Annotated in this window: 120 protein-coding genes, 1 tRNA gene and 7 pseudogenes; 81 read left to right on the forward strand and 47 right to left on the reverse strand. The window is 47.5% G+C overall.

Going from position 1 to position 114958, the window contains the following annotated elements:
* The 14 genes and pseudogenes from AB5903_RS01740 to AB5903_RS01805 form a co-directional block, all read right to left on the reverse strand.
* Positions 1-170: pseudogene (locus AB5903_RS01740) on the reverse strand (IS1182 family transposase); the annotation flags it as partial.
* Between the two features lie 206 nt (positions 171-376).
* Positions 377-913, reverse strand: coding sequence for a methylglyoxal synthase (locus AB5903_RS01745; RefSeq protein WP_368117625.1), 537 nt, complete (start codon positions 911-913; stop codon positions 377-379).
* A 52-nt stretch (positions 914-965) separates the two neighbouring features.
* The gene (locus AB5903_RS01750) at positions 966-1775 is read right to left on the reverse strand and encodes an arginase family protein (RefSeq protein ID WP_005825802.1); all 810 of its coding nucleotides are present in this window, start codon (positions 1773-1775) and stop codon (positions 966-968) included.
* Between the two features lie 16 nt (positions 1776-1791).
* On the reverse strand, positions 1792-4350 hold the full coding sequence (gene glgP / locus AB5903_RS01755) for an alpha-glucan family phosphorylase (protein ID WP_016662426.1): 2559 nt from the start codon (positions 4348-4350) through the stop codon (positions 1792-1794).
* 27 nt (positions 4351-4377) lie between these two features.
* Positions 4378-6624 carry a cation:proton antiporter gene (locus AB5903_RS01760; protein ID WP_118399641.1) on the reverse strand — a complete coding sequence of 749 codons (2247 nt, stop codon included), beginning with the start codon at positions 6622-6624 and terminating at the stop codon, positions 4378-4380.
* A gap of 13 nt (positions 6625-6637) precedes the next feature.
* Entirely contained in the window at positions 6638-7624 is a 987-nt protein-coding gene (pfkA, locus tag AB5903_RS01765; RefSeq protein ID WP_005654454.1) for a 6-phosphofructokinase, read from the reverse strand.
* A gap of 22 nt (positions 7625-7646) precedes the next feature.
* Positions 7647-8145: pseudogene (locus tag AB5903_RS01770) on the reverse strand (RNA polymerase sigma factor).
* A 101-nt stretch (positions 8146-8246) separates the two neighbouring features.
* The gene (locus tag AB5903_RS01775) at positions 8247-8675 is read right to left on the reverse strand and encodes an Hsp20/alpha crystallin family protein (protein WP_005851963.1); all 429 of its coding nucleotides are present in this window, start codon (positions 8673-8675) and stop codon (positions 8247-8249) included.
* 76 nt (positions 8676-8751) lie between these two features.
* On the reverse strand, positions 8752-9501 hold the full coding sequence (gene gpmA / locus AB5903_RS01780; protein ID WP_272710016.1) for a 2,3-diphosphoglycerate-dependent phosphoglycerate mutase: 750 nt from the start codon (positions 9499-9501) through the stop codon (positions 8752-8754).
* Positions 9502-9514: 13 nt separating this feature from the next.
* Positions 9515-10564, reverse strand: a complete 1050-nt coding sequence (locus AB5903_RS01785; protein WP_005654447.1) for a class I fructose-bisphosphate aldolase — start codon at positions 10562-10564, stop codon at positions 9515-9517.
* A 1-nt stretch (position 10565) separates the two neighbouring features.
* On the reverse strand, positions 10566-11075 hold the full coding sequence (locus tag AB5903_RS01790; RefSeq protein ID WP_005654442.1) for a ferritin: 510 nt from the start codon (positions 11073-11075) through the stop codon (positions 10566-10568).
* A 50-nt stretch (positions 11076-11125) separates the two neighbouring features.
* A pseudogene (locus tag AB5903_RS01795) lies at positions 11126-11773 on the reverse strand (MarC family protein).
* Positions 11774-11875: 102 nt separating this feature from the next.
* The gene (locus AB5903_RS01800; RefSeq protein WP_008777875.1) at positions 11876-12328 is read right to left on the reverse strand and encodes a ferritin-like domain-containing protein; all 453 of its coding nucleotides are present in this window, start codon (positions 12326-12328) and stop codon (positions 11876-11878) included.
* A gap of 161 nt (positions 12329-12489) precedes the next feature.
* Positions 12490-12699, reverse strand: coding sequence for a hypothetical protein (locus tag AB5903_RS01805; RefSeq protein ID WP_005654431.1), 210 nt, complete (start codon positions 12697-12699; stop codon positions 12490-12492).
* A 787-nt stretch (positions 12700-13486) separates the two neighbouring features.
* Here AB5903_RS01805 and AB5903_RS01810 point away from each other — a divergent pair.
* The gene (locus AB5903_RS01810) at positions 13487-13762 is read left to right on the forward strand and encodes a hypothetical protein (RefSeq protein ID WP_229532318.1); all 276 of its coding nucleotides are present in this window, start codon (positions 13487-13489) and stop codon (positions 13760-13762) included.
* 140 nt (positions 13763-13902) lie between these two features.
* On the opposite strand, the pseudogene AB5903_RS01815 reads toward AB5903_RS01810, so the two are convergent.
* Both AB5903_RS01815 and AB5903_RS01820 read right to left on the reverse strand, forming a co-directional pair.
* Positions 13903-15356 (reverse strand): annotated as a pseudogene (locus AB5903_RS01815) (IS1182 family transposase).
* A 190-nt stretch (positions 15357-15546) separates the two neighbouring features.
* Positions 15547-15852, reverse strand: a complete 306-nt coding sequence (locus tag AB5903_RS01820; protein WP_005859437.1) for a hypothetical protein — start codon at positions 15850-15852, stop codon at positions 15547-15549.
* 435 nt (positions 15853-16287) lie between these two features.
* Between AB5903_RS01820 and AB5903_RS01825 the strand changes: the two are divergent.
* A pseudogene (locus tag AB5903_RS01825) lies at positions 16288-16392 on the forward strand (helix-turn-helix domain-containing protein); the annotation flags it as partial.
* 98 nt (positions 16393-16490) lie between these two features.
* Here the strand turns inward: AB5903_RS01825 and AB5903_RS01830 are convergent.
* Complete coding sequence (locus AB5903_RS01830; protein WP_118207477.1) at positions 16491-17108, reverse strand: FAD:protein FMN transferase; 618 nt, start codon at positions 17106-17108, stop codon at positions 16491-16493.
* A gap of 81 nt (positions 17109-17189) precedes the next feature.
* Positions 17190-17381: pseudogene (locus AB5903_RS01835) on the reverse strand (site-specific integrase); the annotation flags it as partial.
* Here AB5903_RS01835 and AB5903_RS01840 point away from each other — a divergent pair.
* Entirely contained in the window at positions 17330-17623 is a 294-nt protein-coding gene (locus AB5903_RS01840) for a hypothetical protein (RefSeq protein ID WP_008669914.1), read from the forward strand. The pseudogene AB5903_RS01835 and the gene AB5903_RS01840 overlap by 52 nt on opposite strands.
* A gap of 442 nt (positions 17624-18065) precedes the next feature.
* Here the strand turns inward: AB5903_RS01840 and AB5903_RS01845 are convergent.
* The 5 genes and pseudogenes from AB5903_RS01845 to AB5903_RS01865 all read right to left on the reverse strand — a co-directional run.
* Positions 18066-19124 (reverse strand): annotated as a pseudogene (locus AB5903_RS01845) (site-specific integrase); the annotation flags it as partial.
* Between the two features lie 393 nt (positions 19125-19517).
* Positions 19518-20828: a site-specific integrase gene (locus AB5903_RS01850; protein WP_026075110.1), complete on the reverse strand. Its 1311-nt coding sequence runs from the start codon at positions 20826-20828 to the stop codon at positions 19518-19520.
* Entirely contained in the window at positions 20825-21130 is a 306-nt protein-coding gene (locus AB5903_RS01855; RefSeq protein ID WP_122141266.1) for a hypothetical protein, read from the reverse strand. Before AB5903_RS01855 ends, AB5903_RS01850 begins: the two co-directional genes overlap by 4 nt.
* On the reverse strand, positions 21111-21302 hold the full coding sequence (locus AB5903_RS01860) for a hypothetical protein (protein ID WP_015545853.1): 192 nt from the start codon (positions 21300-21302) through the stop codon (positions 21111-21113). The genes AB5903_RS01855 and AB5903_RS01860 overlap by 20 nt, the downstream gene beginning before the upstream one ends.
* 170 nt (positions 21303-21472) lie before the next feature.
* Positions 21473-21862 carry a helix-turn-helix domain-containing protein gene (locus tag AB5903_RS01865; RefSeq protein WP_015545852.1) on the reverse strand — a complete coding sequence of 130 codons (390 nt, stop codon included), beginning with the start codon at positions 21860-21862 and terminating at the stop codon, positions 21473-21475.
* A gap of 190 nt (positions 21863-22052) precedes the next feature.
* On the opposite strand from AB5903_RS01865, the gene AB5903_RS01870 reads away from it, so the two are divergent.
* From AB5903_RS01870 to AB5903_RS02070, 41 genes are all read left to right on the forward strand, one after another.
* Positions 22053-22277 carry a hypothetical protein gene (locus AB5903_RS01870; protein ID WP_019131468.1) on the forward strand — a complete coding sequence of 75 codons (225 nt, stop codon included), beginning with the start codon at positions 22053-22055 and terminating at the stop codon, positions 22275-22277.
* 3 nt (positions 22278-22280) lie between these two features.
* A complete protein-coding gene (locus tag AB5903_RS01875) occupies positions 22281-22571 on the forward strand; it encodes a hypothetical protein (protein ID WP_015545851.1) in 291 nt (96 codons plus the stop codon).
* Positions 22568-22798, forward strand: coding sequence for a hypothetical protein (locus AB5903_RS01880; protein ID WP_015545850.1), 231 nt, complete (start codon positions 22568-22570; stop codon positions 22796-22798). The genes AB5903_RS01875 and AB5903_RS01880 overlap by 4 nt, the downstream gene beginning before the upstream one ends.
* A gap of 2 nt (positions 22799-22800) precedes the next feature.
* A complete protein-coding gene (locus AB5903_RS01885; protein WP_019131467.1) occupies positions 22801-23193 on the forward strand; it encodes a helix-turn-helix transcriptional regulator in 393 nt (130 codons plus the stop codon).
* A gap of 12 nt (positions 23194-23205) precedes the next feature.
* Positions 23206-23412, forward strand: a complete 207-nt coding sequence (locus tag AB5903_RS01890) for a hypothetical protein (RefSeq protein WP_015545849.1) — start codon at positions 23206-23208, stop codon at positions 23410-23412.
* 2 nt (positions 23413-23414) lie between these two features.
* A complete protein-coding gene (locus tag AB5903_RS01895) occupies positions 23415-23720 on the forward strand; it encodes a DUF3853 family protein (protein WP_015545848.1) in 306 nt (101 codons plus the stop codon).
* Between the two features lie 6 nt (positions 23721-23726).
* A complete protein-coding gene (locus tag AB5903_RS01900) occupies positions 23727-25766 on the forward strand; it encodes an AAA family ATPase (RefSeq protein ID WP_015545847.1) in 2040 nt (679 codons plus the stop codon).
* Positions 25767-25777: 11 nt separating this feature from the next.
* Entirely contained in the window at positions 25778-26080 is a 303-nt protein-coding gene (locus AB5903_RS01905) for a hypothetical protein (RefSeq protein WP_015545846.1), read from the forward strand.
* Positions 26081-26102: 22 nt separating this feature from the next.
* The gene (locus tag AB5903_RS01910; protein WP_015545845.1) at positions 26103-26888 is read left to right on the forward strand and encodes a hypothetical protein; all 786 of its coding nucleotides are present in this window, start codon (positions 26103-26105) and stop codon (positions 26886-26888) included.
* A 1-nt stretch (position 26889) separates the two neighbouring features.
* Positions 26890-27120, forward strand: a complete 231-nt coding sequence (locus AB5903_RS01915) for a hypothetical protein (protein ID WP_015545844.1) — start codon at positions 26890-26892, stop codon at positions 27118-27120.
* Positions 27121-27125: 5 nt separating this feature from the next.
* On the forward strand, positions 27126-27866 hold the full coding sequence (locus AB5903_RS01920) for an MBL fold metallo-hydrolase (protein WP_015545843.1): 741 nt from the start codon (positions 27126-27128) through the stop codon (positions 27864-27866).
* Position 27867: 1 nt separating this feature from the next.
* Positions 27868-28269: a hypothetical protein gene (locus tag AB5903_RS01925; RefSeq protein WP_015545842.1), complete on the forward strand. Its 402-nt coding sequence runs from the start codon at positions 27868-27870 to the stop codon at positions 28267-28269.
* Positions 28270-28273: 4 nt separating this feature from the next.
* Positions 28274-28807, forward strand: a complete 534-nt coding sequence (locus AB5903_RS01930) for a hypothetical protein (RefSeq protein ID WP_368117626.1) — start codon at positions 28274-28276, stop codon at positions 28805-28807.
* A gap of 6 nt (positions 28808-28813) precedes the next feature.
* Positions 28814-29245: a hypothetical protein gene (locus AB5903_RS01935; RefSeq protein WP_015545840.1), complete on the forward strand. Its 432-nt coding sequence runs from the start codon at positions 28814-28816 to the stop codon at positions 29243-29245.
* An 11-nt stretch (positions 29246-29256) separates the two neighbouring features.
* On the forward strand, positions 29257-29526 hold the full coding sequence (locus AB5903_RS01940) for an HU family DNA-binding protein (protein ID WP_015545839.1): 270 nt from the start codon (positions 29257-29259) through the stop codon (positions 29524-29526).
* A gap of 6 nt (positions 29527-29532) precedes the next feature.
* Positions 29533-30279: a hypothetical protein gene (locus tag AB5903_RS01945; protein WP_015545838.1), complete on the forward strand. Its 747-nt coding sequence runs from the start codon at positions 29533-29535 to the stop codon at positions 30277-30279.
* Positions 30280-30337: 58 nt separating this feature from the next.
* Positions 30338-31060 (forward strand): hypothetical protein, encoded by a 723-nt coding sequence (locus AB5903_RS01950; protein ID WP_015545837.1) that lies wholly within the window; start codon positions 30338-30340, stop codon positions 31058-31060.
* A gap of 31 nt (positions 31061-31091) precedes the next feature.
* On the forward strand, positions 31092-31637 hold the full coding sequence (locus AB5903_RS01955; RefSeq protein WP_019131463.1) for an ATP-binding protein: 546 nt from the start codon (positions 31092-31094) through the stop codon (positions 31635-31637).
* Between the two features lie 8 nt (positions 31638-31645).
* Positions 31646-32221, forward strand: coding sequence for a DUF4406 domain-containing protein (locus tag AB5903_RS01960; RefSeq protein WP_015545835.1), 576 nt, complete (start codon positions 31646-31648; stop codon positions 32219-32221).
* A gap of 32 nt (positions 32222-32253) precedes the next feature.
* Entirely contained in the window at positions 32254-33879 is a 1626-nt protein-coding gene (locus tag AB5903_RS01965; protein ID WP_015545834.1) for a DNA cytosine methyltransferase, read from the forward strand.
* Between the two features lies 1 nt (position 33880).
* The gene (locus AB5903_RS01970) at positions 33881-34237 is read left to right on the forward strand and encodes a hypothetical protein (RefSeq protein ID WP_122141268.1); all 357 of its coding nucleotides are present in this window, start codon (positions 33881-33883) and stop codon (positions 34235-34237) included.
* The gene (locus tag AB5903_RS01975) at positions 34234-34422 is read left to right on the forward strand and encodes a hypothetical protein (RefSeq protein WP_019131462.1); all 189 of its coding nucleotides are present in this window, start codon (positions 34234-34236) and stop codon (positions 34420-34422) included. The genes AB5903_RS01970 and AB5903_RS01975 overlap by 4 nt, the downstream gene beginning before the upstream one ends.
* Positions 34423-34432: 10 nt before the next feature.
* Complete coding sequence (locus AB5903_RS01980; protein ID WP_015545833.1) at positions 34433-34855, forward strand: single-stranded DNA-binding protein; 423 nt, start codon at positions 34433-34435, stop codon at positions 34853-34855.
* An 11-nt stretch (positions 34856-34866) separates the two neighbouring features.
* Entirely contained in the window at positions 34867-35160 is a 294-nt protein-coding gene (locus tag AB5903_RS01985) for a hypothetical protein (protein ID WP_015545832.1), read from the forward strand.
* Positions 35161-35170: 10 nt separating this feature from the next.
* Positions 35171-35413, forward strand: coding sequence for a hypothetical protein (locus tag AB5903_RS01990; RefSeq protein ID WP_034780540.1), 243 nt, complete (start codon positions 35171-35173; stop codon positions 35411-35413).
* Position 35414: 1 nt separating this feature from the next.
* Positions 35415-35957, forward strand: coding sequence for a hypothetical protein (locus AB5903_RS01995; RefSeq protein ID WP_015545831.1), 543 nt, complete (start codon positions 35415-35417; stop codon positions 35955-35957).
* Positions 35957-36160, forward strand: coding sequence for a hypothetical protein (locus tag AB5903_RS02000; protein WP_227204638.1), 204 nt, complete (start codon positions 35957-35959; stop codon positions 36158-36160). The genes AB5903_RS01995 and AB5903_RS02000 overlap by 1 nt, the downstream gene beginning before the upstream one ends.
* The gene (locus tag AB5903_RS02005) at positions 36138-36440 is read left to right on the forward strand and encodes a hypothetical protein (protein WP_015545830.1); all 303 of its coding nucleotides are present in this window, start codon (positions 36138-36140) and stop codon (positions 36438-36440) included. The genes AB5903_RS02000 and AB5903_RS02005 overlap by 23 nt, the downstream gene beginning before the upstream one ends.
* A gap of 5 nt (positions 36441-36445) precedes the next feature.
* Positions 36446-37039, forward strand: a complete 594-nt coding sequence (locus AB5903_RS02010; RefSeq protein WP_015545829.1) for a hypothetical protein — start codon at positions 36446-36448, stop codon at positions 37037-37039.
* A complete protein-coding gene (locus AB5903_RS02015; protein ID WP_149880965.1) occupies positions 36946-37575 on the forward strand; it encodes a hypothetical protein in 630 nt (209 codons plus the stop codon). Before AB5903_RS02010 ends, AB5903_RS02015 begins: the two co-directional genes overlap by 94 nt.
* Complete coding sequence (locus AB5903_RS02020; protein WP_044053920.1) at positions 37553-37816, forward strand: hypothetical protein; 264 nt, start codon at positions 37553-37555, stop codon at positions 37814-37816. The genes AB5903_RS02015 and AB5903_RS02020 overlap by 23 nt, the downstream gene beginning before the upstream one ends.
* A 2-nt stretch (positions 37817-37818) precedes the next feature.
* Positions 37819-38199, forward strand: a complete 381-nt coding sequence (locus tag AB5903_RS02025) for a hypothetical protein (protein ID WP_015545828.1) — start codon at positions 37819-37821, stop codon at positions 38197-38199.
* Positions 38200-38359: 160 nt separating this feature from the next.
* Positions 38360-38725: a VRR-NUC domain-containing protein gene (locus AB5903_RS02030; RefSeq protein ID WP_015545827.1), complete on the forward strand. Its 366-nt coding sequence runs from the start codon at positions 38360-38362 to the stop codon at positions 38723-38725.
* A 99-nt stretch (positions 38726-38824) separates the two neighbouring features.
* Entirely contained in the window at positions 38825-39115 is a 291-nt protein-coding gene (locus AB5903_RS02035) for a hypothetical protein (protein ID WP_015545826.1), read from the forward strand.
* A gap of 5 nt (positions 39116-39120) precedes the next feature.
* Entirely contained in the window at positions 39121-40692 is a 1572-nt protein-coding gene (locus AB5903_RS02040; RefSeq protein WP_015545825.1) for a hypothetical protein, read from the forward strand.
* Positions 40693-40699: 7 nt separating this feature from the next.
* Positions 40700-41218, forward strand: coding sequence for a phBC6A51 family helix-turn-helix protein (locus AB5903_RS02045; RefSeq protein ID WP_015545824.1), 519 nt, complete (start codon positions 40700-40702; stop codon positions 41216-41218).
* A complete protein-coding gene (gene terL / locus AB5903_RS02050; RefSeq protein ID WP_015545823.1) occupies positions 41215-42678 on the forward strand; it encodes a phage terminase large subunit in 1464 nt (487 codons plus the stop codon). Before AB5903_RS02045 ends, terL begins: the two co-directional genes overlap by 4 nt.
* Positions 42679-42703: 25 nt before the next feature.
* A complete protein-coding gene (locus AB5903_RS02055; protein ID WP_015545822.1) occupies positions 42704-44194 on the forward strand; it encodes a phage portal protein in 1491 nt (496 codons plus the stop codon).
* Positions 44195-44220: 26 nt separating this feature from the next.
* Entirely contained in the window at positions 44221-44676 is a 456-nt protein-coding gene (locus tag AB5903_RS02060) for a hypothetical protein (RefSeq protein ID WP_015545821.1), read from the forward strand.
* Positions 44676-46373 (forward strand): hypothetical protein, encoded by a 1698-nt coding sequence (locus AB5903_RS02065; RefSeq protein ID WP_015545820.1) that lies wholly within the window; start codon positions 44676-44678, stop codon positions 46371-46373. The genes AB5903_RS02060 and AB5903_RS02065 overlap by 1 nt, the downstream gene beginning before the upstream one ends.
* Positions 46370-46561: a hypothetical protein gene (locus AB5903_RS02070; protein ID WP_015545819.1), complete on the forward strand. Its 192-nt coding sequence runs from the start codon at positions 46370-46372 to the stop codon at positions 46559-46561. The genes AB5903_RS02065 and AB5903_RS02070 overlap by 4 nt, the downstream gene beginning before the upstream one ends.
* Positions 46562-46678: 117 nt before the next feature.
* Here the strand turns inward: AB5903_RS02070 and AB5903_RS02075 are convergent, their stop codons facing one another.
* Positions 46679-47203: a M48 family metallopeptidase gene (locus AB5903_RS02075; protein WP_015545818.1), complete on the reverse strand. Its 525-nt coding sequence runs from the start codon at positions 47201-47203 to the stop codon at positions 46679-46681.
* 1 nt (position 47204) lies between these two features.
* Positions 47205-47687 carry a hypothetical protein gene (locus AB5903_RS02080; protein ID WP_019131460.1) on the reverse strand — a complete coding sequence of 161 codons (483 nt, stop codon included), beginning with the start codon at positions 47685-47687 and terminating at the stop codon, positions 47205-47207.
* A gap of 1209 nt (positions 47688-48896) precedes the next feature.
* Here AB5903_RS02080 and AB5903_RS02085 point away from each other — a divergent pair.
* The 20 genes from AB5903_RS02085 (at position 48897) to AB5903_RS02180 (ending at position 67800) form a co-directional block, all read left to right on the forward strand.
* Positions 48897-49616, forward strand: a complete 720-nt coding sequence (locus AB5903_RS02085) for a hypothetical protein (RefSeq protein WP_015545816.1) — start codon at positions 48897-48899, stop codon at positions 49614-49616.
* Positions 49617-49634: 18 nt separating this feature from the next.
* A complete protein-coding gene (locus tag AB5903_RS02090; RefSeq protein WP_015545815.1) occupies positions 49635-50216 on the forward strand; it encodes a hypothetical protein in 582 nt (193 codons plus the stop codon).
* 17 nt (positions 50217-50233) lie between these two features.
* Positions 50234-51337, forward strand: a complete 1104-nt coding sequence (locus AB5903_RS02095; protein WP_015545814.1) for a major capsid protein — start codon at positions 50234-50236, stop codon at positions 51335-51337.
* A 51-nt stretch (positions 51338-51388) separates the two neighbouring features.
* Complete coding sequence (locus tag AB5903_RS02100; protein ID WP_015545813.1) at positions 51389-51700, forward strand: DUF6706 family protein; 312 nt, start codon at positions 51389-51391, stop codon at positions 51698-51700.
* Positions 51694-52083, forward strand: a complete 390-nt coding sequence (locus AB5903_RS02105) for a hypothetical protein (protein WP_015545812.1) — start codon at positions 51694-51696, stop codon at positions 52081-52083. Before AB5903_RS02100 ends, AB5903_RS02105 begins: the two co-directional genes overlap by 7 nt.
* An 11-nt stretch (positions 52084-52094) precedes the next feature.
* A complete protein-coding gene (locus tag AB5903_RS02110) occupies positions 52095-52508 on the forward strand; it encodes a hypothetical protein (RefSeq protein ID WP_015545811.1) in 414 nt (137 codons plus the stop codon).
* A gap of 11 nt (positions 52509-52519) precedes the next feature.
* Positions 52520-53056: a hypothetical protein gene (locus tag AB5903_RS02115; RefSeq protein WP_015545810.1), complete on the forward strand. Its 537-nt coding sequence runs from the start codon at positions 52520-52522 to the stop codon at positions 53054-53056.
* Positions 53057-53130: 74 nt separating this feature from the next.
* Entirely contained in the window at positions 53131-53712 is a 582-nt protein-coding gene (locus AB5903_RS02120) for a hypothetical protein (protein WP_015545809.1), read from the forward strand.
* Between the two features lie 226 nt (positions 53713-53938).
* A complete protein-coding gene (locus tag AB5903_RS02125; protein WP_015545808.1) occupies positions 53939-57877 on the forward strand; it encodes a hypothetical protein in 3939 nt (1312 codons plus the stop codon).
* Positions 57878-57881: 4 nt separating this feature from the next.
* A complete protein-coding gene (locus AB5903_RS02130) occupies positions 57882-58400 on the forward strand; it encodes a hypothetical protein (RefSeq protein WP_015545807.1) in 519 nt (172 codons plus the stop codon).
* Position 58401: 1 nt separating this feature from the next.
* Entirely contained in the window at positions 58402-59610 is a 1209-nt protein-coding gene (locus tag AB5903_RS02135) for a LamG domain-containing protein (RefSeq protein WP_015545806.1), read from the forward strand.
* Positions 59595-62513, forward strand: coding sequence for a hypothetical protein (locus AB5903_RS02140; RefSeq protein ID WP_368117627.1), 2919 nt, complete (start codon positions 59595-59597; stop codon positions 62511-62513). Before AB5903_RS02135 ends, AB5903_RS02140 begins: the two co-directional genes overlap by 16 nt.
* Before the next feature lie 77 nt (positions 62514-62590).
* Entirely contained in the window at positions 62591-62860 is a 270-nt protein-coding gene (locus AB5903_RS02145; RefSeq protein WP_015545804.1) for a hypothetical protein, read from the forward strand.
* A 13-nt stretch (positions 62861-62873) separates the two neighbouring features.
* Complete coding sequence (locus AB5903_RS02150; protein WP_368117628.1) at positions 62874-64193, forward strand: hypothetical protein; 1320 nt, start codon at positions 62874-62876, stop codon at positions 64191-64193.
* Positions 64194-64296: 103 nt separating this feature from the next.
* Positions 64297-64635: a hypothetical protein gene (locus tag AB5903_RS02155; RefSeq protein ID WP_227204645.1), complete on the forward strand. Its 339-nt coding sequence runs from the start codon at positions 64297-64299 to the stop codon at positions 64633-64635.
* A 245-nt stretch (positions 64636-64880) separates the two neighbouring features.
* Positions 64881-65891, forward strand: a complete 1011-nt coding sequence (locus tag AB5903_RS02160; protein ID WP_015545801.1) for an RNA-directed DNA polymerase — start codon at positions 64881-64883, stop codon at positions 65889-65891.
* The gene (locus tag AB5903_RS02165; protein ID WP_122141271.1) at positions 65869-66276 is read left to right on the forward strand and encodes a hypothetical protein; all 408 of its coding nucleotides are present in this window, start codon (positions 65869-65871) and stop codon (positions 66274-66276) included. The genes AB5903_RS02160 and AB5903_RS02165 overlap by 23 nt, the downstream gene beginning before the upstream one ends.
* Positions 66277-66279: 3 nt before the next feature.
* A complete protein-coding gene (locus AB5903_RS02170) occupies positions 66280-66771 on the forward strand; it encodes a phage holin family protein (protein WP_015545800.1) in 492 nt (163 codons plus the stop codon).
* A complete protein-coding gene (locus AB5903_RS02175) occupies positions 66755-67183 on the forward strand; it encodes a DUF5675 family protein (RefSeq protein WP_015545799.1) in 429 nt (142 codons plus the stop codon). Before AB5903_RS02170 ends, AB5903_RS02175 begins: the two co-directional genes overlap by 17 nt.
* Positions 67180-67800, forward strand: coding sequence for a hypothetical protein (locus AB5903_RS02180; RefSeq protein WP_015545798.1), 621 nt, complete (start codon positions 67180-67182; stop codon positions 67798-67800). Before AB5903_RS02175 ends, AB5903_RS02180 begins: the two co-directional genes overlap by 4 nt.
* Before the next feature lie 92 nt (positions 67801-67892).
* Here the strand turns inward: AB5903_RS02180 and AB5903_RS02185 are convergent.
* A tRNA-Ser gene (locus AB5903_RS02185) sits at positions 67893-67977 on the reverse strand.
* A 462-nt stretch (positions 67978-68439) separates the two neighbouring features.
* Here AB5903_RS02185 and pflB point away from each other — a divergent pair.
* Positions 68440-70668, forward strand: coding sequence for a formate C-acetyltransferase (gene pflB / locus AB5903_RS02190; RefSeq protein ID WP_368117629.1), 2229 nt, complete (start codon positions 68440-68442; stop codon positions 70666-70668).
* 131 nt (positions 70669-70799) lie between these two features.
* Positions 70800-71525: a pyruvate formate-lyase-activating protein gene (gene pflA, locus AB5903_RS02195; RefSeq protein WP_040315388.1), complete on the forward strand. Its 726-nt coding sequence runs from the start codon at positions 70800-70802 to the stop codon at positions 71523-71525.
* Between the two features lie 26 nt (positions 71526-71551).
* Here the strand turns inward: pflA and AB5903_RS02200 are convergent, their stop codons facing one another.
* Positions 71552-72883, reverse strand: a complete 1332-nt coding sequence (locus tag AB5903_RS02200; RefSeq protein WP_272710860.1) for a hypothetical protein — start codon at positions 72881-72883, stop codon at positions 71552-71554.
* Positions 72884-73432, reverse strand: coding sequence for an RNA polymerase sigma factor (locus AB5903_RS02205; protein ID WP_005651774.1), 549 nt, complete (start codon positions 73430-73432; stop codon positions 72884-72886).
* 175 nt (positions 73433-73607) lie between these two features.
* Between AB5903_RS02205 and AB5903_RS02210 the strand changes: the two genes are divergently transcribed.
* From AB5903_RS02210 to AB5903_RS02235, 6 genes are all read left to right on the forward strand, one after another.
* Entirely contained in the window at positions 73608-74312 is a 705-nt protein-coding gene (locus AB5903_RS02210; RefSeq protein ID WP_272710859.1) for a NigD-like protein, read from the forward strand.
* 174 nt (positions 74313-74486) lie between these two features.
* On the forward strand, positions 74487-75398 hold the full coding sequence (locus AB5903_RS02215) for a DMT family transporter (RefSeq protein ID WP_117666139.1): 912 nt from the start codon (positions 74487-74489) through the stop codon (positions 75396-75398).
* 479 nt (positions 75399-75877) lie between these two features.
* Positions 75878-77011 carry an adenine-specific methyltransferase EcoRI family protein gene (locus AB5903_RS02220; protein WP_368117630.1) on the forward strand — a complete coding sequence of 378 codons (1134 nt, stop codon included), beginning with the start codon at positions 75878-75880 and terminating at the stop codon, positions 77009-77011.
* 258 nt (positions 77012-77269) lie between these two features.
* Positions 77270-78121 carry a Bro-N domain-containing protein gene (locus AB5903_RS02225; protein ID WP_272710913.1) on the forward strand — a complete coding sequence of 284 codons (852 nt, stop codon included), beginning with the start codon at positions 77270-77272 and terminating at the stop codon, positions 78119-78121.
* 22 nt (positions 78122-78143) lie between these two features.
* Positions 78144-79316, forward strand: a complete 1173-nt coding sequence (locus AB5903_RS02230; protein ID WP_368117631.1) for an HNH endonuclease family protein — start codon at positions 78144-78146, stop codon at positions 79314-79316.
* A gap of 46 nt (positions 79317-79362) precedes the next feature.
* Positions 79363-80286, forward strand: coding sequence for a site-specific integrase (locus AB5903_RS02235; protein WP_272710915.1), 924 nt, complete (start codon positions 79363-79365; stop codon positions 80284-80286).
* Between the two features lie 244 nt (positions 80287-80530).
* Here the strand turns inward: AB5903_RS02235 and AB5903_RS02240 are convergent, their stop codons facing one another.
* The 16 genes from AB5903_RS02240 to AB5903_RS02315 form a co-directional block, all read right to left on the reverse strand.
* The gene (locus AB5903_RS02240; RefSeq protein WP_368117632.1) at positions 80531-82954 is read right to left on the reverse strand and encodes a DUF4906 domain-containing protein; all 2424 of its coding nucleotides are present in this window, start codon (positions 82952-82954) and stop codon (positions 80531-80533) included.
* Between the two features lie 125 nt (positions 82955-83079).
* Positions 83080-85503, reverse strand: coding sequence for a DUF4906 domain-containing protein (locus AB5903_RS02245; RefSeq protein WP_368117633.1), 2424 nt, complete (start codon positions 85501-85503; stop codon positions 83080-83082).
* 31 nt (positions 85504-85534) lie between these two features.
* Positions 85535-86965 carry a fimbrillin family protein gene (locus tag AB5903_RS02250; protein WP_368117634.1) on the reverse strand — a complete coding sequence of 477 codons (1431 nt, stop codon included), beginning with the start codon at positions 86963-86965 and terminating at the stop codon, positions 85535-85537.
* Positions 86966-86985: 20 nt separating this feature from the next.
* Positions 86986-88002 (reverse strand): fimbrillin family protein, encoded by a 1017-nt coding sequence (locus AB5903_RS02255; protein WP_272710804.1) that lies wholly within the window; start codon positions 88000-88002, stop codon positions 86986-86988.
* 22 nt (positions 88003-88024) lie between these two features.
* The gene (locus AB5903_RS02260; RefSeq protein WP_272710805.1) at positions 88025-89038 is read right to left on the reverse strand and encodes a fimbrillin family protein; all 1014 of its coding nucleotides are present in this window, start codon (positions 89036-89038) and stop codon (positions 88025-88027) included.
* Positions 89039-89072: 34 nt separating this feature from the next.
* Positions 89073-90065, reverse strand: coding sequence for a fimbrillin family protein (locus AB5903_RS02265; protein ID WP_117985064.1), 993 nt, complete (start codon positions 90063-90065; stop codon positions 89073-89075).
* A complete protein-coding gene (locus AB5903_RS02270) occupies positions 90058-91026 on the reverse strand; it encodes a DUF5119 domain-containing protein (RefSeq protein WP_272198877.1) in 969 nt (322 codons plus the stop codon). Before AB5903_RS02270 ends, AB5903_RS02265 begins: the two co-directional genes overlap by 8 nt.
* 22 nt (positions 91027-91048) lie before the next feature.
* Entirely contained in the window at positions 91049-92563 is a 1515-nt protein-coding gene (locus tag AB5903_RS02275; protein WP_272710806.1) for a DUF3575 domain-containing protein, read from the reverse strand.
* Positions 92564-92605: 42 nt separating this feature from the next.
* Positions 92606-92788 carry a hypothetical protein gene (locus AB5903_RS02280; protein WP_118363178.1) on the reverse strand — a complete coding sequence of 61 codons (183 nt, stop codon included), beginning with the start codon at positions 92786-92788 and terminating at the stop codon, positions 92606-92608.
* Positions 92789-92798: 10 nt separating this feature from the next.
* On the reverse strand, positions 92799-94016 hold the full coding sequence (locus AB5903_RS02285) for a fimbrial protein (protein ID WP_272198879.1): 1218 nt from the start codon (positions 94014-94016) through the stop codon (positions 92799-92801).
* Positions 94017-94064: 48 nt separating this feature from the next.
* Complete coding sequence (locus tag AB5903_RS02290) at positions 94065-95036, reverse strand: DUF3868 domain-containing protein (protein WP_272198880.1); 972 nt, start codon at positions 95034-95036, stop codon at positions 94065-94067.
* A 30-nt stretch (positions 95037-95066) separates the two neighbouring features.
* The gene (locus AB5903_RS02295; RefSeq protein ID WP_272710808.1) at positions 95067-95651 is read right to left on the reverse strand and encodes a DUF3575 domain-containing protein; all 585 of its coding nucleotides are present in this window, start codon (positions 95649-95651) and stop codon (positions 95067-95069) included.
* Between the two features lie 438 nt (positions 95652-96089).
* Entirely contained in the window at positions 96090-97052 is a 963-nt protein-coding gene (locus tag AB5903_RS02300) for a site-specific integrase (RefSeq protein ID WP_272710809.1), read from the reverse strand.
* Positions 97053-97305: 253 nt separating this feature from the next.
* A complete protein-coding gene (locus AB5903_RS02305; RefSeq protein ID WP_272710810.1) occupies positions 97306-98133 on the reverse strand; it encodes a carboxymuconolactone decarboxylase family protein in 828 nt (275 codons plus the stop codon).
* A 242-nt stretch (positions 98134-98375) separates the two neighbouring features.
* A complete protein-coding gene (locus AB5903_RS02310; protein ID WP_005651802.1) occupies positions 98376-99746 on the reverse strand; it encodes an MATE family efflux transporter in 1371 nt (456 codons plus the stop codon).
* A gap of 53 nt (positions 99747-99799) precedes the next feature.
* Positions 99800-100561: an SDR family oxidoreductase gene (locus tag AB5903_RS02315; protein WP_005651804.1), complete on the reverse strand. Its 762-nt coding sequence runs from the start codon at positions 100559-100561 to the stop codon at positions 99800-99802.
* Between the two features lie 363 nt (positions 100562-100924).
* On the opposite strand from AB5903_RS02315, the gene potA reads away from it, so the two are divergent.
* The 7 genes from potA to mtgA all read left to right on the forward strand — a co-directional run bounded on the left by potA (position 100925) and on the right by mtgA (position 108428).
* On the forward strand, positions 100925-102307 hold the full coding sequence (gene potA / locus AB5903_RS02320) for a polyamine ABC transporter ATP-binding protein (RefSeq protein WP_016662343.1): 1383 nt from the start codon (positions 100925-100927) through the stop codon (positions 102305-102307).
* Between the two features lie 93 nt (positions 102308-102400).
* Positions 102401-103201, forward strand: coding sequence for an ABC transporter permease (locus AB5903_RS02325; RefSeq protein ID WP_005651811.1), 801 nt, complete (start codon positions 102401-102403; stop codon positions 103199-103201).
* Positions 103198-103989 (forward strand): ABC transporter permease, encoded by a 792-nt coding sequence (locus AB5903_RS02330; protein WP_005651813.1) that lies wholly within the window; start codon positions 103198-103200, stop codon positions 103987-103989. The genes AB5903_RS02325 and AB5903_RS02330 overlap by 4 nt, the downstream gene beginning before the upstream one ends.
* Before the next feature lie 109 nt (positions 103990-104098).
* Positions 104099-105430: an ABC transporter substrate-binding protein gene (locus AB5903_RS02335; protein ID WP_016662344.1), complete on the forward strand. Its 1332-nt coding sequence runs from the start codon at positions 104099-104101 to the stop codon at positions 105428-105430.
* Between the two features lie 116 nt (positions 105431-105546).
* Positions 105547-106713, forward strand: a complete 1167-nt coding sequence (gene nagA / locus AB5903_RS02340) for an N-acetylglucosamine-6-phosphate deacetylase (protein ID WP_272710813.1) — start codon at positions 105547-105549, stop codon at positions 106711-106713.
* Positions 106714-106854: 141 nt separating this feature from the next.
* Positions 106855-107529 (forward strand): OmpA family protein, encoded by a 675-nt coding sequence (locus tag AB5903_RS02345; protein WP_022104855.1) that lies wholly within the window; start codon positions 106855-106857, stop codon positions 107527-107529.
* 182 nt (positions 107530-107711) lie between these two features.
* The gene (gene mtgA, locus AB5903_RS02350) at positions 107712-108428 is read left to right on the forward strand and encodes a monofunctional biosynthetic peptidoglycan transglycosylase (protein ID WP_272710814.1); all 717 of its coding nucleotides are present in this window, start codon (positions 107712-107714) and stop codon (positions 108426-108428) included.
* A gap of 244 nt (positions 108429-108672) precedes the next feature.
* Here the strand turns inward: mtgA and AB5903_RS02355 are convergent, their stop codons facing one another.
* The 3 genes from AB5903_RS02355 to AB5903_RS02365 all read right to left on the reverse strand — a co-directional run bounded on the left by AB5903_RS02355 (position 108673) and on the right by AB5903_RS02365 (position 111766).
* Positions 108673-109824 carry a cytochrome d ubiquinol oxidase subunit II gene (locus AB5903_RS02355; protein WP_016662349.1) on the reverse strand — a complete coding sequence of 384 codons (1152 nt, stop codon included), beginning with the start codon at positions 109822-109824 and terminating at the stop codon, positions 108673-108675.
* A 36-nt stretch (positions 109825-109860) separates the two neighbouring features.
* Complete coding sequence (locus AB5903_RS02360) at positions 109861-111426, reverse strand: cytochrome ubiquinol oxidase subunit I (protein WP_005651823.1); 1566 nt, start codon at positions 111424-111426, stop codon at positions 109861-109863.
* A 121-nt stretch (positions 111427-111547) separates the two neighbouring features.
* Positions 111548-111766, reverse strand: a complete 219-nt coding sequence (locus AB5903_RS02365) for a DUF4492 domain-containing protein (protein WP_005651830.1) — start codon at positions 111764-111766, stop codon at positions 111548-111550.
* Between the two features lie 425 nt (positions 111767-112191).
* On the opposite strand from AB5903_RS02365, the gene AB5903_RS02370 reads away from it, so the two are divergent.
* A complete protein-coding gene (locus AB5903_RS02370) occupies positions 112192-113595 on the forward strand; it encodes a TolC family protein (RefSeq protein WP_016662350.1) in 1404 nt (467 codons plus the stop codon).
* Positions 113596-113681: 86 nt separating this feature from the next.
* Positions 113682-114917, forward strand: coding sequence for an efflux RND transporter periplasmic adaptor subunit (locus tag AB5903_RS02375; protein WP_195658052.1), 1236 nt, complete (start codon positions 113682-113684; stop codon positions 114915-114917).
* Positions 114918-114958 lie beyond the last annotated feature (41 nt).

Consider the following 114958-nt stretch of genomic DNA (forward strand, 5'->3'; position numbering starts at 1 on the left):
GGGCTGCGCCCGCATTCCTTATACAGCTTTCTGAAACTTTCAAGATTCAAGCCCTCAACCAGGGCGTCAACCATGCGTACCGGATCGTTTTCTGCAATATCCTCATCAATTCTTTGAGGAAAAAGAACGGTTTGGTTGGGAATGTAAGGACGAAAATGTATCTTTGTCATAGTGAAATTCTTATGCCTAAAGATACAGAATCTTTAGGTAATAACAAAGCCCCAGCTTGTGAAAGTCGGGGCTTTGTACGTAAAATAATGAAGGTGTGCATTTTGACACACCTTCGCAGATTACCATTCAGTAGATACCAGTTCTGAAAGATGTAAACAACTTGTTTCTTAGATAGCCTTATAAATATGCTACTACTTATTACAGTTCATTTGGAAATGTTATTCTCACTTTTATTCCTCCGCTTTTTCACTTGCTCCACTGCTTCAGATATGATTCCCTTGTTTTCAAAACGCTGCGTGTAATTGGTATAATCCGGGTGAATACGTTCGTAAGTTGGGTCAGTGAATAAGGGACTCGTAATAATGTAGTCCGCAGTCGAACGGTTACAGCAGAAAACAATATTTTCAACTCCAGCCAGTCTGGTCAATGCTTTCACATCCGTATCGTGCGGCTGTAGTGTCATCGGATCTGTAAAAAAGAACAGATAGTCTATTTCTCCTTCTACGATCCGCGAACCAATTTGCTGGTCACCTCCTAAAGGACCAGATTTCAGGATTGTGATATCCCATTTGATTTCAGGATGTTTTTCTTCAAGGGCTTTTTTAATTAGTGTACCGGTTGTACCCGTACAATAGAATTTATGTCCTATCAGACGTTCCGAGTTCCAGAGAACCCACTCTATCATGTCTTTTTTCATTGCATCGTGTGCAACAAGCCCAATTCTTCGAACAATTGTTTTCATAAAGCTAAATTATTTTTATATGATAAATTATAATAACAAGAAAAAACTAATTCTATTGAAGGCCGGAGGATGACCGGATAAGTCTGAGCAATTCTTTGTTTGCCCGGCTATCCATGATGGTTTCCCGTTTTTCTTCAAAAAGATTGAGTGTTGTGGAGCATTCCCCACAGATGTCAATGCCCACTACCTGTTCTTTCTGAAGAATAACAGCCAGCAGTTTCTCCAATTCCCATAAGCTGAGAGAACCTTGATCCCAGTTTGTTGCTGCCGAAGCCGGATTCAAGACATCCTTGTCTATGGAAATGTAAACCGGCCCGTTGATATGTCCGGAAGAAAAGTCCTGCCAACCCTCTTCGTGCATGAGCGTAGTTTCACTGTAAAACCGGACTTGTCTTTCATATCCTTTCGGCACAGCCTGTATCAGTTTGTCTGAAGCACCTACGATAATTACTTTCTTGCAGTTGTTGTTATGGTCCAATATATCCTTTACCCAACTTCCGCAAGAAAGTATGTTGTCAAACAACGGTGGCTGCATATCGGGATGGTGGTCGAACACAATCAGCGAAAACGGAGTTTCGAGTTTGTCTGTCCAGAATTTAGTCAAATAATGATAATTGCCTGAATCGATGAAATGGACTCCCTCCGCCGGATAATCAGCAATCATCCGCTTCAAAGCCAAAGTACCATCCCTGTCACAGTAGCCCTCTGTACCATAAAGATGACGACAGTCCAACCATATAAACTTATTGTTCCGGGCAAACGCCTCGTAGTCATACACTCCCGTGAAGTTCATGATGATGATCGGCCATGCTATCCGTTTATCTGTTTTTTGATTTTGCCCGCTCATACGTTGTTTTTGCATTTCCTTTTACTGTTCATTAAAACCATCGTACATAACAGAAATCTTGCCGGTGAGGTAACAAAGCATTCTTGGGATACATACGGAAGGCCTGCTTGAAGCTTCCGGCGTTGAAAATGCCGGATGTCGCCTTAAAGGTATATAAATTCCCATTCTTGGAAACTGACGAAAGGGGAATTACCTCATATATGTGATCCTGACCGCCTTCATGCCTGATAATGACCGATTCTATTCCGATTGCGTCATCCAGGCCTTTCTCATCAACGACAACCGTCACCTCATATTCCTTTCCGGCTTCAACCGTGGCATTCAGCCCATTCCCAGCCTCTATGGATTTGATTTCTATGGCATCCCATCTGCTCCGGACGTTTGCTTTCCAGTCAGCCATCATTTTCGCCTTCGCAAAGTTGTCGGCTGCCAGAATATGGAAATGCTCTGACAGCTTGTTATAGAACCTGTCATAGTAGTCGTCCAACTGTCTTTTCATGGTAAAATGGGGAGCGATTTGTGCGATTGAGTTCTTGATATACTTGACCCAGTTTTCCGAATAGTTCTTCCCCCCATGCTCGTAATATAGTGGCAGGATGTCATGCTCCAACAAATAATAGATGGCTTCGGCATCCAGCTGGTTTTGGTACTGTTCATTCTGATAAGTACTTTTATCGGTCAGTGCCCATCCGGCATCCTTGCGGTATCCTTCATACCACCAACCGTCCAGCACGGAGAAATTAAGCACACCGTTCATCAATGCCTTCTCGCCCGACGTACCCGAAGCTTCTGCCAACCGCGTAGGGGTATTCATCCAGATATCCACACCCGAGATAAGATGGCGCGCCAGGTCCATGTCGTAATTCTCCAAGAATATGATTTTACCTAAAAATTCCGGGCGCCGGGATATTTCCACGATTTGCTTGATCAGTCCCTGCCCGGCACCGTCATTGGGATGGGCTTTGCCTGCAAAGATGAACTGTACCGGATATTTCGGATTATTCACGATCCTAGCAAGTCGGTCTATATCCGTGAACAGAAGATGAGCCCTCTTATATGTAGCAAAACGGCGTCCGAAACCTATTAGAAGGGCATCGGGATTGAATCTCTCAAAAATGGAAACGCTCAATGCCGGATCAACCTGACTCCTGAGCCAGTCCTTGCTGCATTTGCTTTTGATATAGTCCAGCAATTTTGCTTTCTGTTTTAACCGGGTATTCCATATCTCTTCATCTGGGATGCCATAGACAGCCTCCCAGATTTTCTGATTGGACTGGTCACAGAAAAAGTTCTCATCAAAATTGTCCTTGAAAAGCTTTTTCCATTCTGCCGCACACCAGGTAGGCAGATGTACCCCGTTGGTTACATAACCCACATGGTTCTCTTCCGGGAAGTATCCCTTCCAGATCGGCGCAAACATTTGCTGGGATACCGATTTATGTAACTTGCTGACGCCGTTTACCTCCTGGCAGGTCTTGCAGGCGAAGACAGACATGCAGAAACGTTCCTCCTTGTTTCCCGGATTGTGACGCCCGAGATCCATCAGGTTATCCCAGGTTATACCCAACTTGCCAGGATATCCCTTCATATATTTATTGAAAAGCCCTTCGTCAAAATAATCATGACCAGCGGGTACGGGAGTATGTACGGTATAAAGTGAGGAAGCACGTACCAGCTCCATGGCCTGCCCAAAATTCAAGCCGCCATTTATGTAATCACAAAGCCGCTGGATATTGATCAATGCGGCATGCCCCTCATTACAGTGATATACATCCTTCGTTATACCCAAAGCTTTCAGCGTCATCATCCCGCCTATGCCAAGCAGAATTTCCTGTTTTAGCCGATTCTCCCAGTCACCTCCATACAGATGGTGAGTGATAGGGCGGTCAAACTCGCTGTTGAGTTCATTGTCCGTATCCAGCAGATAAAGGGGGATACGCCCCACACTGGCTTTCCAAACATTGGCATGTACCACAAAACTGTCGGCATAGGGGACGTGGATTACCAGTTGTTTCCCATCCGGTTGCATTACCTTTTCAATCGGGAGCTGCCCGAAATTTTGCGCTTTATAATTGACTGTCTGCTGGCCGTCCATGGAAAGCGACTGGTCAAAATAACCGTAACGGTACAAAAGTCCTATGGCACAAAGGTCCACATTGCTGTCCGACGCCTCTTTTAGGTAATCCCCCGCCAACATTCCCAAACCACCGGAATATATCTTAAGAACTTCATCCAAGCCGTATTCCATGCTGAAATAAGCTATTGACGGGCGCTGGTGGTCCGGTTCCACATCGATGTATTTTTTGAAGGCGGAATAGACGGCATCCATTTTATAGACAAAGTTCTCATCATGTGCCAGCGCTACCAGCTTTTCATAATTTATCCGCTCCAGAAACAATACCGGATTCTGTTCCACCTCTTTCCAAAGTCCCGGGTCCAAATCACAATACAGTTTCTTTACGTCATCATTCCATGTCCACCAGAGATTATGTGCGATTTCTGCAAGCTTCCGCAGTTCTGCAGGAAGATGTGAACCTACTGTAATCTCCCTCCATTGAGGGGTATTTACATTATAACTTGAATATTCCATGACATTTTATATTAAATTAAATAAGTTCTAATCTTTATTCAATCCTTTTATTATTTTTCGTTTACCGACAATCCATACCGTATCATTCTCCTTGAAATTTGTATCAGGGTCTGGATTCATAATATTCGCGGTACTCCTCTCTATTCCGATAATGATGCTATCCGATATGTCCGCCTCCCGGATCGTCTTTCCGATCAATGGTGAACCTCTTTCGACAGGGAATTGCCCTATTTCCATCTCATCCTGCAAGGATGTTTCGTTCCCGTTCCTTTCTACCTCCTTTTGTTCCATGGATGTCCGGAAGCTTTCCAACTGCCGGTCCGTACCTACGACCGTAACCTTGTCATATGGATAGAGATGTTCTTCCCCTTGTGGTATATCCAGGCGTTTTTCTCCACGGGTGATTGAAATCACATTTATCTGAAACAAGGTGCGTAGTCTGCTTTCTTTTAATGTTCTGCCCACATATATGGAATCAGGGGATACTGTGAAATCCGCCAAATGTAATTCCTTGAACGGGATATTGCTGCCAAGGGTGGAGCCTGTATCACTTTCTGTAGAAAGTCCATTCCCATCCGTCCCTTGAAAGTTTGCCATAAATTGTCTCTCTATAGTCAGCGACCGTTTCTTGATCCGCTTGGAAAAATAAATGACGGCAATGATAATGGAAGAGACTACCAGCCCGGCTCCCAAGGCAACATTGAAAAGATGGGTAATGATACTCATCATGATAATCGTGCAGATCAGTATTTTGACAAGTACTATTGATACCAAAGGCCCTCTGTTGAACTTGTTGTCCGTCCAGAGTTTACGGAACTCGGTTGAATTGTTCTTTTTCATGATGATGGCCCACAGAAACGGGGATATGACAAGAAAGATGATGACGAAGCCCAACAAGTTCCCTTCCATTCCCGGCAGACTTTTCCTAATCAAAGGATGTACATAGGAAAAATATAAAGTGATGAAAAAAACGCATACGACTAGATAGAGTGTGACAGACACCAGCATAGACCGGATCAGTTTATGCCAAGTACCCTGGTGTTTTACAGTCATTGCCCCGGACGTATAGTGTACGAGATAATCTTTCAGGGATTCAGGCAGGTGGCTGTCTATAAACCGGTATGCAGGTTCCGAAAGCCGTATCATATAGGGGGTAAGAAAAGTCGTTATGACAGATACGGCCACTATGACCGGATAGAGATACTTGTCCGTGACATTCAGACTGACGCCTAAAGATGCGATAATGAATGCGAACTCACCGACCTGTGTCAGTGAAAAGCCGGACTGTATGGCGATTTTCAACGGCTGGCCGGAAAGCAGGATACCAAAGCTCCCGAATAGTACCTGGCCGGACAGTACCAGCAATGTCAGGGTGAGAATAGGGACAGCATATTCCCACATCATGGCAGGATCGATCATCATTCCCACCGACACGAAAAATATGGAAGCGAACAGGTCTTTTACCGGCTGTACGATATGTGCGATTTTTCCCGCTTCAACGGTCTCTGCCAGCAGGGACCCCATGACAAAGGCTCCTAATGCGGCAGAAAATCCCGCTTTTGTCGCAATCATCACCATTCCCAGGCAAAGTCCCAGAGAGGTTATCAATAAAATCTCGTTGCTGGTGAAACGGCGTATCTTCTTCAGCAGGGTAGGTATCAGATAGATGCCCAATGCCGACCAGAAAATCAGGAAAGCGGCCAGCTTCAATATACTTTCCAGCATCTCCTTCCCTTCAAAATGTTTGCCTACCGCCAACGTGGAAAGAATAACCATCATCACTACCGCCACCAGATCTTCGATGACAAGAATCCCCAAGACAATGCCGGTGAATTTCTGTTGGAGAAGTCCCATGTCATTGAAGGCCTTGAATACGATGGCTGTGGACGACATGGACAACATTCCACCCAGAAAAATACTGCTCATGTGGGAGAACCCCATTGCATTCCCCGCTGTATAGCCTATGAACATCATGCCACATACAATAGTGACAGTGGCAACGATAGCCGTAATGCCCACATTTATCAATTTCTTGAACGAAAAGTCCAGTCCCATCGCGAACAGCAGAAAAATGACACCGATGTCCGCCCATATTTTGATATTGGCAGGATCGGAAACAGTCGGGACCAGGGAAACGGAAGGACCCGCCATAATACCGGCTACAATGTAGCCCAATATGACCGGTTGCTTCAGCCACTTGAAAATGACGGTTACAATACCGGCAATAATCAGAATTATGGCAAGATCCGATATTAAAGGAGCAACTTCTGACATATTAACGGTTATTTTAGATCGATAATTCGTTAAGGACCCGGATCAGGCTTTTGTCAATAGGCTTGTCCTTTTTGATTGCCTGGACAAAAGGAACATAAACAATCTCGTTGTTCCGTATGCCTATCATAACATTTCGCTGGCCTTCCATCAAGGCCTGGATTGCGGCTTCACCCAGCCGGCTTGCCAGTATGCGGTCATTGGCACTCGGAGCGCCACCCCGTTGCAGATGGCCCAGGATAGAAACCCTGACATCATATCCGGGATATTCCTTCTTTACCCGGTCGGCGTAATACATGGCACCTCCATTCTTGTTTTCAGGACTTTCGGTCACAATTACGATGCTGCTGTTTTTCGTCTTTCTGAATCCACGTCCGATGAATGTTTCCAACTGGTCCACGTCCGTCCGGTCTTCCGGAATGATGGCCGCTTCAGCACCGGAAGCTATTGCGCTGTTTTGTGCCAGGAAGCCCGCATCACGCCCCATCACCTCGACAAAGAAAATGCGGTCGTGCGAGGTGGCCGTATCCCGGATTTTGTCCACACACTCCACGATGGTGTTCAGGGCCGTATCATATCCTATGGTAAAATCGGTGCCGTACAGATCATTGTCAATGGTGCCGGGCAATCCTATGCACGTCACATCATACTCCTCCGCAAAGATCCGGGATCCCGTCAGGGAACCGTCTCCACCGATAATTATCAATGCATTGATGTTCTCTTTCTGTATGATCTCATAAGCTTTCTTGCGTCCTTCGGGAGTGATGAAAGTCTCGGAGCGGGCTGTTTTCAGTATGGTACCTCCCCTCTGGATAATGCTGCTTACGTCTTCCGTAGTGAGTTCTTTCACTTCACCGGCAATCAGCCCCTCGTAGCCTCTATAAATTCCTTTCACTTTAAATCCGTTAAAAATAGCGGCGCGGGTCACGGCACGGATAGCCGCATTCATTCCGGAAGCGTCCCCTCCGGAAGTCAGAATTCCTATATATTCATCTTTTTTCATCTATCTCAGTTCTTGTTTTGTTTCATTCTGCCAATATAGCTTTCAGTTTTTTCCGGCAGTGAAAAATACGGCTCTTTATAGTTCCCAAACTCACGCCGGTTCTTTCCGCTATCTCACGGTATTTGAATCCTGACAGGTACATCTCAAAAGGTATGAAATGTGACTCCGGTACACTTTTGATGGCATTACGTATCTTTTCCAGGTCATAGTTCTTGTCCACCTCCTCTCTACGGGACTCGTCCATGATCCGCGAATAATATGCAGGATCGGAGGATATGTACAGGCGGGTATGACCGACCTCCGCCCGGTAACCGTTGATAAACGTGTTGCGCATGATGATAAACAGCCACCCTTTGAAATTCGTGTTCTTGTTGTAACTTTCTTTGTGAAGCATTGCCTTGAGCAGGGTATCCTGCAACAGGTCTTCCGCCTTCTCCCTGTTAGCTGTCAGTTTGTACGCAAAACGGAACAGTTCGTCCTGTACGCCAAGTAGTTTTTTTTTCAAAATTGAATTCCTTCATCGGTTGTGCCGGTTCCCTGTTCCGGAAGTGTCTGTTAAAGGTCGGACGGCTTTTCCGAACAAGAAAAGCCTGTCCGACCTTACGACATTCCAGATCTGGAATTATTTAACCTCGATAGCCTTGGAAGTTTTTTGTTTTTCTTCCTCCTTCATTTTCGGGATTTCAATGGACAGAATCCCGTGTTCGACTTTTGCGGAGATCTTATCCTTCTCCACATTTTCAGGCAGCAGGATGGTCTGCTGGAACTTGGAATATGAGAATTCGCGGCGGAGATACTTCTTGTCTTTCTTCTCCTCCTTCTTCTCTTCTTTCTTTTCCATGCAGATTGTCAGGTTGTTGTTCTCGTCAACATTCACCTTGAAATCATCCTTTGTCATTCCGGGAGCCGCCATTTCAACCTTGTAGTCCTTGTCATTCTCAATGACATTGATGGCAGGAGCCGTAACTCCCGTTTTTGCCAGCCACTCATTCTCGAAGAAATCGTTAAAAATACTCGGCAACCAGTTTGAGTTTGTTTTTACAGGTACCATTTTTACCTCCTTTTTTAAATTGTTAATAAATAAAATATTCAAAAAGACAATACAATCCAGTCTGATTGACTGACTTTTATCGTCTGATCATACCTTGTTCAGCTACAGCCTTTGTCCGTTTCCGTATCTCTTCCGGGTTTCCAAGGTAGTAGTCCTTGACAAGAACCAGTCTGTCGTCAAATTCAAAGACATAAGGAACCGCCGTAGGCAGGTTCAGGTTGGAAATATCCGCATCGGAAATCCCTTTGAGATGCTTGATGATTCCGCGCAGGCTGTTGCCATGGGCGACTACTAGCAGGCTGTCCTTATACATCAATGCGGGAAAGATGATGCATTCCCAGTAAGGCATGACACGCCCAATAGCATCTTTCAGGGATTCCGTACGGGGAAGTTCCCTATCTGGCACACCGGCATAGCGGATATCCATGCCCGGATTACGGGGATCATCTTTGCCTACCGGAGCGGGAGCCACGTCATAGCTTCTTCGCCAGATGTGTACTTGTTCTTCACCATATTGGACCGCCGTCTCACTCTTATTCAGTCCTTGAAGCATGCCGTAATGCTTCTCGTTCAGCCGCCAGGTCTTTTCAACCGGAATCCAGTCTTCATCCAGCCGGTCCAGGACACAGTTCAACGTTTTTACGGCACGTTTCAAGTAAGAAGTGTAAGCTGCCTCAAAAGAAAATCCGGCCTCCCGTAATGCATCGCCTGCCTTGCAGGCTTCTTCGACTCCTTTCTCGCTTAAATCCACGTCCGTCCATCCGGTAAAACGGTTTTCTTTGTTCCATAGGCTTTCGCCATGACGTAATAACACTATTCTTTTCATGGATACTTCTCCTTTATGCAATGGTTATTGAAGAATCCAGATATACGTCCTGAATGGTGTTCAGAAGTTGAACTCCGTCTTTCATCGGTTTCTGGAAAGCCTTACGACCGCTGATCAGCCCCATACCACCTGCACGCTTGTTTACTACTGCCGTTACGACGGCATCATGCAGGTCGGATTCCCCATGGGATTCCCCGCCCGAGTTGATCAATCCGACACGTCCCATATAGCCATTCGCCACCTGATAACGACAAAGGTCTATCGGATGGTCAGTGGTCAGTTCCGAATACATACGCTCGTTTGTCTTTCCGAATCCGATAGCCTTGAAACCGCCGTTATTGGATGGGAGCTTCTGCTTCACGATATCGGCTTTGATGGTAACCCCGATATGGTTGGCTTGTCCTGTTAAATCGGCAGCGGCATGATAGTCGGTTCCATCCTTTTTGAAGCTGCTGTTTCTCAAATAGCACCATAAAATAGTAGCCATTCCCAGTTCGTGGGCATATTCAAAAGCCTGTGACACTTCTACTATCTGGCGGCGGCTTTGTTCCGAACCGAAATAAATGGTAGCGCCGACAGCTACAGCACCCATGTTCCATGCCTCTTTTACCGTACCGAACATTACCTGGTCGTAGCTGTTCGGATAAGTCAACAGCTCGTTATGGTTCAACTTCACGATGAAAGGAATCTTATGGGCGTACTTACGTGCCACAGCTCCCAGAACTCCGAATGTGGATGCCACGGCGTTGCATCCTCCTTCAATGGCCAGCTTTATGATGTTTTCGGGATCGAAATAAAGCGGATTGGGGGCGAAAGACGCTCCTGCAGAATGTTCTATCCCCTGATCCACCGGCAGGATGGAGACATACCCGGTATTGGCCAGACGCCCGTGCCCGTACAGGGCTTGTAGGCTCTCCAAGGTGCGTATATTCCTGTCGGAATTCATCCATACCTTATCTATCATATCCGGTCCCGGAATATGGATAAGTTGTTTGTCTATCGTCTTACATGTATGGTTCAGGTAGTACTCAGCCTGTCCTCCCAATAAATCTACTATTTTCATCTTATTTATTTTTATTGATTATTCTGGTTTGTGACTCCCGTTCACCCAGTTTTGCATCCATAAAAAGGATAGCACTGTCTCCGGCTTTCCTTAGCCGACTAACAATATTGAGTACATTCGCTTCTTCTTCTACCTGCTCACGAACAAATTGCCACAAGAAGTTCTGAGTGGCATTGTCTTTCTCTTCGGATGCTACCTGTACCAATTCATCAATCAGTTTGGAAACATGTTTTTCATGCTCCAAAGCATGTTCGAATACTTCAACAGGGTTACCCCAACCTTGTGGAACCACATCGACCTTGTCCACTTTCGGGGTTGCCTCACGCTTAATCATGTACTCAGCAATGGCATATGCATGCCCGATCTCTTCTGCAGATTGTTTCTGCATCCAGCGAGCCATTCCGGAAAAGCCCTCTCTTTCCAGATAAAAAGACATCGATAAATACAGGTTGGCAGACCATAATTCTGCTGTGATTTGCTCATTCAGGGCATTTTGCAATTTTTCAGTCATGACGAATCAAACTTTTAATGTTAATAATAAATCCAAATTATCTCTCTTCTTTAAGAACAAGCATGGGCTTGTTTCAAAATTTCAATTAATACCGGACGTATCCCGCTGATAAAACATTCCACGGCGATCACCATCAGAATAAGTCCCATCAGTCTCATCATTACATTGTTTCCCGTCTCTCCCAAGATTTTTAAAAGCTAGGTGGACGCGCACAGAATAAAGAATGAAAGAATGCAGACCAAAGCGATTACGCCAAGCAATACTATTTTGAAAGTATATTCCGAAGCATCTTCCATCAATGTTATTCCACTGGAAATCGCTCCCGGACCGCATAACATCGGAATGGCAAGAGGTGTGATGGTTATATCTTTGGAATATTCTTTTCGTTCAGTTTCATTCAGTTTCACATGGGTGAAATGTGCCTGCAACATATCATATCCGATTTTAAAGATGATGATACCTCCCACAATCCGGAATCCGTCTGTTGAGATGCCGAAAAAATGAAACAGGAACCTGCCCGATAATGTAAAAAGGACTAATATGATAAATGCAATGGTACATGCTTTCAAGGCGATACATCTGCGTTCTTTCGTATCCATTCCATCAGTCATTTGCAGGAATACCGGCATCACTCCAAGCGGGTCCATCAAGGTGAATAGCGAAGTGAAACACAATGTTATATATACAAATATATCCATGATGACATATATTTTATTGTCGATTATTATATTGCAAAAAACATACCAGATAGCATTCTGCAATATTAAATTTTGCAGAATATCAATCTTAAATCCATACCGTCAAAAATAAGGTAGTCTCCGTTCGTTTTCCTTGGCGAGGATACGTAATAATTCCATAAATACCGTACTTACATATATACGGTCTGCATACAGCCCGCTGATGAAAGAATGGAAGGACATGTTCACATTCCGGCATAATATGAGAAATGTGTTTACCTGACATGATATGTACTGCTCGTGTTCAAGCAATTCATTCAGGGCATTCAATGGCGTTGTCCATTCATGTGTATCCCGTTTCATTTCATTGATTGCAACACATCCTCCATCATGGCATATCCGATTCATCATCTGATAAACCTTGTTCATATTGTCCTGTGCTTGGGAGTTTAGCCAGGAGCTAAGTATTGGAAGCCGTTCATCTTCAAAATAGACCTGCAATGACAGGTATAAACCGGTTGACCATATTTCTGTATTGATCAACTCATTCATGGCGTTTTCTATTCGTTTATCCATTATTACTCTGAATATTGAAAATCCATTACTAATATTATGTGTTATTCCCTGTATATAAAAATTCCATTCGATTGTGGGTAACCCATAAAACGGAATTCTTAAACGAGGCTTAAATAATAGGATACTTATCCGCATAGACAAATTGTCACAAAAAAATAGTGCTATGGTGTCTTTTTGTCTTGTCTTCCTTGCAGAATATCCAATAAGATATCCAGTTCTCTTTCTATTCCTTCAATCTTATCGGAAATACAGTCCAAAGTATTATGGTGCAGACTAGCTTTACAGTCCTGCAACTCTCTTGATAGAGAAAGTACCTGCAACCAAAGTTCTTCCTCTGTGTGACAGGGGGAGTTACTATTATCTAGTACCATAGAAGGAGAAGGCAGAAAAGTGTCTTGGCATGTAATTTGTATGATAATGAACGGTATGTCCCGAAAGAGACAGGATGGAAATGAAAGGATAGAATATTCCACAAAAGACAGTAACAAACGAAGGGGGGAAGTCGTTGGAGACAGTTGTCTCGCTTTTAAAACAAGTTGCTTTCATAATGTTTATAATAAGCTAACCCTGTTCCCTGGAGTTGTGTTTATATAAAGTTAAGCGTGGGAACTTTGGTATTACCGTTCAGAAGTATCCCCATACTCAACAACATATAATACACAAAGCCCCACGCCTATATATAACAAAAATCTATATAAATAGTACGTGGAGCGTCCAATGTATTATCCAATTGTTGTTTCGAAATTGGGGATTTCCTGAACTTGGATAATGCCTTAACGCTTTACTATAAATCTTCTATTTTTAAAAGACTAATACAAATGTAATAAAAGAAATGAATTCTTTCAAAGGAAATATCTCCTTTTTTAAGGGGTGGCTTAATTTTTCTTCATTAAAAGTCTTAGAATTACTGCCTGCCAAAGCCCGTCACAATTTTTTTGAAATCCTCAAGCTGTACATTAAGCTCTATATAGTACAAGCAGAAAAACAGACCATGATGCCGCAGGCAGTATAGGCCATAACCCACTCTTCCGTGAGTATCTTATCTATTTGACAATAATAAAAATGTAAAGGAGGATAATGGCATGGACAATATTCGTATCCCAATACATATAGGTTAACATATAAGGGAAAATGGTCACGGAGTCCACAAACCGTAGAATGAAAAAATATATTTCCATCGTGCACGGTTTATGCCTCTATCCGGATATTTGGCCGGTGCCGCAAAATGCACAATGCATACTCCATAAAAAACACCAGGGAGGAAAAATAAGTCATACTGAACAACGCCTGTCTGTAATGGGTCATGGATACAAATGGACTACAGATAATGGCTGCAATGGATATAACGATAAAATCAAGCACAAAATAATGTACGAACGTGCCTATCAGTTGCATTTGGATGAAGCAGTACCACTTCATGCGATGTTTGGTTAGATTGAGTATGGATATAGGGGCTTAAAAATTAGACAGATACAAATTTACTAAAAAAGGAGAGGCGTCTCAAAAGAGGTGTTTACAAACTTACTTTTGAAGATTTCATCCTTTCAAACTGCTTTTTCGTTGCCATAAGCCTCCTAAGAGGCTACTTTTGCAAGATTATATGCTATGGCTAGCAGGGCGAACTCAATTTCAACCTTCTTAAATCCACGAAGATGGAACCTCTTGAAGTGCTTGTTGTTCTTGAGGTTTCCAAATACGGCTTCCACATCCTGTGGTCGCTGACTGCGATATTTCAGACCTTCATCAGAGAGTAGCTTTTCACGTTCTCTTTCCTTGATTTTCCTCAGACGGTGATTTACCTGTACAATCCTTTCCGAGCGGCTTCTGTAGCACCGGCATCTTAACGGGCAGCCCTTATAGTTACGTGCCTTGTATCTTGATATGGTCTGCACAAAACCGTTGTTTGTTACCCGCCTTGCATCGGAGAGTCTTTCCATTCTCTGTCCCATAGGACAATACATGCCGTCGGTTTCTTCGTTATGAAAATAATTGTACTTTATAAAGGTTTCAATGCCATGTCTGAAAGCATACAGATAGTTCTCTTCACTTCCGTATCCGGCATCACAGACAGACACGTCAGGGTATCTGCCGTAGAGGGAATGGAAATCATCCATATGCAGAGGATAGGTGGAGGTATCGCCCAACACTGATGGATGGTATAGTTCAGAATGAACTGTTTATTGGTACTGAACTGGGGATTGTATCCGGGTTTGAGTTGTCTGTTCTTCATATGGTCATCTTTCATGCGCATGAAAGTAGCATCATTGTCTGTCTTTGAGTAGCTGTTACGTCCGTCAAGTATCTTTCCCTGCGATTCATATTTCTTGAGCTGTTCAGGCCATGACTTCCTTACACGTCTTACCTTCGCTTTCATCTTCTTGTCAGCATCCACTCCATTCAGGGCATCATCTATCTGCCCGAGTGCCTTTTCCACTTTCTCCGGGGTGATATCCTGATAGGCAACCGGAGCGGAGTCACGCAGTTCCTGCTTGGTGAGGGACTCGGCGTATTGCCATATCTCCTCAAGCTGTTCCGCGATTCTGGATATGCGGGTATGTATAGATTTGCCCCCCAGACGAACGTATAACGGTTGGCGTTCACCTCCATCTTCGTCCCGTCGGTACAGGCCACATCCAGACTTACAAAACCTTCCGCCACGAGAAACTTTACAATGGTTGCAAATATCGTCTTCAGCACATCCTTTAGCCGGCTGCTGCGGAAACGGTTGATGGTATTATGGTCAGGAGTTACATTGCCGGTAAGCCACATGAAGCGTATGTCATTACGACAGAACTCTTCTATGCGACGGCTGGAATAGATATTACGCAAATGCATAGACAAGAATCTGAAGCATCATGCGTGGGTGGTACGCAGAACAGCCTTTAGGGGAATACTTACGGTAAAGTGCTTCAAGGTTTATCTGTTCAATGATGCGGTGAACAACCCGGACCGGATCATTCCGGGGAATAAAATCGCCTAAACATGGAGGTAAAAGCAGATTATCGTTGGATGTGTAACTTTTAAACATTATCTTTGGGATATCTTACTTGATGCCCTAAGATACAAAAAAATAGGGAGATGGGCAAGTTCTGGCTGAGCGAAGTTAGGGCTTACCCGATTTTTTGCAGACACAAAAAAGGCCATCCCAAAGTTTATTTGAGACAGCCTTGTTTATTTTATGTGCAAATGTAACTGTTATCCTAAATAACCATTCAGAATTATTTCAGCATTTCACCTTTTTCGTTGAAAAACACAACGCTTTCGGTTCCGACGGCATCAACCAAAGTTACTTTATAAGTCTTTACGCCATCTTCTGCCACTTCTACGGCTGCTTCCTTAATGGTGGATTCAGCATAGTCTTTCTTGATGGCGTCCTGAACTGCCTGCGGGAGTTCCTTTATATCAATCGGTTTAAACTCGTTCACCATTGCAACGATTTCAACATCTGATGCCATGTTGTTAGCGAATGCTACTGAACTACCTAATCCCATTACCAGTGCTACTGCAAACAATACCTTTTTCATAATGCTAATTATTAAATTGTTAAACATCTTATCGTCTTACGCTAAAGAATAGACAATCACCGTGCCAAATAAATGGATATTTATCATATTACTGTAAAACAGACTCTTATGAATTATTCATATTGCATAATGCAAATGTCTGATGGGCATTTTTTATACAATGATGTGGAATGCGATACACATGGTCTAACGACTGTGAATAAGAGAGTTGAGACGTTAAAATCATGCAGACGGCATGCGAAAGGAGTCGTAACGAAAGTAATCTCTCCATTACGGCTCCTGGTTATTATCCTTCTACTGTTAAAAAGTAATATCCAATTTCACCATGAATGTTATCGAACGATAGCCGCACTCCTTGCTCAACAGGTTGTTCACCATAAACTGGAAAGCGACTCCCTTTGTCACTTTCACGCCGAAGTAATTGCGTATATGTTCGTAAAGGAGATGGCCCATTCGCTGGGATTTGAAAATACGGCGTTCTTCACCCAATTCTTTAAACGGTTCACCGGCTCTACTCCGCAGGAATATAGAAAACATTAATCTGCCAGATACCTTTTCATTCGCGGCGAGTACTCTGTCCGGTAGTTTCCGCAACTGTCCGTATAGATAATGAAATTGTCAATTTCCGGATGCTCTTTCTACAACTGACGGGCTTTGCGACTCCCCAACGTCATAAAGGCCGTTGCATAGGCATCAGCAAGCATGCACTGATGGGCAATAATTGTAGCACTCAATATATCCTTTTGAACCGGATATCCTGTTATCGGATTGATGGCATGAGCGTATTTCCTTCCATCTTTCAGATAGAAATTACGGTAGTTGCCGGAAGTTGCGAGTCCCAGCCGTTCCGACAGTTGCACAATTTGTTCAAGCTCGGAGTTTGTTCCGGTACTGTCATCCTTCGGTCTGACAATGCCAATGCACCAATTCCACCCTTGCGGGTTCTTTCCTTTCGCTATCATTTCGCCGCCGATGTCTATCATATAGTTCGATATGCCTTTGCGGTCGAACAAACACGCGATTATGTTACAGATAGTACCGCCGCCGAGCGCCGAGAAATTGAGCAGGATGCGGGGATCGTCTTTCATCACACGGTTGCCCTGTAAATGCACTTTTCGGAAGCCTACAAAGTGGCGGATACTGTCTACGAGTTGCGGAGTGATGCTGTCAAACTTTGTAAAGCCAAATCCCCACAGGTTGATAAGCGGTGCACAAGTTACGTCAAATATCCCGCCTGTTTGTTCCGACGCTTGCATGGCTGTGCGGAAAGGATTGCATCAAGTTATATATCTTACGATGTTTTTTGTGCCAAGTGTATCTCTATGTAGAATACATTTCTAATTAGCTAAGCGATATATGAAACTAATCTTATCGAAAATTTTGTCCGTATCTTCTCCGACCTTTGGGTTAATCAGTTCAGCATATATCTGCATAGAAAAGATTGATTTTGTGTCCTAATACTTTTGTAAAGTTTCTTATGGCACGCCTTTTAATATACCCGAAACAACAAAGGTATAATGTCCGATATGAAAAAAACTGGATTTTTATTGAAGCGAATCAATTCTTTTATTATTTTTACCTTTCTTTCCATAACCAACGTGGTGCGCCGCTGCGCCCTGCAGCTGCTCATGTCGAAACAGAAAACACTGGACAAGCAGACGCTGAAGGAAGCCTTACAGAAAGAAACACAGAAAATGTGAAATTATTACGTGGACTCCGACGGACCGCCCTGCTTGTGTTACCGGCTGCCTTGCCCGGGATGAACCTTTGAGATGCAACCGCCAGACAAAGGGGAAGAGGAACACTTCCATACCCGTAACCCGGCAGGACAGTCTTATGCCAGGGACACAACTATAGAAAAAAGGACAGACCTGATAGTAAGATGCGTTTGGCAAAAAAGGAAATGATGAATATTAATAATAGAAAAAGACATTTGTTCCGCAAAGCATACGCGGATATGTACATAAAAGAAGAGAAATATCTTCAAAAGGAGGATTGTTTTCCAGCCCCCATTACTGGTAGTTTTTAGGAGATAAAGCCTAAGGATATTTTGTTTTTCTCACTTGAAAACCTTATTTTTGCATAACAAAAACGTCCTTTGAATGTATGCAAGATGAAACAAGCCGCTGAATTTCGCTCGTTTCTAAATAGTTACCTATTAAATAAAAATAACAAGAGAACTATTTAATTTTCAGTTAGATAGCAAAAGCATTGTGTTTCGCCACATGGGTGGTCAATGTTTTTTTATGCCACAAATATCAGCCAGCTCCTTGAGATAGGCGTTCATTTTTTTGATTACAAAGCACCGGAAAAAGCACACCATGTTTCCTGCAATATTCATTGGTGGAATACTTCTCCAATATTTTTAACGGAACTTCCATCAATGGGATGTTACACATGATTTTGGTCTTCTGCCTTCCCTTGCGTATCCATCTGACACCGTTCGAATCCTCCACTATATGCTCCTTTCCCAATCCGTGAATATCCGAGAAGGCCAGACCGGTGAAGCAACAGAACACAAAAATATCCCGTACCTGACCCAGCCTCGGAATATCAATCTCCTTTGAAATCAGTTTTCGGATTTCCGAATCTTCCAAGAAGTCCGGCTCCACCTTATCCAACGAGAACCTGATTTCCAAAAACGGATCATTCTTCATCCATCCCTTGGCCAAAGCGATACGGATAATCTTCTTGAAGTTCTTCAGATACTTGGTGGCTGTATTATGACAACACTTTTTCGAGGTCTTAAGCCAAAACTCGTAATCCTCAACAAACTGGCGGGAAACTTCATCCAAAAGAATATCTTTCTTATGATATGTCTCCCAGACAAAATCCTGAGTATGCTTCAAGGATGTCTCATAACGCTGCACGGTTGCAGGCGCCATGTCCGTACCGGACAATCGGGCGCATTTATCATTATGTTCACGGAAAACCTCAAACAGGGTACGCTGTACGGGAGCATCCTTTCCCCAAAAACGGTCCAGGACACTGCCGGCAGAAACTGCTACACCTTCTATTTCCAGTTCACGCTGAATTTTCATTATCCTCAAACGGATAGAATCAAGATACAGATTCAGTTCCTTGTACTCACGCTTCTTTTCCAGGGCCTTTCCTTTTGCCACACTCCAAAATTCCGGAAGAATTGTTTTCTTCACTGAAGCATCAACCCGGACTCCATTCACTGTAATTCTCATCATTATCGGAGCCTCACCGTTCCGATTCAATTTCGTCCTACGAATGTAGAACAATAGACAAAATGTTGTTCTTTCCATCTTACTTGTTTTTTAATCACAAAACTAAAATTCCAAGAGCAACAAGTCAAGATGCAAAACACTGATAAACAATGAATTATTTACTTAATAGGTGTACCTAACATTAAAGGCAAACAGGTACACCGAATAGTACACCGAAAGAATGCTTTGATATGCTTATTTTTGCTATGCACCAAAAACAAAAAATCCCCGTAAAGTATTAATTTACAGGGATTTTCTTTGTTTTGCAATTCTTTCCAGCGGAGAGAGAGGCTGTAAGAACATACGAACAACGAACTACCATACGTTACCAAGTTTCCGAAATATCAGCATTTTATCCCGATTGTTGGTAACATAAGGAACCATACGTTACCGATTAGTTAAGGCGTATTTGGGTTCCTTTTTGGGTTCGGCTTATTTCCCCTTCTTTCGGGGTATCGGGAACTTGTTAAATTTATCCATTTCGGCGACCTTCAATTTATCGACGATTTTAATATAGGGCTTCATCGCTTTGTAGTCGCTGTGTCCCGTCCACTTCATAATTACTTCCGCCGGAACCCCCAGCCTAAGCGCGTTTATGATAAAAGTACGTCGGCCGCAATGGGTGGTAAGAAGGGCGTATTTCGGTAATACTTCTTCGTGCCGAACATTCCCCTTGAAATATACGACCCTTGTAGGTTCGTCGATACCCGCCATTTCCCCCATTACTTTAAGGTGTTCGTTCATTTTTACGTTACTTATGACCGGTAGGGCCTTATCATTCGGCAAACCTATATTCTCGTACTTTTTCAGTATGGCCCGGCTATACTTATTCAGTTCGATAATAAGGCCGTCTACGGTCTTTTGAGTAACCACGCTTATATAATCCTTCTTTACGTCGCTTCGGCGCAATTTTGCCACGTCGGAATAGCGAAGGCCGGTAAAGCAGCAGAAACAAAACACATCGCGCACGGCTTCCAGCGAAGACCGGGACGGCGGGAATTTGAAGGAATACAGGTTAAACAGTTCTTCCCATTCCAAATATATAATTTCCTTTGCGTTTCCGTCGGCCCCTTTGAACTTCGGCTTAAATGTTTCGTGTACGTTGCTTGGGTTATATCCTTTATGGTGCGCCCAGCGCAGGAACCACCGAAGAAAGGACATATTTTTAGATATGGTAGTATTACGAAGGTCGGCTTTATGAAGGCTTGTAATAAACTTTTGTAGGGTAACTTCGTTTATTTCGTCAAATGTAAGGTTCTTGTTAAACGCTTCCAAGTGCTTACGCAGGCTATTAAACTTCGTATAGGTCGCTTTCGTCCAATCATTCAAACGGCCCATAGTTTCCGTAAATTCGGCGTAGGCTTTATAGAATGGCTGGCCGTTTTCTTCCGCTTCGGTAGCCGGGGTTATCTTCCCGGTAGCTTCATCGAAAGCCGTTTTAAGTTCGCCCGGTGTCGGTACCCGCTTTTCCAGCAGTTCGAACCGGGTAAATATGGCTTCTATTTGTTCTTCGCAAGCCGTAATAGCCTTATTTATTTCGCCGGCCGTTTGTCGGAACCGGTTTTTTGTATTGGAGATAACGCGGCCTTCCTCTTCATTCCATTTTTCCGGTTCAATACTATACCCTACCCGAAAGTCTACCCGATACCCGGCATAGCAAACACGCATACGAATAGGGCGACACTCTACCAATACACCCCCTACCTTTTTGGGGAATAGATTAAATTTAATAGTCCGCTTCATTTTGAAAACATATTACCCCGGCCGGTTAATAACCAATCGGAAGAAACGGAATACTTGGCTACCAAATAATAAAGGGCTTCTATTTGTATAGACTTATAGCGGGAAACTTTACCGGGCCTTGGGGTTACTCCGTAAGTAAATCGGGTTTCCCGATAGCGGGAAGCACTTAACCCGGCTTCCTTGCAAAAGGATTCCAAAGCGGACAAACGGCCCAATGAAACAAGGGCTTCTATCGCTTGGAAGAAACGGCGGTTTACGCCATCTTCGATAGGGGTTATTATCTTAGGCTTCTTTACGCCCATTTTCAAAGCTCATTAACATCATTTCGAACGCCGTCTTTGGCACTATGGCAGTTTCCGCGCCGGAAATAAACGCCGCTTCCAAGGCATTAAACACCGCTTCCGGCATGTCCCCGTAATATTTGGGTTGGTCGTAGTATTCGGATACTTTTATTTCGATTGTTTCCGGTTCCATTATGCACAGTTATTTTTATCGAATTTTTGATTTTAGGCACTTTTGTACGTTGGGCGGTAGAAAGTATAGCTATATATACTTGCGTTGAAATTTGGGGCATTTCTGCCCGTTTCCTATAAGCGTACTATGAAAAGCCATACTATTACATAGCGCAAACGTACTGCAATGCTTTATTTTTCGCTTAGCTTTTCAATTACAGATATAAGTCGGGCTATTTGGCTATCCTTTTCTTTTATCATTTCTTGATAGCCTTTTTGCAGTTCAATCAAACCCGCAATATCGTTAGTTGTAACTTGGTTCCCGTTGCCGGCAACGGCGGTGTTGTTATTTCCCGAAATGCGGTTTGTATTATCTCCGTTCCGCATTGTGCCGTCGCCGGTAAGTAACCACATGGGATTAAGCTCCGGGAATTTTTCGCCGATAGCCTTCATCTTATCGGGCTGTATAGATTGGCGTATATTATTGACATAAGACGACGAAACGCCTATTTGCCTACAAAATTCCCGTTCACTAATATTTAGGGTTTTGATATACTCCCTAAGTCTTTCTTTTACACCCATATAACACGATTTTAGAAGGTTTCAAAAAATATTTTTCGCTTTTTGTATAGCAAAAATTTGCTTGTTGTACTGCAATGCTATATATTTGCATTGTGTAACCGATACGATTGCAAAGGTATAATAATAATACGCTCCGAGCAAATAAGCGGCATAGCAAAAAATACCTAAGCAATTTAAGCGACAATGAATTATGAAGTACGATACGACATTTATTAACCGAAACTTCCTTTTGAAAGTTTACGGAGTAGACAGCGAAAACAGAAGGATAAACCGCCTTGTAGGGGTTTCCGGCTTGGTGGGGTTAATCGGTGTAGAGCTTACCGAAAAATTCATTACCCGCGCACTTAACAGCAAGAAAGACAGCGTAAAATGTTGCCTACGCAGAGGATTACAAGTAACACTATATTTCAAATAGAAGATGAAAAAGACAGCAATAGTTAATGGCAAAGCAAGGCGTATAGAATTTTCGTACGCGGTAGGCGAAACTATTTCGCTAAGCAATACCGAGGTAAAAAAGCCTTGGGGACGGGTTACGGAAAGGGTAACAGTTTCAAAACTAACCTTTACGATTAACGGGAAGACCTACGAGGGAACGCGCACCTTCAAGGTTGCCGGCGGCCCCTATTCGGAAACCTTCGAGTTCGACGGGAATAGCTTTGCTTCCCATAAACAAGCAATTGAATACATACTTAACAATATTGAGAAATGAGCGAAACGACAATTTACAAAGAAGGATTTAACGCCGGCTTTATGCAGCTTCGACAAATTGACGTAGAGGCCGCCACTAAGGAGCTTTGGCAGGCGTTGGGGATTAACAACCGCAACACTTTCGCGGCTTACAAGTTCGGACGTATCGAACCCAAGGCAAGCCAAGCCGTCGCCGTCGAATTGGTATTTAGGAAGTACGGCGTTACTACAAACATTTGGGGAAAATAGAAATGAGAGCCGAAGCAGGACTAACGCAGCGAGAAACCCAAATAGCCGAATTGTTGGCTTGGGGAGCCGCAAAAAAGGAAGTGGCCGACAGGCTTTCTATTTCGCCCCGAACGGTTGAGAATACCGCGCGAAATATTTATAGCAAGATAGGAATACAGAAGGCTACGGAGCTTTGCGTATGGTGGTTCTGCACACATTGCGGCGTTTCTTTCGACCTATCCCCTATAAAACGGACAATTATAGCCTGCTTCTTCCTTGCGATTATTCTACCGCATGAATTGTACGCCCAAGGCGACACCTACCGACTGTTCAGAAGCCGCAAGGCTGCCGAACGTACAGCGACACGAAGAACCGGAAGACGGCAGGAATACGAATTAGATTTTTGGGAACTATAAAAGGCAAAGGCTATGAAGCAACTAATTAAAGAATTGTCCCTTTCGGGATTGACGCTAAAACAGAAGGCGATAGTATGGTATTTCGTTATATCGTTTTGCCTTCTTGCAAGCACGGCGGAAGCCCCGTTTTGGTTCTTGTTTTTAGAGGTTGCCAACTTCGCTAATGCCGCCCGCATTATAAAACGGGTCCCACCACCGGAAGACCCGCAAGACAGTTAGGTATGGCAGACTTAAATACAAGACTTATAGACCTTACGGCGGGGGAATTATTGGAACTAATAGGGAAAGGACAAAGCCCCCGGATAGAAGTAGACGTTACCAAAGACCCAAATAAAAAGTACGTCTACGGCCGGGCCGGGATTGCCGAACTATTCAAATGTTCCAAGACTACCGCCAGCCGCATAAAGCAAAGCGGATTAATCGACGGCGCATATAGGCAGGTCGGAAGGTTGATAATAGTAGATGCGGAAAAAGCCTTAGAGTTGGCCGCAAAGCGAGCAAAGAAAAGTAACAACCGAAATAAATAACTTGTTATGAGCAAGAAGGTAACATTAAAAGAATTGACCCTTAAAAACTTTAAGGGTATTAGGGACTTGGCCGTAAAATTCGGCGAAGTAACCACCATTGCCGGCGCAAACGCGACGGGTAAAAGCACCGTTTTCGACGCTTTTACTTGGGTGCTTTTCGGCAAAGACAGTAACGACCGTACGGATAGCGGGAAAGGCGCATTTACCGTTAAGACGGTCGGCCCGGACGGGAACCCTATACTTAAATTGGAACATTCCGTAACGGCGGTTTTAGACGTAAACGGCGAAGAAGTAGCCCTTACCCGCACCCTTACGGAAGATTGGGTAAAACCGCGCGGCAAGGCCGAAGTAGAACTTAAAGGAAATACTACGCATTACTTCTGCAATGGCGTAGAAATTAAGGCGGGAGCGTTCCAAGAGAAAGTAACGGCCATAACCGAAGAACAACTTTTTAAGTTAATTACGAACCCGGCTTACTTCCCTTCGTTGGATTGGAAGACCCAGCGCGAAATATTGCTACGCATTGCCGGGGGTGTAACATACGAAGAAGTGGCCGCCGGTCGCGCCGATTTTGCGGCTATCCTTTCGCTGCTTTCCGGTAAAGATTTGGCGGAGTTCAAGCAAGAAATAGCCTACCGCAAAAGCCGGATTAAGGAAGGTTTGGGGAAATGCCCTATCGAGATTAACGCAATAGACAGCGTTACGCCCGAAGCACCGGATTACGAAGCCTTGGAAGCCGAAAAGGTACGCTTATCCGCCGAATTGGAAGAAGTGGAAACGGCTATTACGGACGTTGCAGAAACGGCCCGCAAACACTACGAAGGGGTGCAGGGAAAACGCAAAGCGATTAACGACCTTCGGAACCAGCAGCAAGATATAATTTTTCGGGCAAGGCAGGCGGCCCAAAAGGAAGGCTACGAGAAGAATGCCAAACGTAACGAGGTTAAGACCAGCTACGAAATAACCAAGCGGGAAGCAGAAAATTATAATACCGCTTCGGAAAACGGCCTTTCCGATATTCGCTATACTATTAAAACCCTTACTTCCGAAATAGCGGGCTTATCCGCCAAGGTGGAAGCCAAGCGCGAAGAATGGAATACGCGGAACGCCGAAGAATACAAAGTAAGTACCGACGGCCTTATTTGCCCGATATACGAAACCTTATGCTCGGACGCAAGCGTTTTGCGTATGGACGCTATTGCCAAAGAGAAGGCGCGGGCCAAATTCGACGAAGCCAAGACCCGCGACCTTACCCGGATTACCGAAGAAGGCAAAACGCTAAACCAGCGAATAGCCGAAAAGAAAGCCCGGTTACAGGAATTGGAAGCCCAACTTTCCGAACGTATGGAAGTTATCGCCGCCAAGAAAGCCGAATACGCGAAGAAGTTACAGGACTTGGAAGCGGAAATAGCCGCCAACCCGGAAGTAACCGTATCTACCGACATTATCCCCGAAGACTTACCCGAATGGAAGGAGATAGAAGCCCGGATAGCCGAAATATCCGCTACCATTTCGGATATACCGGCGGCCGATACTACCGAGCTTACCGCCAAGAAACGGGAACTTACGGCCCTTTTGGACGAAGTAAAACAAAAGCTAAATATTCGGGCTACCATTGAAAAGAACGCCGCAAAGAAGGCCGAAATATTGGCGCGGGAAAAGGAATTAGCCCAGCAGCAAGCAGACTTAGAAAAGCAGGAATTTACGATAGACGAACTTAATAAGGCCCGAATGGACGAAGTAGAACGCCGGGTAAATAGTAAGTTCCAAACCGTCCGCTTCCGAATGTTCGAAGCCCAGCTAAATGGCGGCGAAACCCCTACTTGTATCGCAATGGTAGACGGGGTTAAGTACGCAGACCTCAATACTGCCGGAAAGATAAACGCCGGGCTTGACATCATTAACACGCTTTGCCTGTATCACGGGGTAAGCGCACCGGTATTCATCGACAACGCCGAAAGCGTAAACCAACTATTCCCGGTTGCTTCCCAGCTTGTAAAATTGGTTGTAACCACCGACAGAGAATTAACCATTAACCACTTATAAAAATTAAAGTTATGAACGAGAACAAAGAAAAGCGCGAGTTCGCGCAGCAGTTGGAGCAAATCGCCGAAACGCTTACGCAGGCGGTAAAAGACAACGAAGGCCGGGCCTTTATCCTTATCGGCACGGACGTTAAGGACAATAAGGACGGCGAAAGCGAGAATGTGCAGGGCGTAATAGCAGTAGGCGGTAACGGTGGGCAAGTAATAAAGGGGTTGGCGAATTTCTTCACCGAAAAACAAACCGCGCCGCTTGCTGCCGAAGCTATGGAATTAGCGACCTTGAAGAAGTTAAGCCGACTTCTTGAAAACGAATAACAACCTATAAAAATTATGAGTTATGGCAGAAGAAAAAGGATTAACCGTAATTGACGAAGCAAAGCGGAAATTTGAACTTGCCTGTAAGGACGCTTCGGCCTTGCAGATTGTAAACAACTTCGGCGCGGCATTTACTGCCGTAAACGTAATTGCCCTTTTGCGCGAAGCTCTTTCCGACGAAGTAATGGAGCGTGTATTTATGCCGCTTATGAACACGAAGGTAGGCTTTCTTACCGACCGTAACGGGCGGCCGCGTAAAAACGGGACGGTACAACCGCTTTATACTATCCCGGTTGTTCGGGACGCGATTATAGACGCGGTAAGTATCGGGCTTCTTCCGACCGGCAACCAATTTAATATTATTGCCGAACGAATGTACCCGACCAAGGAAGGCTATACGGCCCTTCTTCGGAAACTCGGCGTAAAATACTTCATCGACGTATCATTTGACAAAGGCCAAACCGCCGGATTTGCGGAGGTGCCTTGCAAAATCAGCTACACGTACAACGGAGAAAAAAACAGCTTCGGAATAGTGGCAACCGTGAAGAAGGACGATTACAGCAGCCCCGACCAAATCCGGGGTAAAGCCGAACGACGCGCCAAAAAAGCCCTTTACGAGTATATAACCGGTTGCGACTTCGGCGACGCTGATGAACAAAGCGGCCCCGTTGAAGACGTGGAATATAAGGACGTTACCCACGAGGTAGAAACCGAAATACAGAATAACGCCAATACCGGCGGAACACTTGATTTCGGCCAAGCAGAAACGAACGGAACCAAACAGCCACTTAAAACACCTGGATTCTAATATGAAAGTAATTTTTGGTATTGCCATTCTGACGGCAAAGGACATCGACGCAATGAACGCCCGGATTAACAAAGCGGCGGACATGGCGAAGGAGAACGAACAGAGCGTAGCCCAGCAAGACAAAGCCCTTATTCGATTTTCGGGCAAATTCGCTACGGCTATGGACTTCATCGGCCGGAACCTTCCGCTAAAAAGGAAGCGTAAAGCATTTCGCAAAATCGTAGAAGCGTAGTTACAATGGTTCTAAAAGTATTAGGCAGTAGCAGCCACGGAAATAGCTACATATTGGAGAACGACCGCGAAGCCTTGTTATTGGAAGCGGGCGTAAGGTTCGCCAGCGTGAAGCAAGCGTTAGACTACAATATAACGAAGGTTGTAGGCTGCCTAATTACCCACGAACACAAAGACCACGCAGGCTACATTAACGAAGTATTGAAAGCTACCGTACCCGTCTACGCTTCGGCCGGTACAATTGAGAACACCCCAATAGAAGGCCCGCGCCGCGCGAATGTTTGCAAAGCCGGAACCCTTTTTACCCTCGGCGGTTTCCGAATTATTCCTTTCGGGACTAAGCACGATTCCGCCGAGCCTTTGGGGTTCTTCATCAATCACGAAGAAACGGGTAATATCCTATTCGCTACCGATACCTATTACTTGCCTTGCAAGTTTGCAGGACTTAATAACGTATTGATAGAATGTAATTACCGCTTAGACCTATTGGACGCGAATATAGCGGCCGGGCGCATTCCCGCCGTTGTTCGGAACCGTACGCTAAAATCGCATTTAAGCTACGACCATTGCGTACAGGCGTTACAAGCCAACGATATAAAGGGGGTAAATAATATTGTTCTTATCCACCTTTCCGACGGTAACAGCAACGCCGAACAATTCCGGGCCGGAGTGCGAGCCGCAACCGGTAAGACCGTACATATAGCCGAAGCGGGGCTAATAATCAATTTCGACAAAACCCCCTTTTGATATGATTAAAGGATTTGACCAAGAAACGCAGCCCTTAAACGATTACGAAATGGGCGTACTTCTTCCGCTTCTCGTACGGGGGCTTAGGACGAAAATAGGGCGCGAAAATGCCGTTACAAACAAGCATATCGTAAATACCCTTAAAGGTTCCTATAAACTAAACGACGCACGGGTAAGGAAGATTATAAACCACATAAGGACAAACGACCTTATACCGGGCTTAATAGCCACTTCCGAAGGGTATTTTATCGCCCAAAGCGAAGCGGAACTATTGGAGTACGAAGAAAGCCTAAAAGGGCGTGAAGACGCTATTAGGGCCGTCCGGTTGAGTATTGCGCGACAAAGGCGAATACTTTACGAGCAAAAGAGGGAAGAAAAACAAAGTTCACTTTTTAACAAATAACAAAATGGAAAAGCAGTTTTTTATGGTTTACGCCGAAGGCCAAGGCGCACCGACGTACAAACACGAGAACGAACAGGCTGCCAGCAAGGAAGCCGAACGATTGGCCGAGAAGTTAGGGGTTAATACGACCGTATTACAGGCCGTAAAAATGGTTGCCCCGAAGGACATTACCAAGCGCGTAAAGACCTACGCGGACGCTTGCGCTGTGCTTGGCATTGAGCCGATGAACGAAACCGTATTAGCGAAGTTAGGCTTTACCAAGGACGAAATAGCCTACCGCAAGTTAAAGACCATTGCCGAAGCCCTTAACGAAGGTTGGCGGCCGGATTGGGCCAATAGCAACGAGTACAAATATTGGCCTTGGTTCGTGTATAATCCCGCGTCTGCCGGCTTTTCGTACGCGGATACGCATTACACGGCTTCGAATACGACTGCGACTGTCGGCTCCCGGCTTTGCTATAAAACCCGTGAACTCGCCACGTACGCGGGCCGTCAGTTCGAAGGTCTTTATAACGATTTTCTTTTAATCAAAAAATAATGCAACATGGAAAGAGAATTAGGGAAAGACCTTGAACAAGGCAAGAAGCGCGTAGCCTTCCTTATGGATAACTGCGACGCGGTGGAAGAAAAGGGGTATATGAAGCCTTTTACCCCGGAAGAATTGGCCCGCATGAAAGAAAGCCTTTCGGAAACGGACATCGAAATTAACGACATCGAGGAAGAAAAGACGGCCGCGATGAAGGACTTTAAGGCCCGTTTGGAACCCCTTACGACGGAGCGAAAAAAGACCTTGGACGGTTTGAAGAAGAAAGCCGAATTTGTTACCGAAAGGTGCTTTAAGTTCATCGACCAAGAAGCCCGCGAAGTCGGCTACTACAACGAGAACGGCGACCTTATCGAGAGCCGGCCGGCGTACAGCGAAGAATTACAAACAACACTTTTCCAAATCGGAAGAAAAACAGGTACTAACAACTAAAAAGCAAAGCAATGACGAAGCAAGATTTAATTACAGTCGTTGGCAGTAAGACCGGGCAAAACGATAGCCACGTAAGGCCGATTATCGAAGCCACATTAGACGCAATTAAGGAATGCGTACAGCGCAAGGAACCCGTTTACCTTCGTGGCTTCGGAACCTTCCAGCCGAAGAAACGGGCCGAAAAGAAAGCCCGTAACATTACCGCCGGTACTACGATTATCGTACCGGCGCACGAAGTAGCCCACTTCAAACCAAGTAAAAGTTTCACAATCAACAAGTAAAAAAGTATGGACGAAAACAAAAAAGTAGTAGTAAACCTTCCCGAAGGAACTACGCAGGCGGAAATTATCGTACGTGAGGGCGAGGCCCCCGCAGTTCTTGCCCCCAAGCCCCCGGTAAAAATCGACCTTTCCGGTGTTATCGGTGCGCCGGTTGAATTTTTGGAATTACGGCGGTACGATTCCGAACAAATTAACCCGTTGCGCTGCCACGTCTTAGTAGACCGTGAACAGGTAAGTATTACCCTTATCACGAACGAAGACGACGAATATAGACGCGGGCGAATCGTTGGAAAACTGACTACGCACCCCAAATTTTCCGAATTTGGGATTAACGCCGGCAAAGGTTGGGAACCTAACGAGTTGGGGCAGTTCTTCAAAATGAACCGCGCATTTTTCCCGGACAAAACCGCGAATATGAAGCTCGTAACCGAACTTAAAAACTTCGAAGCTACCGTAAATTCCAAGGTAGAGAAGCAAAAGAGCGAAAAGGGCGACTTCAAAGACAATTATAGCGGCGTGGTTATGAGTAACCTGCCGGAAGCCTTTACCCTTCAAATTCCGATTTTCAAAGGTATGCCGGCGGAAACTATCGAAGTGGAATTTTACGCTTCGGTAAACGGCCGCGACGTAACCCTACAACTTGTAAGCCCCGGAGCGTGCCAGCTTTTGGAAGACCTGCGCGACCGAATTATAGACGTGCAGGTAGCCCGCATTCGGGAACTAAGCCCCGAAATTGCGATTATCGAGCAATAGCAGTATTAACCCAGCTACCCCGGTTTCCGGGCCGGGGTAGCTTTTCAAAAGTAACAAAATGGCAAAAAGATTTATAGATACCGACCTATTTAAGAAACGATTTATAAGGGACTTACCGCCCGCTTATAAATTGCTTTGGGTGTACCTTTTTTGCGAGTGCGACAACGCCGGAATATGGGAAGTAGACTTAGAGGTAGCCGGGCTTTATTGCGGCGAAACGTACGATTTAGAGGACTTCGAAAAAGCCTTTGCCGGAAGAATCCATTTCTTCAATAACGGAAGCAAAGCGTTTTTACCCGAATTTATCATATTTCAGTACGGCGGGTTATCGAACTTGAACCCTACGAACAACGCGCATAAATCGGTATTGCAAAAACTTGAAAAATACGACCTTATGCGGGTTTTGAACGAAGGTATTACCCAGCTACCGCAAGGGCCGACGTTAGGTGCTGGCAAGCCCCAAGGCAAGGGTAAGGCAGCCCCTAAAACAAAAGGCGGTACAATCTTTCAGAAACCTACCTTAGAAGAAGTTGCGGCGTATTGCCAAGAACGGGGCAACGACGTAGACCCGCAAGCGTGGATAGATTACTATACTTCTAACGGTTGGAAGGTGGGCCGCAACTGTATGAAGGATTGGAGAGCAGCGGTTAGAACTTGGGAGCGTAACGAAAAAGGGAATAGCGGAAATGGACGAAAAGGACAACAAACAGGGGCCGCAACGGGTAGACTTGGCGCGGTTCCGGGCGGTACTTCAAAAAAGAAATATACCGATACGCTTTAAGGTCGATAAATACACCGAAGACGTGCCGGCAATGTTGCGCGAATGTTATATAGCCGAAGTTATGCGGCGGCGTATGCAGTTCATCGACGACGAAGCAACCCAAAGCCATATAGAAAAGGCGGCAAAATGGCTGACGGGAAACCATAAACCGGGGCTTCTTCTTCATGGAACAGTAGGCAATGGCAAAACAACCTTAGTTCGTGCAATAGGTAGCCTTATAGGGGTACTGTACGAAAGCCTATATTCAGACCGGCGTAAAAATGTTTTGGCGGTATCGGCTTTGGAACTTGCAGACATAGCCAAGAACCAGCCGGAACGCTTCGACTACATTAAGAAAGCCGAGTTATTGGCGATTGACGACGTAGGTACGGAACCTTCCGTAGTGAAGGTTTGGGGAAACGAAATTAGTCCTTTTGTCGATACGATTTACTACCGGTATGACCGGCAGAAGTTTACAATTATGACCAGCAATCTAAGCGCGGAAGACCTGGCAGATAAATACGGCGAACGGATAGCCGACCGATTTACGGAAATGTTCGACAGAATAGCGTTTGAAAATTACTCTTATAGAAAATAATAGCCAATATGGAAAAGATATACATTTCAGGCCGAATTAGCGGCCTACCAATAGAAGAAGTAGCGGCAAAGTTCGACGAAACGGAAACCAAGTTAAAAGCCCAAGGTTACGAAGTGATAAACCCGCTTAAAAACGGTATTCCGGCTACCGCCTCTTGGGAAGCCCATGTAGCTATGGACGTTCTTCTACTTATGGGGTGCGACGCTATTTATTTGTTGCCCGATTGGGGATTTTCCAAAGGGGCTACGCTTGAAAAGAATTTAGCCGAACTAACGGGAAAGACAATTATTTACGAAGAAGTACCTGCCTTCCAGCACATAAAGCAGGCGATAGCCGAAGGCATGGGCGTTTCATTCTTCGATATTATAGGCGAAAGTAGAGAGCAAAAACACGTCTTTTCCCGTATGATTTTCGCCCAGCTATGCCGTGAAGAAGGGGCAACGGTGGTAAGGATTGCAAAAGAGATGAAGCGGAACCATGCTACTATTATCTACTACCTCAGAAAGTACCCGGATGATTACCGATATACCCCCGAATTTAGGGCTTATGCAAACGCAGTCAAAGCCCACCTATCAAAAGACTAATTTTCCGCGAAAGCGTCTGACTATAATACGAAATGGACAACATTAGATTACTATATATAGACTTGTTTTGCGGTGCGGGTGGAACAAGTACAGGCGTAGAGAAGGCCAACTATAAGGAGCGAAAATGCGCGAAGGTTATAGCTTGCGTAAACCACGACGCGAACGCCATAGCGAGCCACGCGGCCAATCATCCCGAAGCGCAGCACTATACGGAAGATATGCGAACCTTGGACTTACGCCCATTGGCAGAACATACCGCCGAAATGCGCCGAATGTACCCTATGGCGAAAGTTGTGCTTTGGGCTTCGCTTGAATGTACCAATTTCAGCCGGGCCAAAGGCGGCCAGCCCCGCGACGCAGATAGCCGTACCCTTGCCGAACACTTGTTTAGGTACATAGAAGCTCTTACCCCCGATTATATCCAAATCGAGAACGTAGAAGAATTTATGAGCTGGGGCGACTTGGACGAAAACGGAAAACCGATTAGCAGGGACAAAGGGCGGCTTTATACCAATTGGGTAGATAACGTAAAAGCCTACGGGTACAAGTTCGACCATAGAATACTTAATGCAGCGGATTATGGGGCATATACCAGCCGAAAGCGTTTCTTCGGGATATTTGCCAAACCGTACCTACCTATTGTATGGCCGAAGCCTACCCACTCAAAGACCGGGGGCGGCGACCTTTTCGGCAGCTTGGCGAAGTGGAAACCCGTAAAGGAAGTTTTGGACTTTGCCGATGAAGGGGAAAGTATCTTTAATCGTAAAAAACCGCTTTCGCCTAAGACCTTGGAACGCATATACGCGGGCCTTATAAAGTTCGTAGCAGGCGGGAAGGATTCGTTTTTGATTAAATATAATTCAGTCAATAAGAAGACGGGGAAGCATATCCCGCCTTCGATAGATGAACCATGCCCTACCGTAGCTTGCCAAAACAGGTTAGGGATAGCGAACATTCATTTTCTCGCAAAGCATTTTAGCGGACACCCGGAAAGCAAGGTTTCCAGCGTAGACAACGTAGCGGGAACCATTACGACCGTAGACCACCATAGTTTAGTAGGGGCCGAATTTCTTTCGGCATACTATGGAAACGGTAATAATCATTCCGTAAATATGCCTTCGCCCACTATTACAACGAAAGATAGGTTTTCGGTGGTAAAGCCGGAATTTATAGCGAACAATTATAGCGGCGGCGGGCAATTATCATCCTTGGATAACCCTTGCCCGGCGGTAATGACGAATCCCAAGCAAAACGTAATAGCCTGCAAATGGTATCTTATGAACCCTCAATTTTCTAACGCCGGCGGTTCCGTCGAAAAGCCGTGCTTTACCCTTATCGCCAAAATGGATAAAAAGCCCCCGTACCTTATTGCTACGGAGTGCGGACAATTGGCAATAGAGATTTACGAAACCGATAGCGGCCCAATGCGGAAAATAAAGGAGTTTATGGCCCTTTACGGTATCGTCGATATAAAAATGCGAATGTTAAAAATTATCGAGTTAAAGCGAATTATGGGGTTCCCGGAAAACTACACCCTTATAGGGACGCAAGCCGACCAAAAGAAGTTTATCGGCAATGCGGTAGAAGTGAATATAGCCCGTGTTCTTTGCGAAGCCTTGGTAGAAGAAATTGTAGACGAACTATTAAAAGTTGCATAGAATGACACTACGAATTATTAAACCACCGAAACCCGGTAAAATGTTCGTTACGTTGGCTTCTACCGGCTATTTATTTTTCAGTAGCCGAGCAGTTGCAGAACTTAACCTTTCAGAGCATAAAGGGGTACTATTGGCCCACGATGAACGCGGGGCTTTGCACTTGAAAGTTTCCTATAATACAGACCCCGACGCTTTCCGGGTTTATGTACGGAAAAATGGGGCTTGTTCGGTTACGTGTATTCGGGTTGCGCCCTTGTTTCGCCGTATAGGTATCGAAATTAAAAAATCAACCCGGTACAACCTTATCGAAGCATCGGAAGAAGGTTTTTATAAGATAGAAGGACTTAAAACAAAATGAAAACAAAGGATTTAAGCAAGTTGCCGGAAGGAGCTATTTTGCTGGTAGTAAAGAACAGTAACGGGACATTTTCGCCGTTAGGCATAAACCCCGACCAAGGGCGAATTATAACGGCTTTTATCGGGAAATTAAGCGAAGAACAGCCGTTAGTAGTAGCCAAAGGAATAGAGTTAATAACCAAATAATTAAAGCAATATGTTAGTATTAGAAGCAATTGGCAACCTCGGAGCGGACGCCATTATTAAAGACCTTAACGGACAAAAGTACATAGCTTTCAGCGTAGCCCATACCGAAAGCTATAAAGATTCGCAGGGGCAACGACACGAACGTACGACTTGGGTAAGTTGCCTTAAATACGGAGAAAGCCAGGTAATTAACTATTTGAAGAAGGGTACCCGCGTATTTATTCGCGGCGAACTTTCGGCCAAGGCATATGAAGCCGGCGGAGCATTGCAAGCCGGTATAAATTGCCGGGTTAGAGAATTGCAGCTTTTAGGCGGAAACCGGGCTGACCAAACAGAAGCCCCCCAGCAGGCCGTAACGACTTCGGCCGCTACACCAACTTACGCGCCGCCGGCATATCAGCAACCCGAAGAAGTAGACGATTTGCCATTTTAACAATTATCGATATGATAGGAAAGAAATTAAGCCCCGTGCTTGAAGAAATGGAAGCTACCCTTTGGGAGTACGAAGCATTTAACGGAGCAAAACCGAATTACACCTTAGAAGGGTTCCGGGCTTCTACAAAAATATTTATGAGCGCACTATTAGATAAGTTTTTCGAGAAGCAGCAGGCCGAAGGAGTTAGCCAAGAAGACACCTTAAAAGCCGTAGAAAAATTAGGGCAAGACGTTCGGGCCTTGGTCTTTAACGCTACCGGAATAGATACGCACCTACTTTATAACCGAACAAAAGTTAATTAAAATATTGAGTATGAAAGCAAAACAATTTAAGGAAGTAAATGCAGTTTACGGAGAAAATCAACCCGAATATTACCCCCTTCCTGCATATAAATCAGAAGACGGAACGGCGGTTTTTTGCTTTGAGTTGGACGAAGAAGAACGGAAGAAGATAGCGGAAACCGGGGAACTTTGGGTAGCCCTTCGAACATTTAACCAGCCATTACAGCCAATATGCGTAACCGTGAATAAGTCGGACGTTTTAATAACACAATAGTATGAAAGCAGTAGTAACACTTGGCAAATACTTCGGCCCGAAGCACCCCCGTAAAGGGCAAGAAACGGGCTTTATAGCCAAAGTAGCCGACGGGCGGAAGGTACACACCTGCCGAAGCAATTACGGGTATTGGCGGGCAAAAATCGAAAAAATAACGGCTACGGGTGGAGTTCTTAGCGTCCGCCAATGGAGCGCGAAGCCATACCGAAGCCCCCAAGAAGTTATAACCGAGATTCCGGCCGGCATTGTAGGCGTGCAAAGGTTGGCGTTACGGCGCGAACGTCGTGTAATAAATCACTATGCGGAAGAACAGGATAAACCGATAGCAACTGCCACTTATTACGATTATACGGCAGAGGTAGACGGCCACCCCGTCCCCCTGGAGATTTTAGCCGAAAACGACGGGCTTACGGTAGACGATTTTAAGGCATGGTTCGCGCCGATTTTCGCCGAAACAGATAAGAAGTACCCGCAGTTCGCCGGGCTTGCTTCTGCCGTTACGATTGACTTCGCTATTATTCACTTTACAAAAAGGCGGTACTAATGGGAACACGAAGCGACAATTTGCCGAATGGCCTATATAGGGACGACGACGGAAGTATAGGGCTTATAATATGCCCCAAATGCCAGCGCGAAAACTATGCGCTTAATGTAGCCCTCGGTTATTGTACTTGGTGCGGCTACGACGCGAATAAAGATTATAACATACATAAAGATAAAGACGATGAAAGTAAAGGACATAATTAAAGACGACAAATTTAACGAGTTCTTAGGCTACGAAATAGAAGCCTATAACAACCGACCGGCTCCGCAAGAAGGTTGCAGGTATCGCCGGACACCGTACGACGCATTGAAGGATGCGGGAATATTTACGGTAGAAGGTATTAGGGAAACTTTTATAAAGGTTGCGAACCTTGAAAGCGGCCTGCCGAAGTCCCAGCGCGACGCAATAACCGGGCTTGTATTCAGAGTAGCCCAAACGGTAGTAAACTATCGTGCGAAACAAGAAGTAGAAGCTAAAAAGTAGATATTATGGGATTCAAAGCAATAAAGCAGCATTACGATATAGGGTATATCGTGGCTATATATAACGAAGAAAAATACGGCGGGGATTGTATTTGTATCGGTTCCGGGTTTGTTCACGGGCTTATAGCCATAAATATAGAAACCGGTAAAGTTTTCTATTCATCATTGGTTACGCCCGGAGAAAATAGTGAAATAGGACAGCTTGCCGCTCGTATTAAGGCAGACGAAAAAAACGGGGTACTTCGGGCCTTGATTGATGAACCGGACACCTTCGCCCGTAACCTTCCGGTATTTACTACCGAGAATTGGGCAGTAAAGGCCGAACAATGCGAGGAATACGGTTGGCCCAATACCACCCACACGGGGCGAATAATGTACGAAAATACATACTTCCGTACGCGAGCCGAAGCGTACGCCGACCTACTTAAAGATACAAAGAACGGCATAAAACATCGCTGGATTGCCAGTAGCGTACAGGACGCATTACGAAAACTTAGGCGGGCTATTTGGCTATACATGAAAACTATCGGTTATTGGGTTGCGGCCCGCACTATTGGCCGCTTCATAATGAAACGAAGCTATGGGAAGAAAAGGACGTAGACCGGGGGCTATTGATACTGCCCCCCACCTTCCCGGAACCAAAACAGCCGCACGATAACAGCCGACACCGGGAATTATGCCGATTAGCGGGGAAATGGTTACGAAAGCCAAAATTCGGCTCCAGCTACTGCCCATACGTTGCCGTAGAATTGGTAACGGCCAGCCAAGAAATCCCGGACGTTTTCGGGTGGAACTATTGGGCTACGGTTCTTATCGAAGTGAAGGTTTCGCGTTCCGACTTCTTGGCCGATGCAAAAAAGAGTTTCCGCCAGCAGCCGGAAGAAGGCGTAGGGGCCTTTCGGTACTATTGCAGTCCCGAAGGATTGATAACCGAAGTCGATTTGCCGGATAAATGGGGGCTACTTTGGGAGAAAGACGGGGTTATAACCGTCGTTAAGGATGCGGAACGCCAGCAACAAAACGCGCAAGGCGAAATAACTATCCTTGCTTCGATTATGCGCCGCGAAGGGGTAAAGCCCCGGTTATTTGATTACAGAAAGCAAAATAATGAGTATGAAGCAGAACGAAGAAACTAAGGCTTTACAGGAAGAAATAAGGACACTAAAAGCCGAAAAGAAGGAATTGGCTTGTAGGTTAAGCGGTCTTTCTTCGACGTTAATACAGGTTCTTAAAGTAAAATCCCTTAGAGGTTGCGAGGTAAAAAATTGGGTGGGATTTCAGAACGGGAACGGTACGGACGTAGGGCAAGATATAGAACGATTGATTAAGCGGGCCGAACGGGAACAGAAGTATTTATTAACGGTTAAACACGAATAGGTATGTTCGACACAGATAAAGTTATAGTAGTTGCCGACGTTACGAAGCAGCCGTATTTATCGGTCGCTCGTTTTTCGGGCGGGTGCCGGGTAAATGGCGTATTCTACGCCTATGTTCTCCAGCGCGATATTTTGGTACGCGAAGATTGGTTAAAGGCATATTCGGCTATGGATTACGACAAATTTATAGCCGCCGTTAAAACCGGAGCCAAACAGGAATTACCGACTTGCCGGACTTGTAAGCACCGCCAGCGTTGGGAATTGAACGACCATAGCACGAAGATAGTGCAAAGTTGCGCCCTTCAAAAGAGCCGAAGAACGGGTAACGGATTGAAGCGAATAAAGGTAACTAACCCGGCTTGCCGCTTATACGAAAAAGAATAAAATTTATGGGACAAAGCAAAAAAAGACATTGTTGGAGTTGCATATACCTTGAACGAGATGCAACCAGCAATAACGACCATTGCAAGTTACAGAACGTAATAAAAAGTCGCAATGCGATAGCGTGTAAAAAACATAAGATTTGGTATAAAACAAAGGTTAAATGCGACATATAGAAAGCCAAATACAGAAGGACTGCGTTACTTGGTTCCGGTTGCAGTACCCGAAAATAGGCCGCCTTCTTTTCGCGGTTCCGAACGGCGGGGCGAGGAACGCAAAGGAAGCCGCGATTATGAAGGGCGAAGGAGTAACGGCCGGGGTTGCCGACCTTATCCTACTTTACCCTTCCGGCGGGTTTCATTCCCTTTGTATCGAGTTTAAGACCCCCAGCAAAAGCAGCCGGCAGACACCCACGCAAAAGGAGTGGCAAGCGTTGGCCGAAGCGCACGGTAATAAGTACATCGTTTGCCGTTCCTTAGAAGATTTCCAGCAGGTTATACGGGCATATATCCCCCATCTATGTTGGTAACTTTTTAATTATTCTTGGATAAAGAAGCGTATTATAATAATACGCTTCTTTTATTTTTGCGTAACGCGAATATTTACACACAAATAAACGTACGCAGGTATGAAAGAAAAGATTTTACAGGCTCTTACGACCTTTAAGGGCTACTTATTCAGTTCGGACAAATGGCTACATTTAGCGGCGGGCTTTATTATCGCCTTCTTCGTGGGGCTTTTCGGTGTATTCTATGGCCTTTGCGCCGGGATTGCGGCCGCCGCCGGGAAAGAGCTTTACGACAATTTCAGCAAGAAAGGAACCCCGGAAGTTTGGGATTTCATTTTTTCGGTAGTCGGTGTACTTGCCGGTGTCCTTAACGTACTATTGGCCCGCTTAGTCTTCCACTTCATCGTGTAGAGCCTATGACACCGAAGAAGATTATAGAAGCGGATATAGCCCAACTTGTACCGGACGACGTGAATTTTAACAAGGGTACGCAGTTCGGCCAAAGTTTGATAGAAAAGAGCCTGCGCCAATTCGGGGCGGGCCGTTCTATTCTTTTGGATAAGAACAACCGTATTATAGCCGGAAACAAGACCGTAGAAAACGCCGGGCAAATTGGCTTAGAAAAGGTTTTGATAGTCGAAACCACCGGCGAAGAAATAGTAGCGGTAAAGCGTACCGACATAGATTTAGACACGCGGGAAGGGCGCGAACTTGCCTTAGCCGACAATGCGACCGGGGCCGCTAACTTGGCTTGGGACGAAGCGGCACTTACCCAAGCGTCGGATAAGTGGGATATAGCCCCCGACGATTGGGGCGTAGAATTGGAAGGCTACGGCGGAGAAGGCGGCCAAGGGGAAGAAGATACCGAAGAACAGCTTAGAAGACTTAAAGACGACTTCGTAATGCCGCCTTTTTCCGTGCTTAATACCCGTACGGCCGAATGGCAGGAACGCCGCCGCGCTTGGTTGGAAATAGGCATAAAGAGCGAGGAAGGCAGGGACGAAGATTTGACATTTGCCAAATCAGCACAACCGCCTGCCTTTTACGATACCAAAAACGCACTTCGGGAAACCTTGGGGCGGGAACCGTCTACCGATGAATTGTTAGCGGAAATGGAGAAGCAGGGAATACAAGCTATGGCGACTACTTCAATATTCGACCCCGTTCTAACCGAACTTTCCTACCGTTGGTTCAATATTGAGGGCGGCCGCATTTTAGACCCCTTCGCCGGTGGAAGTGTTCGCGGTATCGTAGCGGCAAAATTGAATATGCCGTACGTTGGTAACGACCTTCGGGAGAAACAGGTAGTAGCCAATATCGAGAACGCGAAGGAAGTATTAGGTAACATGCCGGCCGACATTGCGCCGCGTTGGACGGTTGGCGATAGTACGCAGCTTGAAGACGTGTTACAAAAGAACGGCGTTACCGGCGATTTCGATATGGTATTTTCTTGCCCGCCGTACGCAGATTTGGAAGTATATAGCAATGACCCCCGCGATATTTCCAATATGGATTACCCGCAGTTCTTGGAAGCCTACAAAGCCGCAATAAAGCAGGCTTGCGCCCGATTGAAGAACAACCGCTTTGCCGTCTTCGTAGTTGGGGATATTCGAGATAAAAAGGGCATTTACCGCAATTTCATAGGCCACACTATCGAAGCCTTTACGGAGTGCGGCCTAAGCTACTATAACCATTTGATTTTAGTAAACCAGGTAACAAGCCTTGCTATCCGGGTTCGCAAGCAGATGAACACGGGCCGCAAAATTGGCAAGCTACACCAAAACGTATTAGTCTTTTGCAAAGGTTCGGTAGAAGAAACGGTAGACCAATTCGAAGAAGTGCAGGTAACGAAGGCCGTAGAACAGTTCAATAAGACCCGCGCGAATAGCGGCCTTCACGACGACGTATTGGTATTCTACAAAGGCGACCCGAAGGCGATTAAAGAAGAATTTGGAGAATTACACGCGGGGGACGATTTACCGCAATAAGTAAGTAATGGGAAGACCGACGAAATACAATAAGAAGATAGCCGAAAAGATATGTTCGCTTATCGCTACCGACACCTATACGGTGGCGGAAGTATGCCGTATGGTTAAAATTTCCGATTCTACTTATTACGATTGGATTACCCGGTTTCCGGAGTTTTCGGAGAATATAAAAAAGGCCGAAGCGGAACGTATGGCCTTCTTCGTAGCCGAAGCGAAAAAAAGCCTTCTACGAAAGATACAAGGGTACACGGTGCAGGAAAAACACATCACTACGGTAGGTTCCGGCAAGTACGACATAAACGGCAAGGAGATACCGCGAATAAAGGAACAAAAGATAGTCGATAAACACTACCAGCCGGACACGGCAGCGATAATCTTTACACTAACCAACGGAGAGCCGGAGAATTGGAAGAACAGGCAGAACAACGAGGTAACAGGCAAGGACGGTAAGGACTTATTCGGGCAGCTTACCGACGAAGAATTAGACGCACGTATAGCCGAATTGGAAAAGAAATTAGATAAATGACGCGCCAAGAGAAAATAGAGTATATAGCCGCATTGCGGGAAAGGTTGATACGCGAAGCACGTACCGACCTTTTGCCGTTTACCCGTGCTACTATGCCTACTTTCGACCCTGCTGAATTTCATGTACGATATTACCACGTTCTAACCTTATTCGCGGAAGGGAAGATTAAAAAGCTAATGGTATTCATGCCGCCCCAGCACGGCAAAAGCGAAGGTTCTACGCGCCGCCTTCCGGCTTATATACTTGGCCGGAACCCGGACAATAAAATAGCCGTCGTAAGCTATTCGGCACCGAAAGCCCGTAAGTTCAACCGCGAAATACAGCGCATTATAGACACGCCGGAATATGCCGAGATATTCCCGGAAACGCGCCTTAATTCATCGAACATTACGACCGTTGCCGGTGCATGGCTTCGCAATGCCGACGAGTGCGAAATAGTAGGACACCGGGGCGGTTTTAAGACCGTCGGCGTAGGTGGCCCGCTTACGGGCGAACCGGTAGATACCCTGATAATGGACGACATTTATAAGGACGCTAAAACGGCGTGGTCGGCAGTTGTTCGGGAAGCTATCGAAGATTGGTACGATACGGTTGCCGAAACCCGATTACACAACAATAGCCAGCAGCTTATAGTATTTACCCGCTGGCACGAAAAGGACTTAGCCGGCCGCCTATTGGAGCAGCAAGGAATATACGACCCGGTAAACAATCCGAACGGGTGGGTAGTAGTAACCTACCAAGCGATTAAGAAGGGCGCACCTACCGAATACGACCCGCGCGAAGAAGGTACGGCACTATGGCCCGAACGCCACAACTTAGAAAAGTTGGAAGCCATACGCACCCGAAACCCGCACGTATTCGAAAGCCTTTACCAGCAAGACCCCAAACCTTTGCAGGGCCTTATGTACGAAAATCCTTTTAAGGAATACGACATACTGCCGGCCACCAAGCTACGGAAGGTTAAGAACTATACCGATACGGCGGACGAAGGCGCGGATTTCCTTTGCTCGATAACCTACCTTGAAACCGAGATAGGAAACTTTATTTTGGACGTGCTTTATACGGCTAAACCTATGGAGTACACCGAACCCAAAACGGCCGAAATGCTAACCAAACACGCGGTAGAATTGGCCGTAGTAGAGAGCAACAACGGCGGCCGGGGCTTCGCGCGTAATGTAGAGAAACAAGCCCGGTTAATGGGTAACAACAAAACCCGTATTAAGTGGTTCCACCAAAGCCAAAACAAAGCCGTACGCATATTTACGCATAGCGCGGAAGTGCAAAACCTTACCTATTTCCCGCGCGGGTGGGCGCAAATGTGGCCCGATTTCTACCAAGCCCTTACGCACTATATGAAGGTTGGCAAGAACGCCCACGATGACGCGCCGGACGCATTGACCGGAACCGTAGAGCAACGGCCAATTACAGGTAAGAAAAGCGCGGCCGGATATTTCGCATAATGTTTAACTATCAATAGACAATAAAATGAACAGCAAGCAGATTAACGAACTTTTGGCGAGCGAGAACCATAGTACCGCTATTGCCGAATTGAAGAACGGACGTAATGCGACCGAGCCGAACGCGGCCGAATATATCGCCCAGCTTGACCCCCAAGGCCACGACGTAAACGACCCGGTAAAGCGTAGGGATAAGAAGGTAAAAGTAGACCTTTCCGACTTCGATATAAACGACGAAGAAAAGAAGAACATAAAGACCGTTACCAATGGCGACGGGGAAACCGAAAACTTCCGTATCGAGCCGGTAGCCCGCGTAGCCTTGGCGATTCAGAAACTTATAGTAAAGCGGGCCGTAGCCTTCACGTTTGGAAACCCCGTAATTCTTAATGCGGAACCGGAAGAAGGCACCAAGGAAGCCGACGTTTTGAAGGCTGTAAAGCGTGTTTTGTTCGATAACAAAAGCCGCACCCTTAACCGAAAGGTAGCGCGGGGTATGTATAGCAGTAAGGAATCGGCCGAACTTTGGTACCCGGTGGAGAAACCGACGAAAAACTACGGCTTCGATTCAACGCACAAACTTCGGGTAGCCATTTTTAGCCCGTTGTTCGGCGATAGGCTTTACCCCTACTTCGATGAAACGGGCGATATGGTAGCTTTTTCCCGCGAATACGTCGTAAAGGATAGCGCGGGGGTAAAACATACCTATTTCGAAACCTATACCGATACCGAAATACGGAAATGGACGCTTACCAGCAACCAATGGCAGTTATTGGACGGCTACCCCAAGAAGAACCAAATAGGCAAAATCCCGGTTATCTATGGCCGCCAGCCCGCCGTAGAATGGGAAGACGTGCAGAACCTTATAGACCGCTTGGAAAAGTTGCTTTCTAACTTCGCCGATACCAACGACTACCACGCAAGCCCGAAAATCTTTACTACGGGTACTATTTTGGGTTGGGCCAAGAAGGGCGAAAGCGGGGCCGTTATCGAGGGCGAAGAAGGCGCGACCGCACAATATCTAAGCTGGGCGCAAGCCCCCGAAAGCGTCAAATTAGAGATAGAAACCCTTTTGCGTATGATTTACACCATTACGCAAACGCCGGATATTGCTTTCGATTCGGTAAAGGGTATCGGGGCCGTTTCGGGTGTAGCCTTGAAGTTGCTATTTATGGACGCGCACCTAAAAGTACAGGACAAATGCGAGGTGTTCGACGATTATTTACAGCGTCGATTAAGCGTAATACAGGCGTTTTTAGCACAAATGAACGCCAAGGATAAGGCTTTTGTAGACGCTTGCGGTAGCCTTATTATCGAACCCGAAATAGTGCCGTTTATGATTGAGGACGAAGCCGCGAACGTAAACCTTCTTCTTTCGGCCACCGGTCAGAAGGCTATTTGTTCGCGGAAGACGGCCGTACAACAGTTGGGCTGGGTAAACGACACGGACGCAGAGATAGAACAGATAGAAGCCGAAGAAAGCGCGGCTTCCTATTCGTCTATTTACGAACCCACCGTATAACTACTAACCAAGTATCTAATTAAGATATGGGTAACATAGTAGCAAAATTCGACATAGATAAGCTATTTGCAGGCGTTTACGAAGCGGTAGACATCATAACTGCCACCGTTGTAGACGCTATGCAAATGGCTTGTTTAGAGGTTACGCAGAACGCTAAACTATTGAACACTTACAAAGACCGAACGCACCTATTACGTTCGTCGATTGGCTTTGTTATCTACAATCACGGCGAAAAGGTAGCGGAAAGTTTCGGTTCTACCGGCGGGGAGAAAGGAAGCGAAGGCGTAGAAAAAGGTAAGCGTATGGCGGAAGAAGCGGCAGCACAATACCCGAACGACATAGTAGCGGTTATCGTTGCCGCCGCCGATTATGCCCTATACGTTGAAAGCAAGGGGTACGACGTAATTAGCGGCCCTTGCAGCGAGTTAAACGCAATTTTAAGTAAGTATATCCAAATTGCAATAGAAGAACTTAGGGCGTAATGGATAAAAGGCAAGAAGTTATAAAATATATAGCAAGCGTAGAAAAGCAACTTTACGCCTTGTTTGGCAATACCTATCACGCGGCCCTAAAACTTACCGAGGTTAGGAAAGCGATAGAATCGGGGGCTTCTTTTACCTGGAAAGGGAACCCGGCCGCCGAACGCAAGTTAGACCGGTACCTAAAAGACCTTAGCAGCAAAACAGCCCTTATTACCAAGAACGGAATTATAGGAAGTTGGGACAAAGGAGAAGCACGGGTAAAGGAACAGGTGTTAGAAGTATTCGGGAAGACTTCGACGCGGCGGAAAGAAACTACCGACATTTGCGAACAGGCAGTAAAGGCACACCGGGCCAAAGGAGCAACGGGCCATGCCTACGCCAATGCCAGCCGCGAGGGTATGAACCTATCTACCCGTGTTTGGAATTTGACGGCGAAGGCGAAACAAGAACTTGAAATTATCATACAAAACGGCATACTTGAAGGGAAAAGCCCGGAAGAAGTAAGCCGTAGCCTTCGCGGGTACTTGAACAATCCCGACGCGCTTTATAGACGGGTTCGCAACAAGGAAACCGGGGAACTTGAATTAAGCCAAGCGGCGAAACAGTACCACCCCGGCCAAGGTGTATATAGGTCGGCGTACAAGAACGCCCGCCGCCTTGCCGTTACCGAAATGAACGCCGCCTACCGCCGTGCAGAGTGGGAAAGCTACCAAAATAACCCCCTTATTATCGGGTACGAAATTCGGTTGAGCAATAACCATACGGTAGTAATTAACGGTAAATTACGAACCTTATACGATATTTGCGACGTATTAGCCGGTCGATACCCTAAAACTTTCCTTTGGACGGGTTGGCATCCGCATTGCCGTTGCGAAATGGTGCCTATCTTTATTTCGGAAAGCGATTTTAGGGAACGAATAAGGGCACGTAAGGCCGGAAAGTTGAAGGATTGGAAACCGAACCCCCAGCGCACCGTAACGCAGGTTCCGAAAGCCTTGACCGATTGGATAGCCAAAAACGAGGAACGCTCGAAAGGTTGGAAGACCTTACCGTACTTTGTTCGGGATAACCGTAAAAGTATAGGCACGTTGCCGGTAAACACCTACACCGCCGAAGAACGGAAGTTTACGAGAGCAAGAAGCACAGCCGAAGCAATGGAACGGGCAACGCAATTGCTTAGTACGCTTTACCCGGATATTCAGAATACAGAACTTGCGGCCCTTCATCACTACACCCAGCAAGGCGGGAACTACCGGCAGCTTAATAAGCAGTTGGATAAAGGCACCCTTACCGACTTTAACAAGGCTTCGGCTTCCCTTATGGCTAAGGCGTTGGAAGAATTGCCGAAGTATCGGGGAACCGTCTACCGAGGCGCGATTATGAAGCGGAAGGATTACGAACGCCTTTACGCTGGCAGGGACGAAATAAAACACGCTATTTTCACTTCATCGACGAAGACCCCGGCCGTAGCTTGGCGATTTGCCAGCTATCGGGATTTGAAGAAGTCGGAAGTACGGATACTTTTTGAGATTCAGAGTAAAAACGGCCGCGACATATCCGATATTTCGGAATTTAACGGTAAATTTGCTACCGAAGACCAGCAGGAAGTATTATTTACTAACGGTACCAAGTTTAAGATAGTAAGCACCGATACGGATTTGTTCGGCACTATTTACGTTAAAATGCGGGAATTATGACAGACGAAGAGAAATTAAAAGCCCTTGACCCGAAGAACCCGTTTACACAGGCTATAAAGGATTGGGCGAATACCCCGGAAGCAGAGCGGCAAAAGTTTTACGAGCGGAACGCGGCCGCTATTGACCGTTGGCAGGCAGAAACCGACGCAATGGCGGAAGACGACGATACAGACGAAAAGAAGGAGTAGCACCGCGCTACTCCTTCCTTATTTTTCCCAAATTTCCATTTTACGGCGTTCTGTTTGGCGGACGGGTATTTAATACTACACAAAGACGATGCACGAAAATAGGGGCGTTTCTCGGCATTAAAAAGGCTCCTTTGTTTTAGATAGCAGTTTAAGCAAGCGTTCGTTATATTCCGAATCTTCCCCGAATACACCAATAGCCACTCTTAAAACCCGGATTTCGTTTTCCCTATCCTTTTGTCGTCGATATATAATTTTCAACCTATCGTATGCGTGGCGACCGTTGGAACGCATCGCTATATTTTCTTCGTAGACTTTTACCGCGTCTTCTATATTCCCTTCCTTTTCGTACCTAATGCCAAGCAAATTTAGCTTTGCGCTTCTTTGTATTGAATAATCCAGCCGTCTACCTTTTGCAATGTTATTAAGTGCTTGGTAATAAATATTTCTATCTATTGTAACGTATTTGTTCCCTAATTGTTTAGCTTTGAAAGCCAAACGAGAAAGGCCGACTTCTTCCCCAGCGTAAACGATGTTTTGAGCCGATAAAAAAGATACAGGTACTTTTATTTCGTCTTTGTGGGCTTCGATATTAGAAGGAGTAGCCTCGGTGTTGCCACAAAATAGCTTTTTTATCCATTTCATACTATTGCTTTACGAAAATGTACGGTAACGATAAATCGGGGTCGTGAAGGTTCATTTTCGTATCGCTTTTTATCGAAAGCGCGAATTTCTTGTATAGCTTCTTGGTGGAAGTCCGGTATAGGCGTAGTTCATCGGCCGCGTTAGAGAGCCAATAAAAACACGGTACGTCTTCGTACCCCTCGCTATGGTAAACCAATTCGCCGAAGGCAGAGAAAAGCAAGCGTTCGCCTTCGATAAAGTCGTTTTCGTAGATTTCTACGGGCTTATTGTTTTGGGTTCCGAATATGATTTTATCCGGGTCGGGTTGCAATTCGGCACCGGGATAGTCGCCAAGGTTGGAAAATTGCGTATCGGCCCAAGTCCCATTAAATACGGATAAGGCTTTTTCTTGTTGTTCTGTGTAACTTCTTCCGGGGTCTTCATCTTTGGAACAACCGGCAAAAGCCACTACACAGGCCAAAAGGCAAAAGTAAATTTTCTTCATATCGAAAACTATTATTACCCCAAGGCCCGAACAGGCATTACACAAATAAAAAAGCGTGGGCCTTTCTTGGTTTACAAGTTTGAGGCATCGCCAAACGCCCACCGTAAAATAAACCATAACCCACGCTTAGCGATATATCGAACAATGATATACAGCAAGCAGGCGTTAATAGGTCTATCTATTACGGTTTGTTAATTGGCGATTTTCAAACTTAGATACCTATACGCTTTTACAAGCGTCCCCGGATTTCTCCCCGGAAACATTGCAAATATACTGCAAAAACACTAAACAACACTATTTTACGGCATAAAATCGCGCAAAGAGCAAGGCAGGGGCAACCCAGCCCCTACGCAGGAGCAGACCAGCACCAGCCCGGCGGCAGGCTTGGGGCTATTGTACTTCGGAATCAGATAGTTACGTTTGCTTTATTGCTTAATATCTTATAATACAATTATTTGCGGTTATGCGAAATTCATGCGTAAGCCATAGCCCAACCCCTAACCAGCCCCAAGCGAGGGGTTTATTTTGGGCCGCGCAACCTTCATTTATCAAACTATTATAAATAACTAAATATCAATTATTAAGGCACACACAAACAAGGAGCTTGCCAGCTCCTTGGCAGGGGGCTACTTAGCCCCTGTGGATAAATATAAGGATAAAGATATATATAGAGAGAAAGAGGGTGTAGGGGGAAAGAGAGGGAAAACGGGCTTTCGACTTGCGCCCCGAACTACCAACATTACCGGGCAGCTTGCAACATTAACTACCAACATTACCGGAATGTTGATAGTAACCGCCGCTATGTTGGTAGTTCCGCCGGCAGAATGTTGATAGTAACACAGCGGTAACAAAATTCCCATATTTCTACTTATTCACGAAGGGCCGGATAACCGACGAAGCAAGAATACCCGTTTTTGCCCTTTCTCGTGCCCGCCATTCGATTTTATGCGGTTGGCTGGTATATTTCCTTGTTTGGATAATAAAACGGCCTAAAATCGCCTTCTTTTGCTATCTTTCGTACTGCATTGCTATTTGTTCGTGAAATTATCTTTTCAACTATCGAGGCAACCAAAGACCACCCCAGCCCCTTATAGGCCCATACGGTTGAATTGTTGAAACGAGTGTAGAGAACTTGCAACGCTATACAAATATTCGTATTACTATAATACGTTTCTTTGTTGCAGGTTTAATTAAATCACAAAAATCAAAATGGAACTAAACGAAATTGTAGCACTACTTGAAACACAGTTTCCGGGCGTGCGAAAAGACGGGCTTAACCAGCTTGCGCGAGTTATCGCCATGCAGGTTAATACCAAGGAAGAAGCTACCGGTATCGTAGGTAAACTTACCGCCGAAGCCGTAGCGAAGTTTGTAGCGGATTGGCGCAAAGACGCGGACGCGGAAATAGACAAAGCGAACAAAACGCGCGAGGACAACCTGCGTAAGAAGTACGACTTTGTAGAAAAGAAACCGGAAGAAGGCGGTACCCCACCCGCACCGGCCGGAACCTTGGACGCTGCAACCGTGCAAGCAATGATTACGAACGCCGTAAAGGAAGCTACTAAGGGCTTGCAGTCCGAAGTAACGAGCCTTCAAAGCGCGGCCGTAACCGCCAACCGCCGGGAAACGCTTGTTAAAGAGCTTGCCGACGTACCCGAAGCCTATAAAGCAAAGGTTCTTAAAGATTTCGACAGAGTAGCCAAACTTGGCGGCTTTGCCGACGAAAACGCCTTTAACGAGTATCTGACCGAAACCAAGAACGACGTAGCAGCCTTCGGCCAAGAGTTGGCAGACCGGGGCCTAAGCCTTCACGAAAAACCGGTACTTGGTTCCCCCAACAAGGACGGAGTAAGCGCGGGCGTAGAAAGCTACATACAGGCAAAGGCCGCAGAAGCCGCAAATAAGGGCTTGGGCGGCAAAGAGGTTTAACGCTAAAAAACTTTCGAAATGCTTAAAATCGACAGGAAAAAGGATAACCGCGTAATTCGTGCGTTTACCCACAAGGTCGCCGACATTCCGAACGGTATTACCGTTTCTGCCGACGACCTTACGCAGAAAGTTCTGCACGAAGGTACGCCGGTTGGCAAAGATGAAAACGGGCTTTATCATGTAGTGAAAGTAGCCGTTCTTACCGACGACGCTACGAACTCCGCTACCACCTACACCGTAAAGAAAGGCCATAACTTCAAAGTCGGCGACGTGCTTATGCTGGCTCCCGGCGGGGCGGCCTACGCTATTACCGCTATCGCCACAAATAGCGGCGACGGCAGCAAAGACGACCTTACAGTAGGTACAACCCTTGGAGTTGCCGCAAAAGCCGGCGATTCGCTTTACCTCGCAGCCGAGGCCGGGGCTTCGGGGGCAGCCTTCAAATACGCACCGGTAGCCCTTGTGGGCGAAAGTTACGACGTGGACGCGCTTAGCAACCATATCGTAAACGCTTGGACTATTGGGCAGATTCGGGAAAGCAATATCCCGCCTATCGGTGCCGAAGTGAAAGCCAAACTTACCGGTATTCAGTTTATCTAATTTAATCGGGAAAAGTTATGCAAAGGAGCTTAATGATTGGCATTACCGAAAAGGATATGCAGGCTGTAGTTAATACCTACGACCTTAACCCGTATTACTATCCTACCTTGTTCCCTTTGAAGGAGAATTACACGATGACGTGGAAAGCCCTTGAAACGCAGGTAGGGTTAAAGATTGCCGGCGACCTTGTAGCTCGCGGCGCAAGTATCAACAAAAAGACCCGCGAAGCTATTGCGCGTATTCAAGGCGATATTCCGAAGGTGGCTATTAAGCGCACCAAGGACGAAAACGAGCTTAACGAATACGAAATTATGGTCGCCATGACTTCCGCGAACCCCGACCTTCGGGCGTTGGTAGAAGCGTGGGCCGAAGATACGCAATTTTGCTGGGACGGCGTAGCGGCCCGTTTGGAATGGATTGCGTTGCAGTCTATTTCGTTGGGCAAAGTAACGCTTACTAACGAAAACAACAATAGCGTAATTACCGAGTACGACGTAGATTATCAAATCGACGCAACGCAGAAGGTCGGATTTCAGACCGGCTCGGCCGCTTGGAACACCACCGGCGCGAAACCGTTTAGCAAGGACTTTAAGGCTATCGTAGCTAAGGCCAAGAAGAAGGGTATTAGATTGAAGTACGCCTTTATGAACCTTGACACCTTCTCGCTTATGGCTCAGACCGAGGAAGTAGTAAAACTTTCCGCTTCGTTCGCGGCTAACGCCTTGAACATCGCACAAACGCCGAGCTTGGAACAGGTAAACGCAGCTATGAAGGGTTTGGCGTACTTGCGTGGCTTACAGGTCGTAGTTATCGACCAAGATATTACTATTGAGAAGGACGACGGAAGCCGCCCGTTCAGTGGAAACCCGTTTGCCGACGACGTAGTAATGTTCAGCGAAAGCAAGGTACTCGGTTCGACCTATTGGAAGAAGCCGGCCGATATGAACCTTAAAGGTTCCGTAGCAATCAAAGCTATGAACGGACACACCTGCGTAAAGAAGTATTCCACCGAGGAACCTATCGAAGAAGTTACCGTAGGAATTGCAAACGCTTTCCCGGCTTGGCTTTCTTCGGGCCGTTCCTTCCTTATGGACACTTCTAACAGCACCTGGACACACTAACCGGAAAGGGACGGCCGGCAACGGTCGCCCCTATCCTAATACCCTTACCCGATGACTTACAAAGAATGGATTACTAAGACGGTCGGCAAATTCCAGCTATCGGCGGACGACGTGGATTTGATACTTTGCAACCAAAGCGGACTTATCCCCGACCCGGACGCACCGGTAGACGTGCGGAAGGCTAAAACGGCCATTTGCCGAGAGTTTACAACGCTTATCCCCCTTGCCAATATCGGAGAAGGCGGGTATTCCATTAGTTGGAATTGGGACGCTATCAAACTTTGGTATAACGCGACTTGCACGGAATTAGGCATTACGCCGGCCGGCAAGCCCAAAATTCGGAACAAAAGCAACGTATGGTAACGACTTCCTACCAATACCCGCAATACTTGTACGCCTTGCAGCACGACGGCGAAAGCGTCCAATTACCTAACGGTTCTTGGGAAACGCCCGCCGCCGCATGGGAGTTAAAAGCAGTTTGCCGGGAAGAAACCAACGGTAAAGGTTCGACAATTCAGACCGCCGACGGAGAAACCCGCGTATTCGCTTCGCTTATCCAGCTACCGAAAGGTACGGCCAAAATTCCCGAAGGCACGCAGGTAATTGTAACGCGGGAGAAGGTAGACGTTAGCCAGCTTTCGAATACCGAGTTTGTAGAAGCAGCCAAAGCAACGGGCTTAGTTGTAGTAACCGGAACTTGCGAAAAGTTCGACCTCGGCCGGCTTCATTGCCGGTTATGGATTTAACACAAAGAGGTATGCAGAGTATAGAAACCGATGATATTCTTTTTGAGATTCTGAACGCTTCGGCCGAATTGAAAGCGGCCCTTAGCGGCGGAATATTCGTGCAGGGAGAACGGCCGGATAATTCCGGGAAGGAAGACGTAGTAATTAACAACCTATTCCTAAACCACGAAGTACCGCAAACCGGAACTTCAAACGTAAATATCCACGTCCCCGACAAAAAGGAAAGGATAGGCCGAACCGAACAATTTAAGGCGCATAGGGAGCGAATACGCGAACTAACGGCTATTGTTCTATCGGTTCTAAAATCGGCGAACATTACCGGGCTGACTATTCGGGTTTCTACGGAAGCCATAATTAAAGAACCGGGCATTAACGAGCATTACAACAACTTGCGGGTAGAATGGAATATACAACGAACTAATTAAAATTTACGACAATGGCAGCAAAGAAAACTTATACTATCGGTCTTTCCAAGATTGAGGTAGGAGCAATTGCCGAGGACGGCGGTATGGGCGAAACCTTGGACGTATTGGGTTATACCTACCAAGACACCTGCACGATGACGCAGGAAGACCCGGAAACAACCGACCACTACGCCGAAGAAGTGGACGACCCCGTAATAAGCATTAGCCGGGGCGGAAAAACGAACTTCAACTTTTCGATTATGAACCCTTCGGTTACGGTTCTTGCCGACCTTTTGGGCGGCGTAGGTACCCCCGGCACGGGTTCAACGCCGGATAAATGGGAAGCTCCGGATAAAATCCCCGTAGTCGAAAAGTCGGTACGCATTACCCCGGAACAGGGCCTTAAATTCGAGATTCCGCGCATGAAACTCGTAAGTAAGATTAACGCAACTTTCAGTAAAAGCGGTATTCTTCTTATCGAGGTTGCCGGTACCGTATTGCAGCCGACCAAAACGGGAACTAAGAAAATAACCGCTACGCTTATGACCGCCGCAGACGTGCAGGCATAACGCGGGGAAAGCCTTACTTTAACCCGAAAGCCCCCAAATGAAAGTTTCGGGGGCTTTCTTGATTTAACGACGATATGAACGACGATACGATAAGAGAAAAAACGGATTTAGAGTTAGAGCGCGAAGAACTTAACCTTTTGGTAAAGCAAGGTATAAAGTTCAGCGTTACGCATAAAATCCGCCGGCATAAAAAAGGCGTTAAAGGATTCTTCCAACGTCCCGAAGTAATTACGGTAAAGGAAGACTTCGAAATACAGGAACCTACGCTTTCGGTTCTTGACAGACTTAGCGCGATATGGGTAGAAATGGGCTTAGACGAAAAACGGCTTACAGCCGGCGGAACGGAAACCTTGGCGGAAGCGAAGCGCATAGCCAAAGATAACGCCGCACGTATGGCCCGAATAATCGCTATTGCCGTATTGGGCGAAGATTACCACGTTACCGAAGTTTGCGCGGGTGGAAGGGTAAAAAAATACAACGACGATAAGGAGTTAGACCGGCTTACGGCCCTTTTCTTCCACACTATTAAACCTTCCAAATTGGTAGGACTTTCCGAAGCCGTAACCAGCGTAAGCAACTTAGGGGATTTTATAAACTCTATGCGCTTGATGAGCGGCGCAAGAACGACCCAACCGAGGACGGAGCGCATAGAGTAATAGGGCTTAATAGTCCTTACGGCCGCCGGGGTTCGATTTGCGCCCACCTTGGCTGGACTTGGGATTACTTACATCACGGCGTAGCTTGGGCCGTTGTTCAACGGTTGTTAATCGACGCGCCGCGCATGGCCGACGACGAAGACGGCAATACAGCGGGCAACACGACAACCAAGATAACCAGCGAGAACGCCGAAAGTATTTTACAACAAATAAATAGCATTATCCGATGAATATAAAAGGCGGTGCCTTGGAGTTCGATATAATTGCGAATAACGGGCAAATAAATAGCGCATTGGCCGAAACCAAAAGGCGCGTACAGGGTTTCACGGACGCAACCGTAGAAGGCGGCGACCGTATGGAAGCCGCGTACAGAGAAGCCGCCGCACAAATTGAAGCGGCGTTTAAGGATATAGACACTATGGCCGCAATCCATAGTAACGCAATCGCCGACCTTGAAAAAGAGTACGCCCGCTTGGGCGAAGCGGCCGGGGCCGCCTTTATGAAAGGCACCGCCAAGGGGGACGAAGAATATAGGGCATTAACGGCCAAACAACAGGCTATAAAAGACGAAATAGCCCAGCGGAAAGCACTTTTGCAGGAAGTGGCGAACACGGCGGACGCTTTACAGAAAGAAGAACAAACCTTAAACGAGAATAAGGCCAAGGTAGAGCAAAACGCGAAGGCGAAAGGCATGTTACGAACGCAAGTTATGAACCTTAAAAATTCACTTGCGGAAATGGAACAGAACGGGAAGCGTAATACGGACGAATACCGGGCTATGCAGGCGGAATTAGGCCGTTTGGCGGACGCTATGGCCGACGCAAATACGCAGGCTAAAATTATGTCCGACGACTACCAAAATATGAATACCGTATTAGAGGTAATGGGCGGTATAAGCGGGGCTTTTTCGGCCGCGCAGGGTGCGGTAGGACTGTTTGCCGGGGAAAATGAAAACTTGCAAAAGATTATGGTTAAAGTTCAGTCCCTTATGGCTATAACCATAGGCTTACAGCAGGTAGCCAAAACCTTAAACAAGGATTCATATACCCAGCTTGTATTAGTTCGCAAGGCGAAAGAATTACTTACCGTAGCGGAAACGAAGTTTGCTACGGCTTTGGGTATTTCCAACGTAGCGGCAAAGGCGTTAATGGCGACCTTAACCCTTGGCCTTTCAGTAGCGATTACCGCTGCGATAGCCTTAATTTCCAAATTCATATCCAAGAATCGGGAAGCAAAGAAGGCGCAAGAAGAATTTAATAACAAAGTGGTAGAAGCTGCCGCCGAACCGGTTACAGCAATTACCGAGCTTTCCACCGCATGGAACCGGCTGGGTAACGATATGGCCGCTAAAAACAAGTTTATCGAAGACAATAAAGACCGCTTCGAGGACTTGGGATTTTCCATTAAGACGGTTAAAGAAGCGGAAGACTTGTTAGTAGCTAATAAGTCGAAGTTTATAGAAGCCTGCTTAGAACGGGCCAAAGCGTTAGCCGTACAGGAATTGGCCGTAGAGAAATACAAGGAAGTATTAAAAGCCCAGCAGGAATTAGAAGCTACTCCGAAAGCGTATGTATCGAAGAAGGGAACATATAAGGACGGTTACGGCGTAGAGCGTAAAGGCGTTATAATTGAAAAATCCCGCGATTGGAAAAAGGCCGAAGATGCCGTAGCGAAAGCGGAACGGGAATATAACGCCTTGATAAACCAGCAAGTAGAATTTACCGCAAAAGAACGCGAAATTTTGGATTCTATCGGGGGCGGTGCGGATAAAGTGGCGGAAGGCAGTATAGAAGCTCTGGAAAAGACTATTTCAAAGTTGCGTGCAAAGTATAAGGAAGCTACCACCGATAAGGAGCGGGCCGAGTTATTGGCGAAAATCAAAGAACAGGAAGCGTTACTTAAAAAAATGGATTTATCCGGCACGTCTTCTAAGACTACGCAAAAAGACCCGTTTACGGAACAATTGGAAGCCCGGAAAAAGAAATATACGGAGTATTACAATTGGGTAAATTCCAAAGACGAAGTAGTACGCAATGCCGCAAAAGCCGAGTTCGCCGGGTTGCTGAAAGAAGGAAGTAGCTATTTGGATTATTTACAGAAGCAGCGCGACCAGCTTATTAAGGCTATCGGAAGCGGAACGGCCACAAAGACACAAGCCGAAGAATTGCAGAAGCTAAATAACGCCATAGCCAACGAAACGAAGGAAACCGTTTTAGCCGGATTCGAAAAGGAGCTTAAAGAACAACTTTCCGGGGCACGTTCCATTTTGGAAATGGTTAATATCTTGGAAGAAAAGCGTAAGGCTTTGACCGGGGACGGTTCCGACCTTGACAAAGGTAAAAGCGACATTATTAAGAAGCAGCAGGAAGACGTAGAGCAAAAGGCCAAAGACCGGACAAAAGCCCTATTATCCGAATATGCGGACTATTTGGGTAAGAAGATAACCTTTGAAGCCAACTACGCCGAAAATAGCCGCCTTCTTAACGAGCAATTGGCGAAGGCCAAGACGGACGACGAACGCCGTATAGCCTTGGAAGCCTTGGCGAATTTGGAGAAAGAGCGCAAAAAATACGCAAAAAGTTCGGGGAACGAAGACTACGACGCATTGGTAGAGGAATACAAAACATATCAGCAAAAATGCGCCGATATTTCCGCGCAATACGACGAAAAAATAGCATTGGCAACCCAGCAGAATAACGAAGAATTAGTAGCGAAATTGCAGGAAGCCAAGAATAAGGCCCTTTCGTCCGCAGCGTTGCAGGAATTGACCGATTCCGGGGCTTGGGAGCAACTTTTCGGGAACCTCGACGACCTTACTACGGCGCAAATACAGGCCCTTATAGATAAAATCGAAGCGCAAAAGGCCCAATTAGGCGTAGAACTTAACCCGCAAGACTTAGACGTAGTTTTAAGCAAGTTGCGGGAAGCCAAGGACGAAATACAGACCCGCAACCCGTTTAAGGCCCTTTCTACGGCTTTGAAGGACTATAAGAAGGACGCAAGTAAAGCGAACCTATCCGAAGTATTCAAAGGCGTAGGGGCTACGGCCGATTTGGTAAAAGGTTCGTTCGACGCGGTTACGGGTGCTATTGAGAAAATGGGAGGTTCTATGGACGACGAAACCCAAGCTATTTTAGGGGACGTAGGCGGAATTGTGGACGGAATAGGGCAAATGGCACAGGGGTACGCAACTATGAACCCGGCCCAAATGATACAGGGAGCCGTAGGTATGCTAACTTCCGTCTTTGACCTGTTCAACTCCCGCGACCGTAAGGCCGAACGAGCCATTAAGAAACACGCTGCTGCCGTCGAAGAATTGGAACGCGCCTACAAAGCACTTGAACACGCCGTAGATAAGGCGTTAGGCGAATCGGTTTACGATAACCAAAAGGCCCTTATTAACAATATGCGCGAACAACGCGCGCACTTGCGGGCTATGTGGGAAGCGGAAGAAAGCAAGAAAAAAACCGATAGTGGTAAGGTAAACCAATATAAGGAGCAGTACGAAGAATTAGGCCGCCAAATCGAAGACACCATAGCCGAAATTACGGAAAGCGTAACGCAGACTTCGGCAAAGGACTTGGCTACGCAATTGTCCGACGCGATAGCCGAAGCCTACTCCGACGGCTTCAACAGCGACAAAGTAAAAAGCGCGATTGAAAAGGTTACGAACCAGGTATTAGGTAATGCCGTAAAGAACGCCTTAAAAAAACAATTCCTCGAACAGCAGCTACAAAATGCCGTAAAGCAGTTGCAGCGCGATATGGGTTTTAACGATGAAGGCGGCGGTTCCTTCGACGGCTTGACCCCGGAAGAACAGCAACGGTTTAAGGATAGAGTAAAATCAATAGCCCAAGGGTACGCCGAAGCCTTGAAGTTGTACGAAGATTTGTTTAAGGACTTGGACGATAACGGCGACCCTACTACGAGCCTATCCGGTGCAATTAAGGGAGCCAGCCAAGAAAGTATAGATTTATTGGCCGGACAAACGAACGCCGTACGTGTAAACCAAGTGCAGGAAATAGAAATCTTGCGCCAGCAGCTTATACACCTTGCCAACATCGACGGCAAATTAAGCGTATCGAACCGGCACCTTGAACAGATAGAAAAGAATACTTCGGGAAGCGCGTCCGACCCGTTACGGGCGCAAGGAATAACAATGTAGCGATATGGAAGTAAATAAACGATTGGCCCGCGACGCCAAAAAGAAAGGCATTTGCGAAGAATGGTACGGCCGCCTTATAGATACCAAAGGGAAAGACGAACTTATTAAAATGTACCTTGAAGGTATCGACTTTTGCCTAAGCAACGAGTACCCCAGCAACGAATTTATACGCCAGCACTTCGTAGGTACTTGCGAAGCCTACGGCGTGTTCCTCGACCAAGCTATTACGGCAGGAAACTTCCGGCACGTAGTAGCCCTTGGCCGTTGCGAGGGTACCGCCACTTACGACGGTTGGAACGTAGGGCAGGTATTCGCAAAGCACCAAAGCCGGTTAAAGGTTCTTGCTACCGGTAATTCCTTCGTAATGGTAGACGTATTCGACGATACCACCGTAGAAGTAGAAGCACGGGATAACGCGAAGATTTGCGTAAACCACTACGGCGGGAACTTGACGACTACCACCGGCGACGGCGAAGGTAACGCGATAATAAAAGTTATTCGAAAAACGACTAAAACGTATTGATATGGCAGACGAAAGTAACATTATCCTAAATATGCCCTTCGATGAAGCGGCCGGTTCTACCATTGCTTACGATTACAGCAAGACACGGGCGGACGGTACGGTAGTAGAAGCAGATTTTACCGGCGGAAAGCAAGGCAATTGTATAAAGTTCGACGGTAACGGGCATTGCGATATAGACAAAAACGTAATTCCCCTTACCGGGAACTTTACCCTGCTTGCCTGGTTGAAGCGTTCAGCCTTCCCGGACGGCTTTACAGGTAAGCGTATCGGATTCTTTGCCCGCTGGGAAGCCATAGAAGGTTATACGGAAGCGTGGTTTAACCTTGCGGCCGATACTTGGGGCTATTGGGCTATCGTCAAAGAGGGCCTAACAATCCGCATTTACCTTGATACGGCATTGGTGCAGACCATTACGCTACCCGCCCAGCCTACCGGTTTCGCTATCCTGCAAGACATCTATACGACCGCCAACGGGTACGGTTGTATCGACGAAGTTAAGGTATATAATACCGCCTTGCCGCAGGAAGAAATTACCGAAAGTATTGCTACGGTGGCGCAATTGGCTTACAGTATAGACGGAACCGATTTTAAGGCTTGGGATATTTATGTAAGCGAAAGTAACGGCCTTCTTGACCGTCCCAAAATGAAAACCCCGGTTTCCGTTGATTGGCCGGATTATCACGGGGAGATAGTAGACCTTGAAAACAAGATACTGCAACCCCGCGAAATAGCCCTTAATTGCTTTATGAAAGCGAACGGGAAGGTAGACTTTGTTACGAAGCTAAACGACTTCTTGGACGTATTCAACCGGCCCAACACCCAGCGGCTTATGGTAGATATACACCCTACGAAACCGTTGCTTTACGAAGTCTATAACGAGAACGGGGTAGCCATTAACAAACGTTGGAACGACGACCTTATGGTAGGAACCTTTACCTTGAAATTGAAGGAACCCGACCCGGTAAAGCGTATCGTACGGCACCAGCGTTTAAGCAATGATACGAAAACGCTAACGATTACCCTAACCAGCAAGAAGGCGGTTACTATCTTTTGGGGCGACGGAACCCAAACGAACGACGTTTACGGAACCGACGTAACAGCGAGTCACGAATACACGACCGACGGAATTTTTTACGCCATTGTCGCCGGAGTTATCGAAGAAATAGAAAGTTTCACTACTAACGGTATTATCGTATGGAACAAATTATAGTAAGACACCCGGACGGGACTACGGCCCTATTGACTTCGCGGGCGCGTAAGTCCGGAGTTACCAAGGCCGAACAAAGTATTACGCTGTTAGGGGCGGATACGGTGGCGATAACCGTAAAAAGTGCCACGCCCTTAACCTTCCACTTGGGCGACCAAATAGACGTTTACGGGAAGACTTATACCCTTAACCAGCTTCCGGGCATTAAGAAGACCGGAAACCGGAATTTCGAATATACCCTTACTTTCGAAGGCGTACAGTACGAGTTAATCGACGTGCAATTTTTGTTACCGGACGATACCGTATTAGATAGCTTTACGGGCGATTTAGAAGACTTCTTAGGTATTCTTATCGGGAACCTTACCCGCGTATATCCGGGTAAATGGGTGTTAGGCGTTTATCCGGCCAATACGGAGTATAAAACGCTTACCTATACGGAAAAGAATTGTTTGGAAGTGTTGCAAGACCTTTGCGAACAGTACAGCACCGAATTTGAGATTACCCAAGCTAACGGCGTTCGTACGCTCAATATCAAAACGGCCGGGGTAAACTTCCCCTATACCTTCCGGTACGGACGTACCGGCGGGCTTTACGAATTAACGCGCCAAAACATCAATTCCAAGAACGTAGTTACCCGGCTATACGTCTACGGCGGTAGTAGCAACCTTGGGGACAAATACCGTTATACCCGTCTTTGTCTTCCGGGCAAAGCTAAAAACGCTTCCTACATCGAGGACGCGGCCGCTATTGCGGCTTACGGGTTGAAGGAGAATACAAAGATATTCGACGACATCAGACCCGAACGCTACGGCGAAGTAACAGCCGCCGGAAGCGCGTATTATGCTTTTAAGGACGCTACTATGAACTTCGACCTTAACGAAAAGGATAGCGCGGGTAATACAAAGTGGCTTATCGACGGAGCTACTGCAAAGGTAAAGTTCACTACCGGAAACTTGGCCGGCTATGAATTTGACATACACAAGTACGACCACGCGACGAAGGAAATACAGGTAGTACCGTTCACGGACGAAAACGGCATGAAGTTCCCCAGCGAAACAAGTGCGGCGTTTCAGTTCGGCGTAGGCGATAAGTATTTCTTCACGGATATAAATTTGCCGGACACTTACAAGACCGACGCGGAAAACAAACTCCTTGCGGAAGGCAACAAGGCAATAACCGAATACAGCCAGCCGCAAGTACAGTACGGGTTAAGTATCGACGAAAATTTTATACGTCAGTTCGCCGGCGAACTGACCGTAGTAAACCTTTTTGCCGTCGGCGATTATATCCCAGTGGAAGATGAAGACATAGGCGTAAACAAATCGGTACGAATTACGGCCTTTACGCGCGATTTGCTGCGGGAATACAAGTATAATATAACCTTGGGCGACAGCGTAACCAAAACGACGATAACCCGCGTTATCGAAGACTTGCAGAAAATCGACAATGTTATAGAGATAAACGACCTTGCCGACCCGTCGAAGGCCCGCCGCAATTGGAAAGCCAGCCAAGAAGTATTAGCTAATGTTTTCGACCCCGAAGGACACTATTACAGCGAGAAGATAAAGCCGCTTTCGATTGAAACGACCATGTTAGCCACCGGCGCACGTTCCCAGCAGTTCGTATTACAGAACACCCGCTTTGAACCGAACTACGAAGGGAATCCCAATACGGTAAAGGTGGTAGGCGGTACGTTGGTTCACTATACGATAGCGGAAACCGTAAAAAGTTGGCAGCTAAATACGGCCACCTTTTCGAACCTTGTAAGCGGAACGGTCTATTACATATACGCCCGTTGCCAAAAGACAGGAACGGCCGGAAACATCGTTTTCGACACAGTACAGCGAGCGGTAGACGGCGACCCTACATATTATTATTTCTTGATAGGGAGCCTTAGCAGCGTGATAACCGATACCGACGGGAACCGGCCGGCGCGTCTTATCGCCCTAACTTATGGCGCAACGACAATTAACGGTCGTTTCCTTGCTACGGGGCGGATTCAAAGTGGCGACGGACAAACTTATTTCGACTTAGACGCCGGAGAGATTGGGGGGAACATTAAATTTCGTGCGTCTGACGGGACATTAAAGGATGTTGCTGAATTGGAACAAAGCGACATAGAATATTTGCGAGATGCTTTTAAGGATGCAAGAACAGAAATAGAAGGCGGTGTAGCCCTTTCCGGATTTATAGGTGTACGCGATACGGAACAGAATGTAGCAGCTGCTATGGCCGGTTATAATCCCACCGGAGAATCCGATTATCCGTTGATATTCGCAGGAGCGCAACAAGGGAATGTAGAGTATTACGGATGGACAAGCAATAGCTATACCCATATCTACACCCAAAGCGCGACGCCGAGCAATGGGGATAATTGTTTCGACAATAAAGGCTCTGTCGTAGGAACTGTAACGAATATCGTAGGGGCGCAAATTTTCGCATTATCCACAACGGGCGAAACCTATCAACGCAATACCGGAATCGACTTTACCGCGAAAACGCCCTCTGCAATGGAGGGCAACCGGGCCAAGTTCCGAGTATATAAGGACGGACGATGCGTTTCCAATTACTTTGAAACGAGCGGGTCGTATAAAACGATATATACAAAAACCAACTGCCCGCCTTCGCAATTTACTACGGTGTTGGCAGTTTCCGAAAATAGCTACATGGCCTTGACCGCCGGAGCACAATTCGGGGTTTTAATGGAGGCCAACGAAGACCATAACGGGTATAATTGTGCGTTATATAATTCATCATCATATCCCTGTACGGTCGTAAAGGGTACAAAATCTTCCTATACCCAAGTTGGGGTATTATCTCCCGGTGAGTTAATGGAGTTTGTGAATATTTATGGAACTTGGATTTTACGAAACCATACTCGCTATTCTACGAAGGCAGAAAGTTAGTTTTTAATTTTTTACCAACAAGCGTATTATAATAATACGCAACGGGGTATTTTTGTGTAACTTAATATTTCGACAAAATGAGTACAACAAGAGGGGGCGAAACGGTTTCCGCCCAAATTGGAACAATCGGCCCCATTGAAGGGCTAAGTACGGGTAACTTCAAAATGGAAGATACGCCGTTTAACATTAAGAACGACGGAGAAACCGCCGTCGTTCTTGAAGTAAACCTTTGGGGCATGGAGCCGGGCAAGTTCGTAGCTACGCGCTTCGAAATAGGTTGGAACCCCGAAATAGTCCGCGAGATTAAGCAAACGAGTATTAACGCTACCCTTGTTTGGGGGTACTAAATCTTATACGGCTATGGGTTTATTGATTGGAGTAGGAAACACGAAGCCGACGTTTCCCTACGATTACTACTACGGTATAGAATGGGATTCTAACGTAGCTTCTTCGGCTTGTACCCGAATTGGTCGCCCGGAACTTCACGTTTCGCTGCCTATTCAAAGTAAAATGCGCCGTTGTGTCTTGCGCGACAACGGAACGGTAGCTTATTACCTTCACGCGAACGACAGCACCAAGCGCGATACGGGAGCCGCCGCCAAACTTGACGGCACCGACGGGCAAGTAATGGTAGAAATACCAGCCCACTACCGCAAATTTGAAGTAGACGGTACTAAATTCCGGTGCCTTCTTTCCGAACACGCGCTACCGGGGTTCCATTTGGTGCAGCTTGCCTATCGTTCGGCTTACGAAGCGGCCGTAGACCGCACCGTATCGGCTACGCCGAAACTTGCAAGCGTCGTAAATACTTCTACGGCTTTCCGTGGCGGTAACAATACGGCCGGTTGGGACGGAACATATAGAAGCCTTTTAGGTATGCCGGCTACATCTATCAGCCTTACCAACTTTCGGAAGTATGCCCGGAACCGGGGGAATGCCGGCAAGAACGGGGCCGGTTGGAATTGCGACGTTTACGAAGTACAAAAAACTTGCTGGTGGCTTTACGCCGTCGAATACGCTAACTTTAATTGCCAACTTGCCTATAACGCGGAACCTACAAGCGAAGGATATAAGCAGGGCGGATTAAGCCAAGGCGTTACCAATATGAGCGATTGGGACGGCTATAACAGTTATAACCCTATGGTTCCTTGCGGGGTTACCAACCCGTTGGGAAATAAGACAGGCGTAGTAAACTACACATACAAGAAAAGCGACGGAACCGACGGCCAAACCCTTAGCGTACCCAGCTACCGAGGTTTGGAAAATCCTTTCGGGCACGTATGGAGTTGGACGGACGGATGCAAGTGCAATATTCAAAGTGCGGACGCGGGCGGCGTTAGTGAGTTTTTCGTATGTACCGACCCGGCCAAGTTTCAAAGTAACGACTATACCGATTACGAGAAGCGCGGCGAGCTACCCCGCAATGAAGGTTACGTTAAAATTATGATGATTGGCGAGTACGGCGAAAATATGCCGACAGCAGTAGGCGCAAGTTCTACTACTTACTTCGCCGATTACTTCTATACGAACGTAGTAAGCAATACCGGACAAAGGGGCGTGCTTTTCGGCGGTTATGCGTATGGCGGCGCGTGTGCCGGCTTTTCGTGCGCGAATACGTCTTACGCGGCTTCGTATACGTCTGCGAATGTCGGCTCCCGGCTTTGCTTTTTACCCGCTTGAAACGACACGTAACGGAACGCATTTAACAAAGAAGTTTAACTACGGCGGGCTTTCGAAGTAGCTCAAATTAGGACGAATGCCCGCCGTTCAATTTTTCGCAAAAATGGAAAACAACAGGCAGGACGACGGAAGTTTAGCTTTCTTGCAGATTGAGCCGGACGCGAATAACAAGCACTTCAATTGTTCGGAAATAACCCAGCAGAAGTTAATTAACCTTTCTTTTTGGGTTATTGACTTCTTGGACGACGTTAAAACGAAGTTCGGAACCGGTCGCTTCTTGGTTAAGATTAAGTTCAATAAAGAAGACCCGGATAAAGACGCGCGGAAGTTCTTTACCAATTCGCAAGAAATTAAATATATCCTTGGGAAGATTAAGGAGCGTAACGCCTTCCCGCGTAAAGTAACTATGCGGGCTTCGGGAACAAGGTATTATTTCGAGTGAAAATAAAGGCGGTTTACCCTTGGGGCGTGCTTTTCGGCGGTAATGCGAATAACAGCGCGAATGCCGGCTTTTCGTACGCGAATACGAATAACACGGCTTCGAATACGAATGCGAATGTCAGCTCCCAGCTATGCAGATTTTAACGGGGTAAAAACCTTGCCACTTGGCAAAAAACAACAACTATTTAAGGGGTATTAGTAGGACTTCCCGAACATTCCCTAAGGAATCAGCAAATAAGTAGTGCGATGAAGCGAATAGGTAACTTGTACGAGAAGGTTTGTTCTATCGAGAACTTGCAGCTTGCGGACGAAAAGGCCCGTAAGGGTAAGTTACGCACGTACGGAGTTATCGAACACGATAAAAAACGGGAAGTGAACCTATTGAAGTTGCGCGAAACCTTGCTAAACGGTACTTTCCATACATCGAAGTACGACGTATTCACTATTTACGAACCCAAAGAACGGGAAATATACCGCTTGCCTTACTTTCCCGACCGTATTTTGCACCACGCTATAATGAACGTCTTAGAGCCTATTTGGGTTTCGACCTTCACGGCGGACACTTATAGCTGCATTAAGAACCGGGGGATTCATGCGGCCGCGAAGAAGGTAAAACAGGCCCTACGGGAAGACCCGGAAGGTACTACGTTTTGTTTGAAATTGGATATTCGCAAGTTCTACCCTTCGATTAACCACGACGTGCTAAAATCCATTCTGCGCCGCAAGTTGAAGGATAAAAGGCTACTTCGCCTACTTGACGAAATTATAGATTCGGCGGACGGCGTACCTATCGGAAACTACCTAAGCCAATATTTCGCTAACCTCTATTTAACCTACTTCGACCATTGGATAAAGGAACAGAAGCGGGTAAAGCACTACTTCCGCTACGCGGACGATATTGTAATACTTGCTTCGGATAAATCCTACCTTCATTCCTTAATGGGCGAAATTAGGGCGTATTTGGGGGATTTGAAATTAGAGGTTAAAGGGAATTGGCAAGTTTTCCCCGTAGCGGCTCGCGGTATCGACTTCGTAGGATATGTATTTTTCCACACGCATACCCGAATGCGAAAGGGCATTAAAAAGACTTTTTGCCGGCGGTTGGCGAAGCTGAACAAACGGAAAAGGCCATTATCCGAAAAGGACTTTAAGCAGGCTATTTGCCCTTGGTGGGGTTGGGCGAAGTCTTGCGATAGCAAACACTTGATTAAGAAACTTTCTAAAACATCGAAGTATGAAATCAAATTCAAACGATAGACCGCCCATTTTGCAGGACTTGGGCAACGGCAGTTGGCATTACAACTACAATATTACCGAAGTGGAAGTAACGCCGGAACCTATGGCCGAAGCAGAAGGCGACCAGGTACCGGCCGCAAGGAAGGCGTACGATTACGACACGGTGGAAGTATGGGGCCGGCCGGATTACGACAAATGCGTAAAGGCCGTTTTGCGTTCCCGCCGGGACGAAACCGAAGAATTTAGCCTTATCAATAAGTACAACGCTTTCGTACTTGGGCTATCGACGGACAAAGCGGACAAAACCGAATACGAAAATTACCTTAAAGAAGTGCTTGCGGTTAAAGCAATGGTTCGGGCCGACCTTGCCGCCGCCGGTATCGACGTAGGGGCAGCGGGAATTTAAGCTATGGAAAATATCTTACAGACCTTCGGGCCGCAACTTATTATTATAGCTTGCGTTTACGCGCTTGTTTTGTTCGTGGTCTTCCTTGACCTTTGGGCCGGGATTCGAAAGGCCAAACAACGGGGGGAATATCGGTCTTCGTACGGATTGCGTAAGACAGTAGACAAAATAAGCCGGTATTTCAATATGATACTCGTAATTACATCTATCGACGTGGTGCAAATGTTGGCTATTACGCAGCTAAATCCGCAGACGAACCACACTTTACCGGTATTGCCGTTTTTTACGTTTATCGGGGCTATGTTCGTGGGATTTATCGAATTAAAGAGTATCTACGAGAATAGCGAAGCCAAGGAGCGGGCCAAAATCGGGGATGCGGCTAAAATCCTTTCGCAAATCATCCAGCATAAGGACGAACAGGAGATTATAGCCGGGGTTATCGAGTATCTAAAAAAGGAAAAAGAGAAAGGGGGCGACAATGAAACTAACGCTTAAACGGCGATACTTCGCCGAAACCTATACTATCGGTACGCTGTTTATTGACGGGGTGCGTTTTTGCGATACCTTGGAAGACAAGAACCGGGACGACAACCGAAACGGCAAATTTGACAATGGGGAACAGAAGGTAAAGAACGAAACGGCTATACCGTTCGGAACCTACGAAATAACCGTAAACCGTTCGCCGCGCTTCGGGCGCGACCTTCCTCGCCTTTTGAACGTACCGCATTTCGACGGCATTCTAATTCATCGTGGCAATACCGGTAAGGACACTTCCGGCTGTATTTTGGTCGGAGAAAACAAGGTAAAGGGGCGGGTTATCAATTCCACGCCTTACGAACTTGAACTTACAAAGCGGTGTAAGGCCGCAATAGCCCGGAAAGAAAAAATCACTATCGAAATCGTATGAAAACAAGAACCTTTATAGCTATTCTTTGGGGGATTGCGGCCGTTTCTTTTATCGGGTGTTCCACGCCGCGAAAGTTGGCCGGCAGCACGAAGGAAACGGCTAAGACCGAAGAAAAGCGGAACGAAACGACGGCGGCCGAATTTCGCCGGACGGTAGACAATACGAAAACCGAAGGCGTAGAAGTAACCTATACGAAAATCGAGTTTTTCCCGCCGAAACCCGATACCCGGCAGGCAAAGCCGGACACTATGCAGGCGGGCGGCCCGTCTAATCCGGTTGCAGACACGCCCAAGAACCGGCCGAAGGAACCGAAAGAGAAGCAGCCGCCCGATACCGGAAGGCAGGGAGCTATTAAGAGTATCGAAACCTTCACGGTAAAACAGAAGGCCGAAGCTACCGGGGTAACGCAGGAAGAACAGAAGACGGAAACGACCAAAACGGAAGAAGTGAACACGGACACCGATAAGGAAACCGATATTACCGAGAAGCCGGCGGCCGACCCGTACAGGTGGCGTTACATTTTCGGGATTTTGGTACTATTGGCGGTTGCCTTTTTCTTTCTTCGGAAGACGAAGGTATTTACGGCTGTAGCCGCCTTCTTCCGCAAATTGTTTTAGCGGAGATAAAAGGAAAGCACCCAAAAGGGCCTTAAAAATGGGTTCCTTTTTGGGTGCCTTGCGTGTAAAACCTTAATAGTTAAGGTTGTCTGCGGAGAGACAGGGATTCGAACCCCGGGTGCCTCGCAGCACAACGGTTTTCAAGACCGCCGCAATCGACCACTCTGCCACCTCTCCAAAACTTCTTTTTCAAGAAGTGCTTTTCTCTTAAAGCGGTGCAAAGATAGCGCTTCTTTTTTAAATTCGCAAACAAATCCGGAATAAAATAATTCACATATCCGCAAAAACTAAAAATACGGCATCAAAGGAACTAATAAAATGTTACTAAAATCTTTTCGTCCGACAGCTGTTTTATTTTCGTCCAACAGTTGTCGGACGAAAATAAAACAGCTGTCGGACGAAAGGGAAATTATTGTGGGACGAATAGATTTCAGCATAAATAATAATAGTTGATAAGAGTACAGATATTAATCGGACGGACACGAATCAATACCCGGTGGTACTTCCTACCTAATAATAGCTATTTTATGCTCTTCAACATAAAAATCCTCCATATTATTGTGTAATTACGGAAATTTTTCCGTAATTTTGCGCGCTCTAAAGGATAACATATCTAATCACTTTTATTAAAAGAACATTATGGAATTAAACAAAACCTTTATTGACGGGCTTTGGAGCAAAGAAATCAATGTAAGTGATTTCGTTAGTAAAAACATCACGTCCTACACCGGAGACGCATCTTTCCTGCAAGGACCAACGGAGCGCACCAAGCATATCTGGAACCTCTGTCTGAAAGCACTGGAAGAAGAAAGAGCCAATAACGGTGTCCGTTCATTAGATCATACAACAGTATCTACCATCACTTCCCACAAAGCAGGCTATATAGATAAGGAGAACGAACTTATCGTAGGCTTGCAGACAGATGAACTGCTGAGACGCGCCATCAAACCTTTCGGCGGTATCAATGTAGTGGCAAAAGCATGCCGCGAAAACGGCGTGGAGGTAGACGATAAAGTAAAAGACATCTTTACACACTACCGTAAAACACACAACGACGGCGTATTCGATGTATATACCGAAGAAATCCGTTCGTTCCGTTCATTGGGCTTCCTCACCGGACTTCCCGACAACTATGCACGCGGACGTATCATCGGTGACTACCGCCGTCTGGCATTGTACGGTATCGACCGTCTCATCGAAGCCAAACAGGAAGACTTGCGCCACCTGACCGGCCCTATGACCGAAGCACGCATCCGCCTGCGCGAAGAAGTGGCAGAGCAAATCAAGGCCTTGAAGGACATCAAGACCATGGGCGAATACTACGGCCTCGACCTCAGCCACCCTGCCACATCTGCTCAGGAAGCCGTACAGTGGGTATACATGGCATACCTTGCCGCTGTAAAAGAACAAGACGGTGCCGCCATGTCATTGGGTAATGTATCTTCATTCCTTGACATTTTCATTGAATACGATTTGGCGCACGGTAAGATTGACGAAACTTTTGCACAGGAGCTGATTGACCAGTTCATCATCAAACTGCGCATGGTACGCCACCTGCGTATGCAATCCTACAATGACATCTTTGCCGGAGACCCCACCTGGGTTACCGAAGCTATCGGCGGACGCTTCAACGACGGTCGCGTAAAGGTGACAAAAACCTCTTTCCGCTTCCTGCAAACATTGTACAACCTCGGCCCGTCTCCCGAGCCTAACATGACTGTGCTGTGGAGTCCCGAACTGCCGGAAGGCTTCAAGGAATTCTGTGCCAAAGTATCCGTAGATACCAGCTCTATCCAGTACGAGAACGACAACCTGATGCGCGAGGTACGCAACTGCGACGACTACGGTATCGCCTGCTGCGTATCCTACCAGGCTATCGGTAAGCAAATCCAGTTCTTCGGCGCACGCGCCAACCTTGCCAAAGCATTGCTGCTTGCCATCAACGGCGGACGTTGCGAAAACACCGGAACCGTAATGGTGAAAGGTATCCCCGTGCTGACTCACGATACGCTGAACTTTGAAGAGGTAATGAACAACTACAAGAAAGTGCTGACGGAGATTGCCCGCGTTTACAACGAAGCAATGAACATCATCCACTACATGCACGACAAGTATTATTACGAAAAAGCCCAAATGGCATTCGTAGATACAGACCCGCTCATCAACCTTGCATACGGCGTAGCCGGACTTTCCATTGCCATCGACTCATTGTCTGCCATCAAATACGCCAAAGTAACGGCACGCCGTAACGACATCGGCCTGACGGAAGGTTTCGACATCGAAGGCTCTTTCCCGTGCTTCGGCAACAACGACGACCGTGTAGACCACCTTGGTGTAGACCTGGTATACTACTTCAGCGAAGAGTTGAAGAAGCTGCCCGTTTACAAGAACGCCCGTCCTACCCTGTCGCTCCTGACCATCACATCCAACGTGATGTACGGTAAGAAGACCGGAGCCACTCCCGACGGACGCGCTAAAGGCGTTGCTTTCGCTCCGGGAGCCAACCCGATGCACGGACGCGACAAGAACGGTGCCATCGCCTCTTTGAGTTCCGTAGCCAAACTGCGCTACCGCGACTCACAGGACGGTATCAGCAACACATTCTCCATCGTTCCGAAATCATTGGGTCCCACTGCCGAGGAACGTGTAGAGAATCTGGTTACCATGATGGACGGTTACTTCACCAAAGGTGCACACCACCTCAACGTGAACGTGCTGAACCGTGAAATGCTGGAAGACGCCATGGAACATCCGGAGAAATATCCGCAACTCACCATCCGCGTTTCCGGATATGCCGTAAACTTCGTGAAACTGAGCCGCGAACACCAACTGGAAGTTATCAGCCGCAGTTTCCACGAAAGAATGTAATCGGTAAACCGGATACATAACCTTTTAAAGCACGGATTACACGGATTTCACGGATTAAGCAAAAATCCGGAGTAATAACCCTGTAGTCCGTGCTTTCTTTTTATTACATTCTTTGCTTATAATACACTATTATGATTAATGTTCATTCATACGAATCAATGGGCACTTTCGACGGTCCGGGGCTGCGGCTTGTCGTATTCCTCCAGGGCTGTCCTTTCCGTTGCCTGTATTGTGCCAACCCCGATACGATAGATGTAAAGGGCGGTACTCCTACTCCTGCCGGTGAAATCCTGCAAATGGCTGTCAGCCAAAAAGCTTTCTTCGGGAAAAAAGGGGGAATTACTTTCTCCGGCGGTGAACCTACCTTGCAGGCAGAGGCATTGATACCACTGTTCAAAGACTTGAAAGCAAACGGCATCCACATCTGTCTTGACACCAACGGCGGAATCTGGAACGACAAAGTTGAGGAATTGTTAAGTCTGACGGACTTGGTATTGCTCGATATCAAAGAATTCAATCCCGAACGCCACTGTACCCTGACCGGACGCAGCAACGAACAAACCCTGCGCACCGCTGCCTGGCTGGAACAACAGGGACATCCGTTTTGGCTGCGCTATGTCCTGGTACCGGGATATAGTGATTTTGAAGAAGACATACGCAACATGGGCGAACAGCTCGGCAAATACCAAAGCATACAACGGGTGGAAATACTTCCCTACCACCGCTTAGGGGTGCATAAATACGAAGCTATGGGCTGGGATTATCAGTTAAAAGAAGTAGTAGAGAATACCCCCGCACAACTGGAACGAGCCGAAAAACTCTTTAAAGAGTACTTTCCCACAGTAGTGGTAAATTGAGAATTGATTCTCAACACTCAATTTAATCAGTAAGTCAACCGTACTCCACCCTGCAAGGTAAAGTTGCAGGGATTTTCTTTTCGTATAGTCTCAATGTCCGAACCATCGTCAAAGAAATAAGACACTCCCGGTTCTACATAAATGCCGACTCTGCTACTTATATTATACTGTGCACCCACAGCTCCCATTACAGAGAATTGCAACGGTTTCACGGTTTCGTTTTTGCTCCCTATTTTTCCGTAAACGCATTTTTCCATGGCGCCGCTGGCAGAAACATACATGATAAAGGACTTCTTATCTACAAAGTTCCAGTTGGCACGCAAAGGAATACCCAAATAATGCAATTTCTGGCTGACCGTTTCCGAACTTCCGGCAAATTTCACATCCGAAGCGAGGTACGTATACGTCAAGCCCGTTTCCACGGAGAAACCCCGTGCAAGCCCTTTACGTACCGAGAAGCCGAAAGACAATGGCTGTTTATGGTCTATGTCCACCACCTGTCCGGAACTCCTCTGCAGATAAGGTATGCCATCTTTAAAGACAAGCTCCTGCCCTTCCGGCACTTCCATTATCCCGTCAGACATTGTGGTGAGGTCTACCCTTCCGCCGGAAACACCGAAGTTCTGTCCGTTTTGAAGCAGCCCGCTTTCACTTATACTGCTTCCCGAAATCAATCCGCCCGTATTTCCTACTGCCAATCCGACCGACCAGCCACGCGACTGCTCCCGCTTCGCTCCGCCAACCGGCAAATGCAATTTGTCTCTGCCGGACGGGCGGCGGCGCTCAATCTTTTCCGTACGTTCCTCTTCCCTTCTCTCTTCTTCTGCTACTTCCTGATTTACCCGTGCCGACTCCGCAGTCGGTTCCTGTGCGTTCCCAGTCTGAACTTCCTGCTCTGCGCCCAAGGATTGGATGACCGTTTCCCGCTCCGTTTCATCTACGGTATTCAGTTGTTGTGCCAGCAAGGAACGCCGGTTCGTATCCGCCGGAGATTCCTGTTTCTGTGCGCGATAGTCGGGTTCTGTTATCTCTGTCCGTACTGAAGGCGTCTGTTGCTCCGGTAGCTTGTCCGGCACGGCAGCCAATGCCGGTGCAGTCATATTCCGCATCTCCTCTCCCACAGGGCTTTGGAGCAGCCATACACTCACCGACGACACCGCAACGAGCAGTGCCGCAGCCGCAGCTACAGCCCAGCGGCGGAAAGGTATAATCCGCCGTTTTCCGGCTACCGGAGGCTTCGAAACGGACAAATCCTTCTCAAGCCGTTCCCAGCCGGAAACGGGCAGCGGTTCGGAATAATCGTCCAACCGCTCCTTTATTTTTCGCATCCACAATTCATCTTCCATACGTTTCTCCATTTATGCGTTTCTTTTCATCCACTCCTTCACCTTGGCAGCCAAAGCAGCTTTGGCACGTACCAGTTGTGAAGCCGATGACTTTTCGTTAATACCCAGCAACCGGGCAATCTCCTTATGAGATTTATCTTCAAAAACAAACAGGTTGAATACGGTACGATAACCGGCGGGAAGCTCGCTTATAAACTGCATCAATACCTTTTGAGGAATAGTATCCACCGCCGAAGCATCCGGCTCCTCATACGTCTCCGGCACATCGTCCAGGGCAGCGGACTGGCTCATCACATCATTCTTCCGCAAATACTGCAATACCGTATTCACCATTACACGTTCCATCCAAGCCCGCAAAGAACCCTCTCCCCGCCACGTGAACTTATCGAAAGAGTCGAAGAGCTTCAGGAAACCGTCATGCATCAAATCCTGTGCAGTTTCCCGGTCACCGGCGTAACGCAAACATACGCCGAGCATCCGCCCCGCATACTGTTCGTACAGTTCTTTGCGGGCAAGGTTGTCGCCTTGCCTGCAACGTTCTGCCAATACCTGTTCTTCCATCCTCTCTTTTAACACGTGTTTACCTTATAAATGCAACGGGCACAAAAATACTGCATCCGGCAGATAGGAAATTTATTCTTTATTTTCTTTAACATTCTTATAAGCAGTATTTGTGCAATCCCGGCATTTTCTGAATACAAAACCTAAAACAGAACCAATAACAAAACCTCTACTTATGAAAAAGTTCAGAACGATATTAGCCGCATTTCTGCTGTTGTTCATCGCCACCCCCGTACTGCAATCCTGCCTGGACGATTGGGATGATGACGAACACCCGTTGCTCGCCATCGGCACAGTGCGAATAATTGACGGAAAAGACTACTACTTCGCACTCGATGAAGGAACCAAAATGTTTCCCGGTGACACTGCCCAAGTGGATAACTACACTCTGGTGGAAGGACAGCGCGCCTTTGTATATTTCAACCTGCTGGATGAAGAAGTAACCGGCTACGATTACAATGCCAAAATCAACCATGTAGAGAATATCCTTACCAAAGACATTTATTTCATGCCTGCCGAAAAGGCCGACAGCATCGGCGACGACCGCATCAACATCAACAATATGTGGATTACGGACAACTACCTGAACATCCAATACCAGCTATACCACAGCAACAGCAATGATAAAAAACATATGCTGAACCTCATAGTCAACGAAGCATCCGACGGCAAGAACGACAAAGAGGGATATATCACGCTGGAATTCCGCCAGAATGCTTACGGTGACGAGCCGCTCATACCGGGACAAGGACTTGTCTCTTTCAAACTGGATAAGATAGCCGACCGGATACCCGGAAAAGCCGGACTTAATATCCGCGTAAAAAGTTTACACGACGGCGAATATTATAAAACCATTGACTTTAAAACAGACGAGAACTAAACTATTCTTTGCAATTCCCTTTTCAATGTCTTTTTATAAAAGCGGAGCAGGCTGTTTGCCTTCACTCCGCTTTGTTCTTTCCTGCCTTCTGCCCCATATTACTGTATCCTATGTTATGTCTCATTTTTATTGCGTATCTTTGCACCCGATTTTACCAAACAACTTTCTATAAGCATGAAAAAAGGACTGCTATACGCTATATTGGCATCTGTGCTATGGGCCATCGTAAACCCGTTTATCAAGCAAGGGCTCAGTTATGATTTTACTCCGATGAATTTTGCCGGGCTGCGTTTCACCAGTGTAGGCGTTCTGCTTTTTGCCTATACCTGGCACAAGGGGATGTGGCAGGAAATCAAGCAGCACCGCAAACTGTTCCTCAATCTGATATTCATCAATATGTTCATGGGTTATACGGCCTTTTATTTCGGAGTGGACTTCGTAAGCGGGGCTATATCATCCATCATCATGGGTATGACGCCGCTTATCAATGTACTGCTTGCCCATCTGCTGGCAAGTAACGACAAACTGAACGGTTACAAAATCGTCAGCCTCATCATCAGCCTTGCAGGCCTTTTGCTGATTGTAGGGATGGGCAGCGACGGTGAACCGCTGGACTGGAAAGGCATCACAGGCATCATACTACTGCTGCTCAGCATTATCTTTCAGGGCTATTCCGCCATCTCCGTATCCGAAGAGAAAGGCAAGGTCAACCCTATCTTCCTGAATGCCGTACAGATGTTTTTCGGTGGCGCCCTTATCTACGTCATAGGACTGGGCACGGAAGGTTATCACTCTTTCATCGGCAAGCCTGCCGGATTTTATATCAGCCTGGGCATCCTCGTATTTATTTCCGTCTTTGCCTTCAGCTTCTGGTTTATGGCGTTGCAAAGCAAAGGCGCAAAAGTCAGCGACATCAACATGTGCCGCCTTATCAACCCGATTCTCGGAGCTGTATTAAGTTGGATAATGCTTGCGGGAGAATACCCCACATTCAGTACGGTAGCGGGAATGCTGATTATTGTCAGTTCGCTGGTTATCTATTTTAAAGGAGCGGAGATTGTAAAATACATCAGTACAAGGAAATAAACAGAGTGTGTCAAAATACACTTGATGATTTCTTTTAGGCACGGCAATAGCAGTAGCATCCTTTAACAAAGGGAATGCCTCTAAAGGACGGCTGAAAGTTTTTTCATCATCTGTTTTTACATAAATACGATTAGCATCAAACCATTCTGAATATGAACATGAATGGGTTGCTGCCAAATAACTCTTTTATTTGTAAATATAGGGATTTTTTCGAAAGTACGAACTATCGGCGGCGGTTTCATAAAATCGGCTGGCGAAAAAAACAAATAGAATTTTCCAAAATAGCTTTGGATAAGCCATTAACGAAATACATTCTTTTAAGAGCACAGTGGTTTACCCAATAAAATTGTATACCTTTGTAACAAGTTAAAGAAGATGTCGCAAAGAATCGGATAAAAGAGGTATTGATTGAGGCGGGTATTAGTCAAACTGAATTGACTAATGCGTACACTTTTTGTACCCAACGAAATAAAAAAATAATGGCAAATACTAATCTAAAAGAAGCTAAGGCGGCTAAGAATGATGAGTTCTATACGCAATTTCATGACATAGAGATTGAAATGAATGCCTATCTTGAATATGACTCGGATGTGTTCAGGGGAAAGACTGTATTACTTCCTTGTGATGACCCCGAATGGAGCAACTTTACCCGATACTTTGCTGCCAAGTTCGATGAATTAGGCTTGAAAAAACTGATTTCTACGAGTTATGCGCCGGATAGCAAAAAATATAAAACGCCTTATCATCCCTCTTTGTTTGAGCAAGAAGCGCCTCAGTTCGACCCATCCAAGGCACAAGTGAAAGGTAAGATATTCATATTGGAACGAGACAAGAGCGGGGACGGGCGTATCAATATAGATGACCTCGAATGGAAGTATATGGAGGGTGACGGAGATTTTCGAAGTAAAGAAGTTACCGAACTTCGTAATGAAGCGGATTTCATCATAACGAATCCACCGTTCTCCTTGTTTCGTGAGTTCTTGGCTTGGATTGTAGAAGCTGGGAAGAAGTTTGCTGTAATAGGTAACATGAACGCAATCACTTATAAGGAGGTCTTTCCCTTGATAAAAGATAACAAAGTTTGGTTAGGTGCTACAGGAAATGGAAATGATATGGTTTTTGGTGTTCCTGACGGAGCTAAAGTAGATGAGAAAGACAAGGCTAAAGCTGCAAGATTGGGATATGTCGGTAATTATACCCGATTAGGCAATTCATGTTGGTTTACCAGCATAGAGCATGGCCGTCGTCATGAGCCATTGCCACTGATGAGTATGGCAGACAACCTCCGCTTTTCCAAACATAAGGAACTGAAAGGCAAAGCTGCCTATGACCGCTACGATAATTATGATGCCATTGAAGTACCTTTTACGGATGCCATTCCGTCAGATTATGATGGTGTGATGGGCGTTCCTATATCCTTTTTGATTAAGTATTGTCCAGAGCAATTTGAAATCTTAGGGATAACTGATAGGCAAAACACATCTTGTTTACGAACGAAAAAATACACGAATATGGATAGCCCCAAATATAATGACTTAAATGCCCGAAGCGTTATTAAGGTTGGCGAAAAATATATTCCCATGTACGCCCGATTACTCATTCGCAAACTATAGCTTAATTTGCAGATTAGCTATTAGGCATAAACTTATGGTTGATAATTAAAATGCGTTGATAGACTTTTTCTTGAATACCGTTTCTTGTGATTACTTCACTGGCATTTAAATCGTATGTACCAGCCTTTCCGAACTTTTTCAAATAGGCTGTCTTGCATTTATAAGTGGTATAAACACGTGTTTTCTTTGAATATAGGTCCTCGTTCTCGCACATCCCTAAGATTTCAACTTAAAAATAAAGATAAAAATAGAATAATTATGACTCAACATAATGCCATCAAGCTTTTTGAAACCAAGAAAGTTCGTACCATTTGGGACGACAAAGAAGAAAAATGGCACTTTTCCATAGTGGATGTGGTGGCTGTCCTAACCGATAGTCCTAATCCTCGTAAGTACTGGAGTGTCTTGAAAACACGTTTAAAAAAAGAAGGGAGTGAGTTGACTACAAATTGTAGTCAACTGAAAATGAAATCGGCTGATGGAAAGATGTATTTAACCGATGTCGCAGATACTCAGCAGCTTCTCCGTTTGATTCAGTCTATTCCATCGCCCAAAGCAGAACCGTTCAAGCAATGGATGGCACAAGTGGCGACTGAACGTCTTAACCAAATGCAAGACCCCGAACTTTCTATCAATCAAGCACTGATGGACTATAAGCGATTGGGGTATTCGGATAATTGGATTAATCAGCGTCTCAAATCCATAGAGATTCGTAAAGACCTCACGGATGAATGGAAGCGGCACGGATTGCAAGAGGGAGTGCAGTTTGCTACGTTGACCGATATAATTTATCAGACTTGGAGTGACATGACCGCCAAGGAGTATAAGCAGTTCAAAGGTCTGAAAAAAGAGAACTTACGTGACAATATGACCAATAAGGAATTGGTGCTAAATATGTTGGCGGAACTTTCCACCAAAGAAATATCTGAAAGTAAAAATCCGGAGACATTTCGGGAACACATGGATGTGGCGGAAGCCGGTGGTGAGATTGCCCGCAATGCCCGTATGGAGTTGGAAGCCAAGACGGGCAAGGCAGTCATCAGTCCGCTGAACGCCAAAACAGGCATTGCACTCAATTCATCTCCGGAAGAAGAAGACACAAAAGAATAATCCTAAAAAGTGAATCAATATCATGGAGACAACATTGCATACAGAATGGACTGTCGAAGACATCTGTAAAGGATTTACCTACAACGAATTGGAAGGTAAAGGTCTGTTTGGATTGGACGGGCGGCTCACTATCCAACCCGAGTATCAACGCCATTACATCTACAACGATGGGAAACGTGATGTAGCGGTAATAGAATCCCTGCTGAAAGGCTATCCCATCGGACTAATCTATTTCAACCGGACTGTGGACGGACGATTTGAAGTACTTGACGGGCAGCAACGCATCACTTCTATCGGTCGGTTCGTTACAGGGAAATTCGCTATCAAGGATGAAGCGGATAACGTGCAGTATTTCTCGGGATTGCCCGAAGAGCAGCAACAAAAGATTATGCAATCCTCTCTGCTGGTATATGAATGCGAGGGTGAAGAAAAGGAAATCAAGGAGTGGTTCAAGACCATTAATATTGTGGGCATTCCGCTCAAGGAACAGGAATTGCTCAATGCCATCTATTCGGGCGAGTTCGTAAATGCAGCCAAGCGGGTGTTCAGTAATTCCCAAAATGCGGAAATACAGAAATGGAGTCATTATATCAAGGGAGATGTAAAACGGCAGGATTATCTGGCGGAAGCCCTCCGGTGGATTTGCGACAGTAAGGGGATAAGCATTGATGCCTATATGAGCATACACCGTCACGAGCCTTCCACGGGAGAATTGGAAAGTTATTTCCGTTCTGTGATTGACTGGGTATCGGCTACCTTTACTATGGTAGAGCGTAACATGTGCGGCTTGGAATGGGGACGGCTTTATGAAACGTACCATGCCACCCCTTATAGCACCGTCCATGTTACAGAACGGGTAAAAGCCTTGCAAGCGGATGAAAGTGTGCGGTGTCCCCGAAATATTTACGAATATGTACTGGGTGGAGAAGAGGATAAGAAACTGCTTGACATCCGTATCTTTGAAGAATCAACCAAGCGGGCTGCTTACAAGCGTCAGACCGAAGCGGCTGAGAAACAAGGAATTTCCAATTGTCCGCTCTGTGCGTTGGGGAATAATGCCAACAAGACCCGTATTTATAAACTTTCGGAAATGGATGCCGACCACGTGACTGCATGGAGCAAGGGAGGGTCAACCAGCATGGAAAATTGCGAGATGCTTTGTAAAATCCATAACCGTTCAAAGGGAAATCGGTAAAAATGTGTTATTTTGAGAGAGCTAAATCAATTAATTCTCTCAAAATATGAACAATAAAAAAACATTTCACGAAGTTTCCGAGATTTGGTGTGATGCAAAACGTCCGATAGTGAAGCATTCCACCCTATGTGCCTATCAGCTTACATTACAGACACACCTATTGCCACGATTTGGCACTGCGGAAAATATAACCGAGAAGGATGTCCAGCAGTTTGTGATAGATAAATGTACTTCCGGATTAGCAAGAAAAACAGTTCGGGATATAGTGGCAGTGCTCAAATCTGTTATCAAATATGGGAATAAGCATGGGATTTTCCATTTTGAAGAATGGGAAATCGAATATCCTACTCAAACAGAAAATAAGCTGCCGCCAACATTGTCATTAAATCATCAGCGTATATTGATGCGTCACTTGTTGAAACAGCCCACTCCACAAAATATAGGTGTACTGTTGGCTCTCTGTACCGGAATGAGAATCGGTGAGGTTTGTGCTTTGAAATGGGAAGATGTGGATTTTGCACAAAAGATAGTCATCGTGAAGCATACTGTAGGCAGAATATATAACTGTGAGTTGAAATCTACAGAAAGGATTCACTCTTCTCCCAAAACCAAGAATTCTTGTCGTGAAATTCCTTTATCCAAACAACTTTTCCAAGCGTTGAAAATGGTAAGGAAACAATCTCAATCCCCATACGTGGTAGGCACTTCCACACAATCTAAAGAGCCTCGTTCTTATCGTGATTATTTTGGTAGGTTGCTAAAACGATTGGATATTCCCCACTTGGTTTTTCATGGACTCAGGCATACATTTGCGACCCGATGTATTGAAAGCCAGTGTGATTATAAAACTGTCAGTGTCATACTCGGTCACTCAAATGTAGCAACAACACTTAATCTGTACGTTCACCCTAATCTCAATCAAAAGAAACGCTGTATTGACCGTATGAGTAATTTTTTAGGAATAACATGAAAAACAAAGCGTAACGAACGCTGCATCAGCCAATTCGCTACGCTTTGCTCAAATTTACTTTTTCGCTATATGTTTATTTTAAGTTACGGTAAAAATAAGTTCTCCTTTCCACACCTGGAAAGGAGAACTTGCAAACAAACAATGATCCGGACAGTGATTCACATCCTCATCCGGCACTACAAACCGGAGATTATATCGAGGAAAAGTAATTCTCCCCAAAAAAACTCCGGTATTCTTTTAGATGTTAGTCTTGGACGCAACGTACAGGGAATGCGTTAGAACGAAAGGAGGTAGCCACCGAATACATCCAGCCCGAGGTCGTGCTCAAGATGCTTCCGTTTTGCGTCGTAGCAGAGTACGGAGAGGCCGATGCAACGTAACACCCCCACCCAAGGTAGCTAACGTGGCCTTCATACCCGAAACGACAGCCGGCTGACGGGTAAAATGCCACATTGCCCGCATCTGCAGTCGCTGCATTTCCGGTTGTAAAGAATCTACGTCCCCATACTTCAAATTTATCATCTGTAAAACCGACAAGATCGGAATCCTGATTATACTTATCTGCTGCAACCACATTATATTCAGCAATATTACCCATATTATAATTCGTTGTGCCGGTCGTAAAATTAGTCCATGCATCCTGTGCCGGCATATGATAACCATAGGGACACGGATCGTAGATGGTTTTCTTTACATCAATAATCGTTCCCAGTATCAAGCTTTTTTTTTCATCCAGAAAACCACTGCCCCACAATTTATTGGATGCTTTCCAAGGTACAGAACCTTCCGCCTCGTCCTGTGCCGGATGCGCTGCAAAAATCCAGTTATAAGAAAGATTCGTGCCATCACCACCATAGGTAATAGCTTTATCATTGTCATCCCTCGTTATAAACATCAAAGGATTCTCTACTGTATAAGCTAATTGTACCTTTACAGCAGCTTGGTCAATCCCTGTTGTTATCGCACTATTCTTTATCTGATTAGAATTCTTCAAAATTTTATTTCCATTTGCATCATACACGGGCACAATATCCGCATCGTTCGTCCTCGTCATCACACCTGCCGCGGGAAACGGGTCTTTACGACCGAACTGAAAATATACACCATACGTCTTTATGGCTTCTTCCGCTACTTTGGTAGCTGTTCCGCTTGCAGATCCCAGATTACGGTCCATCATTTTAAATTCCCGTTTGGTTATATTGGCATAAGAAGCAAGGCCGTTACGAGGCCGTGTTTCGTATGTCTGCACTTTGATGTCGTTTCTGTCGAATGCTGCTGTAGTCCAGATGTGCCAGCTCCAAAGAGTGGTAGCGCCGTTTTTGGCGGCAACTACTGCATTGCCTTCGGTTGCTTCGCCCAACTTGAATACGATATAGCCGTTTCTGGAGTAGCCTACATAGTCTAAGGTAGGCGCTTTGTCTCCCTCGCGGGTTTCCCACACAAGAGCGGCATTGTCGGGTGCAATCCTGTCATTGGCTGGTATGTCTGTGCCGGTATAGGAAATCTGTGCCGAGGTTGCCGCACCGTTGCCGCGTATGGTGGCTTTGAAGCGATACCATTTATTGGCATCGGTGGTATTCACCACATAGCAATTGGCAGTCTGTGTTCCTGCCGCACTCAAATCCTTGCCCACCAGCACGCGGCCGTCGTTCATGTTCGTACCCTTAATGGCGGCATTTATCGTGTACTTCGTATTGCGCACCACATTGAAATCGCCGGCCTTATCGCCCGCGCCCAGATAAATGGTGTAAGCCACATCGCGGGCTATGCCGCCTTTCGGCGTATAGCTGCCCTCTATCAGAATATAAGTGGCCGTGGCAGGCACATTGTCCTCGTAGCGGTCTTTCCAGTCTGTCAGCGAGTTACTTCCAGCCTTGTTTTCCGGAACATACCAGGCGATGGACTTGGTGTTGTCGCTCGTATAGGTTGTAAGCTCCGCAGCAGTCGGAGCGGTGGCTGCCGACTCTACGTAATAGAGTTTCTTTGCCACGTTCATCAGCCTGACGGAAGTCACTGTAAAGACGTCCCCAGTGTTCGGAGTCGTCAGGTTCAGACTGACTTTTGCCACTGCACGGGTCAGCGAGACGGTAAGGGACGCATTGTCCGCCTCCGAGTTAAAATCGGCCTTATAACCACACATCGGTAGGTTTTGCCCTGTACCCTTACCCGACGATACCTCTGCTGCAAACTTCTTGAAATCGGCCAATACACTGCCGTATGATACCTTTTGAGTCAGGTCGCCTACGTTTGCCAATACATACACCGTGCACGTGCCTACTCCCGAAGCCAATGAAATATTCGCAGTTAGCTGCCCATCCGTCAGTGAGGCGTATTCGCTGTATTTCAGTTTACCGTCGGCATTGCCGAACTGGAACACACAAATGTCGTTTATCGCATCTTCCTGTACATCGGTCAGCGTACCGGCACGGGTTCCGGCAGTGTTTACCGTTTTCCCTGCTTCCTCGCCCAGCACCAAGTCCAACGAATTATCGCCACGGGCACGGGTCGTACTAACAGTTCCCCGCATAGGTGTTGCATCGAGCGAAAGTTTTACAGGCGCCGTTGCAACATCGGGAACAATATTGCCCGTTCCCTGCTCCTCGTCCGTACAGGAGAGGACACAAAGAACGGATAATATCCAAAGTCCAAAAAATTTCGTCACTTTCATATTTATTTCTTTTTCATATTTTTTGTTTCTATACTACATTTCACGGTAGGTATGTCTCATTAAATAGAAGATTATCTTAAGGGGGAGTTATTCTACTTGAAAAGACTCCGGTATTCTTTTAGATGTTAGTCTTGGACGCAACGTACAGGGAACGCATCCGAACGGAAAGTGGCACTCACCGGATGTACCCAATCCGCACCTGTACCTAAAAAGCCGCCTTTTGAGGACTTGGCAGAGTACGGAGAAGCTGACCAAGCATAACATCCTCGCCCAACACTGTGAACTCGTCCGTCATCCCCAAAGCGATAACCCATTGCTGGATAAAATGCCACATTACTCGCATCCGCTATTGCTGTGTTTCCAGTAGTAAAAAACCTACGTCCCCATACCTTAAAATTCTCATCTACAAAACCAGTACCATCTGTAGTTTGATTATATTTATCCTCTGCAATTACATTATATTCAGTCACAATATTCGTAATATAGGCTGTTGTAACGGTAGTAAAATTAGTCCATGCATCCTGTGGTGGCATATGATAACCATAAGGGCACGGATCGTAAATGGTTTTCTTCACATTTATAATCGTTCCTAATATCAAACTGTTTCGTTCATCCTGCACACCACTACCCCACAATTTATTGGATGCCTTCCAAGGCACAGAACCATCTTTATCATTCTTTGCCGGATGCGCTGCAAAAATCCAATTATAAGAAGGCTCAGCACTATCACCACCATAGATAGCAAGCTTATCATCATCATCTCTCAATATAAACATCAACGGATTCTCCACAACATATGCAAGTTGTAACTTTACAGCCGCTTGGTCAATCCCTTTTGTTATTGTACTATTCTTTATTTGATTAGAATTTTTCAAAATCTTATTTCCATTTGCATCATACACGGGCACAATATCCGCATCATTCGTCCTCGTCATCACACCTGCTGCAGGAAACGGGTCTTTACGACCAAACTGAAAATATACGCCATACGTCTTTATGGCTTCTTCCGCTACTTTCGTAGCTTTTCCGCTGGCAGATCCCAGATTACGGTCCATCATCTTAAATTCCCGTTTGGTTATATCGGCATAAGGCGCAAGCCCGTTACGAGGCCGTGTTTCATATGTCTGCACTTTGATACCATTTCTGTCGAACGCTGCCGTAGTCCAGATATGCCAGCTCCAAAGAGTGGCAGTACCGTTTTTGGCAGCAACCACTGCATTACCCTCGGATGCTTTGCCCAACTTGAATACAATGTAACCATTCTTGGAATAGCCTACATAGTCCAAAGTAGGAGATGTTCCTCCCTCACGGGTTTCCCACACAAGAGCGGCATTGGTAGGAGCAATCCTGTCATTGGCAGGTATCACCGCTCCCGTATAAGAAATCTGTGCCGGAGTTTCCGCACCGTTCCCCCGTATGGTGGCCTTGAAGCGATACCATTTATTGGCATCGGTGGTTTTCACCACGTAACAATTGGCGGTCTGTGTTCCTGCCGCACTCAAATCCCTACCTATCAGTACACGGCCGTCGTTCATGTCTGTGCCTTTAATGGCGGCATTCACTGCGTACTTCGTATTGCGTACCACATTGAAATCGGCTGCACTGTTACCTGCACCCAGATAGATGGCATACGACACATCGCGGGCCGTACCGTTCTGCGGTGTATAACTGCCCTCTATCAGAATGTAAGTAGCCGTGGCCGGAGCATTCCCTTCGTAGCGGTCTTTCCAATTTGTCAGCGCATTGCTTCCCGCCTTGTTTTCCGGAATATACCAGGTTATGGACTTGGTGTTGTCGCTTGTATAGGTTGTAAGCTCCGCAGCAGTCGGAGCGGTGGTTGCCGACTCCACGTAATAGAGTTTCTTTGCCACGTTCATCAGCCTGACGGAAGTCACTGTAAAGGCATCCCCGGCATTCGGGGTAGTCAGGTTCAGACTGACTTTTGCCACTGCACGGGTCAGCGAGACGGTAAGGGACGCATTGTCCGCCTCCGAGTTAAAATCGGCCTTATAACCACACATCGGCAGATTTTGTCCCGTACCCTTACCCGACGATACCTCTGCTGCAAGTTTCTTGAAATCGGCCACTGCACTGCCGTATGCCACCTTCCGGATAATATTACCCACATTTGCCAGCACATACACCGTACACGAACCTACTCCCGAAGCCAATGAAATATCCGCCGTCAACTCACCGTCCATCAGCGAGGTATATTCACTGTATTTCAGTTTGCCGTCGGTATTGCCGAACTGGAACACACAAATATCGTTTACCGCATCCTCCTGTGTATCGGTCAGCGTACCGGTACGGGTTCCGGCATTGCATGCCCCCTTCCCCGTTTCCTCACCCAGCACCAAGTCCAACGAATTATCGCCACGGACACGGGTCACGCTTCCGGCTTCCTGCATGGGTGTTGTGCCGAGCGAAAGTCTCACAGGCTTCGTAGCAACATCGGGAATAATACCACCTGTTCCCTGCTCCCCGTCCGTACAGGAAAGGACACAAAGAACGGACAATGCCCAAAGTCCAAAAAATCTCGTTACTTTCATTTTATTTCTTTCTTATATTCTTGTTTCTATACTATTCCGAAGCCGGGTCTGCCGCATCGCCACCGATATTGGCAGGTATATCTTCCGTATGCCAACTATTGCCGGAACTCATATTCGTATTACCGCCACCGACACTACCCGGTACATTTTCAGTACCCCAACTGTTACCGGAACCTATATTCGTATTACCGCCGCCGGAACTACCCGGTACATCTTCAGTACCCCAACTACCGCCGGGACGCACATCCGTATTACCGCCTCCCGAACTGCCCGGTACATCTTCAGTACCCCAACTATCGCCGGGACGCACATCCGTATTACCGCCGCCGGTTTCGCCCGGCACTCCCTGTTCCGAAGCCCAAGGCAGACCCTCACCGCCTACCGATGTCAGCCCGAACGCGCCTATTTCGGCATCCAGTTCCGGATTGGGTCGCCATTGACCTGTGCCGACGGTAGTACTGCCGTTTCCGGTTTCACCCGGTATCTCCACATGTTCCCACGTGCCGATATGGATAACCACCGGAGTAAACGCACCGATATTATCCTGTCCGGACATTACACTCCCGCTCCACGGAAGCACTTCCAGAATGAGCTGCACGGAACCGCCTTTCATCTTCAAGGAAAATGTATATTGCGTACCCGGTGCAAAGGCAAGCGTCTCCGGCATATCCGCAACGAACTCCGCAGCCGCCATCCCATTGAACACCGCATTCATCCTGAACTGAAACTTACCTGCCGTCCGTGGCAATACCACCGTAGCGGCAGAAGTTTTCAAGTCTGCATCCGGCGTGGAAAACTCACTGCCCGCTATGGTAACGGCATCACTCTGCGCTACACCCGCAACGGGCAGTTGGGTACACAGTACCGCTTCGACAGGTGCATGCGTCATATTGCTCAATCCGGCAGACTCGATACGCACCGAGGTGATATTGCCCGCTTTCGGTTGCAAGGCAAATATCTGTTTTGCACAATGCCTGCCCAAGTCGTCAAGCACAACCGCCGGACTTGCCTCGCTCACCGTTCGTCCTACCGTCAGCGAAGTGGCATAGTCCACACTATGCCCCACAGAAACGGTGCAAGCCGGGCTGCCTCCGTCATTATCGGGATTGGTTACCGCCAGAGCCGGAGTCAGAGCATAGAAGTCGTAAGTCCCCGCACGCAGCAGTAAAACGTTCACGGCTTCCAGCGTACCGTTGCCGTTTACGGCTCTGTACGTGCCTTCCCCCATGTATTTATCCGTTGACAAATCGGGAGACTCACCTATGCGCCTGAAAGCGAGGATACGCAACGTTGCCCCATCCGCCAGTGGCGAAACGGCACGTGTAGCCACCTCCGTAGCGATGCCCGATGCAGAAAACCGCACGGCAAACGCTTCATGTTCCTTCAACAGCAGTTCGTTCTCCGTGCATGCACAAAGCAGCAAAACTACCGGCAGGTATTTTATCATCCCTTTACAATTCATAAATTCGACGGGTTATCTCATTATATTTCTATATCCGTAATCGGAGTTCCATTTACCCAGTCGGTAACGGACACCGCAGGAGTTATCCCGGCAGATGTAAACTTCAAGGTAACGGCATACGAAGTACCCGCTTTGAAACCGCCGTCGACGGGAACGTTTATCTTCGTTTTCTGCAAACCGCCGGTCGCTAAATCAATCTGCAATTCAATGGCATCGTCCGCCTGCGGAGCAAACATGGCATATCCTGCCATAACAGCAGCATCGTCGGCAGTAGCGCCTACACCCATTTCCAGCGGATAGGTAATTGCGGTTGAAGGCGTAACGGGGTCTGCGGAAACCAAATCCAAATCGTCCGTACCTGTAAAGGAAGGGCCGGTTATGGTTGTTCCGTCTGCCGCTGTCGCCTCAGGCAATGTAATCGTACACCCCTGTTTCTTTCCGGTAATTTTGATTGATTTCACTTTACCCCACAATGCCCGTGTAGCCGCATCGGGAGCATACACCTTTACACTGATTTGGGTAAGCAGGTGGCTGAAAGCCAGGCTTGCTATATTCGTATTCTTATCCCCTTCTTTCAAGGGAGTAGCCATTATATCCGTCTTACCGTCAATAGTACCAAAATCCACGGCCTTTGTACCCTGCGTAAAAGTTACCCCGCTGCGCCTCGGATACCAGCCTATCAGTTTGGTCTTGCTTCCGTTTGCCAAATAATACTCCGCCGGAGAAAACGACAGTGTTTTTGAAGCCGTAGCCGCCGTTCCATTCAAAGCGGTGGTCTGATACGTTGTATAACCGCCCTCGTCACCAGCATCCGCACGTGCAAACGCCACATCCAAATCCGTACCGAAACCGGAATTAATCATCCCGTCCAATACTGCCTTCGTAGCCGGTTCTACCGAAGATAAAATACTGCTGTTTACACGTATTTCCACCCTGCCGTCGTCCTGTATCATTTCCACCGGAGCGTCTGCAGAGCAGGCCGCAAACAAAGACAACAAAGCACCGTTTACCGTTAAAATCCATTTATTCCGTTTCATAAGCATGCTGTATATCGGTTGATTATTGAATTTCTTCACTGCTGCCGCCATCTTCTTCCCAGTCTTTCACCGTGGTTGTTGCCTTTATTTCGGTAGCTTTGAATGTAAGGAGCACCACGAACTTCTTGCCCTGTGTAGATGCCGTATAATCGGCACTGCTACCGGTTGTTTTCAGATTGACAGGCACAGTGACAGGCGTAGTTCCCGAATGTTCTGTTTTTACGGCCAATGTATAGTCTGCCGTACCGGTCGCATTTTTCAGAGGAGCCACCATAGAGTAGGCCACTTCCTCACCATCGGTAGTCAGTTCTTTCGCCTGAGATGCGAAAGCCGTTTCCGTACCTGCCCCTCTTACCCAGAAAGACATGCCGTTGTCCAACAACGTGGCAAATGCGCTGCTTTCATCGGCTGTGCCGGCAGACAGGCTTACCGTTACCGCACCGGACGGATTATTCTTACCGACCTTGGTCAGCGTGATATCCGTTAACTTTCCCCATTTCGCAATAGCCGCCTCGTCCTCGGCAACCGCTTTAATTACCAGTTGCGTAAGCAGGTGTTTGAACTCGAGCTGCGGGTAATTGCCGCCTTTGGAATCGTTTTTCGTGGAAGATTTTTCCGGAGCAGCCATCACATCCTGACTGCCATTGAATGTAAATTTGCACTCATCATTGGCCGGATTGCCCCAACCCTCAAACGGATACAGGCCGCAGATATGCAGCGTGCTGTTGTCCACCGGATAATATTTTGCCGTGGCAAAGCCCACCGCCGTACTGCCGTTGTCCGTAAAAACCATTTTATCATTGGCATAGGTCGTTGTATAGTTGCCACTCGTTTCGGACACCAGCACCCGTGCGGCCAGCGTATTGTCTGCCGTTATCGTACCCTCGTACGGTGCACGTGTCATTGTTTCCGCCGCTATGGCGGAAGAGATCAGTTTGATTTCCACGTTCTCATTCGGAACCGGTTCCATTACATCACTCTGTGTACAACCTGCCATAACTATTACGGCAAGAAGCGAAAAAAGACTTTTTTTCATAACTGTTTATGTTAGATGAATATTAATTAATTATTTACTCTACTATCCCCTCACCGTATCCGTCCATCACCCACGGCATGACCTTTGCCGAAAGGGCAACCGCCGTACGGTCGCGGAATTTCAGTGTCACCATATAGGAGCGTCCGGCTGCAAAGACCGTTTCGCCGCCCGACGGCCGTATCTCTATACCGGGGTAATCGCCCCTGCTGTCTGTTGTCAGCGTAAGCCGGAACACGGGCTGTCCCGGTTGCAGCATCACTTCGCCCGCCAATACCTGCGGCATTTCCGTTGTACCGCTTATGGCGGCAGGCGATTTCAAAGGAAACGGTACGGCAGCCTGCGCGGCAGACCATCCTCCCAGTTCGCCCGTCTCCAAATTCAGCGTAGAGGCGGTGTTTACCCCATTGAATGCCAGCCCTGTAACAGTTACGCCTGCAAATTCCCCCTCATCGTCAACCAGCCGGAAGCGGAGCTGCGTCAGTTTATGCTCAAACAGCAATGCGGAAGGTGCTTCCCGGCGCGAACCGGTAACCGGACGCACCCACATCACATCTTCCGCACCTGTGAGCCTGAAATACAGCACCGGCGACTGCCCGGCAACCGCTTCCACATAATTATCCCCACCCGTGCCCACAGGCGCATAAGGATGATATACACAAAACTTCACCCGCCTGCTCTCTTCCAGCGGATAGGTATAATCACCGTTCCAGAAAAGCATGCCGGTAGCGGCATCAATCCCCGTAGTCCGCACGTTGTCCATCAAAGGAGTTCCGTTCCATTCGGACGTCAGCGGGGCATACAAGGCATCCGTACGCGCGGTAACCACTCCATACACGCCTACCTTGTCGCCCACGGCAGCCAGTCCGGCAAGGTCGTTTACCGAAGCACGGGTTGCACTCCCCTCATAACCGCCCGCCTGGGTTCCCAGCCTTATAAGCCCGTCCGGAGACAATGGCTCCTGCCCGGCGCATGTGCAAAGCAACAGGCACGCAAGCAGTCCTGTGCAACTACCGTATATCCTATTCATACATAATCCTTTCTCTCTTATCGTAAAATACCTTGCGTTTATAATCTCCTACCCCGCCCTCACCGCTTCCTTCCGTCCAGCCTTTCACCTCTGCCGTAAGAACCGCATTCAGCAGGTTTATGCCAAGCTCCACTTCCACCGTCTCGTCTGCCGGAAGTTCACCCGCATAAAGGCGGATGATGTCCGTCAGTGTTCCGTTCATGTTTACCGACGCGCTATACATCTCGCCGCCGGAATTGCGTACCTGCAAATGCAGGCGGCTGTCATAGGCGGCTCCATATTCAGGAGAAAGCAGCCCCAGCAGGCGTATCTCTGCCGAAGCCATATAGGCGGGTTCCGTATTTCTGGTTTCCGCCCGTGTCAGCGTCACGGTAAACGACGTATTCGTTTCGGGAGCGGCGGATATGCTCTGCTCCGAAGGCTCTCCGGAAAGCAGCAAGACGGAAGGATAAACACCGTTCAGCTTCCCGTTCAATACTTTTGCCTCTTCCATGCCCGTTACCTGAAAATGAAGCAACATCTGTTTCACCAGAGGGCGCGGAACGGGCGTGTATTGCACCGTACCCTGTAGCGGAACGTCCACATCGTCCACATTCCAGCTATATACATTGCCGGGCTGCATCTCCGAGACCAAACGGACCTCGGCGGCATTCCGGCTCTCCAGCCCTGTAAAAGCAACGCCGTGCGCATCCGTATTATAGGCAAGCAAATGATAACTGCCCACAGGAAGCGTTGTCGAGAAATATCCGGCAGAAGCGGCGGCATCCGTACCGTAACCGGCAACAGCCTCGCCATTGTCCGCATAAAAACGGTAGCAGGCGGTAGCCGGACAGGCAAAAGCACCCCATTCGGGCGCAATCACAACCGTACCTTCGGCGCTGCGATAGTCCAGTGCCGTTTCCGTACATGCCGCCAAAGCAATGCACGGACTTATCAGCCAACCGAGAGTTTTTATCTTCATGTACGAACTTCTTTTTCCGTCTTCACTTCCGGCTGCCAAACCGGTAACTGATACTTATATTTACACCCGTCACCCCGAAATGATTCTCGCGGAAGTTGCGGTTGAAATAATAGTAAGGCATTTCCACATCGTACGCATTGGCATCCGAAGCACGATACCCGCCACGCAAGCCGGCTTCGATGCCCCAGTGCGCATCGAGCAGGATATAACACCCGACGGACAATCCGCCTTCCCAATAAGTGCCCGTGCAGTTGGCAGTGCCTCCGGCTATGCGGCCGCTATCGGCACTGCGGTTGTCAAAATCGCCCAACTGTCCGTAAATGCCCACGTAGCACCAGCGGTAGCAGCCGTCGCCATTCACCCAAAAGCGGGGTTCGAGGCTATAGGCCGACACTCCCCAATGGCATTTGCCGCTATCGTAGTCCCAATCCGCATAAGCAGCGGAAGCTACCGCCGACCACCGGCGTGCAAAGAAAAACTCCGCCGACAGGTTGGGGGTAAAAGCGGTATAATCGAAATCGGGGGTCATGCCCGCCCAAGTATATAAGTTCGTTTTTACGGAAAGCAGCGGCAGCAAGCGGTTACGCTGTTTACGTGCCTCACGCCGCGCTTGCCGTCCGGCGGCACGCTCTGCCAGCCATTGCTCGCGGAAACGCTGTTCTTTCAGCCGTTCCTCCTCTTCCCGGCGGAGCTGTTCCTCTTTCCGGCGCGCCTGCACAACGCGTTCTTCTTCCAGACGTAATTGTTCGGCACGCTGCCGTTTTTCCGCTTCCAGTTGCCGGAGTTCCGCCAGACGACGCTCGTCGGCCTCGGCGGAAGCCCGTTCGCGGGCAAGTATTTCCTGAAACTCCGCATCGGTCAGTTTCCGCCGGTAACGTTCCTCGATGATGCGGTGCAGGTCGTATTCCACCCTGATTTCGACCCGCCGAAGCAACGGAAAGAGTTCCGCCAGCATAAGGTTGTAAGGTACTCCGCCCTGCAGGTCCATCAGCTTCTTCTCACGGCCCTTGAAAATGTCCGTATTGTCGATGACAGCCAGCACTTCCGCCCGACCGGGCAATGTGGAAGCCTCCACCAGTTGGCGCAACCTGTCCCAGTCCTCGCCCACGTAGCGCACTTCCACCGGAAAGCGCCTTGCCAGCCCGTATTCCGTATCCAGGTAGTTTCTGAAACCGTTGGCACGGTCGTGCGCCAGCTTTTCGTTGGCGGCATAACTGCCTTCTATGGAGCAATAGCCAGTCAGGGTAATCTGGCGGACGTAAATCAGCGTGTCGGCAAACGAGGAGCGCATGAACTTATCCAGCCTCTCCAGTTCACGGGCATTGCCGCCGTAACCTCTCTGTATCTGCCAACCCCCTTGCGGATAAGAGAAATAACAGTCCAGATTGGCTGTTCCTTCCTTGATAACGCGCCTGTACGTCGAGTCCCGATAGAGTTTACCGGTTCCCAACGTGTCGGGAGAGAAAACCACTCCCGCGCATAAACTACCGGGAAGGATACATACAGCCAACAGCAGCAATAGCGTTTTTATCTTCATATAGCCTTGATTTTCAAGTATTCGTTCTTTTTACGGTTACGGTTACGGCATCTCCGTTTCCTGCTCGCCCATGTCCACACTCGTATCCATATCTACCGTTATATCCACATTGTTGCCTTCCTTATCGGGTTCGGGCGGGCAATCGTCCAGACTATCGGGAATGCATCCGCCAAGCAGTCCTGCCAAAACACAGCAGAGCAGAAATCTTTTTTTCAGTGTTCTCATATCTCTCCGCTCAGTCCAGTTCCACTTCCTGCACAATTTTCAGTGTCCAGTCGTCCACACTCACCGTCAGTTCAAGATTGGAAGGCACTACCTCCGTGCCGGGCGTAGGTTCGCCGTCGCCCTTGATAACCGCCTTGATGCGATAGTCGCGGTTACGTACGATAGTGCCGTCGCCCGTTCCGTCTTGCGATACCGAACCCGAAGGAGTGATAATCGTACCCGTCTGCAAACGGTTCACCACAATGGGATAGTACACATAGACCGGAGTTTTCGGTCCTACGCTGCCGTCCGGATCGAAATAGCCGGAAAGCACCAGCTTGGTGCGGTTGGCGGCATCGTTGTTGGCAAAGGCATAGAACCAATAGGGCACGGTATATTCGTCCGAGGTTATCAATATGCCCTCGGAAGGGGTGACATCGTTCAGCAGAAAACCTGCCCCCTCGGTCCACAAGAAAGAGCCGTCGGGCTGCTGGCTCGTCATACCGCCATGCAGCCACGTAGGATTGGCAGGCATAGTTTGGGTAACATCGCCGGGCGACACACGGGAAGCTTCCAGCGCATTGCACAGGAAAATACGGTCCAGCGTAAATGTGGCTCCGGCATAGTTCAGGCTGAATGCGCTGCGGATGCTCGAAATGGAGATACGAGCCACCAGACGGGACAGATTTATGGACGCGGACACCGTTTTTCCGGCTTCCAATGTCACCGGCTGTTCGCTGATACCGGACATAGGCAGAAGGTCGGATGCCTGCTGCCCGTTACGTACGGTTTGTACCAGGCTGACATTTTTCCCGACAAATTCGTTTTTGGTCTGCACTCCGGCAAACGTTCCTTCCGGAACATTGGCAACCACAATCACATCGCAGACACCGGGTGAACACAAAATATCCTTTACCGCAAGCGTCCCGGCAGTGCCGCCGGATTCGACGGCGGATTCCACAATGGTATTTACCGACCCGTCGGCATAGAACAGCCCTATTGCCAGCCGGTGAACGGCAGATTCGTTTTCGGGCAGGGCAGCAGCAGTGGCACGTGTGCTTGCAGCCCCCGTACCGGATACGTTCAGCCGGAGCAAAGCTGTTTTCGCCATATTCCTGCCTGCGCTTTCATCCTCACCGCTACACGAGGATGCCAAAGCTGCGAATGCCAAAGCATACAGCCAGCAGATAATACATATACCCGCAATCCGCAAAGTTTTCTTATACTTCAAAGTTTTAATTTCCGACATATATCTATATTTTAAAGTAATGGATTTGTCTCATTCCGTTCTTCCGGTTCAATACAGGTTTCTCCTGCTCCTCAGCTCTTCCAGCACCTCGCTTGCACGCTCCACGCCTGCTGCCGCAGCCATTTCAAGATAAAGCTCCGCCTTTTCGCGGTTGCCTTCGAGCATACAGAGCACGCCCATGTTGTTAAAAGCCGTCTGACGGGTGGAAAAGCGGGAGAGATAGCTGCGTGCCTTGCGTGTATCGCGTTTGCTCAAGGCCACGGCAGCCGCATTGATGTTAGCTTCCGGACAGTTGGGAAACAGGCGGGCGGCAAGGTCGTAAATATCGTTGAACTCGGCAGAGCCGGGCGTGTAGCTGTTGGCAAGGGCAAACAGGCATTCCGGCGTGATGCATCCGTCGCCGTTGGCGGGCAGGCGGTAATCGGCGCTTTCAAGGGAAGCGGGAATAAAATTGACCCATGACAGGCAGCGCACATCCACACTCTTCTCCAGTCCCGGAACTTCCACTTCGGGCAACAGGATGCCCGAAGCAATCCTGTCGTCGTAAGTTGCCGCCTCCCTGCCGTTACAGCCGCACTCTTCGGTATGCAGCATGAGGTCTGCCTGTGCCATCCACTCCCTGAACGGAACAGTCACCTTATATGTGAAACGGCGGGATGCCTTACGGTCGTTCTTCAATACTACCGAGGGCGTGGAGTTCCTGCCGTTGCGCGCATCGGACGCTCCACCCAATACACGGGTGCGCTCGTACACTTTCTGCTTCTCTGCACCGTTAATAAGAATAGACGGCAAATCGAACGACTGCTCTCCCGCCAGCAAGAAAGGTGTCAGCGTAAGCGATTCGTCCGAAGGCATCTGCAAACCTTCATAGTTGACTTCCATCTGTATATGCAACTGACTGCCCGAAAGGGAAAAGCTCCGGCGGGTTATCTGTATCTGCCCCATATAAGCCTCTTGACTGCATAACGTGAGCAAGGGCAACAACAGCAGCAATACGCTGCAAAATGTTTTTCGTTTCATCTATTCAATTATTAATCGTGACTTACGTTTTTACTTAATCATATATACCACGGACACGGCAGCCTTTGTAGGGCCGAAGTATCCCCTGCCTTTCGTACCGCGCTGCCTGCTGCCGCAATGACCGCAACGGTAACGGTCGCTGCGAAGAAAAGCCGCCCCCGCACCCAGACTTGCTTCCACGCCCCAATGCGGAGAAAGCACCCAATGGTAACCATACGAAATGCCTGCGCCCAAAAGCCAGCCTTCGTAACGTGCCTCGCGCGCGCCCTTCAGGATATTGAAAGGCAGATGCACACCGCCTACATTGAAACGCCCGCCCAAGGCATGGACTCCCAAAAAATGACCGGCAAAAGGAGTGCACAGCCAGCGGCGGGCTTCGGGTTGTAACAACCAGTGTTTCCAACGGCGACCGTCACGGGGGGCAAAAGGCTGGTAATGTGCCGCAATATCCAGTGTCCACCGGGGAGATACAAGAAATTCCACCCCTATATTGGGTGAAGCCAAAGCATCGGCAAGAAGATTGCTTTTCACAGCCATACGCTGCGCTGACGCATCGGAAACGGACAGAATGCCCAATGCTCCTATTATAATCGGTATATATAGTTTGTTACTCATTCGCTTCCGGCTTTATAAATCCTGCAACGCACCTTATACAGCATGACACGTAGCATCTGGTTAATAAAAGATATACCGTTACTTCATAAGTAACAGAGAAATACATAGCAATATTAATATTGTCATGTGGGAACACAAAAAGACATGATTATTTATGTATACATAACAGGGCGTTGTATACAGTGTGTCCGTTCATTTTTCAGTTTAAGAAAAGTGATGGGATGCTATGTGCCAAAATCTCCATAGTTAGAAAATATAAAAGCTGAGTTCCGGCTTCTCTCTCAATTTACATAGCAAAAAGTGAAAAAAGATAAGATTTTCTTTTGTTTTTTAAGTATTATGTATACTTTTGCAGGCATCTAAGATTCCATTACTTATGAAGTAACTAAGCTATATAGTATTGATTTTCAGTCACAATTTGTTTGTTTGCCTTATTGGCTATTTCTTAAATATATAATTTATTATTACCTTGTTGGCTTTTTCGATTTCATCATTATCGAACTGCTTCAGATAACCTTCCGTAGTAGTGATTGAAGCATGGCCCAACGCTTCTGAAATCACCTCCACAGCTATTCCGCAAGATTTTGCAATAGAGGCCCAAGTATGACGGGCGGTGTAGGAAGAGAGCCTCTTCCCCAGCCGGCAGACCCGCGAGAGCCGGTACAGTTGTAAATTGAGCATACGCAATGCCCGCTGATAATCCTTGTACGCTTCTTTACCGGAAAGACTGCCGTTCAGGATATTCAATAAGTAAGGCGAAGAGGGGTCGTTGCTGGCATAACGCCGTAGAAGTTTCATGGCTGCCGCATCAACGGCTATCGAAAGCGGCATCCCCGTCTTATGACGGCGGATAGTGAGATAACCGTTCCGTAAATCCACTTTACGTAAGTTTGCCAAATCGATGAAAGGGATGCCGTGAAAACGCAACATCAGCTCCAGACAGGCACGTGCCCAGCCGAGATTGCGTGAATCAGAGGATGCGGCAGGTTCGCTTTCGGATGAACGGTCCGCTTCCTCTTCCACAACATCTTCCAGCAACACCCGTTTTATTTCCCCTTTCTTCAATGCCCTCTGATGATTGGCATAACGCCCGGTAAACACATTCTTAAACTGCCGGAGGATATAGGGGGCCAATCCCATATCCACCGCCCGGTTATACACTGCACGAAGCATACGCATATACGTGGAAATCGTGTTCCACAGCAATGACTGCTTCAACAAATACTCCTGATAGCTTTGCAGCCAGCCGGGAGTCAAATCTTCCATGTGCAGGGAGTGTCCGCCATACTTCACTGCCGACTTCAATGCACAATGATACACATGGGCAGTACTGTAACGTCCCTGCCGTTCCATATCCGTAATTACGGATAGCATAAAATCATAAAATTCACTTTTGTCCATAGTTCTCTTTTTTTACATACTAATTAGTTTACCGACCCTCGGTCAACAACAAACCTTAGACAATGTTTCATTACATATATAGCCAATTACATATCTTTTATAATTATGATATAAACTATTAATTTGTCATACTTTTACACCCGAAGTATTAAAGGCTTTTTTTCCTCGGTGAGGAACAAGCCATCGGAGACCGGCAATGTATGCAAAATAACTACTATGGATAAGCCGAATAGAGAAGCAGGCTCGGTCACGATTACCGCTTATTTGTTTCGAGGTTATCATACTCTTCATCCGTTACCGGTTCGAGCCATTCATTGGAAGCACTTTCACCGGGAACCTCGAAAGCCAGATGAGCAAACCAACAGTCTGTAGCAGCTCCATGCCAGTGTTTGACGTTTGCCGGAATATGGATAACCGTGCCCGGTAGAATTTCCACGGCAGGTTTACCCTCTTCCTGATACCAGCCGCGTCCGGCTACGCCAATCAGCATTTGTCCGCCACCACTTTTGGCACGATGGATGTGCCAGTTATTGCGGCAACGAGGTTCAAACGTAACATTGGATATATTCACCTGCTCGCGCGAAATGGGAGCAAGGTAACTGTTGCCGGTGAAATACTTCGCGTATGCAGTGTTCGGTTCGCCGACAGGAAAAATCATTCCGCGCTGGAAAGCGGCTTTAGCATCTTCACCAACGGCATCTTCCGCCCATACGTCTTTTGCCAGATTGAACGCCGCCCATGCTTTCGGCCAACCGGCATAAAAACCGATGTGGGTAATGATTTCGGCAATCTCAGTACGGGTAATGCCGTTCTTCTTTGCCGACTGCAGATGAAATACGAGCGAATTGTCTGTAATACCCTGACTGATAAGTGAGGTAACGGTTACTAAACTACGGTCGCGCAGACCAAGCTTGTCGGTGCGGCTCCACACTTCTCCGAAAAGAACATCGTCGTTGAGCTCCGCGAATTTAGGGGCGAACTCTCCTAATTGGGTGCGCCCGGCTGTCTGTACTATTTTCTCCTGTGCCATAATATTGAAAGTTAAAATACTGAATACTGAAATTAAAAGAATCCTGTTCATAGTCATTCCATTTACCGTATGAAGTTAGTGATATTTCCGGTTGTTTTCCAATTGCAAAATTACCACGATTACGCAAACCGAATTGTATATGATTTACGGATATTTATACCCGAATCATTGATTCTGAAATTAGAGAGGTATGCAATTCAACATATCCGAACCGGGAATGACGAGAACAAATAAGGGAAGCAACCATCCTCAACAAAGCGAAAAGAGACGGAATGCCATAACAAGAACGTACCTTATTCAGACAGGCTTTTACTTTTTATTCTCCTCAGTATTTTAGGGAACTGCCAGAAAAACAGCAGCGTACAGCAAATGGCAGCCGTAGCATCGGATATGGCTTCTGCCGCATATACACCTGCTACTCCCATAAAATGCGGCAGTATCAACGCCAACGGTATCAGCAGGATTACCTTACGCAGCAATGCTATGAAAATGGATATTCTGGCCTGCCCCAACGCCACGAACATATTCTGACAGGCACGCTGTAAACCGAAAATCGTCATACCGCCCAAGAATACAGGCATCGTCCAGCGAACAGTTTCTATCAGCCTTGCATCGCTCGTAAAGGCGGATGCCACAATCGCAGGGAAGCAAATCATAAACAGCATCAGGACGAGATTGAAAGAAAACATTGTAATCAGCGCAATCCGGAAGCACTCCTTCACACGCTGCTTGTCGCCATGCCCGTAGTTATAGCTTGCCACCGGAACAAACCCCTGCGCAAACCCCGTCAGCGGCACGCTGGCAAACTGCATAGACGTTTGCAGGACGGTAAGCGCACTGACATAGATATCTCCGAATTCTTTCAGACTGCTGTTGAGCACAAACCCCACCAAGCTTTCCGTACTCGCCATGATAAAAGGCGATACGCCGAGCGCCAGCATGGAGAGCACGATACTCTTTTCCAACTTCATATACCGCCTTTCCAAAGGCAGGGAAGCGCGCCGTGAGAAAAGGAAGGACAGCACCCACACCGCACTGCAAGCCTGCGACAGCACCGTAGCCAACGCAGCGCCTTTCACTCCCATATCCAACCAGAATATGAATATAGGATCAAGAATAATATTCAACAAAGCCCCTATCAACACCGAACACATGGCAACCGCAGGGCGCCCCTGTGCATTGATGAAAGCATTCAGTCCGGTAGACACTTCCACAAACAGCGTCCCCAACAGATAAATGGAAAGATAGTCTTCCGCATAGCCCAGCGTATGCTCCGAAGCACCCGTAAAAAGCAGGATAGGCTCCATAAAGGTATAGGCTATGAACGAAGTGAGCAAAGTGAAAAGAATCAACAGAGTAAAGCCATTGCCAAGTATCTTTCCGGCACGGCGACGGTTGCCCTGTCCGAGGGCAATGGCAGCCAACGGAGCACCGCCACCACCCACAATGGCGGAGAAAGAAGAAATCAGCACAACGAGCGAGATGGTCACTCCCACTCCCGCCAGCGCATCGGTTCCGATGCCCGGTATGTGTCCGATGTAAATACGGTCTACAATGCTGTAAAGCAGATTGACAAACTGTGCTGCCACCGCAGGCAGCGCCATCTTGAAAACCAAAGGCAGCATACGCTCCGTGCCCAGGCGTTCTTCGTACTTATTAGTCATGATTGGCAGAGTTTACTCTTATTCTCTTAGATTCTGTTGTTACGGAAAAGTGCTTATTTCCGGCTGACGATTGTACCCGTAGCCTGATTGGTAGGCATTACCAGCACCTCAGCCACTTGTATATGCTCGGGTACGGCAGCGGCAAAGTACACCACTTCGGCAATGTCGTCGCCTGTAAGCGGACGGATGCCCTTGTACACATTATCGGCAGCCGCCTTGTCGCCACGGAAACGCACTACGGAAAAATTCGTCTCCACCAAACCGGGCTTGATGTTGGTCACCCGTACGGGAGTATCCACAAGGTCGATGCGCAAGCCGTCTGACAACGCCTTTACGGCAGCCTTGCTGGCACAATACACACTACCGCCCGGATAGGCATAATCGCCTGCAATGGAACCCATATTGATGACATGGCCGCGTCCGCGTTCCACCATTCCGGGAACCACCAGACGGGTCATGGCAAGCAATGCTTTGATATTGGTATCAAGCACGATGTCCCATTCGTCCGGATTGCCTTCGTGTTCCTTGTCTACGCCGATTACCAGTCCGGCATTATTAATGAGGATATCTATCGCTTTCCATTCTTCGGGAAGCGAGTCAAGAGCCGCTTTCGCAGCCCCGCGGTCGCGTACGTCGAAAGGCAGCAGACAGACATCCGCGCGATATTCCGTTTCCAGTTCGCGCTTTACGGCAGTCAGCTTCTCTACATTCCGTCCGTTGAGAATCAGGCGGTAACCATTCATGGCAAACTTACGTGCACAGCCCTCTCCTATACCCGAAGAAGCACCTGTGATGAGTACTGTTTTCTTTTCCATTTCTTACGAAGACTTTAATGTTACGGACTGCAAAGTTAGGACTTATTTGCGAGTATCGGTCAATTACCCGCAATTTATAACTCATAACCCTGTTTTGGGTTGTTCGATTTTTCTTTTCCCAAGTATTTCCTTCCATTTCTTTTGCGAGTTCTTTGGAGGCGTTTTATGAGAACAAAGCAGGTGTGTGGCGAATAAAAAGAGAAAACATCCGCCTCCAAAGAACTCGCAAAAGAATGCTGAACAATTTTTAAACAAACTCTAAAGTTTTCAAGAAAATATGTACCTTTGCGCCACTTTTTTTTTATGACTGACTATATCAGGTAGAGATTTGTTTAATTAGTTTGGATAAAGTAAGAAACGCTTATGCAAAAGTCCGACTGCATCATCGGTGTAGAGCACGTATCGAAATTTTTCGGAGACAAAGCCGTACTGAATGATGTGAATTTGTCTGTCCGCAAGGGCGAGTTTGTAACGATATTGGGACCGTCCGGTTGCGGAAAGACGACACTGCTGCGTCTGATTGCGGGCTTCCAGACAGCTTCGGAAGGAGTGATTACCATTGCAGGAAAAGACATCACGCAGACACCACCCCACCGCCGCCCGGTGAATACGGTATTCCAGAAGTACGCCCTGTTTCCCCACCTCAACGTATTCAATAATATTGCTTTCGGCCTCAAGCTGAAGAAGCTCCCCGCCGCCACTATCGAAAAGAAAGTGAAGCAGGCACTCCGCATGGTGGGCATGACCGACTATGAAGACCGCGATGTAGACTCCCTTTCCGGCGGACAGCAACAGCGCGTTGCCATAGCCCGTGCCATCGTCAACGAACCCGAAGTGCTGCTCCTCGACGAGCCCCTTGCCGCCCTCGACCTGAAAATGCGCAAGGACATGCAGATGGAACTCAAAGAGATGCACCAGAAGCTGGGCATCACCTTCATATACGTCACCCACGACCAGGAAGAAGCCCTCACCCTGAGCGACACCATCGTCGTGATGAGCGAAGGCAGGATACAGCAAATCGGCACTCCGACAGACATCTACAACGAGCCTATCAACTCTTTCGTAGCCGACTTCATCGGCGAGAGCAACATACTGAACGGTGTCATGGTGCACGACCGGCTCGTCCGCTTCTGCGAACACGAGTTCGACTGCGTGGATACCGGTTTCGGCGACCGTACACAGGTGGACGTCGTAATCCGTCCGGAGGACATCTACATCTTCGAACCCTCGGATGCGGCGCAACTCACGGGAACCGTAACAAGCTCCATCTTCAAAGGCGTGCACTACGAAATGCTGGTACAGACCCGCGAGGGCTACGAGCTGATGGTACAGGATTACCACTGCTTCGAGGCAGGCCGCGAAGTGGGTCTGCTGGTAAAACCTTTCGACATCCACGTAATGAAGAAAGAACGCACCTGCAACACTTTCGAGGGCAAGCTCCTGGACGAAACGCACGTGGAATTCCTGGGTTGCAGCTTCGAATGCAGTCCGGTGCAAGACATCGGTTCCGAAACGCCCGTAACGGTGGAAGTGGACTTCCAAAACGTCATCCTGGAGGATAACGAAGAAGACGGACGACTGACGGGCGAAGTGAAATTCATCCTCTACAAAGGAAACCATTATCACCTCACCGTGTTTACCGACTGGGACGAGGACATCTTCGTAGACACCAACGACGTTTGGGACGACGGAGACCGCGTGGGCATACGGATAGCGCCCGAAAACATCAGAGTGATAAAACGATAAGATATCATCCCGTCATCTTACCGTCCATAATCCTAATATAATAAAGCAATACTTGATTAAATAGAGTAGCGCTTGATAAGATATAATAGAGTAATGTTTGATAAATTATCCCATTTCTTCCTGCGGCGACGCAACTGGACACTGCCCTACGCACTGTTCCTGCTGATATTTGCGATAGTGCCGCTACTGCTGATTGTGCTGTACGCCTTTACGGATGCCGACGGAGCTTTCACCTTTGCCAACTTCCGCAAGTTCATGATGCACCCGGAGGCGATGAACACCTTCATCTACTCCATCGGCATCGCCCTCATCACCACGCTGACCTGCTTGTTGCTGGGTTATCCGGCGGCATACATCCTCAGCCAGAAGCAGTTCAACACTTCGCAAACCATGGTGGTGCTGTTCATCCTGCCCATGTGGGTGAACATACTGATACGCACACTCGCCACAGTGGCGCTGTTCGACTTTCTGAACCTGCCTTTGGGCGAAGGCGCACTCGTGTTCGGCATGGTTTACAACTTCCTGCCGTTCATGATATACCCCATCTACAACACTCTGCAGAAAATGGACCGCAGCCTCATAGAAGCCGCCCAAGACCTCGGAGCCAACCCCTTGCAGGTATTCGGCAAAGTAATCCTGCCCCTCTCCATGCCGGGCATCATGAGCGGCATCGTAATGGTGTTCATGCCCACGGTGAGCACCTTTGCCATAGCCGAACTGCTGACGATGAACAACATCAAGCTCTTCGGAACAACCGTGCAGGAGAACATATACAACGGAATGTGGAACTACGGTGCAGCCCTGTCGCTCATCATGCTATTGCTGATAGGCGTCACCATCCTTTTTACGAATGAAGAGGACGGCGCATCCAATGAAAGCGGAGGTGTGATATGATGACGCGTATTCTTGCCAAAGGCTATCTGTGGCTGCTGCTTGCGCTGCTGTACTCGCCTATCCTTATCATCATGGTATTCTCCTTCACCGAAGCCAAAGTGCTGGGCAACTGGACGGGATTCTCCACCAAGCTGTACAGCTCCCTCTTCACGGGCGGCATGCACCACTCGCTGACGAGCGCCATCTGGAACACCTTTGCCATTGCCATGCTGGCAGCCACCGCCAGTACGGCGTTGGGCAGCATTGCGGCCATCGGTATCTTCAACCTGCGCACACGCACGCGCCGGGTGATGAACTTCGCCAATGCCATTCCGATGATGAATGCGGACATCATTACGGGCGTGTCGCTGTTCCTGCTGTTCGTCAGTTGCGGTATCTCGCAGGGATTCACAACCGTGGTACTGGCGCACATCACATTCTGCACCCCTTACGTAGTGCTGAGCGTAATGCCCCGCCTGAAGAAGATGAACCAGAATGTGTACGAAGCCGCCCTCGACCTCGGCGCCACTCCCTTTCAGGCATTGCGCAAGGTAATTCTTCCGGAGATACTTCCGGGTATGATAAGCGGCTTCATCCTTGCCTTTACGCTCTCTATCGACGACTTCGCAGTAACCATATTCACCATTGGAAACGAAGGACTGGAAACGCTCTCCACCTACATCTACGCCGATGCGCGCAAAGGCGGACTGACACCGGAGCTGCGTCCTCTGTCCACCCTTATTTTCATTACGGTGCTGGTGCTGCTGATTGTCATCAACAAGCGTGCGGAACGTGCACGGAAGAATTAAGTCCGCCTGCGTCTCGCGAGCTAAGAGTATTCGTCCCGCAGCACGGAGAGATTCATCCCGTAAGCCGAAAAGCGAAAGCATAGTCAAGATAAACCTGCTGAATAAAAAAATGAAAAGATTAACAGACATATTCCTTCTCCTTTGCCTCGTCCTCGCAGCCGTCTCGTGCAAGGATTCGGGCGAAGAGCGCAGCCACGTACTGAAAGTCTACAACTGGGCCGACTACATCGACGAAGATGTACTGGCCGAATTTCCCGCCTGGTACAAACAGCAGACGGGCGAGGACATCCGCCTTATCTACCAGGTGTTCGACATCAACGAAATCATGCTCACCAAGATAGAGCGCGGCCACGAGGATTTCGACGTGGTATGCCCCTCGGAGTATATCATCGAGCGGATGCTGAAGAAAGACCTTCTCCTGCCCATCGACCGCAACTTCGGCAAGACCCCGGACTATCTGCCCAACATCTCCCCCTACATCCGCCGGGAACTGAACAAGACCAGCCAGCCGGGACGCACCACCACCGACTATGCCGTACCCTATATGTGGGGCACAGCCGGCATCCTCTACAACCGCAACTTCATCACCCCCGACGAAGCCGGCAGTTGGCACTGTCTCTGGAACTCCAAAAACAAAGGCAAAATCCTGATGAAAGACAGTTACCGCGATGCCTACGGAACCGCCATCATCTACGCCCATGCCCGCCAGCTTGCCGACAGTACCGTTACCGTGGAGCAACTGATGAACGATAACTCTCCCGAAGCCATAGCCCTTGCCGAGAAGTATCTGAAAGCCATGAAGCCCAACATCGCAGGCTGGGAAGCCGACTTCGGCAAGGAGATGATGACCAAGAACAAGACCTGGCTCAACCTCACCTGGAGCGGCGACGCCGTATGGGCCATCGAAGAAGCCGAAGCTGTGGGCGTGGACCTTGCCTACGAAGTGCCGCGCGAAGGCAGCAACATCTGGTATGACGGCTGGGTAATCCCCAAATATGCAGGCAATCCCAAAGCTGCCGCTTACTTCATCAACTACCTTTGCCGGCCCGACATCGCCCTGCGCAATATGGACGCCATAGGCTACGTCAGCGCCGTTGCCACCCCCGAAATCATGGAAGCCAAACGGGACACCGCCATCGCGACACGTTCCGACCTCAGCTATTTCTTCGGTGAAGGTACGGGTGCGGACAGCCTGCAGATAAACCCCGTGCAATATCCCGACAGGAAAGTGGTGGAACGCTGCGCCATGATACGCGACTTCGGCAACCGCACCGAACTCGTACTCGAAATGTGGAGCCGTGTGAAAGGCGACAACCTCAACACGGGCATCGTACTGCTGATATTCTCCGTATTCGGAGTATTGTTCGTCTGGCTGGTATACGGCAAGATACGCAAATACCGACAGAAACAACGCCGCCACCGAAGACGGAGAAGAAGATGATTAAAAAATCCCGCGTATAGGATTTTTAATTTATAATGCTTAATTTTGGCCTTCGATAAATTCAAAAGCACAACGCTGGGATTATAATTCATAAATCTTAAATCATAAATCTAAAAATGCTTACTCAAATTATCAACGGACGCATATTCACCCCGCAAGGCTGGCTGAATGAAGGTTCCGTCCTGATGCGCGACGGAAAAATACTCGAAGTGACCAACTGTGACCTCGCCCTCATCGGCGCACGCCTCATCGATGCCAAAGGCATGTATATCGTGCCCGGCTTTGTGTGTATGCACGCGCATGGCGGTGGCGGCCACGACTTCACCGAATGTACCGAAGAAGCGTTTCGCAGCATCATCAATGCACACCTCGGTCATGGCGCTACGAGTTTCTACCCTACCATTTCCTCATCTCCGTTCGAAAAGCTGCACCAGGCAGCCCAAGTGTGCGAAAAGCTTATGGCAGATCCCGGAAGCCCCGTACTGGGATTGCACATTGAAGGTCCCTATCTCAACAAGAAAATGGCAGGCGAACAGTTTGCCGACCAGGTGAAGGAGATTGACGGACAGGAATACCGCGAGTTGGTGGAAAGCACCCATTGCATCCGCCGCTGGGACGCCTCTCCCGAACTGCCCGGAGCACTGGAGTTTGCAAGCTACCTGCGCGAAAAAGGCATACTGGCAGCCGTATCGCACACCGAAGCCGAATACGACGGCATCTGTGCCGCCTACGAAGCCGGATTTACCCATGCCGCCCACTTCTACAACGCCATGCCCGGCTTCCATAAACGCCGCGAGTACAAGTACGAAGGCACTGTGGAAAGTGTCTACCTGACCGACGGCATGACCATCGAACTCATTGCCGACGGCATCCACCTGCCGTCCACCATCCTGAAACTGGCATACAAGTTGAAAGGTGTAGAGCACACCTGCCTCGTAACGGACGCCCTCTCCTGCGCCGCCACCGAAGGCAAGGAAATCAACGACCCGCGCTACATCATCGAAGACGGCGTGTGCAAACTTGCCGACCGCTCCTCATTGGCAGGCAGTATCGCCACCATGGACGTGCTGGTGCGTACTATGGTCAAGGCGGGTATCCCGTTGGGCGACGCCCTGCGCATGGCTTCCGAAACCCCGGCACGCATCATGGGCGTGTACGACCGCAAAGGTTCCCTGCAAAAGGACAAGGACGCCGACATCCTCATCATGGACAAGGAACTGAACATACGCGCCGTGTGGCAGGCAGGAAAGCTGGTGCAAGAAAACTTCCTGAATTACAAGTAACGTATAAGACCGGCCGTTTTCTCTTTATTAAAAGGAAAATTCTCTAAAAAAACTGCAATGGTAAACTTTTTAATGCCAACAAATGTATTATATACATAAATTTGCATTAGTAAAACTTGAACCAATTAAAAAATAAAAGGTATGAAAAAGATGAAAATGACAGCATTCCTGCTGAGCGGTGCCATACTACTGGGTAGTTGCGGTACAATGAACAATACGACGAAAGGCGGCATTATCGGCGGTGGCTCAGGCGCTGCGGCAGGAGCCATTATCGGCGGACTGTTCGGCAAGGGTAAAGGTGCTGCTATCGGTGCGGCAGTAGGCGCAGCGGTAGGTACGGGCGCAGGTGTGGCTATCGGTCATAAGATGGATAAAAAGGCTGCCGAAGCTGCCAAGATTGAAGGCGCACAGGTGGAAATGGTGAAAGATGCCAATAATCTGGATGCCGTCAAGGTGACGTTCGACTCCGGTATTCTGTTTGCTTTTAACTCCTCTACGCTGAGCAACGATGCGAAAGCTTCCTTGCGCGACCTCGCCAAGATTCTGAAGGAAGACACAACTACGGACATCGCCATCATAGGCCATACGGACAAGGTCGGTACGTACGAAGCCAACATGAAGGTGTCCAAGAACCGTGCCTATGCCGTAGAGAATTATCTGCAGGATTGCGGCGTATCTCCCTCTCAGTTCAAGCAAGTGGAAGGTGTGGGCTACAATGAATACGACGAAAGCCTGTCGGCAAGCGAAAATCGCCGTGTGGTAATATTTATGTATGCCAGCGAGCAGATGATTAAGAATGCGGAAGCGGGAAAATAACAATCCGGTTTTCGGACATAAGAACAAAAGAACAAAAAAAAACACAGAAGAATGCCGGTAGTGATGCGGCATCACAGAATCTGTTCTTTCGTTCTTATGTCCGAAAAATTCCGTTATCTGAAAAACTCCGTAAACTCTCTTTGTGTCCCCTGCGGTGAAGCAAATTTCCAATCATCATTCCCATGAAATTCTCCAAACCCTTACGGATTATCCGCAATCTGTTGTTCTTCTTCTTTATATCCACTGCTGTAACGGTAGTGGTTTATAGTTTTATGCCGGTATATGTCACGCCTCTGATGGTTATCCGAAGCGTGCAACAGATATTTAAAGGAGAAAGCCCCGCATGGCATCACGAGTGGATACCGTTCAATGAAATCTCCCCTCACCTGCCTATGGCTGTCATTGCGTCGGAAGATAACCGGTTTGCCACACACAACGGCTTCGACTTTATCGAAATACGGAAAGCCATGAAAGAGAACGAAAAACGCAAACGGAAACGCGGTGCAAGCACCATCAGCCAGCAGACAGCGAAGAATGTATTTCTGTGGCCGCAATCCTCATGGCTCCGCAAGGGCTTTGAAGTTTACTTCACGTGGATGATAGAACTGTTCTGGTCCAAAAAGCGGATTATGACGGTCTATCTCAACTCCATAGAAATGGGCAAAGGCATTTACGGGGCGCAAGCCGCAGCCCGGTATAAATTCCATACCACCGCCGCCAAGCTCACTGCCGGACAATGCGCGCTGATTGCAGCCACTCTGCCCAACCCTCTACGCTTCGACTCTGCAAACCCCTCAAGTTATATCCGGAAAAGGCAGGGACAGATACTGCGGCTAATGAAACTTGTACCGAAATTTCCACCGGAAAAACCTTACGCATCTAAACAGAGAAAGAAATAAACGGCTTTTCCCTATGTAAGAAAAAGGAATATGCACTACATTTGCACAAAAGCACATAAATAATAGAATACATAAGGCAGAAAAATCTGCCAGACAAAAGAGATTACAGAGTCCGGAATATCCGGAACCATAAGAGAAAACTCCTCACGTTTGCAACCCAAACGTGAGGAGTTTTCTCTTATATCCCCCGGCATTTTCAAAGAAACTCCAGGGAAACCGGGAGCAAATCCCCGGAGTTATAAAATCAATAGGCGTGTCCTTTTTCATCCTGCATCTCTTCGGCATCTATCTTCTTCCTGTCGATGCTGCGCCATGCGTAGAAAATGTAGGCAAGCACAAAAGGAACCAGGACAGACACGTAGGCCATTACCCGCAACGTAAACTGGCTGGAACAACTGTTTGCCAGCGTAAGCGAACTTTGCAGGTCGGCGGTAGAGGGATAATAGGCAGTATTGTTATAACCCGCCACCAGCAGCAGCGCCAATACCGTGAGCACAGTGCCTGCGCCTGCAAACCATATACCCTTGTCGAAAGACGGTTTCCACACCGTGCGGACAATTCCCCAAAGCACGGCAAGCACACCGATAAGGAATACGAGCAGCACCACGGGCATTTCGATAAAGTTTGTCAGATACTTATAGGGTTCCATAAATACCTCTCCGGTTTCCGGATTTACCGCGTAGCCTTCGGCAAGCAGCGTACGGATAACGAATGCAAGGAAGAACACCAGAAACAGACCCGTATTGCCCCACAGCGCACGACGGCAACGTTTCACCAAATCCGCATCGCCGATATTGTTAATGAAGTAAAGCGCACCGAGAATACGCGCCAGGAAGAACACAGCCAGTCCCAACACTACATTCCACGGATTGAGCAACGCATCCAGCCCGTGCCCCGCATTGGCCCAACTGCTGATAACCGGCATCACCGTATCGGCAATATTACCTTTGTTGATATAGAACTCCGAACCCGTGAAGAACGTTGCCACCGCACCGCCCAGCAGCACCGGCCCTACCACTCCGTTTATAACCAGAAAAGCGCGATACGTCGTCTTGCCCAACAGATTGCCCGCTTTCGACTGAAACTCGTAGCTTACAGCCTGCAACACGAAAGTAAACAAGATAATCATCCACAGCCAGTACGCACCGCCGAAGCTCGTACTGTAGAACAACGGGAACGATGCAAAGAACGCACCGCCGAACGTTACGAGCGTAGTAAACGTAAACTCCCACTTGCGCCCCGTAGAGTTTATTATCATCTTGCGCTGCTCTTCCGTCTTGCCCAGACAGAATATCAGCGAGTTACCGCCCTGCACAAACAGCAGGAATACAAGGATGGCTCCCAACAGGGATACTATAAACCACCAATAATGTTGAAGAAATATATAGGTATTCATGTAATGAGTAATGAGTAATGAGTTATGAGTTATAAGTTATGATTGATGAGAAAGTTCTTTTTCCGGTCCTTTCCGTATGGCTTTCAGCATAATGCCTACTTCGGCAATCAGCATAACGGTGAACAGTACAAGGAAAATGAAGAATGTGGTCTGCACGGAGCCGACATCCAGTTTGGAAATGGCGGCACTTGTGGGCAACATATCCTGAATGGCCCACGGCTGACGTCCGCATTCGGCAACCACCCAACCGGCCTGCCCGGCAAGATAGCCCAGCGGAATGGTCAGCATTGCCACCCAATGCATCCAGCGCATCTGCGACAAATCCTTTTTGTAGGCAAGAACGAGAACCACGATGAAGAAGAGGATGAAGTACCCGCCCAGTATCACCATGACACGGAACATATAGAAAGTGAGCGGCACGTTGGGAACCAGTTCGTTCACATCCTTGATATAACCGTAACCGAAATACGCCACATTCTCTTTCAACACTTTGGCAGCCACCTGCGCCTCGGCATCGTTGCCCGCAGCTTTGGCGGCACGATAAGCGGAGAAAGCCCCGATAGCCGTCTTTCCCTTTTCAATCTTCTCCTGAGCGGAGAGCGCGGTTGTACCGTCTTTCAAGGGATAGCCGCCTTTCAGCAGGTCGTTGATGCCCGGAACGAAAGCCTTTGAATCGCGCTCGGCAAGCAATGAAAGGAACTTGGGAATCTCCATGCGGAAGAGGAAAGCATCCTTACCGTCATCGGCCGTCTTCTTATCGGGATTGAGAATGCCGAAAGCCACCAGTCCGGCTCCTTCCTGCCCCTGATAGTAACCCTCCATGGCAGCGAGCTTCATGGGTTGTTTCTGTGCCACCTGATAACCGGAACCGTCTCCCGTCCACGCGGAAAGCACAGCGGCGCACAGTCCTACCCAGGCAGCTATCTTTATGCTTGCCAAAGCAAACTTCTTCTCACGGTTTTTCCACAGATACCAGCAACTCACACCTACCACGAACACCGCAGCCAGCACCCAGCCGGACAGCACGCTGTGGAAGAACTTATTGACAGCCATCGGCGAAGTGGCCACCGCCCAGAAGTCAACCATCTCGTTACGGGCGGTATCGGGATTGAACTCCATACCTACCGGATTCTGCATCCAGGCATTCGCCACCAGAATCCACCAGGCGGAGATAGTAGCACCAAGTCCCGTAAGCCAGGTAGAAGCCAGGTGGAAACGTTTGCTTACCTTGTCCCAACCGAAGAACATCACAGCAATGAACGTGGCTTCCATAAAGAATGCCAGAATACCTTCGATAGCAAGCGGCGCACCGAAGATGTCGCCCACGAACCAACTGTAATTACTCCAGTTCGTACCGAATTCAAACTCCAGAATCAGTCCCGTTGCCACACCTATGGCAAAATTGATGCCGAAGAGTTTCATCCAGAACTTGGCAGTATGTTTCCAGAACTTGTCACCCGTACGGTAGTACACCGTTTCCATGATGCCCATAATTACCGCCAATCCTAAAGTAAGCGGCACAAAAATCCAGTGATAGATAGCGGTCAAGGCAAATTGCGCTCTCGACCAATCAATCAGAGAAGTGTCAATGTTTTCAAGCATGAGAATAAATATTAAGTATGAAATTAAAGTATAAAATATAAAGTATAAGGTATAAATAAGGAAAAGGAATACCTCACTCCCCCCCTTTAATCGCTAATCACTAACCGCTTATCACTATCTCCTATCTTCCCGCCCGCATAATCAGTTCACTGCTGACGTAATCTTCTTTATCGCCTTCTCCGGCAGCTTCATTCAGATAGTTCGGAAAGAAGAAAAGACGAAGAATAAAAAACATGATAAACAATTTGATTGCAATTATCAGCCACAAGGTACGCCCCAATGTCATGCTTCGGAAGCCATCGACATAGAATTGCCAGATACTGGTAACAAGGTTTTTCATAAAGTTCAAATTATAATCATTACAAATATAAAATACTTTTATATAAATAACAAATAAAAAACTGAAAAGTTATAGCCAGCTTGATTTTTGTCCGGTATTCTATAAAGAAGTTCTTTGGGAAGATATCTACGGTCTTTACGGGATCAAAACTGAAATTCGCTTACTATTGGTTTCTATTAGGCACGGATTTCACGGATTTTCACGATAAAAAAAGAATAAAGAAAACCTGTGTTTTCCGTGAAATCCGTGCCTAATAGAAATCAGCAAGTGTATTTTGACACCTCATAAAAACAGCAAAGCAAACTCTTAATTATCGGCAGGAAAAAGTAATCCGTCGGCACAATCCCGGCAATGGTCTATTGTTTTTGCCGTTTCAAGAGGCTGCGCATACTTTTGCAATGGTAAAACCATAGAAACAAGGTAATATGATAAATGTAAAAAGATTGACCGTAATATCGCTCTGTGCGGCAAGTACCTGTGTCGGCAACGCAATGCCGCAAACGCAGGAAACCGCTATCGGTACGCAACAGCAGGACAGCACGCAGACGCTTCCCGCACAATGGAACCTGCAAGCCTGCATCGACTATGCTTTGCAGCAAAACATCACGATACGCAAGAACCGTCTCAACGCCGAGAGCGCCGAAGTGGACGTAAAGACCGCCAAGGCAGCCCTCTTTCCCAGCCTCACGGCATCCGTAAGCCAACGTATCGTAAACCGGCCCAACAGCCAGACCAATACGATAATAGACGGCGACAACATCACCAGCAGCCAAAGCAAGACCAGCTACAACGGCAGCTATGGTATCGATGCCAACTGGACGCTTTACAACGGCAGCAAACGGCTGAATACCTTGAAACAGCAGCGGATGAACAACCGCATTGCCGAACTGAGCGTGGCGGAGAGCGAGAACACCATCGAAGAGAGCATTACGCAGATTTACGTACAGATTCTCTATGCAGCCGAAGCCGTCAAGGTAAATGAAGCAACCCTCGACGTCAGCCGGGCGGAATGCGAACGGGCACGCGCCCTGCTTGCAGCGGGAAGCATCGCCAGGAGCGACCTCGCCCAACTGGAAGCGCAGGTCAGCACCGACAAATATCAATTGGTAACGGCACAAGCTACCCTGCAAGATTACAAACTGCAACTGAAACAACTCCTCGAACTGGACGGCGAAAAGGAGATGACGCTTTACATCCCCACACTCGGCGATGAGAATGTATTGTCGCCGCTACCCTCAAAGACCGATGTCTACCGCTCCGCCCTCACCCTGCGCCCGGAAATCGAAGCAGGCCGACTGAATGTCAAAGCCTCGGAACTCAACATCAATATCGCCCGCTCCGGTTACATCCCCACCATCAGCCTCAGTGCAGGCATAGGGAGCACGAACACCAACGGCAACGACTTCACCTTCGGCGAACAAATCAAGCAGAACTGGAACAACTCCTTGGGAGTAACCGTAAGTGTACCCATCTTCAACAACCGGCAGACCAAGAGCGCCGTACAGAAAGCCAAGATACAGAAGCAGAACAGCGAACTGGACTTGCTGGACAATCAGAAAAACCTGTACAAGACCATCGAAGGGTTATGGCTGGATGCCAACAGCGCACAGCAACGCTACGTTGCCGCCATAGAGAAGCTGCGAAGCACACAGACCAGCTACGACCTCATCCAAGAGCAATTCAACCTCGGCATGAAGAATACCGTGGAACTGCTGACCGAGAAAAACAACCTGCTCAACGCGCAACAGGAAACCCTGCAAGCCAAATACATGGCAATACTGAACACGCAACTGCTGAAATTCTACCAGGGAGAACAGATTACGCTTTGACCTATTCAATATAATAACCCCCATACGCAACTATCTCTTGCGGTATAGACCAACGCTACTTAAAACCCAATAATGATATACAGAATATGAACAAGAAAAAGATTATCCTTATCGCCGTAGCCGTTGTGGCGGTAGCCGGCATAAGCATCCGGCTTTTCGGCGGCTCCACGGCCAAACATAAAGTGACCTACGAGACAGCCACCGTAATCAAAGGCGAGATATCGGAATCCATAACCGCCACCGGCACCATCGAACCGGTGACGGAAGTGGAAGTCGGCACGCAGGTAAGCGGCATCATCGACAAGATATATGCCGACTACAATTCCGTAGTTACCAAAGGCCAACTCATAGCCGAAATGGACCGTGTGACCCTGCAAAGCGAAGTGGCATCCCAACGCGCCGCCTACAACGGTGCGAAAGCCGAATACGAATATCAGCGGAAGAACTACGAACGCAACCGGAAACTGCACGAAAAGCAGCTTATCAGCGATACCGACTACGAACAGTCCGTCTACAATTACGAGAAAGCGAAAAGCAGCTACGAAAGCAGTCAGGCATCGCTGGCAAAGGCGGAGCGCAACCTGTCGTACGCCACCATCACTTCGCCCATCGACGGCGTGGTCATCAACCGTGCGGTAGAGGAAGGGCAAACGGTGGCATCCGGTTTCGAGACTCCTACCCTGTTCACCATCGCTGCCGACCTGACGCAGATGCAGGTTGTGGCCGACGTGGATGAAGCCGACATAGGCGGCGTGAAAGACGGGCAACGCGTGACGTTTAGCGTAGACGCCTATCCCAATGACACGTTTGAGGGCGTAGTAACACAAATCCGCTTGGGAGAGGACAGCTCTACAAGTTCCGGCAGCAGCGGCACATCCGGTACGGTCGTCACCTACGAAGTTGTCATATCCGCTCCCAACCCCGACCTGAAACTGAAACCGCGCCTGACGGCCAACGTCACGATTTACACACTCGACCGCAAGAATGTGCTTTCCGTTCCGGCACGTGCGCTCCGTTTCACACCCGAAAAGCCGCTTATCGGCGAGAATGACATTGTGAAAGATTGCGAAAGCGAACACAAACTCTGGACACGCGAGGGCAATACATTCATCGCGCATCCGGTAACGGTAGGTATCTCCAACGGTGTGAATACGGAGATTGTAAGCGGCATCGATGAAGGTGCGACAGTAGTGACCGAAGCCACCATAGGGCGCCTGCCGGGCGAAGGCCCAACGGCGGACATGCCGCAGGAACCAAGCGGTGAGAAAAGCCCGTTCATGCCGGGCCCTCCGGGAAGCAAGAAGAAAAACAACGGCCGATGAAACAGCGTACAGAGACTGAGTATAAAAGTACAGTACAAAGT

This window comes from Bacteroides sp. 2201st1_D9_2201SCRN_220225, from assembly GCF_040928965.1.
Classification (GTDB): domain Bacteria; phylum Bacteroidota; class Bacteroidia; order Bacteroidales; family Bacteroidaceae; genus Bacteroides; species Bacteroides stercoris.

Bases quoted from the DNA above. Each gene is read 5' to 3' on its own strand.
- AB5903_RS02055 (WP_015545822.1), top strand. From the start codon at position 42,704: ATGAACAGCAAGCAGATTAACGAACTTTTGGCGAGCGAGAACCATAGT.
- mtgA (WP_272710814.1), top strand. From the start codon at position 107,712: ATGAAATTCTCCAAACCCTTACGGATTATCCGCAATCTGTTGTTCTTC.
- AB5903_RS01760 (WP_118399641.1), bottom strand. From the start codon at position 6,624: ATGTCAGAAGTTGCTCCTTTAATATCGGATCTTGCCATAATTCTGATT.
- AB5903_RS02330 (WP_005651813.1), top strand. From the start codon at position 103,198: ATGATGACGCGTATTCTTGCCAAAGGCTATCTGTGGCTGCTGCTTGCG.
- AB5903_RS02370 (WP_016662350.1), top strand. From the start codon at position 112,192: ATGATAAATGTAAAAAGATTGACCGTAATATCGCTCTGTGCGGCAAGT.
- AB5903_RS01880 (WP_015545850.1), top strand. From the start codon at position 22,568: ATGAGCGAAACGACAATTTACAAAGAAGGATTTAACGCCGGCTTTATG.
- AB5903_RS01995 (WP_015545831.1), top strand. From the start codon at position 35,415: ATGAAAGCAGTAGTAACACTTGGCAAATACTTCGGCCCGAAGCACCCC.
- AB5903_RS01960 (WP_015545835.1), top strand. From the start codon at position 31,646: ATGGAAAAGATATACATTTCAGGCCGAATTAGCGGCCTACCAATAGAA.
- AB5903_RS02205 (WP_005651774.1), bottom strand. From the start codon at position 73,432: ATGGAAGAACAGGTATTGGCAGAACGTTGCAGGCAAGGCGACAACCTT.
- AB5903_RS02170 (WP_015545800.1), top strand. From the start codon at position 66,280: ATGGAAAATATCTTACAGACCTTCGGGCCGCAACTTATTATTATAGCT.
- AB5903_RS01805 (WP_005654431.1), bottom strand. From the start codon at position 12,699: ATGGTACTAGATAATAGTAACTCCCCCTGTCACACAGAGGAAGAACTT.
- AB5903_RS01850 (WP_026075110.1), bottom strand. From the start codon at position 20,828: ATGAAGCGGACTATTAAATTTAATCTATTCCCCAAAAAGGTAGGGGGT.
- AB5903_RS01865 (WP_015545852.1), bottom strand. From the start codon at position 21,862: ATGGGTGTAAAAGAAAGACTTAGGGAGTATATCAAAACCCTAAATATT.
- AB5903_RS02345 (WP_022104855.1), top strand. From the start codon at position 106,855: ATGAAAAAGATGAAAATGACAGCATTCCTGCTGAGCGGTGCCATACTA.
- AB5903_RS02120 (WP_015545809.1), top strand. From the start codon at position 53,131: ATGAACGACGATACGATAAGAGAAAAAACGGATTTAGAGTTAGAGCGC.
- pfkA (WP_005654454.1), bottom strand. From the start codon at position 7,624: ATGAAAAAAGATGAATATATAGGAATTCTGACTTCCGGAGGGGACGCT.
- AB5903_RS02210 (WP_272710859.1), top strand. From the start codon at position 73,608: ATGAAAAAGTTCAGAACGATATTAGCCGCATTTCTGCTGTTGTTCATC.
- AB5903_RS01920 (WP_015545843.1), top strand. From the start codon at position 27,126: ATGGTTCTAAAAGTATTAGGCAGTAGCAGCCACGGAAATAGCTACATA.
- AB5903_RS02020 (WP_044053920.1), top strand. From the start codon at position 37,553: ATGAAGCAGAACGAAGAAACTAAGGCTTTACAGGAAGAAATAAGGACA.
- AB5903_RS01925 (WP_015545842.1), top strand. From the start codon at position 27,868: ATGATTAAAGGATTTGACCAAGAAACGCAGCCCTTAAACGATTACGAA.
- AB5903_RS02010 (WP_015545829.1), top strand. From the start codon at position 36,446: ATGGGATTCAAAGCAATAAAGCAGCATTACGATATAGGGTATATCGTG.
- AB5903_RS01935 (WP_015545840.1), top strand. From the start codon at position 28,814: ATGGAAAGAGAATTAGGGAAAGACCTTGAACAAGGCAAGAAGCGCGTA.
- AB5903_RS01750 (WP_005825802.1), bottom strand. From the start codon at position 1,775: ATGCAAAAACAACGTATGAGCGGGCAAAATCAAAAAACAGATAAACGG.
- AB5903_RS01830 (WP_118207477.1), bottom strand. From the start codon at position 17,108: ATGCAAGCGTCGGAACAAACAGGCGGGATATTTGACGTAACTTGTGCA.
- AB5903_RS01875 (WP_015545851.1), top strand. From the start codon at position 22,281: ATGAAAAAGACAGCAATAGTTAATGGCAAAGCAAGGCGTATAGAATTT.
- AB5903_RS02025 (WP_015545828.1), top strand. From the start codon at position 37,819: ATGTTCGACACAGATAAAGTTATAGTAGTTGCCGACGTTACGAAGCAG.
- AB5903_RS02145 (WP_015545804.1), top strand. From the start codon at position 62,591: ATGAGTACAACAAGAGGGGGCGAAACGGTTTCCGCCCAAATTGGAACA.
- AB5903_RS02290 (WP_272198880.1), bottom strand. From the start codon at position 95,036: ATGAAACGAAAAACATTTTGCAGCGTATTGCTGCTGTTGTTGCCCTTG.
- AB5903_RS01775 (WP_005851963.1), bottom strand. From the start codon at position 8,675: ATGGTACCTGTAAAAACAAACTCAAACTGGTTGCCGAGTATTTTTAAC.
- AB5903_RS01980 (WP_015545833.1), top strand. From the start codon at position 34,433: ATGTTAGTATTAGAAGCAATTGGCAACCTCGGAGCGGACGCCATTATT.
- AB5903_RS02155 (WP_227204645.1), top strand. From the start codon at position 64,297: ATGGAAAACAACAGGCAGGACGACGGAAGTTTAGCTTTCTTGCAGATT.
- AB5903_RS02360 (WP_005651823.1), bottom strand. From the start codon at position 111,426: ATGCTTGAAAACATTGACACTTCTCTGATTGATTGGTCGAGAGCGCAA.
- AB5903_RS02160 (WP_015545801.1), top strand. From the start codon at position 64,881: ATGAAGCGAATAGGTAACTTGTACGAGAAGGTTTGTTCTATCGAGAAC.
- AB5903_RS02040 (WP_015545825.1), top strand. From the start codon at position 39,121: ATGACACCGAAGAAGATTATAGAAGCGGATATAGCCCAACTTGTACCG.
- AB5903_RS02215 (WP_117666139.1), top strand. From the start codon at position 74,487: ATGAAAAAAGGACTGCTATACGCTATATTGGCATCTGTGCTATGGGCC.
- AB5903_RS01910 (WP_015545845.1), top strand. From the start codon at position 26,103: ATGGCAGAAGAAAAAGGATTAACCGTAATTGACGAAGCAAAGCGGAAA.
- AB5903_RS02325 (WP_005651811.1), top strand. From the start codon at position 102,401: ATGTTTGATAAATTATCCCATTTCTTCCTGCGGCGACGCAACTGGACA.
- AB5903_RS01915 (WP_015545844.1), top strand. From the start codon at position 26,890: ATGAAAGTAATTTTTGGTATTGCCATTCTGACGGCAAAGGACATCGAC.
- AB5903_RS02285 (WP_272198879.1), bottom strand. From the start codon at position 94,016: ATGTCGGAAATTAAAACTTTGAAGTATAAGAAAACTTTGCGGATTGCG.
- AB5903_RS01900 (WP_015545847.1), top strand. From the start codon at position 23,727: ATGAGCAAGAAGGTAACATTAAAAGAATTGACCCTTAAAAACTTTAAG.
- AB5903_RS02355 (WP_016662349.1), bottom strand. From the start codon at position 109,824: ATGAATACCTATATATTTCTTCAACATTATTGGTGGTTTATAGTATCC.
- AB5903_RS01810 (WP_229532318.1), top strand. From the start codon at position 13,487: ATGAAAAAATATATTTCCATCGTGCACGGTTTATGCCTCTATCCGGAT.
- AB5903_RS01940 (WP_015545839.1), top strand. From the start codon at position 29,257: ATGACGAAGCAAGATTTAATTACAGTCGTTGGCAGTAAGACCGGGCAA.
- AB5903_RS01785 (WP_005654447.1), bottom strand. From the start codon at position 10,564: ATGAAAATAGTAGATTTATTGGGAGGACAGGCTGAGTACTACCTGAAC.
- AB5903_RS01955 (WP_019131463.1), top strand. From the start codon at position 31,092: ATGTTGCGCGAATGTTATATAGCCGAAGTTATGCGGCGGCGTATGCAG.
- AB5903_RS02280 (WP_118363178.1), bottom strand. From the start codon at position 92,788: ATGAGAACACTGAAAAAAAGATTTCTGCTCTGCTGTGTTTTGGCAGGA.
- AB5903_RS01945 (WP_015545838.1), top strand. From the start codon at position 29,533: ATGGACGAAAACAAAAAAGTAGTAGTAAACCTTCCCGAAGGAACTACG.
- AB5903_RS02315 (WP_005651804.1), bottom strand. From the start codon at position 100,561: ATGGAAAAGAAAACAGTACTCATCACAGGTGCTTCTTCGGGTATAGGA.
- nagA (WP_272710813.1), top strand. From the start codon at position 105,547: ATGCTTACTCAAATTATCAACGGACGCATATTCACCCCGCAAGGCTGG.
- AB5903_RS01905 (WP_015545846.1), top strand. From the start codon at position 25,778: ATGAACGAGAACAAAGAAAAGCGCGAGTTCGCGCAGCAGTTGGAGCAA.
- AB5903_RS01950 (WP_015545837.1), top strand. From the start codon at position 30,338: ATGGCAAAAAGATTTATAGATACCGACCTATTTAAGAAACGATTTATA.
- pflA (WP_040315388.1), top strand. From the start codon at position 70,800: ATGATTAATGTTCATTCATACGAATCAATGGGCACTTTCGACGGTCCG.
- AB5903_RS02090 (WP_015545815.1), top strand. From the start codon at position 49,635: ATGCTTAAAATCGACAGGAAAAAGGATAACCGCGTAATTCGTGCGTTT.
- AB5903_RS01855 (WP_122141266.1), bottom strand. From the start codon at position 21,130: ATGGGCGTAAAGAAGCCTAAGATAATAACCCCTATCGAAGATGGCGTA.
- AB5903_RS02130 (WP_015545807.1), top strand. From the start codon at position 57,882: ATGGAAGTAAATAAACGATTGGCCCGCGACGCCAAAAAGAAAGGCATT.
- AB5903_RS02085 (WP_015545816.1), top strand. From the start codon at position 48,897: ATGGAACTAAACGAAATTGTAGCACTACTTGAAACACAGTTTCCGGGC.
- AB5903_RS02260 (WP_272710805.1), bottom strand. From the start codon at position 89,038: ATGAAAAAAAGTCTTTTTTCGCTTCTTGCCGTAATAGTTATGGCAGGT.
- AB5903_RS02150 (WP_368117628.1), top strand. From the start codon at position 62,874: ATGGGTTTATTGATTGGAGTAGGAAACACGAAGCCGACGTTTCCCTAC.
- AB5903_RS02245 (WP_368117633.1), bottom strand. From the start codon at position 85,503: ATGAAAGTAACGAGATTTTTTGGACTTTGGGCATTGTCCGTTCTTTGT.
- AB5903_RS02125 (WP_015545808.1), top strand. From the start codon at position 53,939: ATGAATATAAAAGGCGGTGCCTTGGAGTTCGATATAATTGCGAATAAC.
- AB5903_RS01990 (WP_034780540.1), top strand. From the start codon at position 35,171: ATGAAAGCAAAACAATTTAAGGAAGTAAATGCAGTTTACGGAGAAAAT.
- AB5903_RS02255 (WP_272710804.1), bottom strand. From the start codon at position 88,002: ATGAAACGGAATAAATGGATTTTAACGGTAAACGGTGCTTTGTTGTCT.
- AB5903_RS02200 (WP_272710860.1), bottom strand. From the start codon at position 72,883: ATGGAGAAACGTATGGAAGATGAATTGTGGATGCGAAAAATAAAGGAG.
- AB5903_RS02140 (WP_368117627.1), top strand. From the start codon at position 59,595: ATGGAACAAATTATAGTAAGACACCCGGACGGGACTACGGCCCTATTG.
- AB5903_RS02080 (WP_019131460.1), bottom strand. From the start codon at position 47,687: ATGAAGAAAATTTACTTTTGCCTTTTGGCCTGTGTAGTGGCTTTTGCC.
- AB5903_RS02095 (WP_015545814.1), top strand. From the start codon at position 50,234: ATGCAAAGGAGCTTAATGATTGGCATTACCGAAAAGGATATGCAGGCT.
- AB5903_RS01870 (WP_019131468.1), top strand. From the start codon at position 22,053: ATGAAGTACGATACGACATTTATTAACCGAAACTTCCTTTTGAAAGTT.
- AB5903_RS01895 (WP_015545848.1), top strand. From the start codon at position 23,415: ATGGCAGACTTAAATACAAGACTTATAGACCTTACGGCGGGGGAATTA.
- AB5903_RS02305 (WP_272710810.1), bottom strand. From the start codon at position 98,133: ATGAACAGGATTCTTTTAATTTCAGTATTCAGTATTTTAACTTTCAAT.
- AB5903_RS02365 (WP_005651830.1), bottom strand. From the start codon at position 111,766: ATGAAAAACCTTGTTACCAGTATCTGGCAATTCTATGTCGATGGCTTC.
- AB5903_RS02220 (WP_368117630.1), top strand. From the start codon at position 75,878: ATGGCAAATACTAATCTAAAAGAAGCTAAGGCGGCTAAGAATGATGAG.
- AB5903_RS02270 (WP_272198877.1), bottom strand. From the start codon at position 91,026: ATGAAGATAAAAACTCTCGGTTGGCTGATAAGTCCGTGCATTGCTTTG.
- AB5903_RS02065 (WP_015545820.1), top strand. From the start codon at position 44,676: ATGGATAAAAGGCAAGAAGTTATAAAATATATAGCAAGCGTAGAAAAG.
- AB5903_RS01790 (WP_005654442.1), bottom strand. From the start codon at position 11,075: ATGACTGAAAAATTGCAAAATGCCCTGAATGAGCAAATCACAGCAGAA.
- AB5903_RS02100 (WP_015545813.1), top strand. From the start codon at position 51,389: ATGACTTACAAAGAATGGATTACTAAGACGGTCGGCAAATTCCAGCTA.
- AB5903_RS02240 (WP_368117632.1), bottom strand. From the start codon at position 82,954: ATGAAAGTGACGAAATTTTTTGGACTTTGGATATTATCCGTTCTTTGT.
- AB5903_RS02060 (WP_015545821.1), top strand. From the start codon at position 44,221: ATGGGTAACATAGTAGCAAAATTCGACATAGATAAGCTATTTGCAGGC.
- AB5903_RS02165 (WP_122141271.1), top strand. From the start codon at position 65,869: ATGAAATCAAATTCAAACGATAGACCGCCCATTTTGCAGGACTTGGGC.
- AB5903_RS02105 (WP_015545812.1), top strand. From the start codon at position 51,694: ATGGTAACGACTTCCTACCAATACCCGCAATACTTGTACGCCTTGCAG.
- AB5903_RS02235 (WP_272710915.1), top strand. From the start codon at position 79,363: ATGAACAATAAAAAAACATTTCACGAAGTTTCCGAGATTTGGTGTGAT.
- terL (WP_015545823.1), top strand. From the start codon at position 41,215: ATGACGCGCCAAGAGAAAATAGAGTATATAGCCGCATTGCGGGAAAGG.
- AB5903_RS01930 (WP_368117626.1), top strand. From the start codon at position 28,274: ATGGAAAAGCAGTTTTTTATGGTTTACGCCGAAGGCCAAGGCGCACCG.
- AB5903_RS02180 (WP_015545798.1), top strand. From the start codon at position 67,180: ATGAAAACAAGAACCTTTATAGCTATTCTTTGGGGGATTGCGGCCGTT.
- pflB (WP_368117629.1), top strand. From the start codon at position 68,440: ATGGAATTAAACAAAACCTTTATTGACGGGCTTTGGAGCAAAGAAATC.
- AB5903_RS01965 (WP_015545834.1), top strand. From the start codon at position 32,254: ATGGACAACATTAGATTACTATATATAGACTTGTTTTGCGGTGCGGGT.
- AB5903_RS02275 (WP_272710806.1), bottom strand. From the start codon at position 92,563: ATGAAGATAAAAACGCTATTGCTGCTGTTGGCTGTATGTATCCTTCCC.
- AB5903_RS01860 (WP_015545853.1), bottom strand. From the start codon at position 21,302: ATGGAACCGGAAACAATCGAAATAAAAGTATCCGAATACTACGACCAA.
- AB5903_RS02035 (WP_015545826.1), top strand. From the start codon at position 38,825: ATGAAAGAAAAGATTTTACAGGCTCTTACGACCTTTAAGGGCTACTTA.
- AB5903_RS02030 (WP_015545827.1), top strand. From the start codon at position 38,360: ATGCGACATATAGAAAGCCAAATACAGAAGGACTGCGTTACTTGGTTC.
- AB5903_RS02045 (WP_015545824.1), top strand. From the start codon at position 40,700: ATGGGAAGACCGACGAAATACAATAAGAAGATAGCCGAAAAGATATGT.
- AB5903_RS02230 (WP_368117631.1), top strand. From the start codon at position 78,144: ATGGAGACAACATTGCATACAGAATGGACTGTCGAAGACATCTGTAAA.
- AB5903_RS01885 (WP_019131467.1), top strand. From the start codon at position 22,801: ATGAGAGCCGAAGCAGGACTAACGCAGCGAGAAACCCAAATAGCCGAA.
- AB5903_RS02000 (WP_227204638.1), top strand. From the start codon at position 35,957: ATGGGAACACGAAGCGACAATTTGCCGAATGGCCTATATAGGGACGAC.
- glgP (WP_016662426.1), bottom strand. From the start codon at position 4,350: ATGGAATATTCAAGTTATAATGTAAATACCCCTCAATGGAGGGAGATT.
- AB5903_RS02310 (WP_005651802.1), bottom strand. From the start codon at position 99,746: ATGACTAATAAGTACGAAGAACGCCTGGGCACGGAGCGTATGCTGCCT.
- AB5903_RS02070 (WP_015545819.1), top strand. From the start codon at position 46,370: ATGACAGACGAAGAGAAATTAAAAGCCCTTGACCCGAAGAACCCGTTT.
- AB5903_RS02265 (WP_117985064.1), bottom strand. From the start codon at position 90,065: ATGAATAGGATATACGGTAGTTGCACAGGACTGCTTGCGTGCCTGTTG.
- AB5903_RS01840 (WP_008669914.1), top strand. From the start codon at position 17,330: ATGGCACGCCTTTTAATATACCCGAAACAACAAAGGTATAATGTCCGA.
- AB5903_RS02335 (WP_016662344.1), top strand. From the start codon at position 104,099: ATGAAAAGATTAACAGACATATTCCTTCTCCTTTGCCTCGTCCTCGCA.
- AB5903_RS02375 (WP_195658052.1), top strand. From the start codon at position 113,682: ATGAACAAGAAAAAGATTATCCTTATCGCCGTAGCCGTTGTGGCGGTA.
- AB5903_RS02225 (WP_272710913.1), top strand. From the start codon at position 77,270: ATGACTCAACATAATGCCATCAAGCTTTTTGAAACCAAGAAAGTTCGT.
- AB5903_RS01970 (WP_122141268.1), top strand. From the start codon at position 33,881: ATGACACTACGAATTATTAAACCACCGAAACCCGGTAAAATGTTCGTT.
- gpmA (WP_272710016.1), bottom strand. From the start codon at position 9,501: ATGAAAAGAATAGTGTTATTACGTCATGGCGAAAGCCTATGGAACAAA.
- AB5903_RS02175 (WP_015545799.1), top strand. From the start codon at position 66,755: ATGAAACTAACGCTTAAACGGCGATACTTCGCCGAAACCTATACTATC.
- AB5903_RS02250 (WP_368117634.1), bottom strand. From the start codon at position 86,965: ATGAATTGTAAAGGGATGATAAAATACCTGCCGGTAGTTTTGCTGCTT.
- AB5903_RS02110 (WP_015545811.1), top strand. From the start codon at position 52,095: ATGCAGAGTATAGAAACCGATGATATTCTTTTTGAGATTCTGAACGCT.
- AB5903_RS02295 (WP_272710808.1), bottom strand. From the start codon at position 95,651: ATGAGTAACAAACTATATATACCGATTATAATAGGAGCATTGGGCATT.
- AB5903_RS02300 (WP_272710809.1), bottom strand. From the start codon at position 97,052: ATGGACAAAAGTGAATTTTATGATTTTATGCTATCCGTAATTACGGAT.
- AB5903_RS01985 (WP_015545832.1), top strand. From the start codon at position 34,867: ATGATAGGAAAGAAATTAAGCCCCGTGCTTGAAGAAATGGAAGCTACC.
- AB5903_RS01800 (WP_008777875.1), bottom strand. From the start codon at position 12,328: ATGGATAAACGAATAGAAAACGCCATGAATGAGTTGATCAATACAGAA.
- AB5903_RS02005 (WP_015545830.1), top strand. From the start codon at position 36,138: ATGAAAGTAAAGGACATAATTAAAGACGACAAATTTAACGAGTTCTTA.
- AB5903_RS01820 (WP_005859437.1), bottom strand. From the start codon at position 15,852: ATGAAAAAGGTATTGTTTGCAGTAGCACTGGTAATGGGATTAGGTAGT.
- AB5903_RS02135 (WP_015545806.1), top strand. From the start codon at position 58,402: ATGGCAGACGAAAGTAACATTATCCTAAATATGCCCTTCGATGAAGCG.
- AB5903_RS02075 (WP_015545818.1), bottom strand. From the start codon at position 47,203: ATGAAATGGATAAAAAAGCTATTTTGTGGCAACACCGAGGCTACTCCT.
- AB5903_RS01745 (WP_368117625.1), bottom strand. From the start codon at position 913: ATGAAAACAATTGTTCGAAGAATTGGGCTTGTTGCACACGATGCAATG.
- AB5903_RS01890 (WP_015545849.1), top strand. From the start codon at position 23,206: ATGAAGCAACTAATTAAAGAATTGTCCCTTTCGGGATTGACGCTAAAA.
- AB5903_RS02115 (WP_015545810.1), top strand. From the start codon at position 52,520: ATGGCAGCAAAGAAAACTTATACTATCGGTCTTTCCAAGATTGAGGTA.
- potA (WP_016662343.1), top strand. From the start codon at position 100,925: ATGCAAAAGTCCGACTGCATCATCGGTGTAGAGCACGTATCGAAATTT.
- AB5903_RS01975 (WP_019131462.1), top strand. From the start codon at position 34,234: ATGAAAACAAAGGATTTAAGCAAGTTGCCGGAAGGAGCTATTTTGCTG.